This window comes from Caballeronia pedi, from assembly GCF_001544915.2.
GTDB classification, from domain to species: domain Bacteria; phylum Pseudomonadota; class Gammaproteobacteria; order Burkholderiales; family Burkholderiaceae; genus Caballeronia; species Caballeronia pedi.
Genome location: NZ_FCOE02000003.1, coordinates 345381 through 460723 on the forward strand (window position 1 = coordinate 345381; position 115343 = coordinate 460723).

Genomic DNA, 115343 nt, shown 5'->3' on the forward strand with positions numbered 1-115343 from the left:
AAGCGCCAGACAGCGCACGCTTCCCTTGGAACCCGGCCTCGACAGCACTGCGCCGGCCGCCGTTTGCCTCCGCTTCGCAAGGAAGCCAGCTTGGCAGCTACAGCGCTTATCCGCTGCTGGTTCTGGGCGACGATGTCACGACAGACCACATCTCGCCAGCGAGTGCCATTCCAAAGGACAGCTACGTCGCTGATTTCCTTGTTGAGCGCGGCGATGACCGGAACGACCTGAATGTCTTCGCCTCGAGGCGAGGCAACTGGGAGGTGATGGTGCGCGCGGCGTTCTATAACAAGACGCTCGTGAACAAGCTACAGCCTGAAGCGCCCGTCGCGCATACGCTGCACGTGCCCAGCGGCAGCATCATGCCAATTTTTGAGGCGGCTCAGCGGTATCAGGATGAAGGTGACTCTGTCGTGCTGGTGGCCGGTGAGCGATACGGCACCGGCTCCTCGCGTGATTGGGCCGCAAAGGGTCAGCGTCTTCTCGGAATCCGTGCGGTACTGGCTGTCAGCTTCGAGCGAATCCATCGTTCGAACCTGATTGGCATGGGGATTCTGCCACTCCGAATGGCGGGCGGCGCAACCCCCGACACGCTCGCGCTTCGCCCCGGTGATAAGCTCGAAATTGACGCACCCGCTGACGCTGTGTCGCCGCGCTGCAAGATTCCTGTGAAAATCGTGCGCGCGGATGGTTCCACCGAACAGGTCGAGGCCAATGCTGCGGTCGAAACTCAGCTCGAATGTCGACTATTGCGCTCGGGCGGGGTCATCCCACTGATTTTGAAGCAACAATTGGAGACGCAGGAGGCATAACGCCCGCCGCTGCGTCTACGCAGAAGGCATACCGCAATGATGGAAAAGACGATTGCGACTCGGATTGTTGAGCTCATCAAGAATGAACGCTTGACGGAAGGGGCTCGTCTGCCCGCGCAGATGCTCGCGGACCGGTTTCGCGTGTCGCGGTCCCCTGTCAACGAAGCGTTGGCGTTGCTGCATGAGAAAGGCATCGTTAGCCGCGAGAAGAATCGCGGCTTCTTTGTCGCAAAGCCGGTTGTTGAATCGCTTTCCGATGTCGTCGATGAGCTCGGGCTCGCCGAAACTGACGTAATCACCAGCGTCTATTTTCAGATTGCCGAGGACCGGCTCAAGGGCGCTTTGCCAGACGAATTCTCTGAGCAATTGATTCGAAACCGGTACGGCCTGACGAGCGCGCAACTCACGGCGGTTTTGACACGAATTTCTCAGGAGGGTTGGGCTGAACGCAAGCCGGGCTATGGTTGGCAATTTTCCACCATGCTGACAACGCCGGACAGCCTGTTGAAGTCGTATCGGTTGCGGCTTGCTTTGGAGCCTGCCGCACTGCTCGAGCCAGGTTATCGGCTTGACCACAAGGTTTTAGTGCACTGCCGTGAGGTGGAGAAGCATCTGCTCGCGGGTGGTATCGAGACCGACACGGCCGACCAACTGCATGACCGAGGTGTCCGATTCCACGAGTCGCTCGTCGAGGCATCGGGCAACGGCTTCTTCATCGACACGATTAAGCGAGTGAACCGCGTGCGACGCTTGCTTTCATATCGCTCAATGAAACATCGCGAACGTTATGTCGAGCACGCTAAACAGCATCTGCATTTGCTCGAGTTGCTTGAGCACGAGAAGAACGACGAAGCGTCGGAAGCGATGCGGGAACACCTCCTTCATACGCTCGACTCGTTGTCGCGCATCAGCGAAATTCTGGAACCATAAGACCGCATCGACGAGAGCGGTTACTCAACTGGGAACCGTAATGACTGTGGACCGCTCTGTAATCGACGCGTTTACACCGACGGGGAAGCTCCGCGCCTCTATCAACCTGGGCAACCCGATTCTTGCAAACAAGGATGCTGAGGCCGTTCAACCGCATGGGGTGTCGGTCGACTTGGCGTACGCGTTCGCCAAACACCTATCGGTCGAGCTGGAACTGGTTGTCTTCGACGCGGCCGGGAAGTCGGTTCAGGCGGTCAGCGAGGAGCGCGCCGACTTCGGCTTCTTTGCCATCGACCCGCTTCGTGGCGAGACCATCGCATTCACGGCACCTTACGTCTTGATTGAAGGTTATTACCTTGTCCGTGATGATTCGCCCATCACAACGAACGCGGACATAGACCAGCCGCACAATCGGGTGGCTGTCGGCAAGGGCAGTGCCTACGACCTCTTTCTGACTCGCGAGCTCAAATCAGCACAAATCGTACGCTCCCCGACTTCGCCGACGGTGGTCCAGACGTATCTCGAGCAAGGGCTCGAAGTCGCTGCCGGCGTGAAGCAGCAGTTGGAATCTGATGCTCGGAAGACGTTAGGCCTGCGCCTGCTGAACGAGCGGTTCATGGTCATCCAGCAGGCGATGGGCGTGCCGAAGAGCCGTGGGCTTGCGGCTGCCGAAACGCTTCGAGCGTTCGTAGAGGAGGAGAAGCGCTCTGGATTCGTCGCGGATGCGCTTGAACGGCATGGAATCAAGGGGGCGTCAGTTGCACCTCTGATTTAGCGGCTCAGGGATAAATATGTAAGACAATAATCGCATCTCGTGGAACGGCTTACGTGCCATCTGCTCCCAGTCGTAGCGTCGGGAGCGGCTACGGTAGAAAAGACCCGCCGCAAGCGACGGGTCAACCGAGAAGGCCCGTTCTTGCCTAACGCACAGATAGTCTATGGTCGATGAGGTAAACCACTCAAACAAAACGGCGAAATGCTATGTTTCGAAGAGCGGACCACTTGGAAGGGCGAAACAAAGGCGCTCAACGTTGCTGGTTTGTTAGTGCATCGATTTGCGAGCAATCAGTGCGTCGAGCGCGTCTCGGCCTGCCTGCAATTCGTTGATGGCAGCCGTGAGGCGTACCAGTGCCAAAGTCCGACTGGCTTCATCTGTCGACTTATCGAAGTGCTCCTCGACGGTTTTGGACGCAGCTTGAACTTCTCTCGACGCTTCAGCGATGCGAGCGACGGCCACCGCCTCGTCTCCCTTGTTCCCCATCGGATTTGCTAAATTTTTGCTCTCGCGTGTGATGCGCGCGGCCTCCTGTCGGGCGTTGCGCTTGACGCCTCAATACCGTGCTGGAATTTCAGCGCACGTAGCGGAGCTACATCAACGGATGGGTCAGCAACGTCAGGCTGCGAAGGGTCGTAACTGGCATTTGGTCAGAAAGGCAGATTCGAGTTAGGAATCTAGGCTGTTGCTCTTAAATGCCGAGGCTCAGTTGCGTCTGAGTTGGCACCGAGGCTCGACGCCATAGCCACGCGTCGAATTCCCGTCGCGGAAGCGCAAGAAGGTCGGCCGCGCAGCAGAAGGTTTTACGCAAGAAGTAGTAGTCGTCATTCTTGACCCCAGCCACTTTCGCAAACGTGCGGACGTGCCGGTCGACTGCAATGGAGTCGATTCCTACCAAGCAAGCCATGTAGTCGACGGTCTTCGGGCCGATGCCGTTCACCGACTGGATAGATTCGCAGAATTGCTCTGCCATGAGGCCGCGACGCAAGTCGTTCACATCCTCAATTCCGCCGGCCTCCAAAAACGAAACGAGCGCTTCGAACCGGTTCACCTTCTCATGATGGCGCCAATTCAGGAATGAACCAATTTCTCCCGCCCGAATCAGCGAGATGAGCGAAGAGACCGACTTCAGGTCTGGATATGTCCGAAGGATAGCCTGCACTCGGGGACGAACAACAGTCGCGTAATTGAGCCCCGCTTGTAGTACAGAATCTGCCAACACGGCGCCTAGATGTTCACACGTAGCACGCAGCGGTCGTCCTTCGTAAAATGCGCCTTCGCCCCTTGCGTGGTCGGCGATTCGACGCGCAGCAAACAGGACCTCGAGTGCGGCGCCCTCTTCTCGAGACTTCTTCATACTAGCTTCGCCTCCCTCAAGGCTTTAAGGCGCTCCACGCAATTTGGACACGCCCCGCAGGGAAACTGCGAAGCCGCTTGGCAAGAATAGGTCCGCCCCAAAGGCACGCCAAGCTCGACCGCAGCGCGTGCGACATCGGCTTTTGATGAATAGCGAAATGGCGAGTGAAAGCGAACAGGCCCAATGTTCGATGTCAGGCCGTCAAGGTCATTCATGAAAGCTGCGGTGCAGTCGATTTCTTTCGCGTGATTGCTGTTGATGAAACCGGTATAGACATCAAGGATGCCAACGGTCTGGGCACGCGCCGCTGCGGCAGCAAAGAACAGCATTGTTCGATACGGTATGTACAAATCATCGTCTTTGACCTCTTCAGTCCACAGGTCTGCTTCGCGAATCAGCCGCGAGTGCGAGCCTTTGAAGATGTCAGAAATGTTGAAGCGCTCAGGGCGAATCATGTCGGAAGGGAGAACCTCATTCACACGGTTCCATTCCATCTCGACGCAGTGTTGCCCGTAGTCGAAAAAAATTGGTACCACCGCGATGCCGCTTGATGCTAGCTGATAACCAACGGTCGTTGAATCTAAACCGCCGGAGGCTAGGAGAAGCACTTTTTTCACCGCGGTTTGCCCCTTAATTTGGCAACAACATTAAAAATCCCGTTGAGACATGCATCAAGGTCTGCGGAGTATACCGAACTTCCGACCATGACCATCGTATTCTCGTTTTCCCTTCGTGGGTCATAAGTCACGACAGGCTTCCCCATCTGAATCGCCATACCAATCTCGACGAGCGTGCCAGGGTCACGCCCCAGAGGGACTGCGAAGACCGCATCGCAATCTTCGAGCAGGCGGAGGTCTTTATGGTAGGTGTGGTGCAAGTCTCCTGCTGTGGCCGGTCGCTGCAGTTCACCGTTTTCATGTACCGGGCGTCGAACGCGGAAGTTGTGGTACGAGAGGCTTTTGGCTGCGGCGTCCAACTCCGGCTTGTCTACATATGAGAAGTCGGGACCTGCAAGATAGATGGAGTACCGAGGTCTGTCATGCCAAGGAAGCGACGTTCCCCCAAGCGACTGCAGTGCTGACAGCCCTAGTAAAAAACAACGCTGCACATCCCGCCGAAAATCATCGGGGAATGTCGTCTGCGAATATATCGTTGCGGCCTGGCAGCCGCGCCACGCCGCTGCTGACCAACCGAGATTGGCTGCAAGCCCCACCAGAACGGCTGAATAGACGTCCCCTACGCCGACAGAATTGACCGTCTGCCCTAACGTTGCGGGTATCTCCTCGACCGTATCACGGAGAATGTCGAACAGTCGGCTGCCCCCTCTATTCTCCTTCAGCAGCAGAATCTTCGGCAGCAACGTTTTCGCAGCACTCACCAGTCCACTGACGTCATCCTTGCCGAGGCGTTCGAATAGGGCTGATGAGGTCGAGATGATGACCGCAACGGTGCGCCCGCGAAAAGCGTCGAGGGAGGAGACGTCATCAAGGTCGTATGCGATGTCGAATGCAAAGGAAGCATCGGGCGCGAACGATGCAGCAAGCGTATGCATGTCAAACCGGCCCGGAAACACCAGAACTTGTCGATAGGCCTCAAGCCCTTGTACCGGCTCTTGAAGCAACAGTTGCTTTCTGTCGCGCATCAAATCTTCGTAACCCTGATGCCCGACTTCTGTTGCGTCTTGAATGATTACGACATTTGGTGCGCCGATGACATCGCCAAGCCAGATAAACTCTTTACACGAACAACTCTCGAGATAGCTCTTCGCCTCATCTACAAGGTAGCGGGGACAAAAAGCCGCAACCGAGTATTCGATGTTTGCGGCCCAAAGCCCTCGTGCTGCGTGAGCAACGCCACCTAAGCGAAGTTTGCACATTAAACCGCTTTGAGGCAGCGTGAAATCAACAACCAGTTCGCCTACAACCAGCAGCGTCTCTGTAGCAGCCATGGTTATTGCGGCACAAAGTCGGCTTCGATGGTCGGCACCGGTTTCGCCGCCGATTGTCTAGCTACTCCAACATAAGTGACACCAGCAGCCAGACACGCTGCGAGGTAGTTAAACGCGGTCGGAAGCGCGCCCACTGTTAACCCGTTGACGTCGACCGCAAAAACGCGTGGCGGGTGAAATGCGATGCTGAGCTGAGTACCGATGGCCGGTACCGCCGTGAACTGCGAATAGAAGGCACACTGGGCGACGTCTTCAAGCACGCAGCTAAACGCCTGTTTGCACTTGTCAACGCCGCTTGTGCCACCCGTCGTGCCGATTCCTTCACCTTCTGCATTCTTGGATTTCGAGCCAGGATAATCCGAAAGCGAACCCGAGCCGGAGCTGCCCATACGTCCCTCGTCTTGTTATTGAAGAAACTATTTCGCAGTGCGGAAACTCTTCTGTTTGGACTAAATTGTACAAGAGAGTACTGCTCGGTGGCCACGGACAAACGATGTCTCGCGCAATCGTGCGAACAGGGGAAATGGGCGACGCTTTAAATTGCATGAAGCCTCCCCCTTCGCGTCGGCCAGCGGCTCGTCTAATACCAGGTTCCCTCCTGCATCATCCGGTCCGACAGCAAGGCAAACTGTCGCTGAGGACGAGTCTAGAACAATAGGCGCGTAGTCGCACAGTTGGAAGGAACGTGTCGGTTCGCACCGACGTTCGCCTCAACGTTCGACGCGTACTTGCTTTGCATCGCCGTGCACGCGCAAGACATCGCCCCGAGGCGTTCTTTTACGGGGAATGTCGTCGAACGTCGGAACACGGCGCTCTGTGCCTTGTGGTGGTGGCACAGGCACCGCTACCGACTTCATCGCCACGTGTGGCTTGGCGCGCCCGATTGCGGGCTTCAAAGGCGCCACACGTTTGTTACTCGATTTGTGCTCGCGGCCAACGCTTGACGACGTCGAGCCATGAGCCTCGGGTGGATTCCAGACCTCGACGTAGTGCTGGCCGGCCGACGCCGTAGCGGCTGTCGTCAAGAATGCACTAACAACGATGGCCTTTAGCAAACGACTTCTCCTAAGTTTGCGCGCAGCCTAAGCGTGCTGAGCGAGCGCCGTATTCTGCCACGCGCAAGAGTCGCCCTCGTAACGCGCGCTAGACCGCGGAATCCGAAGGCGTATCTGCGAGACGCCATCTGACGCCCCTTATCCCGTCGAACGAAAAATGTCTAGGTGGGCGAGCTTCTTAGCCCGCCTAGCCTTGGCGCGCTCGGGGCATGCGCGTTAGTATTCGGGCGCAGCCGCTCACGAGCACAGGCAGCTGCGCGGATGGAAGCGCATCTCCGAGGCGATGGCATTGAGGCAAGTGAGGCATGGTTGCAGAACGAGAGCGGAGGAGGAAGACTTGTTGCCTACTTGCAGCAACGTGCAAAAATGGGAGCCACCAGCGCAAGGCAAAGAATGGTGTACGGGTTTGCGGCAGCGAAAGGGAGGCGAGAGAAGCATCAACGCGCTGCGCGCAAGAAGATGATGTCGGCGTTCATTCTAGGCTTGTGCTCACCGTGATATGAAAAAACCTCGCGGTCCAGCGCCGACCAATATTGAACGGTATCGGGCTCAGGTTCGAACCCGGTCTCGGCATCGATAAAATCAAGGTCGCTAGGGAGACCGATTGGCGAGTTCTTCTGCACGTAGATGCTCAAAGCGGCTTTGCGACGCACGCATTCGAGCACTGCATTCATGCAAACGCCAGATATTACAACAACTGTCGATACGGAAAGCTCGGCACGTAGCTTCGACTCGAGCGTCGACCTGTGCAGAGCGTTGACAAAGTGTCCCCTCTCCTTATCTATGTAGGAATCAAGGTCCACCATTGAGTAACCAACCACTTTGGCGACCTTGGCAGCCAAGGTGGTCTTCCCTGCGCCGGGACAACCGTCGAACGAGACAATGCCTTTCGGTATCTCTCGAATTGCGTCCACGAGTTCGCCTAGCTCTCGAATCTCGATTCGGCTTTTCATTTATGCATTGGAGATGGTATCACCGCCTGAATGGGACAAGCGCGTGCTCAATGTGGCAGTGGGCCGTTGTGCACGCGAGCGTGACTCACAGGATAGAGCGCGTTGTGCCAATCGTCATTCTCAAACTCTCCTACCGGCTGACCAGTGCTTGCTTCGACGTAGTCGATGACCGCGCACAAGCGGTCCGCATAGTTTTGGCAGACGCCCTGATTGAAGAATGGAAGCACAGAAATGCGCGTCGCTTGCATCTGCCCAGAGAGTTGGGCGAACTGAGACGCCCCGCGCATATATTCCGATTCGAGCACGTCCTCGACCGCCATGCCGATGTTAGCACTTACGCTCGGTGCATAAGCTGCAATCCAACGCTGAAGTTGCTGCTGGAAGACCTCATGTGTCTTACCAATCCAGTCAGCATAGGGCTGTTGCACGGGATAACTCGCGGGAGAAGTCGCCAAGATGTTCAAATGTTGTGCCTCTTGGGCGAAATGTGTCTTGACGAAATCTCGGTAAGACCGAAGCGCCGGCACCGGCTGAGCCTCGGTGGAGCTTCGATATATGTCAAACAGGATTCCGCGAATATGACGGCTTAGGGCGTAATTTAACTTACGAAGTCCAGTTTGCTCGCGCTTCTTCGCCTCCGTTTGTTGGCGTATTTCCAAAATGCGGTCGTATGCCACGATGAGCAGCAGAGAAGTCAGCAGCCCCGAACCGAAATTCTGCAAGAGTCCGGACCACCAAGCGTCAACATATTTCGACAGCACGATGAGGACCAACGCAACGACCGCAATGACCAAGCACGCGGCGAGACGAGATTTTAGCGGATTGAATCGTTCCATTCGGGGACGGACAAGGTCGAGTTGCGTGACGGCCGACACGGCCGCGCTAAAAAGAGATGGTCGCAAATGCATCAGCGACGCCGGTGGCGATGGCAGGCGTCCCAACGGTGAGTTCTGGCGATTTGAATTTGGAGCCAGTGGGTTCGACTGCTCACCGAGCGAAGGCGGACGTATATCGCAGCAGCACCCAGCCGCTTTTGAGTTCACCCGTGTCGGCGTCGAGATACTCAATATCGAGCCATGCGCCGTCTTTCTTCATACTTCGTACGACCTTCCCAAAGCGCAGGACATCGATGACCGGCGACCTGACCTTCGGATTTTGATGAACCGTAAGCTTGGTGGCAGTCGTGAAGCGCAGATACGGCCGCTCGGCGGCAGAAAAGAGGTCTAGGCCACGAGCGTTGACTTCCTTCTTGGCTTCGCGCGGCGAAAGATGCAATATCCCTTCTCCGAAATCAACGAGCTTCGGATAGACGTAATTCTGGACACATGCCTCTAGAAGCTGAAGGACGAACCAGAGCAGAACGCCTCGGGCGAGGAGCCCCGCGCCCGCGAAACTGCTAAGCGTCGCCCATAACTCAGACGACGTCGCAGAATTGCGCACTGCGTCGTTGAACGCTTCAACCTCCTCTTTCTCGTTGGCCGACGCTGTTTGAAAAGACTCAAGCTGCGCCTCCGTGTCAGCCGGCACCGCAGGGTCCGCTATCTGGCTATCGAGGAAGCCAGATACCTGCTCAAGTAATCTTGACAGGTCGTTCGTCGGGGTCGCGCGGGCGAGCGCCGAGAAGTGCTTCTCGAGGACTGACGCTTGGCTATGCGCATGCTCCATCCAGCGGCTCGCGCTTGAAGCGACGTCGTCGAGCGAAGATTGCCGACGACCGAGAGCCATCTGCCAACGAGATACATCTTGTGCGAGCTTCTCCAATGGCGATTCGAATCGCTTGATTGAGGCGGCCAGTTGCTCAAACTTCGAGATATGCGTTTCGAGAAGACCCTGGAACTTCGGAATGTGCGGCTCAAGAAAAACGTCCAGTGACTGCACCTTCGCGTCCCAAGCGGTCATCGACTCGCGAATCCGGTCGAAAGCAGTGTGGTGTCGCTGCAGATTGGTCAGGAGCGCCTCTTGGAGCGCTAGGCTGGTGCCAAAAGCTTCGTCAATCGGAGTTTTGCGGCTTTCGGCGCTGCCGAACACCTTGCCTACTTCTGATTGAACTCGGTCCAGTGCGTTTGGATTCGACTTCGACATTGCCGGCCGCTCCTCTTATCCCCACCCGTCATGTGGGGATTCGTACTCTCTGTTGTTGGATTGCGTCTTCGACACAGAAGTCATCGAGTCCGCTCCGTGTCATTTTAGTCGAGGCGCGCAATCTGCATCTTCTGCCTACTGCTGTTTCAATATCTCCGTCTCACCCTGGTCTGAATTCGAGGTGGAGCTTCACGAGGTCTGGTTGAATCCGGGCTATCGTGGCTATCGTCTTGGTTCGATGCTGAGCGAATGCGTGGCCGACTTGGCGGCCTTCACTGCGGGAGTTGGAGGAAAGAGCGAGCGCGGCTAACCTCAGTCAGGCCCTTGGCCTTGCGGTAACCGGCGACGTGTACTCGACTTCAGGTGAAGCGTTCGTCGAGAGCACGGCGCAGGCGCTTATCTATGCCGTGGACGAGCACGAATGGTCCGCTCTCAAACTCGGCGACGTGGTTTTTGCCCCGTATTGGTAAGTGTCCTACGGCAGCCAAGTATCAACGACGCCACACCCCACAAGCCTTCAATCGTTTCTCGAGTTCCTCTTATTCCCATCCGTAGGCGGCACGGTCGTACAGACACGCGAGCTTACGGAACGCAGTGGAATAAGGCGAATTGCTGAATTTGTCAGCGTGCTCGACCAGAAAGTCATGAATCAGTTGGTAGTCGTCCCGCGTCCACTTGGCAAACGGAAGATACTGCGCAACGATTTCAGGTGGGCGCCGCTGAATCATCTCCCAGACTGACTGGTCCTTGTAGTTCCGCCGAAAGCCTTTAAGGAGCCCCTTCGGCCGAAACGCTTCCGGCTTCAATTTCACGTACTTGTCGACTTCGAAGGCGGACGCCTCGTACTCCTGCGCCGACGTGATACCCGCTGCACGAAGAAGGAAGAATACCGGCAGATACGTCAAGCCCTTCGATAGTTGCGGCATCGCCTCGGCGAGCACACGCGCGGCGTCGTAGCCTTTGTCCTTGAAAACAAGGTCCTGGAACAAGTTCAGTGGCACAATCGCCTTGTAGCCAACGTCTGCCAAGCGATTGCGCTCTTCTTCAGCACGCTCGGCGGCCACGCCAACGCCCACAACGAACTCGATATCCTGGCGACCGTTGACCTGGTCGACGTCCACGACGCAGAGCTTGCCTTGCGGGTCGCTCGTCTTTACCAGTTCATAGAGCTGCTCTTTGCAATAGCGAAGGACACGCGCGGGAATTTTGCGCTTGGTCGAGTCGATAGCCTCGTATACGCCGGTGAATGACGCAGCTTTCACGAGCGTGATGGGAATCTGGACTGTCTCGAGAGCAATAACGGTCTGCGCCACGGAGTCGGGTTCGCCTTCATGCGCGCGTTGAACGAAAATCAGATTGTTGTTCAGCTGCTGCAACTTTTCCTGACCGATGCAGGCACAAATCGCCTTCAGCAACGAGATGATGTTCCTGTCGCTCAACGAATAGCCCATGAACACGACCGGATGTTCGACGAAAATCGTGATGAGCTTGGCGGCGAGGTATGCGTTGCGCTCGTTGAAGTCCTTATAGTCGGGCTCGGTCAGCACCAGGCTGCGCGGCGTGTTCACGCAGCCGTGAATTTTGTAGATTTCGCCGATGGACTGCGGGTTCGAAAACAGCAATTCATCCTGCCCGACATATACACGGTAGTCGGGAAACAGGCTTTGCAGGAATGTATCCCAGTTGGTCGTGATGATGCCGTCCACGTTCAACCGGCTGAGCGCGGCAATCTCGTCACCGTACTTGTGCTGGCTCAGGTCGGGCAATCCCGCGCTCTTCAAGTAGTCGCAAATCTCAACCCGCAGCGGGCCGGTGCGCTCACCGATGTTCTTTCCGTGTTTTTCGCGGCTCGCGGCATACGCCTCATGGGTCCACCAGACTTCGTGAAAATCCTCCGCCATCAGGGCGGCCACCTTCGGCAGGTCGCCGTTTGCTGATGATAGGTAGTACTCGTAGGGCTTGATGTGCTCGCAAAAGCGACGAAGCAGGCCTTCCCAATCCTCGAGGTTCAGATACCGACGGGACAATCCTGAGCCTGCAAACAGGAAGGGGCCGGAGTTGTGAGCCTGGAGGTGCTTCGCGAGAATCTCGGAGATATTCATTGACTGGAGGGCTTGAGCGAGCGGAAATGCCCTGTGATTTTAGATTGCCCACAGGCCGCGCAGATGCGTCCGTCGCGCAAATGGAACATCTGCAGCCAACGACTCAATCTGCACGCTATTCAGGACCTACGAGCCAGAAGGGCGTCGAGCGCATCACGCGCTGACTGCAGTTCGTTGATTGCGGCAGTGAGACGGGCCATTTGCAAAGTAGGCGTCGCTTGGTAGGTCGACTCGTGGAAGTGCTGCTCGATTGCTTTTGATGCGGACTGCAGTTCTCGCGATGCATCGGCCACACGTGCGACAGCTGCCGCTTCGTCGCTCTTTTGCTCAGACTTTCCCATCTATTCTTGCCAATTTGGTATTGCGAGACGCCCCGAGCTGCATTCGCACGCAACGTGGCCTACTCGGCCGACGGAAGCGCAACTGCCTCTGGAATGTATGCCTCAGGAATTGCTTGAGCCTCGGCAAAGTCCCAGTTCAGGCCAGTCCGAACTACCGGCGCCCACTTACGCCAGCTGAAGAAACTGCTGGGATGCCGGACGAACAAGAGTTGCACGGACCGTCCGGTCGCCGTATGGACCAATCCTGTGCGCGCGCAGAATCGACCGACTTTCGTCGGATGCCGTGCCACGCTGCAACGAAGTTCGCGGCCGCCTGCAGTCAGTCGAAGCGCGCCCACCGACTCCACACCGAAGACGAGACATTGCTCAACACCCAAGACGTCAAACAAGTCCAGAGCCGCGCCCCAACCGCTCTGATATTGCGACTGCATGGGCCGCTCGTCGACCGACTCCATCACATCTAGCACAAGGTTTTGATAGGCAACGGTCGACCAAAGCCGCTGCTTCTGGTCGTCGCTCGGATTGCGCCGTTGAAATATCGCGCGCTCGACATTGCGGACGTAGCGAGATGGTCTCTGGAACTTCAGCGCATGGTTCGCGTGGGTTTCACGCAGACCGGACGTCCGCGCATATCGGTCCTGGAATTTCTCGCGCTCGGCCCAGCAATATACGCTCTCGCCCAGAATCATCGTCTTAACAGCGGAACGTGAATAGTCGCGACCGACCCACGGCCACCACCTCACTTCCTTGTTGACTTCGAACAGGTGGTCAAACGACAAATCGAGGTGTTCCATGCGGAATTGGCTATTGGTTTTGTTTGAGTACAAGGCGTTGGATGGCGAGTACGCCGGATTCCATTTTCGCCCGTGCCGAGCTGTTCGCAGAGTGTACGAAGATTTTGGGCGGTCGGAAACAACGAAGCGCGACAGCTTCCTCTATCCACAGGATGACATCGTAGCCCGTTCCGCGCGCATCGTCTCCGAGGTCATGGTCGAGGCTAAGTTCGTCGACGGTCCCTGTCTCAAGCAGCCTAATTGCCTCGTGCGGCCAATACACGCGCGTCCAACCTTCCGGTGTGACGCGCTCGTCGTCCAGGAAGACCTTCATACAGCGACACCCAGCTCCGACTCATCGAAAGCGTTCGATGTGCTCCGAGGCTCTGCGCAACCACGGCAGTAGACAGCCAGTTCACGCTCGTCAACAACTCGCGCTGAAACGAGCCACGGCTCCGAAGCGTCTTCAAATTGCGTCATGGCTATAAAGACATGCGGTGCCGTTCGGTCAACGGGGCGCAGGCAGAGCGAGCAAGGGACGGTCACGTCGGCTGCCGGATATGGCGAGGTCAGCGTCGAGGAAATGGCCGCTTCGGCGTAGTCGGCGCACTTCTGGCCGCAGAAATCTGTGAGCAAGTCGTCGTCTGAAACCACGACGACCGAACTCGACGGGCCTTCCGCCAGCGTTTGGCTGCGTTTCGACAGTGCGAAGTAGCCGCAGCCCAGTTCGTGGTCGCAGACGCCGCAATACCGACCTTCGTAAGAAGTTGCCATCGTTCATCTCCTTGATGCCGCGACGCTTAGCGCTAGCTCGATTGAATGAGCGACAGTCTATTCACCGACTGAGACACGACGCGTCTCAGTTTGTCCGACAGTCAAATTGGAGGAGGCGTTGTTTCGGACAGGCGCACGCACCACGCAGCCCCGCCCAAGGCTCCTCATGCCCACCGGTTCATTCGGCGGGCACCTGCTTCTTTATAAAAAACGCTCGCGATAGCGGGTTTATCGACCGACGATGGTCAGGAGCAGTAGCCGCCCTTGTGATGCGAGCCGGTACCACCGTGAGGATGCTCGCCCTTAGGACAAGCGTGTGCGACATTGGCGATGCACAGCAAAGCGACGATGACAGCAGCGATTTTTTTCATGGACTCTCTCGATTGTCGTTCGTTGGCACATGTGTGCCGACGGCCACACTGTGACAATCGAGTTAACGGCGATGGAATGATTCGCTGAAGTGCACTGCCATCCCCGGCCTTGCCACCAGCACCTCAGCTTCAGCCGCCCGACGCCTCTGTTCAGTCCTCGCGCTTTGCCGACTCATTCTTCTGCGAAGGACGATTATTCTTCAGCATCGTGTTCGTCATCGTCGGATTCAACGAACTCCAAGGAGTTTTCGACTATATGGATGCGGATTTCCTCTTCCTCATCTTCGATATCAATCTGGCTCGGCGGCAAGGCGACGGCTTTGATGTCAGGCGACTCGGCCTTCAGAATTGCAGCGACAGCGTCATCTGCCGGCCAGCACCGTTGAGGGGCGAGGTCGACCGCCCAGAATTTGCTTCAAAGGCGTGGCCGATATCGAGCGCATACATCCCGACGTGGTGCATCCGGCCGCACTCAGACGGCTGGCGAACCCACAGGGTCTTGATTCTGTACCCTTCCTTCCGGAGTTCCACAATCCGCGGACGAGAGTCGACGATGTCGAGGAATCGCACAGCCTCCAATGTGGTCACGCCACCGCGCACCTTCATCGCCTCGAGCAGGCGGGCGCGCTGATGCGCAGCAGTATTTTCAGGCCAGTTGGCGATGATGCTGCTGAACGACAAAAGGTCCAGCCGTACGGTTTGGTTGAACATTCGAAGCAAAGGTAGTGAAGACGAGGCCTATTGTTGGCGACGTACTTCAAAACCTACCTACCGAAATACCAAGAAAATCGGCGTGGATTTCATCCGGCCAAAATTAGGTCGCTTTTGTGGCCAATTTTGGCCGCCTCTCACTGCTCAGGGAAGTCGGGCTCTAACCCGATGTCGCGACGAAGCATATCCAAGTAGTCGGCGGCAACGACTTTGTCGGTCTCATCCGGGAGGCGCTTCGCGAGCGCCAGCATCGCCTCGAATATCTCGCTGGTCGATTGCGGCTGCGGGACCGAAGGAAGCTCCTTCGGTGAGATGCTCGCGCGCGCAACCAAAAGGTGCGCAACCTGCTCGCTCTCGGCAGTCTGACGCCGCTTGTCCTCAACGTAACGTTCGATAGCGGCTCGCTCATCGTCGGTCAAAATCTTCCGGACGGCACGGGATTCGGTGTCCTCCCATACGCGAGCGGCGACCGTAGCAATAAACTTGTTGGGATAGGCTCCGCACATCTCATAAAGCGCGCGGGCAAGATGCAAGACGAAAGTGCGCCGCTCTTCGAAGGCCGGGCGCCCGGCAGTGCGAGTCTTGACCGCAGAGGCCGCGTCGCGAAGATGTCTGAATTGACCGAAGAAACTCTTCTGCAAACCCGACGGCACCCAGAAGGACGTTTCAGCCTGCAAGGCGGTTTCGAAGGCGTCCGCGCGCTTCATCACCCCTTGAACTGCCGCGGCAGTGGGTAAGATTTCGGAGGGCTCGTCGTCCGCGCAAGCAACGAACGCCAGCGCCACTTGAGTAATCGCGCTGACCTTCAAGACCGTCCCCTTTCCGAAGACTGACCGCTTGAAGAAACTCCGCACGCTGGGCTCTGTCAGGAAGCTCTTGTACCAACCAGACTCGGCGCGTGCGGCCACATCCAAATCCAAGAAATGTCGCGCCTCGCCTAAGGTCGAGGTCAGGTACGTTTGCTTTTCTGAGACCGTCATGTATTTATTTTGCAACCCGTCAAGCGCGTGGCGTTGAGCTTATTGTATCTGTAAGTACACCGCGTTTATCGCGGGGTGGCACGCACGCAGATAGACGACCCGGTGCGCCTCGTAAAGACATGGTGTCACCCGTGGTGGAGCGGAATCCCATCAGGCTGTACAGTTGCAATCAGTCTTAGCCGTTATGATTCTTCGCCAAAGCGCCCGGCACTTAACAGCGTCTCAACGAAGTTGGCGAAAGCCCTCGCTTTCGCGGTGACCATCCTGCCGGTGGGAAATACTGCGTAGGCGTCAACAGACGGCAGGGCCCATTCGTTTAGCACGCATATGACTGCACCGCTAGCCAACTCGGGCGTGAACATCCAATTGGAAGCAACGGTCATCCCCAAATTCGAAAGAACGGCCTCACGTATTCCCTCTGCTGCGCTTAACCTGGCTCGCCCTCGCATGCTGACAGATGCCTCTTCACTGCCGCGCGTGAAGGTCCAAGCCGTCGGCAGTTGGCTATAGATAATCGCGTCGTGTTGTTCAAGTTCAGTTGGCACTTGCGGTATCCCGGCCCGGTCGAAATAGGCTGGTGTGCCGAGCACGTGAAGGCGGCCACTCGCAAGCTTGCGAGCAACAACAGACGAATCAGGCAACGACGTCATGATTCGAAGAGAAAGGTCGATGCCCTCGGCGACGAGGTCGATTACTCGGTCATCCATCACCACATCTATGGACAGGTCCGGGTGCTGCTCAAGAAACTTCGGCAGATGTGGAATGATGTGGATTCTCGAGAAGGTCGTCGTTGCTGACACACGAAGGCAACCGGACAGGCCCGCACCGGCGCCTCGGGCGGCGAGTTCGGCCTCGTTCGCTTCAACTAGAGCCGCTTGCGCGCGCTCATAAAAGCGCTGACCAGCCTCGGTAGGCGCGAGCCCGTGCGTGGAGCGAGTCAGCAGGCTCACTTTCAGCCAATTTTCGAGTTGCGACACGACCTTGGAGACCGCCGGTTGGCCGATGCTCAACTGCCGTGCTGCTGACGAAAAAGACCCCGTATCCACTACCCGGACGAAGGTTTCCATAGCGCGAAAACGGTCCATGTCATTCCCCACTAGAATAACCGTTATTGTATTCGCCCAACTACCATTCCTGGATGTGAGGGCCTATCTTTTCCTTGCGCCTCGAAGAGAGGCATTCGCCTTCAGGAGAAAACTAGATGAGTCTGCAAGCCAAGTTAGCTGCGTTTAAGAAGAACTTCGAAGCCGGCGGCCCCCCTTACAACGCGCCGGAATGGATTCACGAGCCGATGCACCGCGCGACGAACGAACTCATCGCTTCGGGCGCCGCGAACCGTGCAAAAAAAGTGGGGGACGTCGCGCCGACATTCATTCTGCAAGACGCGGATGGCAACACAGTTTCGTCCACCGAGTTGCTCACGAAGGGAGCGCTGGTCATTAGCTTCTATCGTGGCGTGTGGTGCCCATACTGCAACATTGAGTTGCAGTCGCTGCAAGAAGCTCTTCCTACCATCCGTGAGCTCGGCGGCAACCTCGTTGCCATTTCGCCGCAGACAGCACCGAACAGCCGTCGCTCAGCCCGTGAAAACAAGCTCGACTTTCCAATTCTTTCGGACCCAGGCAATGAAGTCGCGGCTGCGTTCGGACTGCGCTTCACATTGCCGGACTACCTTGTCGACCTCTACAAGAACGTGTTCAAGAATGACCTGCAGGTCGTGAATGGCGACCCCAGCTGGACCTTGCCGATGCCCGCGCGTTACGTCATCGGGAAAAACGGCGATGTAGTCTACGCGGATGTGAACCCCGACTATACGACGCGCCCAGACCCCGAGGAACTCTTGCCCGCTCTGCGTAAGCTCGCCGACGCTAGCAAGTAAGGGCGTGGAGTCACTGCGGTGCGCATCTGGTCCGCGTCCTTCAGCGGTCCAGATGCTGAGTATCGAGCCATGTTCTAAGCCTTCTAGCCCGCACTATCGACTGCATCAGATTGGTGTCGTCCCCATCGCAACGTACCGTGCGTTGTGACGTGAGCCATGAGTAGACTATGGGTGCGGCAAAAGCGTTCGTCAGGCGGTCGCTTGCTTCAGTGTTTCGGTTCGCTCTTTGTTATCGCCCCTGAGTGCGGGTCGACATGCAGCTCATAGATTCGCCCGCCTTTCATCGCTTCGCCCTCCCAGTGTCCGTCGTCCGCTTTCAAATAGGCGTTGGCGTATCCTTGCTGCGACAGCTTCTGTAGGGCGTGCTCCTTCGACATCCAATCGGAGCCTGGCGTGTCGGCGGAAGCTGCCGATGCACCGGCAAGTGCGACTGCGGCAACAAATACACGTAGTTTCGTTACGGTCATAACGCCTCCCTGCGTCGAAAACCACCGGTGCGCAAAATTTGGTCCTCAAGCCGATTGTGGGTTGACACGGCGCTCAGCCGGCTTTACTGTGCCGGCTGCCGTGGTTCCGGTTGTTCCCGGCGCACGTTTTGGTCAGTCGAACGGAGGCAGGCATGCAGACTTCTTGGTCGCGCGAGAAGTACGCGCTGAACGTGCGCGTGCAGGGTTTGGAGAGCAAAGTCATTGAGCCCGCGTGTCGCACCATGGCCGGGTTCCTGGCAGTCGTCACGATTTCTCTGTCATCAGCCGCTACCCCGGCCTTCCCACGCTTGATGCTAGGCGACGACGGAGGCATTGCGTTTGACAGCGAATCGGACGCCTTGGCTGCAGGTATCGCAGCTGCGAACCGAATGGTCGACGACCTCGCGGGGTGACCGGCAGTCGGCGCCACAAAGAAGCTCGGTCGGGCGTGGTCGCCCCGAGTGAGGCGCAGTGCGATTGGGCGAGTTACCGGTCGTTCTCTTGGCCCGATTGGGATTTATCCTCAGCCTCTTTTGGAGACTTCGCGTGTCGCGTCGCTTTGCACAAGCGCGACGTCGCGGTCCGCGCGAGATTACCTAACTCGACACGCATGTACCAAGGCCACCAAGCCAAGTGGTAGAACCAGAGAAACCCGCTGCGGACGCCTGTCTGCCAACGCGGAGGCACCCGGTCGCTAGGGAAGCTCTTCAAGTCGCGATGCCCGAGGCAGACCGCTCCGGCGATAATCCAGAGTAGCGCCAAGACAAGCGTCGGCAGAGACAACAGGCAGGCTGTGCCAAGCACAATTGCCGGCAGGCAGATTTCGACGCCCGAGCGCGACTTCATCATGGAGCCCGCCAGTACCTGAGACGCGTTTACGCTATACCATTCGAGCTTAAATCGCTGACGCCGCTGCCGGAAATTCCCGGCGCCGAGTGAGTATTTGCCTGCGAAAAAATTCGACGCTGAATCCGATGAAACGTAGAGCAACGGTCATTTGCGAGCGTGACGGACGGGTGCTTCTGGTCGCACGCGCCCGCGGTCGGTGGGCGTTTCCCGGCGGTCGTGCGAAGACCGGCGAGGACCTCGCAGACGCCGCCGTCCGCGAATTAAAGGAAGAGACGGGCCTAGAGGCAGTGCAGGTCCGCTACGCTTTTCAGTTCCGCGGATTCCAGACTCGACACATCGTTTTCTTGGTGGACGTCGACCCTGAAGCCCAGCCGGTGCCAGCGAACGAAATCGCGCGATGCAAGTGGCCGCGATTGGAAGCGCTGCGTGGCATCGAGGCGAGCGTTCCGACAAGGGGGATTGCCGAGATTTTCTTGAAGCACGTACGGGACAGACTTGGCGTCACGCTCAAGGACTCCATCGATGCGATGGCCCTGCCGGGAACCCAAACGGAAACTGGAGGCGACGGTGAAGGACGATGAGCAGACGCGAGCGTTGCTCGCGATACTGAAGCTCGGCGAGGCTGAAATCAGAGAGGGTCGGTTCAGCGACGTCGACGAGTTCTTGTCTGAGCTTGAGCAAGACAGCGACCGAGGGGAAGACGCTCGCTGACCGATTTCAGACCGAACCGCAGAATACGATGATGACTGTTGCCGAACTCATTTATGCATCGCGTGCCGCAGACCCAGCCAGTTGTGTGCTGTCTTGGGCGAATATGCAGACAGCGATGTAACTTAGTTGCTCTATCGCCTCGTCGCATCAGCGCATCAAAGACAAGCCCAACCGGCCTGGCGTGCGCATGTCCCGGACACAGCCGCCGCCTGACTAACTGGGCGGAATTCCTTTCTCATACGCGTTCGCAAACATCGAACTGGCGTCAACGTTGGACATGCACCTGCGTCATGGCGCCGTGCACGCGCAAGACATCTCCTTGAGGGGTCCTTCTACGAGGGATGTCATCGAACGTCGGAACGCGGTGTCCGGTAGCGGCCGATGCCGGCAACGGTGCCGCCACCGACTTCATTTTGCCGCGCTGTTTCCCCCGCATCGACATTCGCTTCGCAGTCGTCTGGCGCTTTTTTGGCGACTTGTGCTCGCGCGCAGTGTTCAGCGATACCGAGCCACGAGCCTCGGGTGGGTCCCACAGTTCGACGTAATGCTGTCCGGCGAACGCCGTTCCAACTGTCGTCAAGAGCGCGCTGAAAATGAAGCTCCTTAGCAAACGTTTTCTCCCAGGCTTCGTCCCACACCGAATCGTTGACCGCGGGCAGTATTTTGCCACGCGCCCGTGTCTGTTTCGAAATGCGCGAAGGTGCAGGGATTACGCAATGGGTACCGCTCTGCCTCCAAGAAAAGCTGCTTACAAAGTACGACCTGTCGAATCTCAAACTTGCCTTCAGAAAGCAGTCCGGACCGAAAAGAAACCCAGTACATCAAGCCCTGTCCGCTCGGAATCCATTCTTGTTTGGACGAAATCCGTACGCGACGCCCGCATCCTTCCGTGAAGTAATTTTTATTGCTAGTTGCTACGAGGACGGCAGGCAGTGTCAAAATGACCGGAGATGATTTCTCTTCTTTTGCCCAACGGCAGGAAGGTCTGTGTGCTAACTGCTGAAGGCGCCGATGACGCCGAAATCATCATTCGCCCTTGCGACGGCGGCGGTTGGCGGGTCGAATTCCCACGTCGCGGTGGGATGGACGTGACGGTGGTAAGCAGCCAGCAAGAAGCTCTTGCACTCGCCCTGCGGCAATGTCCCGAAGCCCAAATCCGTGTCCTTCCCGGCGATGAATCGGTCGACACCAACCACGATGACCTGTGATTGCGACGTTAAGACCGGAAAATCGGACGAGAACGCTCTCCATTATCAAAGTTTGGGAGCGGTTACTTCTGCGATGAAACCTAACTCTCCCTCCCCCGCGAGCCCGCGGGCGTCGGCGCGTCGTTTGCCGCGCTCGAGACGGAATTCGCCAGTGCAATTGCGCGCTCCACCCGCTCCTCCACCGTCTCATCTCTTTCGAGGCGAATCACTCGGCATTTCCGGTCTGAAAGCCACGCATCGTGAAGAGCAAGGCTCCTGCACGTGATGTCGCCCTCATCATATCGAGCAGCCCAGTCAAGGAACTTGGGTTCACAGCGCCCGTATAGCGCGATGTCGCGTCTCTCAATTCGCTCCAACCGAAGCATGGTCGGGAGGGCAAGAAAAATCACAAGGTCAAAGCTGTCTTCGATGTCTCGCCCCCAGCTGCACAGAGAACCAGACACCACGGCCTCGAAGGCAGAAGTCATGCTTTTCTTGAGCATTGAGGCCCGTTCGGCTGCGCTTCTCTTCATCGAGAACGGTGGGACTGTAGGCATCCAGTAAAAATCGTCCGCATCGAAGAAAGCGGAGCCGAGCCTCGCTGCAAGCGCCCTGCCAAGCGTCGTGGTGCCAGACCCGGACGCCCCCACGATGTTGATGTACTGGTAGGGTATCTCGCCCATCTTTTCGATGATTTATCTTGTCGAGTGCCAACTGCCCTTCCGCCAGCCGCCGTATTGCTTCTGCCATGAAACAGGACTCTACGCGATGCGGGGGACCTTTATAGTCTTTTTTCGCGAACTTAGGGCAACAGGTCAAGCGCCGGCAGTGTCCAACTTCAATGGTTGCAAGACATGTCGGCAGTTCGGTCCGCCTTCATATAAGTCGACTCGCTATCTGGTTGCATGGGTGACTTTGATGAAATCTGAGATGTGGGGCCGAACGGCGGTTCTTCGAGCGGATTGCCGAGAAAGCTGGCGGAGCTTTTGGAGGTCCTGGTCGCAGATGTACCGGATGATGTTGAAGTGGTCTCAAGGGAGCTTGGGCTCAGGGATGAGATGCGCGAACAGCTCAGGCGAGCGCTCGACCGGATGGTCTACGCGGGGTGCCACCGAAGTATAATTTACAATATGCTTTCGATTCTGCTCGCAGTTGCGGCGGTTGACATCGGAGTTGTTGCGCGCGCGAGCCTGCAGTGCGGATGCACGAACGGCGGGTCATCGGTCCGGGCGGTTACGCGCAAGGGGTGGTGTGAACACTGGATATGACGCCTCGCACGCGTCACCGAACACGAAAGACGAAGTTGGTAACATTGCGTTCCCGCTTCTTCGCAAATAACGAGGTAAACGCAGCGAATGGATATCTTCTATCACTCGCAAAGTTTCGAGCAGAACGTCAAGAACGGCGCTGTCGGATTGATTAGCTCCAGTAGCCCGAAGATTGTTGAGCTGTCACACCGCTTGCCGAAGCGGGTATGGGTCGTCAAAACGCCCAGAGGGATGAAAGGCTCGATACAACTTGTCGCTTCGCTGCTAATCAGTGAAGAGCCAAGCGTTGCCGTGCAAACCGACCAACCAAACGTCATCTACTACGACGTCTTCTCCCCTTATTCCGTCATCTTCACAGATTCGGGAACGCCCGAGCGCATTCGAGAGGTCTCCGAGCACTTCCAATACCGTTGGCGTACCGCGTTCAACGCGAACTTTCGAGGAGACTCTGGATTGCAGGCAATGGAAGCAGATGTCGTGCGGGGGCTGGAGGCTATGGTCGCAGATTGGGGCAAGATTCAATTGCTCGAGCGCGTTAAGGACCGGGAAAAGGTGCAACCTATCAATCCTTTTGCGCCGCAGTCCCGTTGAACGACGCGGTTTGATTGTTGAAACGAAACCCGTCGCGAACGACGGGCCAAGATGAACGCGCCTATGTAAGACGCTTGCAAAGCATAGACGCTCTCGTCCGGTCGGCTCAAGCGGTACGGTGAAGCGATGTGTTTCGTAGATTGACGCGCCGCTAAAGCCGAAACACGCTCGTCGCAGCCATGGTCATCGGAGGCATCAAGCGTCGCTGACAAGCGAGGCCTCAATTGCTTCCCCGCGAGCGTGTGGTTGCAAGAAGCGCATCGAATTCATCTCGTGCTTTCTGAAGTTCGCTCATCGCTGCTGCAAGTCGCGCCAGTTGCAGCGTCGGTACCCCCGGCCCTCCTGCTTTGAAATTCTCTTCCAGCGCGCTTGACGCGGTTTGCACCGCTCTGGCTGCCTCCGCGACACGTGCAACTGCCGAGGCCTCGTCTGCACTCCGCTTGACTTGTCCCATCGTCTTGTCCACAAATTTCCGGACGACGCTGGATGCGCCGCCGTCAGGGAGATGCTACGCCTCGCCGGATGCGGAACGAAGTTGAAAGCAGCAAGAATAACGTGCGATGGTGACCCGCCGCACAGACAGGGTCGCCCCATGCCTCTGCTAGCGAAGGCAACGCTGAGACCAACTCAAGCTCCGCCTTCTGCCAGCAGTTGATTGACCGGGTCGAGACCCGGGATGCGATTCGAACTCCGACTCCGAGACCGTCCGACGGACCCCATTCTCGATATACCTCGAACTTCGTGCGCCGCGAAGCTGAGCCCACCCAATGCCTTTCGCACCACCGAGCAGAGGTTCGAGATTGGACTGGACTGCCCGGCGGATAAACCGGCGTGCCTACAAGAACGTATGAACCGATTCAACAACCACTCGATACCCGACCGGCGGAGCCCAGGCGAAGCGGCCGCGAGGGTCGGCCAGGTTTTCAACCTTCTGCTCGCCGACGCAATGACGGACATCGACGTCGTTGCACGCGAATTGCACTTGGGAGATGAGATGCGCGACCGACTTCAGCGGTCAAACGACCGCTTAATTTGTGCGCAGAGCATCGTGGAAGTCCTAGTCCGTGGATTGATTTCAGGTGCATCCCGCGACGGCGTTCGAGACGAAGTCGACCCGATGGAGAGCGTCATGGCCGCGATGGAAACACTCGCTCTTGAATGGCCAACGGACTACGGTGCCGACGCCGTCGAATGGCTCGTGCTCGGCGAGCGCCGCTATTGAATTGCGATTCCGAGCTTGAGGTCAACCGTGCCGCCTGCCTTCGAGAGATAAACCCTCTCCCCCCCCTCACTCGACGGCACTCCTCCGAAACCTGAGGTCTTGGCGTTGTTTTTGGGAGCCAAATGCTAGAAGTACCCTGTTTTAAGGCCGCTGCTGATTGCACATTGCAGTAACGGTTGCTACGCTAGCCGACAGCTTAAGACGACGCATGTGTCGAGTGCCTCACACACCCGGGGTGCTTCGTCTTAAGCAGCGTTCAACTCTAGGAGAGCCTCAATGGCAACGAAGAAAACTGCTGCTTCGAAAACTGCCGCACCGGCCAAGAAGGCCGTGGTCGCAAAGAAGGTTGTGGCTGCAAAGAAAGCCGCCGCACCCAAGAAGGTCGCTGCGACCAAGACCGCTCCGGCGAAGAAGGTTGCTGCGGGCGCCACGCTCAAGCCGGTCAAAGACACCTTCACAAAGGCGTCGCTCGTCACTCATGTGGCTACGCAAGCCGGCGTCGAGCCGAAGCAGGCGAAGGCGGTGTTGGCAGCGCTCGAAGACACGATTCTGGGTTCTGTGAACAAAAAGGGCCTCGGCGAGTTCACGCTGTCCGGGCTGCTGAAAATCAACGTGCAGAAAGTGGAAGCAAAGAAGCGTCGCTTCGGCAAGGACCCGTTTACGGGTCAGGAGCGTTGGTTTGATGCCAAGCCGGCGTCGGTGAAGTTGAAGGTTCGTGCGCTGAAGAAGTTGAAGGATGCTGCGGCGTAATTGACAGCGTTGATGGAGGAAGCCCGCGGCGCGCGGGCTTTTCAATTGTGTCGCGACGGGTATCTTCTTCTCACCTACCCGCCGTCGGGCCACTGAAACGGCCGAACCTTCATCCGGGACAGGACGCGTCCCGATTGAGCGGGCTCACCGCATCTCCTTCTTAACGAGTCTCCGATATTCACGCGCCTCCCGTTGACCCGGGGAAGCGCGTCAAGCAGATATCTCGATGTCAGTTGCTCAAGCCGTTTAGCGGTTCTTGATTGCCATGCGCTGGAGGCAGTTCAAGACTCGGACTAGAGTCGATGAGCGCGCCGCTGACAATGATTTCGTCGCCAGCTTCGTTCGAGGACTCCACAAGATTTGCAGGCAGCGCTTTTGACGGCTTGACGCCCAACTCACGGAGCATCTCCGCCTGTCGAATCACATTGCCCCGGCCTGACACCAGCTTGCCGTGCGCAGAGTCATATGCAGACTGAGCCTGTTTGAGACGGTTGCCGAAACTCTCAAAATCACCAACGAAGCCGCATAGCTTGTCGTAGAGTTCTGCACCTCGGCGGGCAATTTCTTGAGCGTTTCGGCTTTGGGCTTCCTGTCTCCAAAGATGCGCCACCGTACGAACGACGAACAGTAAGGTGGACGGACTCACCAACAGAACATTGCGGTTCAAGGCTTCCATGAAAATGTCTTTGTCGTTCGTGATAGCTAACATGAACGCCGGCTCGATAGGCACGAACGCGAGGACGAAGTCCAGCGACTTGCCGTAGAGCGCGTGATACTGTTTTTCCGACAGAGACTTTATATGGCCCCGAATCGAATCGACATGCTGTCGGAGGCTGATGGAGCGCTGCTCTTCGGACTCGGCCGATGCATAGGCTTCGTAGGCGACCAACGACACCTTCGAATCGACCACGAGCTTGCGCTCTTCCGGCAAAAAAATCACGACGTCGGGTTGGGCACGGCTGCCGTCTTCCCGAGTCTGACTATCTTGCACAAGGTACTCATGCCCCTTACGCAAGCCAGACGATTCGAGAACGCGCTCTAGAATCAGTTCACCCCAGTTGCCTTGTGTCTTCGACGAACCTTTGAGTGCCGAAGTCAGGTTCTTCGCGTCTTCGCTCAGGGCTTGATTCAGTGCGTGCAATTGCTTGACTTGCTCGGCGAGCGCAGTGCGGTCCTTGCCCTCCTGGACATAAACCTCTTCGACCTTACCTTGGAACTCCTTGAGTCGAATTTTCAGGGGTTCCAGCAACTGGTCGAGGTTCGACTTGTTTTGCTCTGTGAAGCGCTTGGACTTCTCTTCAAGAATCTCGCTCGCAAGGGTCTTGAACTGCGCGCTCAATTCCTCTTTCGCCCGGGTCAGCAAAAGGAGCTTCTCTTCAGCGTGCTTCTGCTCCGCTTCGGAGCTTGTACGGAGCTCAGTCAGCTCCTCGGACAGTCGAGCAACCTCGGAGTCAGCGGTCCGTCGGGCGACAGTCTCACTCTCGTATTGCTTGCGTACCAGCGCGCACGCGTCCTTCTCGGCGGCGAGCTCGGCTGCAAGCTGGCCGTTCAAGCGACCGCTCACCTCCCTTAGCTCGCTAAACTGTTTGGAGGTCTCCGACAAACGAACCTCAGTCGTTTCGAGTTTCGCTACAAGCGGCGTGATTTGTGCAGCCTGCTCTTCGAGCGTCGCGCGCCGTTCCCCTGCATCCTGCAGTTCTTGAAGCGCGACTTTGTATCGACTCTCGACATCACGAAGCTGAGTCGTCGCCTTATCGAGACTGTTCGAGGTTGATTCAGCCAACTGACGGTGCTGAGCTTCGCTTGCCGAAACACGACGTAGCTCTTCTGCGGTCTTTCGGACTTCCTCCGTCAAGCTTCTATTCGCCGCTTCGAGGGTGGGAATGCGTCCCACTGCCTCTTCCAGGGTCGCCCGACGTTCATTCGCTTCTTGCAGTTCTTGAGTCGCGGACATCAATCGCACTTCCGCGTCACGGTACTGAATGGTGGTCGATTCAAGACTGACTGACGTTGACTCAGCCAGCTGACGTTGCTGCGCTTCGCTTGCGGACACCCGCCGAAGTTCCTCTTGAGTCTTGCTGAGCTGTTCGTTCAGGCTCGAGTTTGCAACCTCAAGTATCGGTATGCGCGCGGCCTGTTCTTCGAGGGTGGCGCGGCGCTCGTTCGCTTCGTGGAGCTCGCGAGATGCGGATTGCAGTCTTGATTCAACGTCCCGCTGCTGAGCGGTCAATCTATCCACACTCTGCGACGTCGAGTCTGCCAATTGCCGCTGCTGTGCTTCACTAGCGGCCACGCGTCGCAACTCTTCCGACGTCTTTGTAACCCGCTCTCTCAAGTCTGCTTGAGCGGCCTCTAGTCCAGGAATGCGTGCGGCTTGCTCTTCTAAAGTCGCAGTTCGCATGTTTGCTTCGCTAAGTGCGGTGTTGACGCGAGTCGCATCGCTGCTCAGCGTATGAATTTCGGTTTGAAGTTCGCTTACCTTGGTGTTGAGCGAGCTGACCAGTTGTCCTTTCTGGGCTTCGCTTGTAGCAAGGTTACGGAGTTCTTCGTCGCGCGCGTTTAGTCTTTGTTGCAAAGCCTGCACTTCCGACTCAAGGTTCGGAACGCGCAGCGACCGTTCGGTCAGCCTCGCCTGCTCATCGCGACTCCGGTCTAGCTCGGTGCGCGCATCGCCATATTGCTTGAGCGACTGCTCTTGCGCGTTCCTCAGTTCAGCAATTTCTTCGAACGCCGCTTTAAGCCGCTCGTCCTTTTGTGCACATTCGACTTGTGATGCCACATGGGCCTGAGCAATAGCGCTCTCAATTTGCAGTCGAACGCGTCCTCGCATTACAAGCCAGACCATAACGGCGCCCAGCACCAAACCAACAACAAGAAACGCGCTGATAGCTATCGACGAATTCAATTTTGTCCCCGGACCTTGTAAGTTCTAAGTTTGATTAGTAAGAGCAAGTCCTGCCCCTCCAGTCGACCACGAGCTGGACGGTCACTTCGGCGTGTTGTCCACACACGTTTCAATCTCTCGCGATTTGAAGCACGCACGACATCAAACGGCAATCAAGCGGCCTGCTCCCAGTAAAGGTGCAGGAATCGCTGCACGTCAGCGTTTGTGACGGGGTATCGCTCGAGCCATGCGTCGACCTCCTTCTGTGTGGCAAGGGTAACGTTGTTGCGGCGCGCCTTTTCTCTGGCTGTCTCGTTGAAGAACTGGTTCGTCGCAGCCCATTTTGAGAAATGCACACCCGGGTGCCGAAGCCTATACTCCGCTTCAGCACACACCACGTCTTTGACGCCCTCGTCGTTCAGGCAGGCGTTGATGGCACCCGAGCTTTTGCATTGAATGAGGTCTCCGGCATTGCCGGTGAAAGCAACCACATCGACACCGCCGTCGCGGGCCGGTGTCCGGTACACGGTCCGGAAGCCCTTCTTCTGCCAGACCGCCGCGACATACGCTTCGAAATAGTCCCATTCCATGCGCAGGACATCGTCTAGCGTTACCGCGCGGTTGAAGGTCTCGTCGTTAGCGCCGTCCGGGATGATGTCCTGGATGTTCCAGTCCGAGGGCATCACGGTGCCTGAGCCGTCGAGCATGTCGTTCGCGAGCCTGCGCTTAGAGTTCAGCAATTCGTTCAAGCGAACTTCGAACGTCTTGAAATCCTCTGCGCTCACAATGGGCAGGTAGACGAAGACTTCCCGCTTCTGGCCGATGCGATACGCGCGGTCTGTCGCCTGGTCTTCCTTTGCAGGATTCCAGTTTCGCGTGTAATGGATGACGTGATTGGCCTCCTGGACGTTCACCCCGTAGCCGACGGCGACTGGCGAGAAGATGATGACGCCAAATCCCGGCTTCTCCTGAAAAGCGCGAATCTGCTTCTGGCGGCTTGCCACGTGTTTCGCCGAAGCTGTCACGTCGCCATTGATGATGCGCGGGGGGAATCCGAACGTCTCGTTGATGTAATGGGCGAGCATCTGCTGCGCTTCGCGGAACTCGGCAAAAACGATAGCCTTCTCGCCCTTGCCCTCAATCTGGCGCAGCGTGTCGAGGAGCCACCCGAGTTTGGGGGCCTCCGCGCGTGCCTGTGCAATTGGCTGCGGCGAGAAACGACCCAGGCCCGGCGCGTGCGGCGCGGTACAGATGGAGCGCAAGTATTGCAGCACCCCAAGATGGTTCTTGAACGGAGACGCTGCCGCCTCTTTGTCGCCCTTCTTGAGACCCTTGAACAGATTGACTGCGCTCGTGTAGTACGTGCGCTGCAGGTTCGACATCGGGATAAGCACAGGAACGATGTGCTTGGGCGGCAACTGCGCGACATCGGTCTTCATGCGGCGCAGTATCTGCGGCTCAATCAGACCACGCAACTCCTTAACCCGCGCCTTCTCTTCGTCCGTTTCCGCCTCAATCGGTTTGCGATAGCGCCGGCCGAACTCATTGAGTGCGCCCAGCAGCCCTGCCTGAACGAGGTCGAACAGGCACCACAGGTCAACGAGCGTGTTCTCGACAGGCGTTCCCGTACAGGCCACCTTGAACACCACATTCTGCTTTTTGGCCGCGCGAGTGACCATCGAGCTCGGGTTCTTGATTTTCTGCGCTTCGTCGCAGGCCATAATCGACCACTTGACCGCAGCGAACGAGAACTCGAGGTCTCGAAGCGTCTCGTAGGTCGTCAGCACGATGTTCGCGTCGCCGACCCATCCCGGTTGCAGGAACTTAACGAGGCCTTCCTGTTGCAGCTTCTCGTCGATGGCCGAGCGCGGCACACGAAGCGACGCGAGATTGTCGCCGTACGCTACGAGAGGCCGAAACGTGCCTTCCTTGAAAAACTTGCCCATTTCCTCCGCCCAGTTTTCGAGCAGGGAGACTGGCGCCACGATGAGCGCCGGCGGAAGCGCCGGATTGTCCTCAAATGCCCGCGCCATGAACGTTAGTAACTGGAGCGTCTTTCCCAGGCCCATGTCGTCCGCGATGATGCAGCCGCGACAGTGGTTCGGTGCGTGCTGAAAGAGATGCTGGAGCCACGCGACGCCCTTTTCCTGGTGTTCCAGCAACTTTGTCTCTGGCCTGAAGCCCGAAGGGAGTGCGGGTACCGGCGCGAAGGTGGTCAGAATCTCCTTGCGCACCTCCTCGTAATCCACTGCATCAACGTTGGGCTTCAATAGCAGTTGCTTCGCCTTCAGTCGAGCGGGCTTGTCCTTGGGGTCGCGGGTCTTCGGCGGCTTGTCGTAGCCCTCCCGAACATCTTTTCCGAAGTTAATGAACGCGTCGAGTATGTCGCGCGCTTCGGTGACAGGGATAGGTTGCGGGAACCCTGGCAATTCAACCGAGGGCTTGCCGGTGGCCTCCGCCTCCTTAAGCTTGGCGCTCAGTTCGTCCTTGACGTCATCCGTGATAGGCACCGCAACGGGGTCAGTGCTGCCGTCCGGCGTGTACACGATGACGTTGACCAAGTGCTCCGGCCACCATTCGTCGCCCTTCTTGGCAATGTACGGCGAGTAGTACGGTTGCTCGAGGCCGATATCGTTGACTCGTGAGGTGTATGCGCTCAGGTCGTAGACGTCAGCGTGCCTAACCAGAATGCGGGGAGTGTGACGCTCCTCAAGAGCTGTCTTCAAGAGCGAAAGGTGGTCTTCGCTGTCTCCGAGCAGCTCGAAATCGTACCCTTCCCACGCGTAGAGCTGACGTTCGGCGGCAATGGCGCGCTCAGCGCCCCGGATGAAGTGCTCCAGCTCCGCGTCGTCTGAAAAGAGCCGCTCCTCAGCAGTCACGCGGTCCGCCAGCGTCACCTCGATAGTCAGTCCGACGGCTTCCGGATATCCAAGCGCGTCGCGGCGGATAACCGACGTGAAATGGTCGAAGAAGATGCCAGCCTCAACCTTTGCGCGCTCGAACTGCTCTTCATCGATGACCGCCTTCGCATCCTCGCCGAGTGCGGCGAACGGGTTGAGCAGAAACGCCTCGGCGCGGCTGCCGGAGACAAGACGCCCCGGCATTTTCCGAATGCTGGACAGCACGGTGTGTACTTCGGGCGTCACGACTACGTGAACTAGGCCCTCGGGCGTGCTGATGTCATAGTGGCTCGGCACCGTCAGGTACGAATCGAAGACCTCGAGCCAGTTCGCGGGTGCACCCTCGAAGGTCGGGATAATCTCGACCATTCGCGTGGTGTCAGCGCCCGCTTTTCGCGGGATGATGTCAATGGTGTCCGGCGTGACGACAATGCTCTTGTGCAGGAATTGGTCGAGGCCTGCTTTTGCCGTGAGCGCGGAGCGGCGAATTTGACCCCAGCGCATCCGGTTCGCACTTTCGCTGCGCTCATCATCTGGGCGCGTCTGAAACCGGGCGACCTGCTCCACCGTCTCCCAAACCTCCCGGGAAAGCAAGCGTAGCTGGCCCTTGACCGAGACGAGCGCGCCGTTGCGCGGCACATCTTCGATGGAACGGCGAGTGTCGTCGAGCCAACCTGATATGCGAATAGAGAAGTCTGGGTTGATGAGCGAATGGCGGCTTTGGAGTTCGGGCGCGATGCCAGCGGTCGGCGGGAGCTCCAGTTGGGATAGGCTCCGGGAGAACGCCGGCTCGTCGAGCAGTTTGTACAGGTTCTCCCACGACAGGTGGGCGGTCTCGTCCGTCCCGATGGCGAAGCCCTCGTCGTGCAGTTGCATGATGAGCGCGGGGACGGTCGGAGTGGCAAGCGCAGCCGCGCCCGCACGTGAGCCCACGGTCTCGAATGTCCCGAGGTCGACGCCCTCCGGTCCGAACGCCCTCCACACGGCAGCGGTTTGCGACTGGGCTGCACCGCCGGTATCTGTCTTCCTCTTGAGCCACTTCAACATGTCTTGAACCCCGTCTCTCTTTGTATTTGTTAGGCCTGGCGCCACCAGCCTTGGCCTGGGCGGTACTTGAAGCCGTATGCTTGCAGCAAGGGCGTTATGCGGCTGTCTTCAGGCTGGTCCAGGACGACCCACAGATAGCTCGTCCGCCCACGCATGTCTCGGACAAAAATGTCGTAGTGGCGGCAGAGGTTGAACAGTTCCTTTTCCTGTTTCGCCCCGAACGGCAAATTAGCGATAGGAACATTCGAGGCCGCCGGAGACGCAGGCGCCGATTGCGAGCCAGCGGTTCCGTCGGCCGAGGGTCTCGACAGGGCCTGGCGCCACCAGCCCCGACCCGGGCGGTACTTGAAGCCGTATGCTTGCAGCAACGGCGTCATTCGGATGTCATCGGGCCTATCCAGCACGACCCAAAGATGGCCCGTCCGCTCGCGCATGTCTCGGACAGGAATGTCGTACTCGCGGCAGACGTTGAACAGTTCTTTTTCCTGTGTCGCCCCGAACGGCAAATTATCGATGAGCCCATTCGAGGTCGAAGCCGAAGTAGCGGGCGTCGCTGACGCCGGGCTACCGGTGTCGCCGGTCGACGGCCTCGAAATCGACGGATTGCGCCATGCGCGCGCGCTGCCGTTCTGCCCGGCAGAGCTGACACGGTCCGCAACCCGTTCGACCGGGTTCCCCGCGATAACGGGTGCAGCGGACCTATCGGCAGATGGCCAACCAAAATCTTCTTGCTGGGCCGCCATGGAGTCAACGGCCCTCTTCTTCGGCTTATCGCCGGATACTTGAGGCGACCAATGAGTCGAGGCGGCATCGCTTTGCCTCATCGGCACGGGCATAGGCGTGCCCCGGTCTCTCAAGGCTTGCTCGAAAACGTCTTCCCAGTTCTCGTAGCTGCCGTCCTTGTGCAGCAGCCGGACAGGCCCGCGCGGGCCATTTGAAAAACTTGAGTTGATGTGGTGTCGAATGGCTTGGGCCGAGATTGCTGTGTCACCGTCCTCAAAAGGGATGTCACTTGCCCTATAAATAAAGCAGGCATTATTTTCGTGCCCGAACTCCGCAACGACCCAGTCCTTGAACTGCATGAAGAAAGCGTTGTTCTGGGAGCTACCTCCATTTTGAAGGTTAAGCGTCATGCCCTCCATCAGCTGTCGGACTTCGACCATCGCAGGGTCTTGGCTCGACCGAGCGTCCGGTCCCAATGCAAACTTCACCTCTCCTACGACGTCTGCATACTTGCTCCAGAAGTCGCGTCGGCGTTCGCGCTTCTTGCGAACGTCTCTAGGCTCGCTCTTGTCTTGCTTAGCCAGCACGTCAAAGAATTGCTGGATGACATGCAGGTTGAACCAGTTTTTGACCATGTTCCGAGGCTTCAGAGGCACGGTCGCCCAGCCGGTCTTTTTCTCCGCCTGCAAGGATAGCGGGTTTCCCCAGAAATGCAGGGAAAAGTCGCGCAAGGCGCCGTGAAGCGCCCCGCCGCTGTCCGCGCAGTATGCGGTGAGCACTTCAACCAGACCTTGATTGAACACGGCCGGATTCTGAGTTCCGAGGCGCTCGAGAAGCGGCAGCAACTTGGCGATGTAGGGCATGATGCCGACCTTTGCGGCCGCCCTCACCTGGGCCAATATGACCTGTTCCAAAAGCCAGGATGTGCGCTCGATTCGCAGCGCCTGCTGAAACTGAAGGAATGCTTGTTCATTTCCTTTGAGCACTTGAAGCGCGAACGCATCGACCGGCGCGCTCGAAAAGAGCTCGGGGTGCGCGGCAAGTTCCGGCACCCACTCTTCCTCGATGCCGTCAGGGTCACGCAAGCCCTTGGCGCCCGTGTCCAGCCACGAACGAAGCATCTCCCAGTTGGGACGTCCGGTGCCAGAGGCGCCGCGCATCTCGGGGTGGTAGCCAAGATATGTGTCGAGGAGCCCCTTGTAGCAGTCGCGAAACACCAACCGGTATTTGCGAAAACGGTCAATACTCGAACGGACGGCGGGAAATCGCTCCCGGTCCTCAATCAGGCGGAAACGCATCTGCCCAAATGGACGGTCGCAGCCGTGGCTCACTAAAAGCGCGTCGTGTGAGTCCCGTATTCTGCGGTCTTGGCGAAAACGCTCGACCGCGTTCGCAATGGCGTCGGGTGGCGTCTTGGGCAGACGCCCTTTGAGTTGCGTGGTCAGCTCGTTAATTTGGTCCTGGAGAGGTTCCGTTGACACCCTCATCTGAACAGTGTTATTCCGCTGAGATTCAAGCCGGGCCTGCAAGATTTCGAGGAAGCTCATCAGTTTGCTCCCAGAGCGCAACTTCCAAAGTTACCGCGAGCCGCTCCCGTGTTCGACGGACGGTGTTCGGCAATACCCAAAAATTCAAGACGCAACTCCACACGCCGGCTATCTTCGTAGGACGATTTCGCAGCGTTAAACGAATAACCTCCTACGAGGAACAGGTCGCGAACCTGTTCAAGCTCGGCTTGGCTCATCGGCATCTCGTCCGCCGGGGGCTTCGCCAAAAGAACACATAGCACGCGTTGGCTGCGTTGTAGGCTCAGATTCAGGTTGTACAGATAGTCGCCTTCCGGGCTTGAAAACCCTTCGACGACAATCTGTTTCAGCCACTTTTGCCCGAGCGGGTCACGCGCGATGGTGAGCACCTCCGGAACAAATGAACGCAACAACCTCTGCTGCTGCGGTTTCAGTCCAGAGCTGTTCTTGTCGAAATGCGCTTTGTCGCCAAAGTCGATGACATTACGTTCGGCATCGACCTTGATGCCTGGGTACTTCGATGCGGCGACCTGGACGCGCTTGAGGAGTTCGGTAATTTCGCGGTCCCGTTCCGCTTTAAGTCGTTCCGCCTCGCTCACCTGCTTAGTCACCGCGAGGAGCGTGACCGACATGGTGACCAGAAACAGCACCATAAGCGCAGTCATCAAATCCGCGTAGCTTATCCAGAACGGCTTTTCTGCTTCGCCCTTGCCGCCCCGTTTCAGAACGATGCGTGAGCTCAACATCAATAGGCCTCCGCATCAGGCACCACCGGACGCACGGAAACCGCCAGCTCCTGAATGGTACGCCCAAGCAAGCTTGTAACTCGGCTGGTGCTGTTGACAAGCTCGCCTACCGCATCGGCCATCGTGGAGGTCATATTGTCTTTGAATTCCTTGCTTGAGGTCGCCAAGACATCAGCAACACCGTTCATGAACTGTTGCACCCCAAGCTGCGCGGTATTGAGTGCCTTGCTAGATTCTTGGATTTGCTTCAGAACATCTTGGCTAAGCGAGTCCTTTGCAAACGTGACAATAGTTTCAAGCTGGTCGAGTTCGCTCTGGAATTCATCGCATCGGGCGCGATAGTCGCTCACCACAGCCTGCATGGTTTGCGAGGCCGCACCGACATTCCCGGCGGCCGCTGCGAGGCTGTCCGTGACGCTCGTCGCCTTTTCGAATGCGCCGGTCACGGCCTTGCCTGCCTCTTCGAACTTGGTCGAAGCGCCGTGAAGCGTGTCCGCGCCAAGGTTCATCTTGCTGACCGTGTCATTCGTGACAGCGCGCATCGCGTCCACGCTCGAGCGCATCACCTCGACCGCCTTGTTCGTGCCGGCAACGAGTCCGTGAATCTCAGACGTCAGCGACTCGACAGCGGCCTTAATCGCAGCGGCGGCGTTCTGTGCGTTCTCGGCGAGCTGCCGCTGGCGCTTTTCATTCGCGGCATCGGCGCCCGCCGCTTGTTCCTTGAGGTCCGCGACCATCGATTTGACCGAGTCTCCGACCGTTGCGACCGATTGCGTCAGATGCGTGCTGCTTTCCGCCTGTGTTTTCACGACCGACTCAGACAAGCCCGATACCAGTTCGCGGACAGACGTGCTCACGTCCGCGACTGTTTTTTGAAGCTGGTCATTGGTAGCGGTTTGCGAACTGTTCATTGTTTGCGTCATCGAGCTCATAAGCAGTTCGATGCGCTCAGCGACGCTTGCGAACGCCTGCTGCATTTTCTCGTTGGAAGCGTCTTGCGAGGTCGTCACTTTCTCCGTCAACTGGCCAACAAGCGACTCCACGCTAGTGCTGACCTGCTTGAGGGCAGTGAGCATGCCATCATTCGTTGCGTTCTGGGATGACGCGACCGACGACCTCATTTCCTCGACAATTTGCGCCATGTGGCGGGTCATGCCCGCCTGGCTCGCTTCCATCTTGGTGACGGCATCGGCAAGTTGTTCAGCCATCTTCGCGGTCGCATCCGTTCCGGCCGTGGCAAGAGATGCGGACATCTGTTCCATCTTGACGACGGCCGACTGAAGCGCCGCAATCGTCTGTTGCTGCATTGTATTGATGCCTGCAATTTGGTCGCCAAACAGGTCGCGTAAGCTCTGATTAAGCTCTTTCACTACCTCGGAGAGCAACGAATGAACGGCACCGGAGCGCTCTTTTGCGGCATCTCCAACTACGGCAGCCACGGCCTTCATCGGTTCAGCCAGCGCCCTCTCCAGACCCTGAGTAATGTGCTCCCCAATCTGGCGTCCCAAGTCCTCGGTCGAGCCCCTCTGCGCCTGAATCTGGCTTTCGGTTAGCTGCGTGAGGATGCCCTTCAGGTCAGAGACCAGCGCATCTTTGAGGGACTTGCTGTTGGAGACATAGTCGGCGGACGACTGCACGAGGTCCTGAAGCATCTCCTCGCCGGCACCTGCCTTGTAGAGCTTGTCGATTTCAATGGCGAGTGCCTCGCTCTTCTTATAGAGGTTGGCTAGAAGCCATTTTTCCAGCAGCGTAATAATCATCGCGCAGGCAATTGCGCCGGCGGAGACCGCGAACGCTTCGGACACGGAGCCGAGCAGCCCCTTCAAGCTATCGCGGACTTGTGCGGCGTCTGCGCTCACGTTGAACGCGTCCAGTCCGTGCAGAATGCCAAAGAACGTCCCGATAATCCCGATACCTGTCAGGATACCCGGAACGTGCTTGAAGAATTCAGCGCCGACATATGAGTCCACGGTCGTTTGAGTGTTGAAGAACATCTCAGCAGGAACGGTGGAGCGCTTTTTATCGAAAACGTAGTCGCGTTGCTGTGAATCAAACCGCTCCTGCTTGAAAAGCGTCTCGTCGTACTCACTCCATAGGTGCGCCAGGTCTTTATTCTTCTCGAAAAGCGGCGCCGGGTCTGCCCCGGCTTCAAGGCGCATCAGTCCGCCAATGATGCGTTTGAGCGCAATACCGCGTAAAACGGCTCTCGGAATGAACCAGCAAACGAAGTAGCCGAAAAGCGCGAGGATAAAGAGCGCGCACAGCTTCGCGATGACCGGCGCGTGAACGAAAGTCTGGTACATAGTGTGTGGTCTTTAGTTCTGTTGTTGAGTCGGTTCTGCGGGTACCTCGATACCCTTTTGACGGCAGAACTCGAATACCAGCGTCTCGAGCAGGTTGGCCTGGCTCCGGTTCTCGTGTGCTGCGGCGAGCGTAAGCGCAGTTTTGAAGCGCGCCGAGGCCCGGAAGCTCATTGGCGTGTCTTTTCGTTCTTTCAACTAGCATCCCCGATTGCTGCACTTCGTTTTTTTTGTATAGTAGTTGTATTGCGCGACAAAACGCAATACGGGGGACTCAGGTTTTGAGCTGCAGCGATAGGTTGGCCACAATCCCGTTGAACTGCTAGCGGTGTGAACCCTTCCGCGGACGCCGGTGAAAGAATGACGCCGCCATAGGTACGGTGCATTCAAGAATCGCGGACTGCCGCCGATATACAGATGGCACCGAATTCAGATGTCGATGCCCGCAGCTGGGGGAAGACTTTTGTCTGTAGCTCGTGAGTAGTTGGATGGAGCCAGATTTTAGAATGGACCGACCGGCGAAAGGAATGGCGACGTAGAATGCTCGGTGGCCTGTGAGAAGGAAACGGGCGTAGCGCGTAGCGCAGGCCGACTGCGCGCGCGGCTAGCCGGGAAGCGACGCGCGGCGACACCGCGTATCGCGGCAGGGTACGTCGGGCTGCTGACGGGAACTGCTACGCTGTCATATATGGGTTCATCGGTAGTGAATCTATAAAACGTATCGTCTCCCGCCACCGGAGTTCGTCGGAATGGTCTCCGTTTTCTCGCGCACTGTTCGCGAAGTCGTCGTCGCGATGTACTTGCGCTTGTGTCGGGCACGGATTCCATGCTGCGCCATCAGCTTGCGAACACGCTCCTTGGCCACGCGCACGCCGCGCGCAACGAGTTCTTTCCACATGCGCGGCCAGCCATATTCGCACTTGACCTGCACGTGAATTGCCTTGATGTGCGCGAGCAGGGCATCGTTGCTGATACTGCATCTGTGCGGCTTGACGTCACCGCTGCGCTGCTGACGCCGATGATATCGACTGAGACTGATTCCCAGTACTTCACACAGCATCAAGACTGACCAGTGGCGTCGATTTCGGTCAACGAACGCGCACTTCACATCAATTCCTTTGCGAAGTACGCCGCCGCTTTACCGAGTTGTGAACGGTCTGCTGCACCACGCCAGCGTCGCCCACGCCGCAGCCAAACTCTGGCCGTCCCTTACCAGTCGGACCGTTTCAAGCTTGAATTCGAGCGTGTACTGCGCATGCTTTGTCTTGACCGTCAACGTTTGCTCACCGTGATTGAGCGCACACACTCAGCGAGGGCTTCGTTCTCGGGGGCCAGGTCAGAGTTCTAAGCGGCAAGAACCTCCGAATTCAGCAGCAGCGAATCAATCAAATCGACAGCATCCCGCCAAGTTGAAACCGCAGACTCGTCACTGTGCTGCATCGAAAGCTTCAAAAATTCCTGGGACGAGTCCTTTAGATAACTCGCATTGCCAGCCATAAAGCCGCGGAGAGACGGCGGGATTACTATTCCGTTGCGCAATTTATGGTAGACCAAGAATGCGCATGCGCTGTGTATCTTGTCGACCTCAGAATCCGTGAGAAAGACTCCGTCAACGATTTGGTGACTGAATTTTTCAACGAACAGCGATGCACACTTTTCCGCGTTCTCACGGTGTCCTGCGTGGATGAAGAAGTCCGCCATTTCAAAGTAGCAGACGACACTGCCGATGCGTGCGCCTTCCTTGAGATATTCGAGAGCTTTCTTCTCGTTTTCCCGGACTCCCGACCCATATCGGTTCATAGTGCCTAAAAAACTGTACGCAGAAGGACAGCCCAACGACGCTGCCTTCTGAAATAGCCGATACGCCTCGGCCCTGTCTTCAAGGTGGGAACCGGTTCCGTAGTAGTGGCCCAACGCCTCCTCAAAAACGTCGGTCCACGGCTGGATTTGCAGGGATTCCAGCGCATCGTCCTTCTCCGCATCGGGCCAAGAATGCTCTGGGCTGGACGTGTCGAGGTCTTGTTCGTTAAGAGCTCCTGGCGCTCTAAGTATCGCCTTCACCGCCTCCGTAACCGGAGCCTGGATGAGTTCTGCACCTTGGTAGCCCTTGCGCTTGAGTTGCGAGCGAACAAACCGCTCACCTTCCTCGCAGTCTTCGAACAGCTGTGCATAGGCGACAATGAACGGGCTTGACATCCCCATCGCGTTAGAAAGCTCCATCGCCCGCTCGGTTGGAGAACGTTTCGTGTTGCCCACATGTACGACGCCTAATAGCGCGCTGTTCGCGAAAGCGAACACGTAACCGATGTTTTCCATAGTTTTACGCTCGATGTCTGTTGGTCTTCTGTCGACATTTCACCAGTCTTTGACAGCGTGCACTGTTCGCCTGTCATCACAGCCGTTCGCAGGTCTGACAGAGCCGTACAAGCACGGCGACAGACGAAACCGGGACCGCGTCACGGACGAAATGGGCTGCAGGCAGACTGGAGACGTCGTCTCCGCGCCCTCCAGCCCACAGCGTCGTGCCTTCGCTGCGGGAGCGACGGCCGGCGTCACCACACCTACGTTCCATAAAGAGCGCGCGGAACTCGAAGCTTTCACACTCACTCTCAGCCATAAGCCGCGCGGTTTGCCGACACGCGAGCTTTCGAAACGCTGTGCAATCCGCCGACTTGCTGAATTTGTCGGCGTACGTTGAGAAGCACACTTCGCATCAGCAGCGCTTCGCTTCTTTATTGCGGCAAACCCGCTCCAAACAACTTGCGCGCAACAGCGACGACGTCGTCGTCCACATCGACCGGAAAGGGCGCATGGTCTGCAAAGGGCACCCCGTCGCGGACAAATACCGCTCTTGCTGCACCGTCTTTGATTTCAATGTCGAACCGCATCGTGAGCCTGCCGTCGTCGCACACAAAGACTGTTAGCACGTCTGCATGAGGGTACGGGCCCGGCGGCTCGACTTTGAGCAAAGCACGAGCCGCACGCTCCCAGAGGTCTTCTCCCGGGGTGGGCGTATACCTTCCGGTGCCGACACGGGGCATCGCTGCAGCAAGGTCGTGCGCAAGATATGCTCCGCCGTGTACGCAGACTTCAGTCATTGGAGAATCCTCGCTCGTAGATAACGGCGCGAAAGCCGACCGCTATTCGACGAGTTATGCGGCGCCGGCCTGTATTCACAACGGGCTGCACTGGGACCTGCGTTGTCTTACCGCTGTTGTACTCACGCGCTGCACGCCCCGGCGAGACGTCGATACGTAGCTTTCTGAAGGTGTCTACCGCTATCTCTTCGAACGTCGCGGCCGGCGTCAGCGCCCCGGTGAACTGGTTGACGCGAGTCTTTGCGTACACGCCGATGCTTACGCGGACCAGTTTCTTTTCACGAACAAGCCTTGCGAGGACCCGCCCGACCTGCGCGCCACTTCCCAAATGCGCAACTTCAGCGCGTAGAATCACAACGTCACTGTGAGCGAGGAACCGGGCGACTCGGTCGAGTGTTGTCATTTGTTGCCTTCGTCGCTCTCGAGATTTTCCGCCGGGCGATGCGACAGTCATGGAAGTTTTCGGCGAAGTTCGGGACTCGCTATGTCATTAATATCTCGAAACGCTGACGCGACTTTCTCGATGTCGCTGGCATTTACGCCGCATTCCTCGAAGTGCTGTCGCCAATTTTTTACGGCGTGCCAAGCCTCGGCGATGTACTCACAGGCGACCTCTTCAGAAAGCCAAAACTTTTGATGCCAAGAGAGAGCGTTGTCGAGCGTTGCCGCTCTTCCATACTCTCCGACTTGAAGATGCAAGAACCGTTCAAATGCGAAGCTCGGTCTCGGGACGACGTCGAAACAGGGAGCCAGTTGCCACGTTCGAAACGCGTCGTTGTAGACGTAGCCCGTATTGCGGAGATGTCCGTCGTCATTGCTGACAAAGATGTCAATCAGCATGCGCTTGTACAACTGCGCGGCATCATCGACGCCGATAGCGGTGCGGCTGTGCACAAGGCCAGCGGCCGCTACATCCGCGTACGACGCTAAACGCGATTCCATTTCGCTGTAGCCTGTCATCGTAAGGGCGCTCACGTAAAACGCACGATGCTCGACTGTTCCGGACTCTGGTCCGGCTCGGGGTCGTTCTTGACCCATCGGATGCAATTTTGAATTGGTCTTCGGTGCCCACAAACGGTCGAATCGCTGGGACAGGAGGACTCGGTGGTCGCCTTTCGCAGCTGTGTTGACCAGGGGCACATGGACACCAGTTTTTGCCGCCAACGTTAGGGTCGCGTATTCGACACCCGAGACGTCGAACGAGTCGTTTGTCGTTGGGAATTTCGCCACCCATGAAACGCCCTTATCGTCGCGAAACGAAGCTTTCGGCCGAGCGCCACCCAACCCTGCACCTTGAGTGAAAATTGCCTGCAGTTCTGGCGAGATGGGAAGGCCCTCGTCGATGAGTTCAACCGCTTCGGCAAGTTCCTCTAGGTCGACGAATTCCTCGATTCGCGACGACGGTCCCGTACCTGATTCGAGCCGAAAGTCGAGAGCTCCGACGCGATGCGGTCCTGCGTTCAGCAGGTACTGCGCCTCGGGGAGGCCATTCAAAGGAGCTCCGAGCTTGCGCTCAATGACGCGCCGGCCAAAAGCATCGGGTGTTGCGTCGCGGAATGCGCCGAACAGCGGCAAGTCGTTCTTCGGCGCTCGCACTTTGCTCGGCGTGATAGGCTTTTCTGCAAGCGACAGGCTGACAGGGTCCAGCTCGACCCTGTTCGACTTGGCTAGATAGCGTTCGTCGTATTCGAATGTCGACGATACTCGGCCGTCGGGCTCCTCGGTAATGACGAGCCTACCGCATTGAGTCCAGTTGCCATCAAGATGAGCGAACACGAGCAGATGTTTTGCGCCAGTCATGTCGTCTTTCCGAAAGACGCTTCGAGCTTGTACTCAAGTTCGACGCGCACCGCTGCCTCACCGATGCCGAGCGTCTCATCCGTCTTGACAAGATGGTCGCGGCACCACTCGGGCCACCCTTCGGCGTCGTCGTCGATTGCAAGCCACCGCGCGGGACGGCGTCGCCGCACGTCTGACCATATCTGCATACCTCGGGACGACATCAGGAAAGCGTCCCGGTCCATTTCGCTGTGGTATGTCGCACCAATCACCCGGTCACGGAGACCCGTGGGCAGATTCAATGACAGTCGAGGAATTCGTCCGCGGTACCTATGAACCCACGATGTACTGAGAACGATTCTGACATTGGGATAATTTGCTAGTAATCGGTCGAGCAGCGGCGCTTGCTCGAAGAGTTCATGGCCCGGACAGTTCAACAAAAACGGACCGATGCCGCGCTTGGTGTAGACCTCGGTGGGGTGCAGACATCCATCAAAATCGAGGTACAAGACGTGACCGCCTCGGATTTTGGGTGGAGGGATGTGGAAAGCGGGTCCCGGAAGTCCTGTCAGCATTTCGCCGCCCACAGCGTTTTCAGCTCTCTGCCGCGCAAGGATTCGCTAACTCGCTTCGCGCATGGAGCAGAATGCGATGAATCAACATCATCACATCCTCGGAAGCCAGCAAGGGTACGCGCCGGACGCTTTGTTGAGAGCCGTCCTCGAAGTGCAACGTCGCATAGGCGTGACTGCTATCGACCCGTGCGTCAACTCGTGCGAATGGAACGACTCTGCCAATCGAACGAAGTGAGACGACCGCGGTTACAGAGTCATTCGGGAACTCCGGCGCAGTGTATTTGTCGACACAGATTTCAAGGAGCTTTACGACTTCGTCAAGTGTTTTGAACTCGGGCGCACCAAACGCATAGACTCGACCTTCCACTGTACAAAGGCGCTCCGATGTATCAGTAACTGCAGGGACATTGCCGTCGAAGATTTCGAGCGCGATAGACGGCAAGGCTTCAGTGTCCACATCGAGGTCTCTATGAACCTCGTCGCCTGCGACGAAAGTTCGTTCGGTTGCGACGGGCTCACTTGTAACTCTCGTGACCATGATGTCCTCCTCGCTGCGCTAGCTATCAAGCTTTCTTTGCAGCCAAGCGTTTCAGATATTCGAAGGCGACCTTCGCGACAGATACAATGTCCTGCGCTTCGCAACGCAACGTCTCATTCACGTCTGTCGTATCGGCAAGAGGCCAAGCAGCGAATATTCTCCATCCGCCGTCTACACGATGGATGCAAACCCTTCCTTCAAAGACGGTGTCCGATTCACCCTCAAACGACTTCTCGATGAACGCGGTAAAAACATTGACTTGTGGATACGGCGCGAAAGGATATTCGAAGCCGAATTCGGTCAGCGTCGCTCGTGCACGACGCCAGAGTGGCATGCGTGGGTCCAGCTCTGCGGCTACGCGGTAGAGCTGCTCTGCTTCAACAGGTGCCTCTTCGTGCTGTCCCTCGAAGAATTTGACCACGGTTCTCATAGACTCTTGGGCCCGCACCATCGCGGAATTACGAACTCGTCTATAGTCTTTAATGTAATCGAGCATTTCTATTGGACGGCGGCCACCTAAGTGGCCCCATTCTGTAAGCAAGAAGTCCAGCCTAGAAGACGCGTCTACAGGCTGAACCAATCGGGAGACGGAATGAAGGCGTTCAGCGTTGATTCGCGGATTTGCGAAAATGCTCGGATAGTACGAGACTCCATCAACGCAGATGTCAAAAATGCTGCCTTGCGCTACTAGGGCGTCGAGCTGGTTGGGCGTGATGGACAACAGGCGAAGAAGCAACTCACGCGAAATGAGCGTGCCGTCTTCGAGCATGCCTCGCCGATTGCGCAGCACTTCATCCTCAATCGACTCTTTACTCAGCTTGCGAACGTCAGGAACGAAATCGTCCTCGAACATGTAGTATAAGTTCGCGTCGTGTCCCGCGAGGAGGACAACCGTCTCCGCAACCGCCCTGTCGTATTGCTCATCGTAGTTGGAAGTGGCGCCAAATCGCGACGGCGCGTGAATGGATGTAGACAGGCCGTCGTCACGAAAATGGACCTCGCAGCGCCAATCGAGCTGCGGCTCAACACGTCGCAGTTCTTCCGCTTCGGATATATCGGCGCATCCCGATATCAGTAGCACTTCGGCGTCAGGGTCAAGCGAGTTCAGCTTTGCAATCAAACTTGAGACCTTCACGGAGCTTCTCCCAATGGTCATCTACCTAGTCGCTTTGGATTCGGACGTATCTATCAGGCACGCGAACTGGAAGTTTTCGTTCTCAAGTTTCAGCTTCGTGAAGTCCGCAAGCTTGAAGCGGTTGCTCGCACAGCCGGCGGGATTGGTCACAACTCGGCACTTGCCCACTCTGTAGTCAAAGGTGTCGTGGACGTGCCCGTGGAACCAAAAATCGGCTTGTGCAACGAGCTCGGAAAGGTCGCTGACGAACGCTGCGTTCAGAAGGTCAGCCTCCGGACCGAGAAGCCCTCTGCTTGGGCCTTTGTATCTTGGATGCACTGACAGCGGGTGCACACCGTGGTGCGTCACAACGACAGTGAGTCCGTCGTAGGGTGTGGCGAGCTGGTCCGAGAGCCACGCGTACGACTCGTGATGTTCGGTCAACGCATCACACGGGAGAAATCGCTCGTCCGCCTGTTTCCGAATCTTCCGGTGGTCATTCAAGAATCGCGGCGCCTGCGGCATGGCTCTCGCCCGGAGGTCCACGCCGTAAAGCCGATAGTCGGTCCACAGCGTGCAGCCGAGAAATCGCACACCGCCGAAATCAGCTGCGTCCTGTTCCAAGAAGGGTACAGATGTACCGTCGGCCCGCTCACGCAACTGAGCAAGCGTGGTCGCAAAGTCGCGGTGGTAGAACTCGTGATTTCCGGCGACCAGAATCACCGGCACGGGCCAGTCTGCGAACAGCTCGATGGCGTTTGCTCCCGACGCTATATCTCCTGCGAGCACGAGCACGTCCGCCCCGTGTGCCGGCCTGATGAGCGTCTCGACAGGAAATGGCGACGCGAGAAGCTCAAGATGTAAGTCGGAAGCTACTTGCACCAACATAATTGCTTGCTGCTCTCATTAACCATGATGTGTGGCGGAAGCCATTTCCATCCGCGTTTCGAACCGAGCTTCGGCTCTTGACCTATCGACCGCCCAATAGACGCCTCGCACTCTCGAGGATGCGTTGCGCGAGTTCGATGGCCGCGGCCGGACTACAAGGCCGCTCTTGCTCAAGGGCATAGAGCCTCCAATCTCTCAGGCGCTCGAGCTGTTCAACATCGGCGAGCCCCAGCGCGAGCTGCTCGGTGGCCAGGCGAATCACTTCAGAACAAGGATGCTCGACAGCCGCAAGATTGAACGCCCTTAGAGCGGCAATTTCCACGCAACACAGGTAGCCGGCCTCAAATGCAAGCGTCAGCTGCGACACGGGAGAAGGGGCTTCCCCGCATGCGAGCAGGGACTTCTGTGCCTGAATGAGCCGAGCGGAATCGGACACTCTCCCAATCCGATTCAGTCGAGACAGTTTCACTGACGGCCCCAGCGTCTTGCTGCCAGCCAGTGGATGAAATGACGACTCGCCTGTGTCGTGAATTCCAGACCTCACCGAATCGACACGTCTACTCTGCAATGCACTGGGATTCAACTCCGCCCCCTGCCCCCGTCTCTCCCGATTCTTGGCAAAGTTGACTGGTAGCGCCTCTGCCGCAGTTCTGGCTGGCGCGGCAGGGACGGAGCGGTCTGCGCTCAAGACGGGCATTGCCCAAAGCCGCGGCAGCGCGACTGCCGATTCAGCAATGTCAATGTCCGTCGGATAGTGCCGAAGAAGCATCAGGGCCAGCGTACGAACCAAATCCCACATGAGCGGCTCCTCCGAATGAACCAAATTCTCGAGAAAGGTCCGCCCACCGATGACGGCTTTCGTTCGGTCCACCGGACCCGAGGCGACCACGCCGCGACATTTCAGGTCGTCGAAGCTGTTCATTGCTCTCTCCGCGTTCAGTCGGGCTCAGCCAAGATGCGCGCCTGGAGTGGAAGCGCCCGGGGGCGCGTCTTCGAAATGACGTAGCCAACCAACCGACTGTCAGCTAATCATCTGACAAATTCCATTCTCGCAGTGTGGAGAACCGCGCCAAGCCGGCGATGGATGAGCCATTTGGGCAAGTGCCAGGAGTTACCTGGCTCGATGAGGCCGGCTCCGATGGAGGGCCCTCAGGATTTCGTTGCCCGGTCAGCGGGATGAGAGCGTGCGGATGTAATTTTTCTTATGCCGCTATCGCGTGTGTTTTCACACACGGTCAGTGTACCGCAGGCGTTGTGAAGCGCGCAACCGGCGCGCTGTCGCCATTATGTTCGACCGCCGCCGGCCATAGCCGCATGCCCCAGCGACGAAGCATCAACGAACTGGAGCACACTTTCCAACCGGCACACGGTCGCGAACTGAAAAAACAAGGCTGCTGAGAAGACGCCTTCTCGGATTTGGGACTCGACGACTCCCGGTGCTACAGCGACTCCGATTTCGTCCAGTCGAGTCGCTAGGGCAACCGAAGTAAGCCAGGGTTGCAGCGCCAGTTCAGCTTCTAGTACGGCGCTCGCCTTTTCTTCCCAAGTTCGAGAACTGGTCAAAGCGTCCTTCCAACGTTCCGGAAAGTCGGTTTTGGCCGCATAGACAGTCTGGAGGAAGAAGCTAAATCTGAAGGTCCCACGCTGAATCTTGCCCTCCACTGACCTTGCCGATTCGGGAACTCCCAAGTCGGTAAGCTCACGCGCGAGTTCCGCATAGCTCATGTCTTGACGCATCAAGGCAACCCGAGTGGCTCGAGAGACAAGGCGGGCCCAAACCGCATCGATGTTTTCGTTCGATTTCACAGATTTCGCTTGCAAACGCTACTACGTGTGGTATCTTCTGCGTGTGGAAACACACGCGACTCTTACAAAAAGCAAAACCAGTCTCAGCCAAGAGTCACCTTCCAGCTAAGGACGCAACAGGGTTTTGGTCGTCTCAAGAACGGACAACGCGACCGCGTCTCTTCACGGAAAGCGTCGTGGCCACGATTTTGTACCTTGGTCTCGAGGGCGTCTGTTTCGCTCGGAAATGCGACCTTCGGTACATCTCTAAGGTGGACCGAGGCACCGGGTGCCGCGACCCGCTTCCGCTCATCCGCACAATCGCGGCTGTCGCAAACGCGCAGCCGGAGCTGTCGTTTGTTCTCAATTCCTGCCTGGTCCAAGACCTCGGCTACAGGCACATCATCAACTCGCTCCCCATCGAGATTGCGGCCAAGACAGTCGGCGCGACCATGCTCGGCAACCGCGTCCACCGGCGACCCAACACTGTAACGCGTGTTGACGCCCTCCGCGGTGATATTCGACGCAGAAATCCGGCTAACCTGCTCATCGTTGACGCCTCTCAGACGGCCATCCCATATGAGTGGCTCGACCATGCGATTCATATCGACAGCAAGGCCCAGCGCGACCCGGTCGCGACGCTACAGCGCATTCTAACGTTCCTGGACTCGGCGTCCGCCGACGATGGTCAGGTGCGCCCTGACCATGCTAGCGAGCAATGATTCTGTACCTCGCTCTCGAAGGCGTGCTGCTCCCAGTGGATTGCCTGGCCGACCTCGAACAACGGACCGGGTTTGACACGCATCGGATGGCAATGTTGGAGCCTGGCTTGAAGCTGGCGACGATTCTGGAGCCGTTTCCAGGCATCGAGATTGTCCTCAACACGTGGTGGACCTACTACATCGGCACGAGCGAATGCCGAAAGCTGCTTCCAAAGGCATTGGCGAAACGGGTCATCGGCGCCGTGCTGGCCCGACCTTCACGATACGATGCGTTCCCGAATCGACCATCAGCCGCCGAGAACCACCTCCTCGCACATGGTTACCCGCAACTGCTACTGCTCGACCACATCCATGCGCGCTACAGTACGGCTGCTCTACGTTACACGCTTCTGATTCACGACGTAACGCGTTGGCACGACCCCCACCTGATTGACACTCTTGAGAAGCGACTTCGGAAACTGACGCAGGCAGGTGGTGCACAGCGCCGACGAGGCATCGTCGCGTAGATGCGTCTGAGCTTGAACAAGACCGCGAACCTCAATTACGAATCGCCCGCCCGTGTTCGCCGATATGTAAGCGGCTCCAATCGAAACATCTCCGACGGAAGAGGTACAACGCTTATCGACCTTCATCGCGACGACTCGTAGTGAACGACGGTCGGTCCACGGATGGTCTCGCATTGACGTTCGCACGACGTGCAACGCAACATCTACCCGGCTTACTCGGCCATCTTGGCCGGCTCCTGCTCTTTCTATCGAGTCGTACAATGGCCCGTGCAGCGAGCGCCTAGTCAATCAGAATAAATTCCTCCATAACACTCATCCCTCAATGACTCTCGCCCCGCAAGCGATAGCGTGGCAACGGCAGCTCTTCTTTGCTCCTCTCTTGGGGGAAACATGAATCGCAAACGCCAGTATTACGGGTCACGGTCAAGCAATCACTGGTCGCACAAATTGCGCATTGCTGACTACGGACCCAACCTCTCGAGTGTCGGAAGAACTGAATGTACACGCCCACGTACGAGTCTGCGCGCCCCGTGTCATATCAGTCACTATGCAGAGCGGATGCCGAAGTTGACTAACGTCGACCTTAGACTGCGGCCTGTAACGCGCCATGACTTCGAAGGGTCACGCGTGCTCAAGAGCTTCATTCGTCATTGACGACACTACTTCACAAACCTCACTTCCACGAGGTGCAACATGAGCTTCGAGCTACCTGTTACGGTGCTACCCCTCTCCAAGTACCAGCAAAATGAGATTAAGTGGGCAGTTGAACATCAACTGGGAAGCGCCCATCCTTTCCTGAACGAGAACGAGCTCTTCGAAGCCTTTGAAGCGTGGGGAACGCCGCCGCGAGGACGTACCTACATACTCGAATCTCGGATTAAGGCACCAACGAGAAGTCCTAAAGGAATGCACGGAGGAAACGTCAGGGGCCTCTACGTTTCTCGCAAAATGAAACGCGTGCTACTTACAGAAAGCGGAAGGGTCGAATTTCCCGCTGTGGTTCGCGCCGACTTTGACGGTGTTACTCGCGAGATTTATTGCCAGCCAATGCAAGTCGAGATACCAATGCTCATCACGCGACGGCGTAAGGATGGCACTCAAACGGAGTACGTGCACACTGTTCCCTATACCCCGGACATCCTTCGATTGACGCTTTATGGGCCCCTCGTGGAGGAATGGAAAACGGAGGAGGAACTCGTCAACTTCTCCAAGAGGTACTCGAACCGGTTCGTCAAACTCGATGGAACCTGGCACTGCCCTGAGAGGGAGGCGTACTTCAGGGAATTAGGTATCACGTATTGTGTCAGGTCATCAGAAGACCACCGAAGCCTCTTTCATTCGAATATACAACGATTGTGGGCATATCTCAAACCGAACTCGATGCCGCTGAGGGAGGATTCGGTGCAGGCCATTCAGAAAATCGTGGGACGGCGGGGGATGATGAGCGTCTTGGAACTGAACTCGCATGCATACCACCACAACGCGCCTTGGTGGGAAGACGTCGAGCTGCCAGCACCACAGGGTCAATTCACGGTCGACGACGTGGTTGCGGCAATAGCAGACCAGCGTCTTTTCATCGACCTCGATACAGAAGACCTCACCAACCCTGGCAGCGCAATTGTCTGCTCGTCCGCGAAGCAACTTGAACTCTTGAAACTGCAGCGCCCTCCTCCCCACACGACGTGCGAGTATGTAGAGATGGTTGTTGATGTAGGGACCGAATTTGCGTTTCGGGGGCAGCCAGACACATTCGTAATCACGGCCATGCCGTTTGGGAAGATTTTCTACCGAAATACGGCTTCGACCATCTTCGAAGAGCTCTCCGACACGCAGTTCAAAAACGGCTTCTACCACGGCGACATCAACCTTCTGTCATCCATCAAGACTACACGCGAGCTTTTGGCTGCATGTCGATACATTCGCGACAAGGATGTCGACGAGGCGAATTGTCGATTTGAGCTAGTCCAGTCGATTCTCCAAGCAAGAGCTGGCCAGCAGCCAGAACCTCAACATGTACAAAGCTCACGAACAATTCAGCGCTGGATGAAATTGATGCGTGACGCGGGAGAATCTCATAGCCAGCAAATCTTGGCACTTGTGCCGGGAAGGAGACCTGGAAGGGGACCACAGGTTTCAACCCAAACCCTGTCGTTGATTGCGGAAATAGTTCAAGGGGCGAATAACCCTATCAACCCGCTGACCAGCAGCCTGTTCGACACATTCCTGCGACTCGCCGGAGAGAGAGATATTAAGCTATGCTCTAGACCGACCTTCTATAAACACGCGGTCGAATTCCGGAACATAAAGGATACCGAAGGTGCGCGCCGCGCCTACTCTCTTGAGCCGGCCGTTTGGTATCTCTACCGAAATGACAGGGTCCATGGTGGCTGGCCGTTCCATCGCGTTCATATCGACCACACGCAGCTAGATATTATCATCAAGGTACAAGGTTACGGTGGTCGATACTACAAGTTGCGCCCGTGGCTGACGGTTGTTATGGACGAGACAACGAGAGAAGTCTTGGCGATGTATCTCGCGAGTCATCACCCCAGTTCTGTGAGCTGCATGATGGCGATTCGTGCCATGGTCGCCATCCATCGAAGAGTTCCGGACATTATTGTCGTCGACAACGGGGTCGAATTCCGAGCATGGGCTTTTCGCAAGCTTTGCTTGCTCAACGGTATCCATGTGGAGTACAGACCTGCGCATGAAGCACGATTCGGGGCGGTCATCGAGAGGCTCTTCGGCAGAACCAACACAGAACTCATACACGAGCTAGTCGGAAATACGAAGGCGCTGAAGCACGTCAGAGAGTTGACCAAGTCTGTGGACCCTATCCGGGCCGACCATTTGAGTTTCGTTGAATTGCATTGCCTGCTCGAGCACTACTTCTTCCGGCAGTACAACCGTGAAACCATTCATCCCGCTCATGACTTCACTCCTGAGCAGTATGCCAACGGACTCTTCGGCAGCATGGGGCGGAGACCCGAACGCCTCTGTGCCTACAATATGCAGTTCAAGTTGCAATCGCTCATTCCGGTTTATGGTAACAACGGTACTCGCACGATTGACTCCCGGATGGGGGTGCACGTAGGACGATTCTGGTACTGGGCAGACGAGTTCAAGGCAGCCCAGTACAAGGGTCGCAAGGTCGAGGTATACCAAGACCCATGGGACGTAAGCGTTGTGTACGCGGTGTTGCCGAACGGCGATTGGTGCCGGTGCATCTCTGCATTGCTCATGCAGTTCCGAGCTCTCACGCAGATTGAGTTGCGCTTTGCGCTCTATAAAGTCCGCTTACGCCTCAAATCTGCACCGACGGCCGAGTTTGACGCAGTCCTTTCGGAGGTCTTGGAGGAGTCGATGACGCCAGCGGCTGAGGCGACTGGCGTGAGCCAAGATTTCTATAAGCCGTACGGACTTGCCGCGATAGTGAGTCGACCGACAGAAGAGAAGGACGTCATCACGTCGCCGGCCCAACTCACACTGATGCGCGCGATGGAGGAGCACAAGTATGTTGCGCCTACGTCTGCCAAAGTCTCACGAGCGGAGCCGGGCCAAGGTACTTGCAAATCCGACGAAAAGCCGAGAAGATTCGAGATGGTCGACTTCAAAACTATTAAAACTCGCGACCCTCTTTGAGAGATTTAGGAGGTGAGGAAATGGTTCCCTCGAAGCAATTTGCCGTACGTGATAGGGCGATTGCGGGATACCCTGACGACAGGGGTGCCTACATGCAAACGCTGTATGTTCCGCATAGCACGTTTGTCGCTTTGGACGATGAGGCCATGAAGTGCATGGCTGCCGGCACAAGGCAAGCACTCAGTCTAGTTTTTGGACCGTCGGGAATTGGCAAATCACCGGTTCGTGCCGGTGTGAAGCGCCGTCGATGACGAAAGTCTCTAGACGAGCCAGCCAGTCCACCTGCAATTCCGATAAGCCGCGAAGACTCAAGATGGGCGACTGAAAAACGACTTGAACTCTTGACCTCGCTGGAAGGTTGAGGAGGCGTCAAATGCTTACGTCAGACCAAGCTGCAGCGCGTGAAAGGGCGATAGCGGGCTCACCTCAGGACAAAGAAGCCTACATGCGTGAGATTTACGTTCCGCACCGAAATTTCGACCGGGTAGATAGCGAAGCGAAAACCTGCTTGACTGCGGGAACGGGGTTGGCCATCGTTATGGTTGTCGGGCCGCCCGGTGCTGGAAAGACCACGTTTGGCCGGTTCCAATTGAGAGAACTTCTCAGGCGATATGCCGCCCAAATTCATCATAGCCGCTCATTCATTCCGGCTACCATGGCGACGCTCGACACACCGCAAAAGAATCGGGAACTCAACTGGACACTTTTATACAGCCGCCTCTGCAGAGCACTTAGGGCGCCAAGCCCGCTTGACGGCTACACCGTTGAACAGACTGACACGCAATCTTTCGACATGCTCAAACAGGCGAAGCTGTTCTTCGAAGCGGCCCTAAACTACCGTGGCCTCCGCCACCTCATCCTCGACGAAATCATCTACCTCACAGCATCATCAACAGAGCCGTTCTACTACGGTGAGTTCTTTAAATCGTTGGCAAATCGTTCGGGGTTCAATCTGTTGCTTCTGGGCAATTACGGATGCGAAAGAATTGCAGTAGCAAGTGGTGCCTTGGCGCGCCGCGTCATTGTCCTGGAGTACCCTAGATACAAGGCCAACAACGACGACTATAAAGAATACTGCAAATTTGTTGCCAGCATCCTTCCTCTACTGCCCTTTCGCTTCGAGGTAGATGTCGAGGAGCATCAACAATACCTGTTCGAGTCGAGCATCGGGCTACCCGGCTTAACTGTGAACATCCTTTTCGAAGCCTGCAGTCGTTGTAATGAGGCTCGATTTCCACGGTGGGACGACCGCTATTTAAGACTATCGATGCCATCGGACGAGGCACATGACCAGTTACTTAAAGAAACACTTATTGGAGAAATGAAGATTGAAAGATTTCTGAGGTCTGGAGATAAGCATAACTATAATTCCGAAGATATCATTCTAAGCCGAATTCTGGCTGAACAGTCGCAAGAATCGGAACGACAACGAGGTAAGTAAATGCCCGGCGAGGAAAATGGCTCAGCGTGCTTACCCGGGGGATGGCCCGAAGGTTATCCCCCGCGCTCTGCGCTTTTTGACGTTGAGCCGGAGGGGGTCTGCGGAGCAAGCTTCGAAAGCCTCTACAGCGTTTTTCGCCGTACGAGCGCTGCACATTTGATGCGGCCATTTACGCTGGCGAACAGGTCGGTGACACCCCTCTTCGGACCTTCGAAGAATAGTGCCTCGCACTACGCCGAAGAATGGTCGCTCTCAGTGATGAACGGCGTTGGGAAGCTCACCGAGCGTTGGTTGGTCGCGCTGTCGCAGCTTACGCTGCGCAACGACCTTTACCTGCATACACTGTTTCCATTGCGGCATTTAATTCCTTATAAGGGATTGTTATGTCGGCGAGAAAGATTTTGCCCCGATTGCTTCAGAGATGACGAACGGACGAAGAGACCAAAGTATCATCGGCTGCTTTGGGCAATCACGTGTGTCGAAGCTTGCCCGCTCCATGGGACACTCTTGCAAGAGGAAGCAAAAATCGAAAGTCGTCGCAATTATCCATACTGGCTGCCTGGCGTAGCGAGGACCACAGGACGGAGCCTTTCGGAATTGCCAAGTGTTCCAGCCCCGCCGGTCAAAATTCGCATCGCGAAGCTTGTAGCGGACCTACTCGATGACGTTCATCGTAATCCTGAGGCATTTCGCGATTCCGTCTGCGCCATTCCGTCGTTCCTGTGGTACGCAACTGATTTCCTGTTCGACAGGATTCCGGCGCATTTTGCGAATCACATCGGCGTAACCAAATCCAGCCTTCACGGCTGGATGACTGGGAAGAATCTCCCGTCTCTCCCTAGGCTCTCGCTTATAGCGCATTGCTGCGGATGCACCCTGCCCGATGTGCTCTTGGGTAACAAGGTCTTCCTCAAAAAGATTGAGCGATATGACCAAGCGCCAAAAACGCCACGACGAGCGTCTGAATCCATGACCGACGAAGAGATAATCCAAGCTCTCGACGATAGCATCGAAAGAGACGACGACGAGTCTGCTTTCGAAATCGCGCGTAGACTTGGACTCAACCATAGGCGTGTGAAGAAGCTCGCGCCTGACCGATGGGCGATGCTTGTTCAGCGTCGTATCCGAAGGAGAACTCATCGTCGAGTAGCGAACGAAGACTACAGATTCTCCCTGTTTTATCAGTCTTTCAAAGATATTCAAGACCGTGGCGTATACCCGTCGCGGCGACTTGTAGCCGAGGATGTGTTCAAACGTACTGGTGTGGCGTTGCGATTCACAGACAGGTTTCTTCAGAGAGCCCACGTTCTTAGCGGAACTCAACTGCGGCATCGGGAAGCAGTATGTCGTACAACGAACGTATAAGAAAGAACGCTGGTGGCAGCAGATAGGTGATGTCAACTCAAGAAGTTGGTATGGATTCGTTCAAGGATATTGGCGAACAAGCGCCTTTCGAATTAGTGCCTGGCGGCTGGCCGGACGACTCCCCTGCTCGTTCTGCCTTGTTTGACGTTGCCCCGGAGGGATTCTGCGGAGCCAATTACGAGGACCTGTTCAGCCTATTCAAGCGAACAAGCGTTGCGCACCTGATGTCGCCTGTCGCGCTTGCCCGTCAGCTAATCGCCCCGTTAGCTGTACCTCCAGGACGAAAGTGGCTTCAGCGAGGAGACGGGCGTTACTTCGCCTTGATGAACGGCAACGGGGTCGTGGCAGCGCACTGGTCTAATGCTCTAGAGCGACTCTTGTTGCGAAACGACCTACATCTACGAACGCTCCTTCCCCTCCGCAGACTGCTTCCATCGTGGAATTTGCTTAGCGCGGGCGAGTTGTACTGCCCCGAGTGCTACCGCGAAGACGAGGGTGCAAATCGTCCGAGATACCACCGATTGCTCTGGTGCATCCGCTGCGTTCAAGCATGTCCACTTCATGGCACGCTGCTCCGGAAGGTTCCCGAGCATGAGCGAGCGCAGTATCTCCGGGATTGCCGGCTGCCCGGTGTGTCGCAGCAGACTGGAGGAAGCTTAGCGTCTAAGACCACGACTGCCGCTCCGCTGCACAAGATTGAAACCGCCAAGCTAGTTGCTGAGTTGCTTGATGACGTTCTCCACGCGTCCGTAATTTTTGAGTCGAATTCGCTGGTATCGCGGTTTCTAGGCTACGCGGCCGAGTGCATTGATGGAGGCCTGGTGGCCCGGCAAGCGAAACGACTAGACATGCCTGAAGGGAGAGTTCTTGCGTGGATGGCGGGCACGGCTCGCCCGTCGCTATCCGAATTGTTAAGAATAGCAAGGGTGTTCGAGTGCAGCATCACGGACGTTCTGTTTGGCAACAAGTTCATCCTCAAAGCTCAAAGCGTGGCTTCACACCAAACGCCGGAGCCTAACAACAAGCGTGTTGTTTTAGTCGAACTCGAACACGTGTCCACGAAGATTTTGGAGATGCTACAGACGCAGGAGTGCACGGACGTGACGGCTGCGGCGGAAAGCCTTGGCTTCTCGAAGTACCAGCTACGCGACGCTGCGCCCGATGCATATGCGACGTTAGTTGAACACTGCGCTGAAGCACAAGCGCGGCTTGACCTTGAAAGCTCAGAGCTGCGCTTCTCGGAGTTCCTGCGTTCATTTATGAGGTTGCAGCAGAATGGCGAGTACCCCACTCGCGCTAAGGTCGCAGCGGATGTGTTTGAACGAACTGGCATTGTGATTGCCTATTACGATAACTTCTTAGCGCGGGCACATGCGCTTAGTCCCGTGGCTGCACGTCGCGGCAAACCGCCTTTAGCGGCGAACAGCACTAGCCCTGGAAACCCACCGACCAAGAGGTCACCCGAAGAATTTGCACAAGAGGTACGCGAACTGATTCGGGCTGGCACATGCAAAGATGTAAGAACCGCAGCGGAAATTCTCGGTGTAAGCATGGCCGCTCTAAGGACGCTGATTCCTGAAGCCTATTCTGAGATGGCTCGGCACTTTGCTGAAGTCCAACGCCTCGACAGGGAAGAGAGGTCCGAACAGCGCTTCTCAGAATTTCATAAGTCGTTTGTCAGCGTCCAGTCCAGGGGGTTGTACCCCTCCCGAGAAAGAGTCGCCCGCGACGTCTTCGAACGGACTGGCCTTGTTATTCGACAGCACGACGAGTTCCTGTGGCGGGCGCATCAACTCAGCCCACCGGCCAAGCCGCGGGGGAGATTGCCAGTCGCCAACCTCGTGAAGGTCAAGCCAGGTCGACATCGAAGGAAAAATTCGGGCTAACCCTAACTTTTTTTTGTTTAGTAAAGCAATAGCTGTCCATTGCGACACCTTTTGCTTTATTTCACACTATGACAATGCGTTAGGTGGGCTTCAGTCTCACCGCCACACCCAGTAGAACTTGCACTCTGATTCTGCATACCTTTCTTCGATTTGAGGCCGGGCTTTTTACCGAACCGACCGTTCCATATTCGAATGGATTGATCCGCTTGGCCTGAAGATTCGGCGTCGAAAGCGACAACCCTTCACGCTGCCGGGCGTCGCACGCACTCTTACCGCGGGCGAAATGGCGAAAAATTCTATTCGCCAGTTTTATTGCTCAGGGACGCTTTTCACTAAAAATGTCATCGCAAAATATATATTATTGGACTTAAATCTAAAATAAATCCACGTAATTCCGCGAAGAATAACGCTTGATTGCGTTTAACCCAATCGGGTCTGCGAAATGAACTGTCGCTCTTTGGAGCGTAATAGCGGAAGCGGTTTTAAGTAGGCCCATTCCTTACGGAGCGCTTCGTGATCACTCAGCAGTCACGGCGATTCCAGCGCAACTGGCACAAGCCAGCGCATCTGCGCACCGAGCCACCGCATTTTCCATGGATGAAGCTCGCTGGAAGGTGGATTGAACAGACGGGCTTCAACGCGGGACAGCGCGTAAAAATCGCCATCGAACACGGGCGGCTTGCGATTACCGCTGAATGAATGGAGAGGCTGCATTTTGCGGCCCTTATTTATAGCTCTAGCTCCATCTAGAGAGTGGCGACTGCTTTAATCGATCTTCAAGCAATTTCTTATCAAGAATACCGCTAGCGAACAACGGGGCAAACAGTTGCTCTAGGATTTCAAAATCCTCCTGACACCCTGTATTATCAAAAAGTAAGTTAACGGCACCTTCACGAATACTGGTGTCGCCATAATTTTCTGCATCTATAATGAGCTGAATAATATTTGATTTTATCTTTTTATTTTTCTCATACTCATCATAATCTGACAAAAATTCTAAGCTATAAAATTCATTCATTTCATTAGCGAGAGCATCGAAACGATTAGCTAGAGTGTCCATCTTTATAAAACCTCATATGCGCCAGGAGGAATTCCGTTTTTAAGAATTATCTCTCGATCTTTTCTCGCAAATCGGAATGCCTTGCCTATTAAACCTTGACCTTTTCGAACGTCCACGATTTCATCATCCGGAATTTTAGATAAATCAATCTTAATTTTGCAATTGCTTTGATTATAGAAATCCGCTCTTTCCTCAAGTTCTGTAAGAGAAATCAGTTGAGTGTTAAGTCTTCCATTCTCAACGTGCTCTTGAACAGAATATGTTGCCGAGGCATCCTTAGGTTGAATGTGTTGCTGTTCTAGTGCGCAACCTTTCTGTTTTCCTGTGAGCGCTCTATACGCAAAACCGGTGTGTTTTTTCTTTTTAGCCAATCCTGCCGGATCGGTCCAGCCGAACACGTTGGGAGCAAATTGATACGGATTGCCACCACCAACCAACCCAATCGGATCTTGCGAAACGAACTGCCCGGTGTTGGGATCGAAGTATCTGAAGCGATTGTAATTCAGCCCCGATTCGTCGTCCGCGTATTGACCTTGGAGACGAATCGGCTGATCAACCCGCCGCGCCTCCAGCCAATCGACCCCGCCCGTTACACCATAATGCGCCTCCCAGACCACATCGCCTTGCGCATCACGCAACCGCACCGGCGCCCCGTTCGGCTCATTCTCATAAAAGAATAAGCCAGTTTCGACGATCCGTGTGCCACCCGCTGCGTCCGTTTCCAACTCGAACCGTTGCATCGCGAGCGGCTCGAACGAGTCGCCATGATACGCATAGAACCGCGCTTGCGGCGCAGAAGGCGCTGGTTCACGCACCTCCCCCACCATCACATCGCCGTCCCACAGGAACCACGTCTGCGATCCCTCTTCGCGATGCGTCATTCCCGAGCCACGCACCCCCGACGCCAGCTTGCCGATACGCCGTCCCAACGCATCATACCGATACGTCCAGCGCTCGTTGGACGTGTTTTCGAACCGCGACAGGCGCCCAAACGCATCCCACTCGAAACGCTGCACCCCTAACTGACGATCGTGACGCTCCGTGAGTTGTCCCGCCGCATCCAGCCACCAATGCGCGCCATCGGCCTGACGCAGTTCGCGCCCATCCTTGTCCTCGCGCACCGTCCGGAACCGATCGCCCTGCGCGTCGTACACGAAGTGACGCAAGCGCTCTGCCGGGTCCGTATGCGCAATGATTCGCCCCAGCGGATCATAGCGATACCGATCCACGCCGAGCCGGCTATCGCTGCGCGTCACCAGATTCCCGCTGACGTCGTACGCGTAGGCAACCTGTGCCTCGCGCCGTCCCGCAGAACGCACCGCCTGACGCGCAAGGTGTCCCGCGCGATCGTACTCGTACACCTGATCGAACTGTGCCGTGAACTTCAGCGCGCTCAGGCGGCCCGCCATGTCATGAGTAAAACGGACCGCCTCATGTTCGCCGATCTTGAGTGTCTGCGTCTGGCCCAATCCGTCGTAGCCGTATGTCAGCGTCTGACGGTACGCATCCTCGCTCGTCGATGCGCGCAGTTCGCGCCGCTGCGTGCTCAGTTGCCCCGCCGCATCGTACTCGTACCTCAGCGTGCCGAGCATGTCGCCCTGCCGCTGCGTCTCACCGGTGATGCGACCGTCGATATCGTACGTGCGCTCCACCACGCCATGCTCATTGCGCGCTTCGACCAGTTGGCCGCGACGGTTGTACGCGTACGCCTCGAGCGCCCCATTCCCCGCGCTTCGATGCGTGATGCGACCCAGCGCATCGCACGCTATCGCCAGCACCTTGCCCAGCGGATCGGTCGTACCCGTCAGATATCCCGCCGGATCGTACGCATAGCGGCGCGACTGCCCGTAATAATCGATCTCCTCGATCAAGCGCCCCGCCGCATCGCGCTTGAGCTGCCACGTCTGACCCAGCGGATTGCTCACGCCGATGAGTTGTTCTTCGGTGTCGTAGTGATAGCGCGTGACGCTTCCGTCCGGGTCCGTGCGCGTGTGCAACTGCCCCTGCCCGTAGTAGTCGAAACGCGTGACGTGACCCGCTTCATCCGTGTAGCCGACCAGGTTGTCCTCACGGTCGTACTCGCAGCGCACGCGCCGCTCGCCCGGAAGCTCACACGCGAGCAAGCGATCCTTGGCGTCCCAGGTGTAGCGCGTCGCTTCCTCGCCCGGCGATTCACGCCGCAGCAGATTCCCGCGCGCATCGTGCAAGAACCGCGTGATTCGGCCCAAGGCATCTGTCAGACTCGACAAGAATCCACGCTCGTCGTAATCGAGCGTCGAGGCGCGCTGGGCGGCATCGGTGACTTGCCTGAGCTGGCCGTGCGCATCGTACGTGAAGGCCGTCGCGAGGCCCGAGGGCGTCGTCTGCCGGATCAGATTGCCGTGCGCGTCCCAGGTCTGCCGCCACTGGCCGCCCTCGGGATCCGTGATCGACACCGGACGATGCTGCGCGTCGTATTCCGTCTCCACCACCGTCCGATCCGGCAGCCGATGGGCAAGCAGGTTGCCATACGCGTCGTACTCCCAATGGGTCGTGTTGCCGCCGGGGTCGACTTCCGCGATGGTGCGTCCCTGACCGTCGTACTGGTAGCTGCGCACGCCGCCCAGCCCGTCGATGCGCGCAACCGGCCATTGCTGATCGTTGTACTGCAGCACCGTGCGGTGGCCGAGCGAATCGGTGAAGCGAGTCTCGAGATGCGCGAGATCGTACTCGAAGCGATAGTCGTACAAACCGCCATCGCCCCATGCATGATCGACTCGCCAGAGTCCGTCATCGTGAAACCTGTGGCTGTAGTGAAACGACAGGCCGTTGCGGTCCGTGTGACGCACCATCTGGTGCTGTCTCGCATATTCGAAGCGGTACGGCACGTCGTGTGCGTCGAACACCGCGCTCAGATCGCCTCGCTCGTCCTGCCTGTAGGTCGCCAGTGGATGAACGCTTCCTTGCGCATCGCGCAGGCTCACCGCGCCGAGACAACCCTTCACGCTGCCGGGCGTCGCACGCACCTCGCGACCCGTCGGCCGATTGCCGCACTCCTCGATGAACCGGATCGACAACCCGCCGTCACGCGGCTCGATGTGTCGGTCGATACGCCACGCGTTTCCGTTCAGGTCCGACAGGCGGCTAAGCGCCAGGCCGAGGGTGCGGCCCTGCACGATCGACGGCACGCGCTCGCGCCATTGCCGGGACAGCGCGAACGCGAATTCGAGACCTGAACGCGTTCTGACTACAATTTCGTCATCCTCAATAAATAGGGCGTGACCATGCTGACGGTCGTACAGCCGCGCCGACCATCCGGTTTCTTGCGGCAATTCATCGAAGGCCGTGGCGTGATCCGCAAAGTGGACCGCTGCGCTGAACTGATCGCCATCGCGCACCAGTTCCAGGCGGATGTCTGCCGGACTGCGCCATCCGTGCCCCAGCGCGCCCGCAAAGTCGTCGTGGCTCGCGTAGTAACGATCCCACACGAGCGGCAGGCGCCCCTCGACCGTGAAGTCGTTCTGCTGCACGACCACTTCACCGGTGATCGAATTGACCGGTTCCGCGTCGAAAATCACGCACTTGATGAAACCCGACGGAAAATTCTTGAACAGCTTCTTAGCGAGCTTCGAGCCCCGGAACGCCTTGAACAGGGCGGCGGCAACCGCCAACATGTTCATGACCGGCGGTCCGCCCACGAGAACCGGACGCTCGGCCGGAATCGGCAGCATCACCGACGTGGGCAAGGACAACATCTTGCGGTCGGTGTGCGCGCTGTTATGCGACATCGGCATCATGCCGGCAAACCAGCAACTGAGCGCGGGCAGCGCGAGGAAAGACATTGGATCGCCATTGGCCAGCACGGTGCGGCTGCCCATGAACGACTCCGAGTCCTGCGACGGCCCTGCCGCATCCGGCCCAGTAAAGCCCGCCCCCAAAGGAAAATGCAGTCCCGGAACATGGAACGTGTGCGTGCCTGCGGTGGCGCGCAACATTCCATTGATGAAGATCGGCGCACCGCCTCCGCCCTTGCCCACGTTGCCGCCAAGGGCGTCGCTGGCTTTCTGCTGGAGCGCGTTGAGCTTGTTCAGCGCGCCCATGCCGGTCTTGACGGCGTCGTTGTTCATGACAGCGTTCATCGCGCCCATGCCCGACTTCACGACATCGCTGTTCATCACGTCCGCGATCTGCTGCTCGTGCGCTTGTACGAACGCCTCGGCCTGCTCTTCCACGAAGCTGAACACGATGCTGCCGATGACCGCCATCGCCGCATTCAAATATTCGCGCAGATCCAGCACCATCCCCACGTGCGGATGCGGCAGCGGAGTCGGCGCAGGCGCGTTCACCATATGGACATCGATGCCGACCACCGGCGTCAGGTGGTTCACAGCCAACATCGTCATGATGCGTTGCCCTCTTCCATGTTGTTGTTTGCGATCAATTGGGCGGAGACATCATTCGGCGAAAGCGGCTTCGACGTTTCTTTCCAGTCGGGGCCATACAGCGCCTCTAGCGCGCGTTCCAGTTCGCCGCGCCGCACATGCAGCCAACCGATGCGCTCGAGCATCCAGCTCACGACCAGTTGCAGATTGCTGTTTGCCCGCAGTGCCGGCTCCATGCTCTGGCCGGCTCCGAGCGCAAGGAAACCAGCGTCGAGCGCCGCATCGCGCTCGCGCGCGCGGTCCAGACACCATGCCCGCATGCGGTGCGCCTCGACCAGCAGGATGCTGTCCTTGTCCACCCGCGCGAATTCCGCGGCTTTCGCATAGCAACGCGCGGCGTCCAGATAGCGCTCGCGCGTGATCTGCACGCTCGCTTCACCGAACAATCCATTCACGACGAGCTTGTTGCCCGCAGGGTGCGATGCTTCGCGCGCCTGTTGCGCAGATGCCGTGGCGTCTCGATACGCGCTGAGTGCGAGATCCGCCGAGCCCCATTTGAGGTACGCCGCCCCGGCGAGCAGATGCACGGTCGCGCTCTGATCGAACCATTGCTTGGCGTCGCTCACGCCGAGCGCCGATGCGCGCAGGCGCTCCAGGCGAGCCGGGTCGTTGTGACCCAGGCTCTCCGAGAGTTCGACGAAGAGTCTGCGAAACTGTCCCGTCGCGCCGCGCTCGCCCGATTGCGCGGCCAGCTCACGCGGCAATGCCTGCATCTGATAGCGGCCGTCGGTTCGACGGACGGCATCGGGCCGCTGTTTCGCGAGCCCGCCAAATGCATTCGGATCGGTGCCCATCAGGACCAGCCGGAGGCGACGTGACAATCCGGCGTAAGGTCCGTTGAGCAGGTTCAGCAGTTTGTCGAGACATGCCTCGAACGCCTTGGGCTTGTCGTTGCGCGCTGGCGCGAGCACGAGCACCATGCCCGGAAACACGTCGGGATGATGGAGCATCAGGCTGTTCAAGACCGCAAACAGGTGTTGTGCCGCGTGGGCATGATTCCGCGCGGGCGGCTTCCAGTCCGCGACGATACCCGTGCGTGCGGAACCTTCACGCCGCGTATCGTAGAACGCGATGATTTCCTCGGCGAGCGCAGCCGGATATCGATCGGCGTCTTCGAACGGTGAGTTCAGTTCGAGCACGGCGTTCGACATCTCGCGCTGCGTCTGAAAGAACACCTTCAGCAATTCGGCGTCGGCTTCGTTCGCGTGCCAGTACAGCAAGCGCGCGGATTTGTCGTTTGCGAAGGCGAGCCAGTCTTCGTGCGCGGCCATCATGCGGCGCTCGACCGGGTTGGTGGGTTGCCAGTTCTGCATGAGCGACGCCGTCAGGGGTTCAGTTTGAGCGTGGCTCCGCTCACCGTATGCTCGCCCTTCGCGGTACTGGTCAGCGTCTTGCCGTCGACGGTTACTGTCGACCCGACGATCGCGTGACTGTCCGCACCTTGCGACAGAATCTTCACGCCCTTGATCTCGATCGTGCCATCGGACTTCATCGTGATGCTCGACTTGCCACACTCCAGCTTGATTTCATCAGTGGCCGTCGTGCGTATCGTTCCGACGACCTCGACTGCCTGACTGTCGTCAACCTTCACATACTGATGACCGGTCACTTTCTGCGTGTGATTGCTCAGCAGCGTTGTCGTCTTGTCCCCGTGAACGGTCTCCTCTTCCGTGCCAATCACCGTGGCGGTGCGCGTCTGCTCGACCGTGAAGGTGTCGTTTCCGACCACTTTCGCCTCGCGGTCCTTCTCGACCGTATGCGTCTGTTTGCCGGTGATGGTGGTGTCCTGATCCCCGCCGATGGTCAGCGTGTCGTTCTTCGTGACGGCCCGCTTGCGATTCGAATTGAGCGTGATCGTTTCGTCGCCCGTGACCGTTTCCGTTCGTGTGCCGGCGACGGTCGTCGTTTCGGTACCGCCGATCGACTTGATGCGGTTCACATTGACCGTGTGTGCCTCGTTGTTCTTGACGGTCGTGTTCATGTCTTTCTGCGCTTGCAGCCAGACTTCCTCCGCGCCTTGCTTGTCCTCGAAGCGCAAGCCGTTGGCGGTCTCCGCGCTGCCCTTCATGGATCGCGACAGCATCCCGCTCTGCGTTGCATTGCCTGGCAGATCCCACGGCGGCATTGTCTCGGCGTTGTACAGACGCCCGACCACGATCGGCCGGTCCGGATCGCCGCTCTCGAAATCGACGATCACCTCGGTCCCCACCCGCGGGATATTGACCCCGCCGAAGCCGCCGCCCGCCCAGGGGTAAGACACGCGCACCCAGCACGAGGAGTTCTGGTCCTTCACGCCCGAGCGATCCCATCGGAAGCTCAGCTTCACGCGGCCGTACTGGTCGGTCCAGATTTCCTGTCCGGCCGGCCCCGTCACCGTTGCGGTTTGCGGGCCGTTCGTGCGGGGTTTCGAATAGGGGCTGCGCAACGGGCGATACACCGTTGTCGCCGGCTGAACGATGAAGTCGCTATACAGGCGATGCTTGCCGGAGCCCGTCGAATCCTCCGCTTCGGATGCGGCAAAGGTCGCCGAGATCACCAGATACTCCTGATTCGCCGCTTCGTGCGGATAGCCCTCCAGACTGAAGGTCGTGCCGCATTCGATGTCACGCACGTTGCCGCCGCCGCTCGCGCGCTCCGCCTGCGCGCGAAGTTCCTCCATGCGCAACCGGGCGATCTGCTCGCCTTGAGAGGATTCCGTATAGTCGCCAGGCCATTCGTAGCGCTCGAAGTCGTTGTGCGCGGTGTTGCGGGGCAAGTCGTTCTGGGCAATCAGCGGCGCCGTGGGCTTCTTGAAGTCGTAGTCGTTCGTGGTCACACGCCCCGTCTTGAGCATGCCAGACATGTCGAAACGACTGATGTGCTCACGATCGCTCCGGCGTCCTGGCTGCACGTACCACAGCGTCTGATAAGCAGGGCTCTTGACCGGCTTGTGCGCGCCGAGCTGATCGACCAGCACCATGCGGTGGAAGCCATCGGCATGCTCGAAGAACCAGTAGATCCCATGTTCGGCCATCAGGCGCTGGATGAAACGGAAATCCGTCTCGCCGTATTGGACCTGATAATCCAGCACCGGATACGTCTCGCTGAGCCGCAACTCATACGAGTACATGTAATTCCCGAAGACCTCTTCGATGATCTCCACGACCGTTTTGCGCTGGAATATCCGAAAATCGGAACGCTGATCGGCCAGCGAAATCCAGGGTTCAAGCTCCAGCTGATACCGGCTCTGCCGTTCCAGTTGGCCGACGTAGCGTGCGGCGGTGACGATCCCGCTGATCTCGCGCTTGCCCGCGACGCCCGGCATGAAGCTGCCCATTTCCTCCAACTGGACGTTGATGGTCAGTTCCTTGCCGATCATGGCTGTGAGATCGAGATTGGCGGCGGCTTCGGCCGGCATGACCGACTCGAGCGGCGTACAGCAATCGATCGTGTACTTGTAGATACTCGACAGCGCCTCCGTACCCGACAGCGACCGCACCTGCAGTGCGGGCTCGCCCGTTGGTCCGTTCGGCAACGCCGCTCCACTGATGCTCACAGTGCGCTTGGTCAACACATTCATCATGACGGGAAACCCTCGATAAATCTTCACAGATCGATGGCAGATTCGTTACGCCACCAAATTCGATCAGTTATGCAAAATCTTTTTGAGATGCGCTTGCAGTTATGCGGCTGGTTCAGTTCAGATAGCCAGGCAAAACGCCGATGTGCGGGTCGATATGCAATCCGACGGTCGTGCTGCTCATGAGCAGCACGACGCGCGCTTGCGCGATGGCCCGCTCGGTCATCCAGAATGTCTCGGCCGATGAAAAGCCCATCATCATTTCGGACACGTTGATGCCGAGCAAGAGTGCACATGCATCCGCATCTGGAAAGAGGCGCATTCGGGCGTCCACGAATACCGCGCCGCCGCGAAAGTCCGTCAGGCTCAGTTCCTGACCGAAGAAAGCATCCGTCATGAATACGGTCGGCGCCGTCGGCGCTTCGGTGATCTCGTCTTTTGCTTCGTCGGCCTTTGCCTTTCCCTTCTCGTTTGCATCTGCTGCCGGCTTCTCGACCTTTGAATCGTCATCGGCGCTTGGAACGGCCTGCTTCACCTTTTCGCCTGCTGCCTCGTTTCTCTCGGGAAGACCGGCTTTCGCGTTGGCCGTATCGGCCTCCTTCGCCGTGGCCGGCTGCGGCGCGGCCTGTCCAATGACGGAAGCGACGGTGCCGTCGATCGCCGTGCTGAGCGAGTCAGTCAATCCGTCGACGAGCTTTTTGGCGCCCGGCAGCAACGACTCGGCTTTTCGGGCGGCGGCATCGGGACTCGGTTTCTTCACCTCGACCGGCGTCCCCCGCAGATCCTGGGGCAGCACCATGAGCGGCAACGCAACGCGCCCAACGCCGCCGTGCGCAGGCGCGTCTATTCTCGACCGGCCAAAATAAAGACTCTGACGTTTTCCATTCGGGTCGATCAGCGTGATCTCCCCGCCGGATGCAATGACGATATCCGCATTCATGCCGTACTTGATGTCGGCATGATAGGTCCATTTGCTCGGTCTCAGATGCGACATAGATTCGCTCTCCTTGATTTGCTCGATCGCGCGGACGCGCAAAGGTCGCGCTTCTCATACCCTGAAGCTTTCACGCGTCGACACTCCATTTTTCGATCAGGTCGGAAGGAATCGCGCCGATGATCTCCGCATACCCCTTGCCGACAAGAGACTCCGCTCGCCGCAGCAGAAGCGGAATCGGACTGCTCGGTTCGTGCCGTTCGAACCACAGTCGCACGGCGCGCATGGACTCGAGTGCGTCATCGCGCCCCCGGGCGTGCGTCTCCACGCGAGGCATCGGTGCTGCAACATCGACGAGTGCACGGGCATCAGCGATGTCCGTGTGCGCGTCGTTGCTTTCGTCGGCTGCAGCGTCACTCGTCGTCCGGACGACCTCATCTTCCGGACCAAGCGGCGCCATCGTCGGCGCCGCGGTGACGAAGTCGCCGGCCACCCGGCGCAACACGCGGCTCAGCGCGGAAAGATCGGGCGCATACACGCCGAGGTGCTGTTGACTCCATGCATCGATTTCGTCGAGACTCGCGAGTGCGATCTCGAAGCCGGCGAACACGGCAGGCTGCTGAACGCGCATGTCCTCGAGTTGCCGCGTCACGGATTCGACGGTCAGCGCGTCGCTCGCGCGCGGTTGCGCGAACGCCCGCTCGACATCGCGCACTTGCAGGCGCGCGACGCTTGAGCGCGTGAGCGCGATCTCGCGCACGTCGGAAAGCAGGCCTTCCATGTCGGTCAGCGCCTGAAGCGCATTCATCCGAATTTCCAGCGCGGCGTCACGATCCTCATCGACGCCCGGTTGCGGATGAATCGTGTCCGGATACGCGCCCAGCCACGACGCGAGCAGCCGCAGCCCCTCGGCCAGCCCGTTCGCTCCGGCAAGTCGCGTGCGGCATCGCGCGAAAAGGATGGCAATGCGGATGTCCTTGCTGCGCATCATCATCCGCCGGCAATCACGATCCACCTCGCCCCAGTTGATCGGCTCCGCCGAGCCGACGAAATCGCCGTACTGCGCGTCCATCTTCGCCGCGACCCGCGCGGCCAGCACGACGAATTCCGGGTCGTATTCGAGATCGACGCCACAAGGCGAGACAGGATCGATCGGCGCCAGCCAGTCGTGCGCCGGGCTATCGTTCGTCGCCGATGGTCTGGTTTTCGGTTGCGCCGCGCGCTTGTTGGTCGTGTTCATCGCGCTCCTCCACCCGCGCTGGCATGCACGGCGCGCTCCTCGCGTGTGCGCCGTGAGAATTGGTCGACGTATTGCTCCGGTTCGAAGCACATGCCCGCGACCGCCTGGCCTTCCGGGGAATGTCCCAGCCAGCCCGACCAGCCCAGTTGCTGCGGTCCGCCCACCATTGCGGCCGACGCACTCTCGGCTCGAATGCGCAGTTCGAGTTCCCACTCGAACTCGCGGCCGACGAAGCTGCGCACCAGATCGACCAGCATGGGCAAATCGTCGCCGCGCGGCGTGAACCGCAGGTACCGGTCCATATCGATCGGGCCGACGACGATGCGAAAGCGATATTGCCGGTCGGGTACCTGTTCGCCGAGCAACGCGCCCACGCCCATGGTCGCGGCCGGTCCCGCGCGTCCCAGATGCGTGTGCTCCTCGGCCGCGACCTCGATCCAGTGAAAGACGTATTCCACGATGTTCACTGGCACACCGAAGTAGTGCTCGAGCGTCATCCGCAGGCCGTCCGGATCACGCGCCTCGCGCACGAGACTCGACGCGGCAGCAAGCTGCGCGTGCGCCGGCAGCGTGCGCCGGCAGATTTCGTTTGTGTCCTGTCCGATGATGCTGGCGACATACAGCGAAAATGGCTCATCGCCCGGACGATCGAGCCCGGCCGCCGCCTGCGCCGAGGACCACGCCCGGTAGAGCAGCGTCAGATAGCGGTGGTGAAAGATGTCGAGGAAGTCGACCAGAGTCTTGTCGCGTCGCCATTCCTGTCGTTCCCGCGCAATTTCAGTCACATGAAGCGGCAACGGACCGTTCGGCCCGAGCATGCCGAGACCGAAAAGACGTATTTGCAGATGCCCGTCGTGCGCCCCCGCACTCGCGATTTCCCGCGGCGCGAACGTCAGGCTCGGGTACTGCCCGAGACGAAACGGCTCCGCGCTCGGACGTTGCGCCGTGCCGATGGGCGCGATGCCGGCGTTCGCACCGATGCGGCGCATCAGCGATAGAAAGCCGTAGCGCCACGGCTCGGACTCCAGACGCGAAAACGTCTCCGGCGAAAGCGGTGGATCGCGCAGCAAGGACGCGACAGGCAGGCGTTCCATCAGGCGACTCCGCGCGTGCCCATGCGCACCGGCCAGCGCATCACGCGACCGCGCTGCATCGAGTGCAGTTCGGTCTGCGTAAAGGAATTGATCGACACATGGCGCGCGAGATAGTGCTCCAGGATCAGGCCGAACAGATACGGACTCACGCCGGAGAAGCCCGTTTCGTCGACGGTCAACTGGCATTCGATGCCGCGCCCGAACACGAGCGGACCGGCGCCGGGCAGCTTTCTCGTGACCGGCTTCGTCCTGACGCCGACGAGGCTTTCGACCTGGCGCTGATGCTCGGTGTCCTCGGCATTCAGGAACAGCCGAAGCATGTCGCGCAGGCCTTGACCGCCCGGGCGATGATCGATGTCCTCCAGCGGCAGATAGTTGAAGTTCAACTGGCGAATCAGGCGCCATGCAATCTCGCCATCCGCATAGGGCGGCCGCGGCGCACTCGGCGCACGAATCAGCCCGATGCTCGCAATCGGTCCCGACTGCATCGTCTCGAAATCGTCGATACCGTTGCGCGGCACCAGGCTCGGCAAGTCACGATTGGTCAGCCACGCATCCACCGACAGGTAGCGCATGCTCTCGTGATAAGGCGCCTCCTGCTGGTCGACCAGCGACACGAACGTCTCCGTGCCGATATAGGGCGTGCGCGATCCGTAGCGGCGCGCGGAGTCCGACAGGAGCCTGCGCTCGCGGCGCATCGAGAAATACCGCCCGTGATTGCCTTCGTCGTCGTTGAGCGTCTGATAGAGCGGCCGGAATTCAAGCCGCGCCGGATTTTCCTTCACCTGACCATAGAGCGCGTCGACGGCGAACACCTCGTAGTCGAGCGGTGCGGCGCGCTTGGGCACCAGATGAAATTCCGTCTCGTTCTGCGATAGTTCTATGCGATCCAGTTTCTGCGGAAAAAGGTTGATGACCGGCGTGCAAAAGAGCGCAAAACGCGACGCATCGACGAGTCCGGCCAGACGATCCGTGGATCGGTCGAGCAGGATCACGATCTCGGCCTCGTTGCCGCGAACCTTCTTCAATCCTTCGTCGAGACCGGTCAACGTGAAGAAGTAGAAGCGGCTCGGACATGCGAAATATTCCTGCAGCAGGTTGTGTCCATGAAACTTCGCCCAGACGAGCGGCAGCATGCCCTGGTCGATCCCGAGCCCTTCGTGAACGACCGCCTGATCGCCCACGGCCGCAAACCGCCTGTCCGGTTCGCCGAATGCCCCTGATTCGCCGACGATCGACGCAACGCTTCCCGCATGCAGCAACTCGAACAGATTCGACGCGACCTGCTCCTCGCCGGCCAGATAAATGGGCAGGCGATCGAGCCCCCGAAGCTGCTCGATCTTGATGCCGCCGGTCGTGCGGATACGCAACCGCAGCGCGCCACGCACTTGCGCGTGCGCCGGCACGTAACGCTCGAGCGCGGGAATATCGGGAGGAACCCCGGTCAGGCGCGCGCTTACGATCTCCAGCGGGTAGAGCGTGACGTCCTGGCTCGTCCGGAACGTGCACGGGGTGCGCTCGCCGCGTGGGACATGGGTCTTGAAGGGCGTACCGCGCGCAATGCGAAAGCCTTCGGCGAGCGCGCCTTCGTTCATGCCCGGAAAGATTCGCGCGACGGCCATCGATGGTGTCGGGGCGACATAATTCGGATACACGACCTCGAGCAAGCGCTGGGTGAAGCGCGGAAACTCCGCATCGAGCTTGATTTGAACGCGCGCGGCCATGAAACAGAACGATTCGATCAGCCGCTCGACGTAAGGATCTGTCATTTCCTCCGCCTGCATGCCGAGGCGTCGCGCGATCTTGGGATGCGCGCGCGCGAACTCGCTGCCGCTTTCGCGCAGGTAGAGCAACTCCTGGTTGTAGTAGTGGAGCAGACGCGGATCCATGAAGACTCGGTTGATGCAATGAAAAAGTGACTCAGCCGCGTCGCGGCGAGGCGTGCAGGCGGCTCGTTTCGAGGTCGAGGCTTGTTTGCACGAGAAATTCGAGCGGATAAGGGTCCATGCGGATCAGTCCACGAATCTCGAACGTCATCTCGTTGTGCCGACCCAGCGTCTCCGTTGCCTTGAGCGGCGTAACGGACAGCGAATCGGCGATCAAGCGCGGCTCGAAGTCTCTGATGGCACGCGTGACGATGGCTTCGATATCCGCCCACTTGCGCGAGGCCAGGAAGGTTCCGGCGAGCGCTGGCACGCCGAAATTCAGCGTGGAAGCCGCGGCGAGCGGATAGCGCTCGCGATCGATCCGGTCTTCGAGACTGGTCGCATTGAGCAGATACGCCAGGTCGCGCTGAATGATGTCGCGAATCTGAGTGCGCGTCATGGCGTACTCGTCCGGTGTTTCGCTATGCCGATGAGGTGAGTCGTCGCGCAGTCGATCGATGAGAGTGGGCAACAGATAGTCGTCCGTCCGGCGCGGCGTGCTCGTCGTGCCCCCCACCCGTTTTCGCCCTGTCATTGCACGGCTCCACTGGCGGCGTCTGCGTCATCGAGCACATGCGCGTGTGTCGAGTTTCCGAATGTGCACTGGGCCAGATCGAACACACCGAAGTCCCCGGCGCTGGTCGCCCAGGTCTTGCAACCCGACGCAATCACGCCGGTGCGGCCGATGTCGTGCCAGACCGTGCGCCGGCCGAGCAGCAAGGCGTCGCGCTCGCGCGCTGCTTGCGCCGGCATCTCCGGATATCGCGCAGGCATGAAGCCATTGAGCGGCGTGCCGTCGGCGAGTGTCAGCGTTGCGGGCGCCCAGATCAGATCGACGAGCGAGACCGGACGCGCGATACGCCACGCCGCGATATCGGCCAGCGAGATCCATCGGTAGCGCCCCGCGGCGACGAACTCGCAGACGGGTCCGAGCCGGGTGTCGCTATCACCGATCCAGTCGAAGGACCCCGCTGAGCCGGCCCCTGAGACAAGGGGCGCCGCATCGAGCGCAGTTTCCCGCGCGGCATCCGCTTCGTCGATATGCCCACGCGCGGCGAGGCCCAGCGCAGCGTGCAAGCCATGCATCCAGGCGGGATTTCCGTCGAATACGAAGCCCGGTTCCTGAGCACCCGCCATGACTTTTCCGCGAACACGCTCCGCACGCACCAGGTCGCGATAAAGATGAGCTGTCCTGTCCTGTTGCTCGCCCAGTTGAGCGAACGCCTGGAGCTGCTGAATCGCGCGCGCCCATTGCTGCGTGATGCAGAGCCATTGAAACAGCACCCAGCGATGCGCTGCGGCAGCCGGCTCCTTGCGGATCTTCGCTTCTGCCGCTTCGATCGCCTGCTCAGGCGTGATGCCTTCGCCAGCGACATTGCTTGCGATGTTCAGGTTCATACATCCCCCTTTGAAGCGACATGCTCGCGCCGCGCGAAAACGCCGAAAGTTTGTTGCATCGGGCTGTCGATCGCCAGCGTGTGGTGCTCGCGACGAGCCAGTTCGGGCGTGACTCTCGCCGACCGCTCGGCCGCACTCGCGCGGCCCTGCACGGGCGCAAACATTTCGAGGATTTCCGGCACGGCGCGAGGCTCGGCGAGGTAGTCGTCGACATCATGGAGCGTGCCAAAAGCCTGTTCGAGCGAATCGGGCGCGCCGAGCCATTCACTGATCGCTCGATCCGCTGGCGCACGCGCCCCGGCAGGATACGTTTCGGGCACCGTGATCGGCTCGATCATCGGCGCGTCTGAATGCTCCCAGTTGTCTGCCGGCAAGCTCCGCGCACCCTCGAGCGCCTCGTAATAGCGTGCAGTAAGAACGCCGATGATATCGCTCTGACCGGGCTCCACGGACACGGGGACGCCTGCTTCTGGAATCACGAAGGCGTCGCTGTCCGGCAAAGGAAACACGAGCTCGCCGCCATCGCCTTTCGAAGGCGCAAATCCGGCCGGCTCGATTCGCTCTTCCATATTCATGCCCAACTCAAATTCACGAAAAAGATTGAGGACAAAAACTAACGGTTAATCATCACCAAATGACACCGGAGATTAACGCACGACTTACAGCTACTTGTCTATCCATAAATAGCTGCTTTCAATCAGGTTAAATGACTTATTTTTGAGATTTTGATACCCCCGCCTGATTTGCCGATTTTCATCCATTGAGATTAATCCTATTTAATCACCAAGATTCGTTAAAACTTCTAACAATCAGCAACTTACCGAACAGGATAAATTTATACCGTCCAAAAAATAAGATATTCTTTCAATGCCTTACAGACTGAATTTAATTGTTTGATGCTTTCAGGCAATCAATTTAAATTACTGGCAGCAAATTGCGCCGCGTTGACAACAACGATTTATTGAATCAATATTTTCGTCAGAACGCGTTGAAGAAACTGCGCAAAATGCCATCAAGACAACCTCACTCCCTCATTCAATAAATGATTTCTCGCCACGCGCTATTCGGTAAGCTCGGATCCACGCTCTTTCGCAGCGTTGAATCGGCAACCGCCTTTTGCAAGCTGCGCGGCAATCCGTACGTCGAACTCGTGCACTGGCTGCATCAGTTGCTGCAACTGGGCGACAGCGACCTGCATCGCATCGTGCGTCACGCGGACATCGATATCGAGGCGCTCGAGCGCGACATCGGTCGCGGCCTGTTGGCGCTACCCTCTGGCGCAAGTTCGATCAGCGATTTCTCCCATCACGTCGAAACCGCGATCGAGCGCGCGTGGGTGTTGTCGTCGCTCGCGTTCGGCGACCGCCGGATTCGCGGTGCATGGCTCGTAGCCGCATTGGTTGGCACACCTGAGCTGCGGCGCGTCCTGCTGTCGATCTCGCCTCTATTCGCCCGCATTCCGGCCGAGAAGCTCGAAGAGATATTCCCTGCCTGGATCAGCGGCTCGCCGGAAGCCGACGACACGCCCTACGATGGCAGCGATTTCGCACCCGCGTTGCCAGGCGAAGCGTCTCGTGCGATGACGCCCGCCGGCAAGGACGTGCTCGATCAATATTGCGCCGACCTGACCGCGCAAGCGCGAGCGGGCGGCGTTGATGCCGTTACCGGGCGCGAGCAGGAGATCCGCGCTCTCATCGACGTGCTGCTGCGCAGGCGCCAGAACAATCCTCTGCTCACTGGCGAAGCGGGCGTCGGCAAGACCGCCGTGGTCGAAGGCCTGGCGCTCGCGCTCGCCAGCGGCGACGTCCCCGCCGCATTGACGGAAGTTCGCCTGATGACGCTCGACGTCGGAGCACTGCTTGCCGGCGCCAGCATGAAGGGAGAATTCGAAGCCCGGCTGAAGAACGTGCTCGAGTCCGCGATAAAGTCCCCTGTGCCTGTCATCCTCTTCGTCGACGAGATTCACACGCTCGTCGGCGCAGGTGGACAAGCGGGCACTGGCGATGCCGCCAATCTGCTCAAACCCGCTCTGGCACGCGGTGCGGTCCGCGTCATCGGTGCGACGACGTGGTCCGAATACAAGCGCCACATCGAAAAGGATCCCGCGCTGACTCGCCGTTTCCAGGTGTTGCAAGTCGCCGAGCCTGAGGAAACCGCCGCAATCGACATGGTGCGTGGACTTGCCGGGGCATTCGCCCAGCATCACCGCGTGATCGTGCGCGATGAGGCCATTCGTGCGGCCGTCAAGCTGTCGCATCGATTCATTCCGTCTCGACAGTTGCCGGACAAAGCCATCAGCCTGCTCGACACCGCGTGCGCGCGCGTGGCGCTGTCTCAGCACGCGCCGCCCCGCGAACTACAGAATGTGCGTCAACGGCTGCAGGCTGCACGGGTCGAACATGCGTTGCTGGAACAGGAAGCGCGCATCGGCATCGGTTGCGCCGATCTGACCGCTTCGCAAGCGCGCATCGATGTGCTGCTCGCTGAGGAATGCGCCGTCGATACGCATTGGAAGGCACAGGCGCAAGCCGCGCAGTCGCTCACGGAAGCACGCGAGCGAGCGCTGGCGGCCGACTGCAAAGATACGTTGCAGCACGTCGGCGGTGATTCGGGTGAACCGCGTCCCACGCCGTCCTCCTTGCGCGAACTTGAGCAAGCCTTGCGCGACCTGCAGGGTGAAACGCCACTGGTCTTTCCGGAGGTGGACGAAAGCGTCGTCGCTGGCATCGTTTCAGACTGGACCGGCATTCCGGTGGGACGCATGGTCACCGATGAGATTTCCGCCGTGCGTGCGCTGCCCGTAACGCTGGCTCGTCGCGTGATCGGACAATCCGACGCGCTGAATCTCATCAGCGAGCGCGTTCAGACAGCGCGTGCCGGACTCTCCGATCCGAAGAAGCCGCTGGGCGTATTCCTGCTCGCGGGGCCGTCGGGCGTCGGCAAGACGGAAACAGCGCTCGCGCTGGCCGAAGCGCTGTATGGCGGCGAGCAGAATCTCATCACGATCAACATGAGCGAGTATCAGGAAGCGCACACGGTCTCGGGATTGAAGGGCGCGCCTCCTGGCTATGTCGGTTACGGCGAGGGCGGCGTGCTGACCGAGGCGGTGCGTCGCCGGCCGTACTCCGTCGTGTTGCTCGATGAAATCGAAAAGGCGCACCGCGACGTGCACGAAGTGTTCTTCCAGGTCTTCGACAAGGGATACATGGAAGACGGCGACGGCCGGTACATCGATTTCCACAACACAACCATCCTGCTCACCAGCAACGCGGGCGCAGAGCTGACGGCGAGCCTCTGCGCCGACGCCGCGCTCACGCCCGATCACGACGGCCTGCGTGAAGCGCTCGCGGCCGAGCTGCTCAAGACTTTTCCCGCGGCGTTCCTCGGGCGCGTCACTGTCGTGCCGTACTGGCCGCTCGCCGAGGCTTCGCTCGCGAGCATCGTGCGACTGCATCTCGACCGCGTGGCGCAGCGCATGTCGGAGAGTCACGGCATTGCCGTGACGTATGGCGATGCGCTCGTCGACTACATCGTTGGCCGCTGCCTCATGCAGGAAACGGGTGCGCGCGTCTTGATCGGTTTCATCGAGCAGCATGTGCTGCCTCGACTTTCCGCGTTCTGGCTCGATGCGTTTGCTGCGGAACGCGCGCTGAACCGGATCGACATGAATATCGCCGATCCGGACGCCGCGCCGCGTTCCGCGATCGTCCTGAACGCGTTGGAAGCGCCACAGCCAAATCTGGTGTTCGCCGAAGAAGCGCGCTAACACACTTGTCAAGCAGCCTTAAACCCATCGATCACGGAGTCACCCATGACCGTTTCCAATAGTTCGCAGAAGTTCATTGCGCGCAATCGCGCCCCGCGCGTGCAGATCGAGTACGACGTCGAAGTTTACGGCTCGGAGAAGAAGGTAGAACTTCCGTTCGTGATGGGCGTGCTCGCCGATCTTTCCGGCGCGGCGGTGGAACCGCTGCCTCCCGTGGCAGACCGCCGCTTCCTCGATATCGACATCGACAATTTCGACGAACGCATGAAGGCGATCAAGCCGCGCGTCGCGTTCTCCGTGCCCAATACGTTGACGGGCGAGGGCCAGATGATGGTCGACATCACCTTCGAGAGCATCGACGATTTCGCACCCGCGGCCATCGCGCGCAAAGTCGATTCGCTACGCCAGTTGCTGGACGCGCGCACGCAGCTCGCCAACCTGCAGACGTACATGGATGGCAAGTCGGGCGCCGAAGCACTCGTCAGTCAGTTGCTCGCGGACCCGGCCCTGCTCAAGTCGCTGGCATCCGAGCCGAAGCCGCAGAAGACCAAGGGCACATCCGAATCGGATGTCCCCGAACAGTCCACGCACTAACCGAGACCCGCAGCGCGCGCACCGCGCCGCCACGCCGCGACCGAATCAAGACCGAGGAAACCATGGCAGTCAATCAGGCACAGCACAAATCGGCCGAGACCGCAACGCACTCCGAATTCACGCATCTGCTTGCGCAGGAGTTTCGCACCAAGACCGATCACGCTCGCGAAGCCGTCGAGCAGGCGGTTCGGACGCTCGCCGAGCAGGCGCTGCGACAGTCGATCACCATGAGCGATGATGCTTACAAAAGCATCGAGGCGATCATCGGCCAGATCGATCACAAGCTTTCGGAGCAGATCAATCTGATCCTTCACCACGCCGACCTTCAAAAGCTGGAGTCGGCCTGGCGCGGGCTGCATCATCTCGTGTCAAACACCGAAACCGACGAGCGCCTGAAAATCCGCTTCATGGATGTGTCGAAGGACGATCTGCGCCGCACGATGAAGCGGTACAAGGGCATCGCGTGGGATCAAAGCCCGCTCTTCAAGCAGATTTACGAAGAGGGGTATGGGCAACTCGGCGGTGAGCCGTATGGCTGTCTCGTCGCGGACTACTACTTCGACCACACTCCGCCCGATGTCGATCTGCTGGGCTCGATCTCGAAGATCGCTGCGGCGGCGCATACGCCGTTCATCTCCGGCGCGTCGCCGTCCGCCCTGCAGATGGAATCGTGGCAGGAGCTTGCCAATCCGCGCGACCTGACGAAGATCTTCACGCAGAACCTCGAATACGCGCCCTGGAATTCGCTGCGCAACACGGAAGACGCGCGCTATATCGGGCTCGTCATGCCGCGATTCCTGTCGCGCCTGCCGTATGGCGCGAAGACCAATCCGGTGGACGAATTCGACTTCGAAGAGGAAACGCATGGCGCGGATCATCGCAACTATGCGTGGGCCAATGCGGCCTATGCAATGGCCGTGAACATCAACCGCTCGTTCAAGCACTATGGCTGGTGCTCGATGATCCGCGGCGTCGAATCAGGCGGCACGGTGGAGAACCTGCCTTGCCATACTTTCCCGACCGACGATGGCGGCGTGGACATGAAGTGCCCGACCGAGATCGCCATCTCCGACCGGCGCGAGGCAGAGTTGTCGAAAAACGGCTTCATTCCGCTGATTCATCGCAAGAGTACCGACCACGCGACCTTCATCGGCGCCCAGTCGCTTCAGAAGCCGACCGAATACTACGACCCGGACGCTACGGCGAACGCAAACCTGTCGGCACGTCTGCCCTATCTCTTCGCGTGCTCGCGCTTTGCACACTATCTGAAGTGCATCGTCCGCGACAAGATCGGCTCGTTCCAGGAGCGCGAAGACATGCAGAAATGGCTCAACGACTGGATCATGAATTACGTCGACGGCGATCCGCACAACTCTTCCGAAGCGACGAAAGCGAGTCGTCCGCTTGCCGCCGCGGAAGTCGTCGTCGAGGAAGTCGAAGGGAATCCGGGCTACTACCAGGCGCGATTCTTCTTGCGGCCGCACTTCCAGCTCGAGGGTCTGACGGTGTCGCTGCGGCTGGTGACGCGTTTGCCGTCCGTCAAGCAGGCGGCCTGAACGCTTCGTCGAATCCGGATCGCGCGCACGCTCATCGAGCCGCGCGAGCGGAAGAAAGTTGCAGCAGAAAGCTAACCCTTTCGACAGAGTCGTATGTACATCGAATTATTTTGAAAGTCGATGTAACCGTAACCTCGTAAGTTGTTTCAACAAGGAGCTATCAAATGGCACAAGACATTTTCATCAAACTCAACGGTATCGATGGTGAATCGCTGGACTCGAAGCACAAGAACGAAATCGAGGTGTTGAGCTGGGGTTGGCGCGTCGAGCAGCAATCCTCGGCGGCCTTCGGTAGCGGTATCGGCGCAGGCAAGGCCACCGCTGCGGATCTGGTGTTCGACCACTACATGGATTCCGCCAGTCCGAACCTGATGAAGTATTGCCTGACCGGCAAGCCTATCGACCAGGCCGTGCTGACGGTGCGCAAGGCCGGGGGTACGCCGCTCGAATATATCAAGTACACGTTGAGCGAAGTGCTCGTGACGCTGGTGCAGCCGTCCGGAAGCAATGGCGATACGGGCATTCGCGAACAAGTGCACCTGTCTTTCGTGAAGGTCAAGCAGGAACACGTCAAGCAGAACGCGCAGGGCGGCAACGGTGGCGTAGTCACCGCGGCCTATGACTTCAAGGCCAGCAAGGAAGCCTGATCACCTTGCCGTCGTCGAGCCCCGCCTTCGCTGCGGGGCTTCTTCCTCTTCTACTCTGTTCCGAGATTTCCACAGATGCGCTCGCCCGCTCGCATCGCCGCGCTGATTTCCCTCCTCCTGCTTACCGCGTGTGCCGGAAGCGAACGCACGCCACAGCGCGAGCCAGTCAAGCTCGACGTGTCCGTCATCGCATCATCCGGCGTCAATCCGGACGATCAGAAGCGTGCCGCGCCCATCGTGGTGCGCATCTATGAACTGAAGAACGCCGACGCCTTCAATCAGTCGGACTTCTACTCCCTGCAGGATAAAGACAAGGACGTGCTGAACGACGATCTGGTCCAGCGCGACCAGTTCCAGCTTCGTCCTGGCGACCAGAAGTCCATCCGGCGCGACGCTAATCAGGCCACCACCATGATCGGCGTGCTCGCGGCCTACCGCGATCTGCCCAACGCCGTCTGGCGCGCCACCTGGCCGCTGCCGCCTGCGCCGTCCGCGGCCTGGTATCGCTTCGCGCCGAAACTCAAACTCGTCATCGATCTCGATGCGAGCGCTATCAAGATCACCGATGCCGCCCCAAAGAACAAGTGAAGAGCAATCCGCATGACCTGGCATAACAAAGTCACCTGGAGCGAAGGACTCTTCCTGCGCCCGCAACTTTTCCAGCAGCAGGAACGCTACCTCGAGCAATTCGCTCACAAGCGCGCTGCTCCGCTGTCGCCGTTCTTCTTTGGCTTCTCGCGCTATGAGATCGACCTGGAAGCGCTCGCGCTGGGCAAAGTCATCGCCAAATCGGTGAGCGGCGTGTTTCCCGACGGCACGCCGTTCGATGCGCCGGGACACGCCTCGCTCCCGGCACCGTTGACCGTCCGCGCGGAGCATCTGGACCAGCTCATCCACCTGGCGGTGCCGGTGCGCGTGCCTAACGGCGAAGAAACGACTTTCGAGGACACGCCCGACTCGCTTGCCCGCTACAACGTGTTCGCAGCCGATCTGCGCGACGCCAACTCGATCGGTCAAGGTCAAAAGACGGTGCAGCTTTCCAATCTGAGACTGCGTCTTCTGCCGGAAAAGGAACTCACCGACGCCTGGATCGGGCTGCCATTCGCACGCGTGAAGACATTGCGTGCCGACGGCAGCATCGAACTCGATGAAACGCTGGTCCCGCCCGTCTCCGGCTTCGGCGCGAGTGAATTGCTCACGAAATGGCTCGGCAATATTCATGAACTGGCCCGACTGCGCGCCGAGTCCCTCGCCAGACGCCTGACGGGCGGTGATGGTCAGGCTGGGACAGTCGCGGAAGTGTCGGACTACCTTTTGCTGCAAACGCTGAATCGCTATGAGCCAGTGCTGCAACATCTGCGGCGCGTCCCGAGCACCTCCCCGTCCGACCTGTACGCACTGCTGGTATCCATGGCCGGCGAGCTATCGACTTACGTGCGCCCCGAGACGCGCCGGCCGCTCGACTCGCATCCGGCCTATCGGCACAAGGAGCCGCACGTATGCCTCAAACCACTCGTCGACGACATCCAGTGGCTGCTCAATGCCGTGCTGATTCGCGCGGCGCAGCGCATCGAACTCGAGGAAGTGGGATACGGCATGCGCAACGCGTCGGTCGACCCGCAGGACATTCGCGGCTTCACGTCCGTCGTGCTCGCGGTCGCGGCCCAGATGCCCGCGGAGACGCTGGCTGAACGCTTTGCCGCGCAATCGAAGATGGGGCCATCGGAACGCCTCCCGGATCTCGTGCGCGCGCATCTTCCCGGCATCGGGTTGCGCGTGCTGCCCGTGCCGCCGCGGCAGATTCCTTTCAATGCCGGATATATCTACTACGAGCTTGCGCGCACGGGTCCGCTGTGGGACATGGTCGCGAATCATGGCGGTATCGCTCTGCACGTCGCAGGAGAGTTTCCGTCGCTCAGGCTCGAGCTTTGGGGCGTGCGCGGCTGAGCACGGATCAAGACCGCGAGCGGAGCGCTTCGCGGCGAGGCGCGTTCGCACGCGCGCGTTTATGGGGAACGGAGTAAAGCATGGACACGCTGGACGAGACAAAGGCACCGCCCTCGAAGCAAGCGGGAGGGGCCGGGGCCCACTGGACGCCGGACCGACCCGATCAGAATGCCGGGCTGACAGACACCACGCTTCCTGGAGAACCGCACAGCGAGCGCCTGCGTACGATTCAGCAGGCAACGAATCCGTTGCTGGAAGCGGCGCGCCCGCTCCTGCGCGCACTCGCCGACATGCCCAATGTGCTGGATGAAGACGCGTCGAAGCGGCTTCTGCTGGTGCTCAGCCAGGAAATGCGCATGTTCGAAACTCTCTGCGAGCAAGCGAAAATCAGGCGCGACCACATGCTCGGCGCCCGATATTGCCTTTGCACGGCGCTCGATGAAGCTGCGATGAAGACCCCATGGGGCGGCACGAAAGCGGGTGCGCAATGGAGCGGGAACGCGCTCGCGGTCGCGTTTCATAATGATCGCGAGGGCGGCGTAAAGATCTATCTGCTGATCGGCCGCCTCATGAGCGAGCCGCGCGAGCATCTCGACCTGCTCGAAGTGATCTACCGCATCCTGAGCTTCGGATTCATGGGGCGCTACCGGAGCGAGCCCGATGGTGCGCGCAGTCACGAGGCCGTGCGTCAGCGGCTCTATCACGAGATCCGGTTGGGCCGTGGCAGTCCGCAGGGGGCGCTGTCCCCGCATGCGCATTCCGATGCGCGGGGACGGCGACTCGCCTTCCACGACTTCCCCGTCTGGATTACGGTCGCCGTGCTTGGCTTCGTGGTGCTGTCGCTCTGTGCGTGGTTCAAGTATCAACTGCTGGGCGCGAGTGCGGCCGTCGAGAAACAGATCATCGATATCGGCCGGATGACGCCGCCCGCCGCGCCCCGCCGCGCCAACCTCAAGGAACTACTGAAAGATGAGATTGCTGCGGGCACCGTCAGCGTCACGGAGGATGCGAAGCACAGCGCCGTGACGTTCCGCGGAGACGCGATGTTCAGACCCGGCGGCGCCGCGGTGAACGCCTCGATGAACCCCTTGATCGCGAAGATCGCTCAGGAGATCGCCAAGGTACCAGGAAAGGTGACGGTCTCGGGCTACACGGACAACGTGCCGGTCAGAAGCCGTCAGTATGAATCGAACGGCACCCTGTCCGAAGAGCGCGCCACGCAGGTCATGCAGATGCTGCAGGCAGCCGGCGTGCCTGCCGGCCGTCTCGAAGCCATCGGCAAGGGTGAAGCCGATCCAGTCGGTAACAACGCCACGGCTCAGGGGCGTGCGCAAAACCGGCGCGTCGAAATTTCGGTTGCCTCCTGAGATCAGCCCATTCTCGACCCTGTCGAACGGAATCAAAGCATGAAGAAGTTGTCGTTCCTCGTCTCGCGCTGGTTTCTGGCGCTGCTCGCGCTGGCGCTCCTCTCTCTCGCGATATGGTTCATCGGACCTTATCTGGCTTTCAGCGAACTGAAGCCGCTCGAAGGTATCGGCATGCGTGTGCTGATCATCGCGCTACTGTTGTGCGGCGCGCTGCTGTGGCTCAATGGATGGTCGACGGCCATCGTGTTCGGCGTGCTGCTGTGTCTGGCGATCTGGCATGCCGCGCCGCTCGTGAGCATCGGACAAACCCGGCCTTTCGCCTCCCTCGCCGCGCGGCTGGCCGTGATTGCCGCGGTGATCGTCCTGTTCATCGCTTTCGGTCTTCACTGGATCTGGAAGCGCATGCGCACCGACGAACAGTTCCTGAAGAAGGCGCTGCGCTTCGACAGCAAAAGCCCCTCCCTGGCCGCCGCGCGGATCAGTCAGCTCGAGGCGCGCATGAACGTCGCGTTGACGCGCCTGAAATCGATGCGCACAGGCGCACGCGGCGTCACCCGGATGTTCCAGGGTACGCGTTACCTCTACGAACTGCCGTGGTACATCACGCTCGGGGCAAAGTCATCGGGGAAGACGCGCGCCCTGTTCAACTCGGGTCTGTCGTTCCCCGAGGGCAAGTCCGCTTCTCGCTCCGGCGGCACGCAACAGGTCGATTGGTGGCTCGCGAATGAGGCCGTCCTCATCGATACCGCCGGCTACTACGTTCATCCGGGTACGTCGACGCACGCGCTGCCGGACGCCGCCGAACCCGCACACGCCGAAAGCGGCCGATCCGGAGATCTGCGGAGCGCCGCCCCTTCTGCAACCGGAAGCGAAGCTCCCGTGTCCGACGCCGATCACCATCGCCGCCTCGACGACGACGAATGGTTCGGTCTGCTCTCGTTACTGCGACGCCGGCGTCCGCGCGCGCCGGTCAACGGAGCGCTGCTGACCCTCAATCTCGATATCCTGACGTCGGCGGATCCCATGCTGCGCATCGCCGAAGCGCACGCGCTGCGCGACCGTCTCGCCGATTTGCGTAACGTGCTGGGAATACGCTTCCCGGTGTACGTCATGATCACGCAGATGGATCGTCTCCCGGGCTTCGTGGACTACTTCGCCTCACTGACGGAAGAAAGCCGCGCACAGATATGGGGCGTCACCTTGCCGACGACCGACGCAATGCCCGGACATCACCCGCTCCAGATGCACTACCAGCAGGAACTGCAAGCGCTCGCGGTTCGCGTGGCGTCCGGCGTCAACACGCGCCTGAACGACGAATACGATATGACCTCCCGGCGCAGTCTGGCAAGCCTGCCGGAGGCGTTCGCCGCACTGATCGCTCCGTTATGCGATTTGCTGAGCGAACTGTTCGTCGATTCCCGCTACGACGACACTCAGCAGCGCCCGATGCTACGCGGTGTCTATTTCACGAGCGCGATGCAAGGCGGCAAGAACGTCGTTGCGGAACCGCTGACTGTGATGCGTCGGATCGGTTCGAATCACGCCGCCGAGCGCCCGCATGACGCGCGCAACGAGAGCTTCTTCCTGAATGCGCTTTTCGCGAAAGTGATCCTGCCGGAAGCGCACCTCGTGCGTCCGAACCTGCGCTGGGAGTACCGGTTCCGCGCACTGCGCCTCGTCGGCCATGCGCTTGCCGTGGTTCTGTTCGGATGGCTCGCGATGGGTCTCGTCACGAGTTTCGGCAACAACAGCGCCTATCTCGAAGCCATCGCGCGCAAGACGCACGCGTTGTCGGCGAAAGTCACCCAGCTGTATCGCGATCCGAAGCCGGAAAACGTGCCGGACGCGCTCACCGAAGCGCGTTATCTGCCCACCTGGACCGGACTCGATCTCTCCGCGCCCGAGCCGGGTTTCCGCTTCGGTCTCTACGCCGCGCCGGCTGTCGTCGAGGCCTCGGAAGCCACGTACCGCGCGCTCGAGAATTGCCTGCTGCTGCCGCATGTCGTGCATCGCATCGAGGACGCGCTCTCGCAGGCCATCGCGGAGAAGGACCCCGCAGCCACCTATAACGCACTGCGCGTCTATCTGATGCTGTATGACCGCGCGAAGTTCGACGCCGGCGAAGTAAAGGCGTGGGTACTCGATGACTGGGCGAAGACCGACAGCGCAGCGGTGTTCGGCGGCCGTGCATCCATGATCGATCACGTTCAGCAACTCTTCTCGGGTGAGCGGATCGTGCAATCCCCGCTTATCCGCAACGATGCGCTGATTCAACGCGCCCGTGCCCTGCTCGACACCAGCAATGGCACACAGCGCCTTTACGAGCGCGCGAAGGCGGCCATGTCGGCGGAGTCACCCGACGAGTTCACTTTGCTACGCACAGTAGGTCCGCAAGCGGGCACTGTGTTCACGCGGGCGAGCGGTGCGCCGCTTTCGCGTGGCGTGCCCGGACTTTTCAGCTATGAAGGCTATCGCAGCCTGTTCGACAAACGCCTGCACGAATTCGTCCAGCATGCCCGCGGCGACGATGCCTGGGTGATGGGACGGTCATATCTCGAAGACTGGTCGGGCGCGGGTCAAAAAAAAACGGCTGACATCGTGAAGTCGGCGACGGGCGCGGATGATTCGCTGAGCGAGGCCATCCGTCGACTGTATCTGACGGAATATGCGCAGCAATGGGACGCCTTTCTCGCCGATATTCGGCCAGTAACCGGCACCAGCCTCTCGTTCAATCTGCAGATCCTGCGGCAGTTCGCGGCTCCCGATTCGCCGCTGACGCGTCTTGCCCGAGCGGCGGTCCGGGAAACGACGCTGACGCGTAACCCGGGCGCCAACGATTCGCTGCTGCAAAAGACCAGTGACCAGCTTTCGCAGAAGGCGGACAAGGCGCTCGGCATCCGCGCGGAAGAACGGATCGAGCGCGAAATCGTCGACAATCGTTTTGCGGCTCTGCGAGAGATGGTCACCGGCGACGCGGCCGCTCAGAACGGTGCGCCCGCGCCGCCCGCTCAGGCGAACAAGACCGGCCTCGATGGCGTGAGCGCCTTGCTCAACGAGAACTACACGGCATTGACGGTCGCGGACAATGCGATCGCGAACAACAGTCTGCCGCCCGCGAGCGACGCGTCCGCCAAACTGAAGATGGCCGCGAACACGATGCCAGCGCCGTTTCGCGAAGTGCTGCTGGGCCTGTCTTCGCAAGGTTCGCGCGAAGTGGCTCAGGGCATCGGCCAGTTGCTTTCGCGTCAGATGCAGTCGGTGGTCGGCGACGCTTGCCGTCTGGCAATCGAGGGCAACTTTCCCTTCGCGCCCGACAGCAAGCGCGATGTCAGCATCGACGACTTCACGCGCATGTTTGCGCTGGGCGGCGTCATCGACGATTTCTTCACCAAGAACCTCGGCCCGCTCGTCGACGTATCTGGCAAACCGTGGCGCTACAAGACCTTGCCGGGCGCCACCGAACCAGTTCACGGCCCCGATCTGGAGCCTTTCCAGCATGCCCAGGAAATTCGCAACGTGTTCTTCGGAGAACAGGGCAAGCAGTTGTCATGGAAGATGGAACTGCGCGTTCCGGAAGTCGATCCGACGATCCTGAGCCTAGCGATCGATATCGACGGACAGAGCATGCTGTATCAGCATGGCCCGGTCAGGCCGCTGGTCGCGGCATGGCCCGGTCCTCGCGGCGGCGTTCATGCGGAAATCACGGCGAGCCCGCGGATTCGCCAGGAGACCTCGACCATCGCAGTCGATGGCCCGTGGGCCTTGTTGCGGCTGCTCCACAAAGGGCAAGTAACGCCGACCGCGACGCCCGGACGCACGCGTGTGGCGCTGGATTTCGATGGTCGCAAGGCGGTTCTCGATGTCGCGAGCACGGGCAGCGTGGCAAACCCCTTGACGAGCGACCTGCTCACGACTTTTCGCTGCCCGAGCGCAATGCCCATATTCGCGCTCTCGGATAGCGGACCGCCGCCCGGCCTGCCGTCGGCCGCGACTGTGCCGCCTCAGTCCGCCCGCTGAACACGCATCGATCAGTCAACCGCCGCCAGCACTTCCGCCGCCCTGCCAGCCACGATCGTCCTCGGCGCGGGGATAACCACCGGCGCCGGCAACGCCAGCGTCAACGCCTTGCGCGCGCGCATCATCGAATTGCGCACGCGCCGTTCCGGCCGACTCAGCATCCCGCCGCCGACGAGCGCGACGAACGAGGCGATCAGAGGCACCGCGAGCAGCATCGTCGCGAATTTGAAGAGGCCGAGCTTGAGCGGACTACGCGACGCCCACGCCGACCACGCGATCGCAAAGCACCCATACGCGATACCGGCTGGCGCGCCCGCCAGTTCGGGCACGCCGACGCGTTGCGCGAACGGCGTCGGGAAAATCAGAACGAAGAGCGCGATGCTGGACATCGCATGCACGAGAAGCGCACGCCGCCGCTTGAGCAATCCCGTGATCGACCAGAACGCCAGCACCAGCACGAAAGGCGGACACGCGGCCACCACCGCCGCCAGCGCGAGATACACCACGACGCCGCTCATCAGATTGCGCAAATACCCTTCCGATGATGCATACCAGACCATGTACGCCGCAGCGAACGCTGCCACGCACGCAATGAACGCCGTCATGCCACCCAGCCCGTCAGGCGCAACGACGAGCCTCAGCAGCAGAAGACTCGTGAAGCCCACGAGATACACCAGAAACCGCATAACCGAAAAACGCTGTTTCATACCACGCCCCTTTCCCCTGACGGTGCAAGCGGTCGCCACCACGGCCGCTCTGTCGCGCGATATCGCCGTATCGCGCTGCAAGAGACCTTAGGAGACCCGTCCTCGCCCATCTATCGCCCGCGTCCGAATTCAATGACGGATCGCAGGCTCAAAAGCGCCGCCGCGAATAGCCTTTCGGTCTTTCACGGTCGACGTCTCTTTATCGACTGGGGAATGGGAAAACTTTAGCCCTCGGTGCGGGGCTAGAGGGGGAACAGCAACAGCGTCAGCGCGCGAGCGGTTTGGCCAGTTGCATCGACGACGCACGCACGAATTTGCCCGCGCCGAGATGGTGAATCGTGTGCAGCGGCTGGTTCGACTCGTCGACGGTCCAGTGGCCATCGACGAACACGCGCGCATCGGCGGCGGCCGCGACGACTTCGGCGAAACAGGTGTCGTAGGCGTCTTCCGTGTGCTTCTCGTCGATCAGCCTGCATTCGAGCCACGCCGAACAGTTCGTCTCGATGAGCGGCAGGCCGAGCACCGGCCCCTTCACCGTTTCGATGCCGAAGGCGTCGAACTTGTCGATCTCGCGCCCGCTCGAGGTGCCGACGGCATAGGTGAGATCGATCATCGCCGCACCCGGGACGATGATGCCGAACGTGCCGCTCGCGGCGGCAAGTTCGCGCGTGTACGTGCGCTTGTCGATCACGACGGCGATGCGCGGCGGCGTGAATTCCACCGGCATCGACCAGGCGGCGGCCATTACGTTGCGCCGGCCTTCGTGCGCGCTCGTGACCAGAACGGTCGGGCCATGGTTGATAAGACGGCTGGCGTGCTCCAGCTTGACGGGACGAAAGTGGCTCATGGTTCTATGTATGCAAAAGACAATTCGAGGGATTGTATGCGGCGTTCAAAATGCACGCGCAGCAGTCTGATCGATCCCCGAAAACTCGCCTTGACAGACACTCTTACGATATATATCTTTAGATATGTTTTACGACATATCTGGAGTGTTCATATGAAATCCCGTTGCTTTCAACGCGCGCGTGAAGCCGGTTTCCGCGCATTCGGTTTTGGTTCTCCCTTCGAAGCGCCCGAGTGGGCTGAACGCTTCGCCTTCGAACGCTGGGGCATGATCGGACGGCACCGCCATGGCGGCGGCGGCCGCTTCGGCAGCGGTCCCGGCGGCATGGGTGGAATGGGTGGAATGGGCGGCATGGGCGGTGGATTCGGCGGCGAAGACGGCATGCCGCGCGGCCGCAAGTTTTCCTCCGACGACCTGCAACTGCTGCTGCTCGCGCTGCTTGCCGAAGCACCGCGCCACGGCTACGAACTCATCAAGGCGCTGGAAGACCGCTCGAACGGCTTCTACGCGCCGAGCCCCGGCATGGTCTACCCGGCGCTCACGTATCTCGAAGAACTGGGCCATACGACCGTCGAACTGGAAGGCAATCGCAAGCGTTATGCGCTCTCCGATGCGGGCCGCGACTACCTCGCATCGAACCGCGAGCGTGTGGACATCATGCTCGCGAAACTCACGCACTTCGCGCGCAAGATGGATCTGGTGAGGCGCGCATACATGGGCGAGGAAGTCGATGACGCATCGGCCGACAGCGGCTGGGCGCCCGAACTGATCGCCGCGCGCCGCGCGCTGAAGAAAGCGCTGCTCTTGCGCACCGATGCGCCGCAGGACGAACAACGCCGCATCGCCGCGATCCTTGCCCGCGCGACGGCGGAAATCGAACAGAACCCCGCGCCGAAGCAGGCGTAAGAAGGAGCCACACACGATGACCGAATCCATTCTGCAAGACCGGCCCGATCTCGAAGTCACGCGCGTGCGCCACGCGCTCAGGTTCCGCCTGCTGCAGGTCACGCGCGTGCAGGCGCTCAATCCCCATCTCGTGCGCGTGAGCTTCACGGGCGACGATCTCGCGGACTTCGTCAGCGCCTCGTTCGACGACCACGTGAAGCTGTTTTTCCCGCAGCCCGGCGAGACGATGCCCGCGCTTCCGCAAGCGGGCCCCAATGGTCCCGAGTTCGATCCTTCGAAGCCGCGTCCGATCGCGCGCGATTTCACGCCACGTCGTTTCGACACGGAGAAACGCGAACTCGATATCGAATTCGCGCTGCATGAAGCCGGTCCCGCGACAGCCTGGGCCGTGCAAGCCGCGCCGGGCCAGTATCTCGGCATTGGCGGACCGCGTGGTTCCTTCGTGATACCGACGCAATTCGACTGGCATCTGATGATCGGCGATGAAACCGCACTGCCCGCCATCGCGCGTCGTCTCGAAGAGTTGCCCGAAGGCACGCGCGTCGCGACGCTGATCGAAGTGGCCGATCAATCTGCACGCATCGAATTCGACACGCGCGCCGATCTCTACGCGCAATGGCGTTATCGCAATGAAAGCGAACATCCCGGCGGCGAGCTTCTGCTTGCGCTGCGCGAAACCTTTCTGCCCGATGGCGAAGGCTATGTGTGGGCAGCAGGCGAAGCCACGCTCATGCGCGCCGTGCGCAAGCTGCTCTGCGAGGAACGCGGCATCGACAAGCGCCGCATTCGCGCATCGGCGTACTGGAAGCGCGGCGAGCAAGGCGTGCACGAAACGATCGACGGTTGATCGCACGTTGAGCGACGCAGGCATCATGGAAAGCCGCGATAATCGAGGGCATCCAACGCTCATCGAACGGCAGTGCGACCATGACCGACACATTCAAGAAGAAGCCCGGCGACGAACCCGCGCAACCGGGCGGCCTGCGCAAATCGCTGACGAGCTACGGAGACAGCGGCTTTTCGCTATTTCTGCGCAAGGCGTTCATCAAAGGCGCGGGTTATACCGACAGCGCGCTCGATCGCCCGGTGATCGGCATCGTCAATACAGGCAGCGCGTATAACCCGTGTCACGGCAATGCGCCGCAACTCATCGACGCGGTGAAACGTGGCGTGATGCTCGCGGGCGGCTTGCCGATGGACTTTCCGACGATATCCATCGCCGAATCGTTCTCGCAACCGACGAGCATGTATCTGCGTAATCTGATGTCGATCGACACGGAAGAGATGATCCGCGCGCAACCGATGGATGCGGTCGTGCTGATCGGCGGATGCGACAAGACCGTGCCCGCGCAACTGATGGGCGCGGCATCGGCGGGCATTCCCGCGATTCAGCTCATTACCGGTTCGATGCTCACGGGCGCGCATCGCGGCGAACGCGTGGGCGCATGCACCGATTGCCGGCGCTACTGGGGGCGTTTTCGCGCGCAGGAGATCGACGAAGCGGAGGTCGCGGCGGTCAACGACCGGCTCGTCGCGAGCGTGGGCACGTGCTCCGTGATGGGCACGGCAAGCACGATGGCCTGCATTGCGGAAGCGCTCGGCATGACGGTGCCGGGCGGCGCGTCGCCGCCGGCGGTGACGTCGGACCGCATGCGCATCGCGGAACTGACCGGCACGCAAGCCGTGCGGATGGCGCACGATAACCTCACCATCGACAGGATTCTCACCGCCGAAGCATTCGAAAACGCGATGCGTGTGCTGCTCGCGATCGGCGGCTCGACCAACGGCATCGTGCATCTCACCGCGATTGCCGGCCGCATGGGCTACGACGTCGATCTGAAGGCGCTCGATCGCATGGGACGCGAGACGCCTGTGCTCGTCGACCTGAAGCCGTCAGGCTCGCATTACATGGAGGACTTCCACAGAGCCGGCGGCATGGCGACGCTCCTGCGCGAACTGAAGCCGCTTCTGAACCTCGACGCGCTGACCGTGACGGGCCGCACGCTCGGCGAAGAGATCGAAGCCGCGGGTCCGGCATTCGAGCAGGACGTCGTGCGTGCGTTCGACCAGCCGATCTATCCGCAAGGCGGCATCGCGGTGCTCGAAGGCAATCTCGCCCCGGGTGGCGCGATCATCAAGCAGTCGGCCGCCGATGCGAAGCTGATGGAGCACGAAGGTCGCGCAGTCGTGTTCGAGAGCGGCGCGGATCTCGCGGCGCGCATCGATGCCGACGATCTCGACGTCACGCCCGACGATATTCTCGTGCTGAAGAACATCGGCCCGAAGGGTGCGCCGGGCATGCCCGAAGCGGGCTATATCCCGATTCCGCGCAAGCTCGCCATCGCGGGCGTGAAGGACATCGTACGCATTTCCGACGGACGCATGAGCGGCACCGCGTTCGGCACGATCGTCCTGCACGTGACGCCGGAATCGGCGGTCGGCGGGCCGCTCGCGCACGTTCGAAGCGGCGACCGTATCCGCCTGAGCGTGTCGAAGCGCGAGATCAGTCTGCTCATCAGCGATGAAGAGCTCGCCTCGCGCGTGCAGGCATCGCCGGTCACGCCGCCGAGCGCGCAGCGCGGTTATCGCAAGCTGTTTTACGACACCGTGACGCAGGCGGACAAGGGCGTCGATTTCGATTTTCTGCGCGCTACGGAGAAACGAGGCGTGACGCCGCGCAAGTGAATGGCTATTTCGCGAAACGCTTTTCGACATCGACCGCCTTGTCGAGTCCGACGAATCGGTTGTACTCGTCGAACGGCGTCAGACGATCGGCTATAGCATCCGTCGAGCCTTCGCGCATGAACACGGCAAGCATGTCCTTTACCGCCTTGTGCATCGCGAGCATCGGCTCGATGGGACTCAAGGTGTAGTCGAAGCCGATTTCATACGCATCTTTCATCGACACGTACGGACTCTTGCCCGTGCGCGCTTGATTGAACAGAATCGGCTTGCCGAGCGGCTTGAGGCGCCGCGTCAGCTCGCGCATGTGTTCGAGGCTCTCGGGGGCATCGGCATAGAGCCCGTCCGCGCCCGCATGCGCGTACGCTTCGAGCCGCTCGATGGCGTCGTCGATACCTGTCACGGCAATCGCATCGGTGCGCGCCACGATGAAGAAATCCGGATCGCGGCGCGCGTCGATCATCGCGCGTAATTTCAGCACCATCTCTTCCTTCGATACGAGTTGCTTGCCCGCATAGTGGCCGCATTTTTTCGGCAACGCCTGATCTTCCAGATGCAACACGGACGCGCCCGCCTCTTCCCAGAGACGCATCGTGCGCTGCACGTCGAGAATGCCGCCGTAACCCGTATCGGCATCCGCGAAGATCGGCACCGATGTCACGCGGCAGATGCGCCGGATGTGCTCGAACATTTCCGTCTGCGACAGCACGCCGACGTCGGGCTGCCCCGCGACGACACCCGACGCGACGAAGCCCGACACATAAATGGACTTCGCACCGGCCTGTTCCGCGAGCATTGCGGTAATGGCGTCGTGCGCGCCCATGCAGACGAAGGGGCCTTCCTTGAACAACTCGCGAAAGCGTGCGGAACGGGTCAAGATGAGTCTCCGGAAGTCAGGCAAGGTAAGCCCAGCCGCGCGCCTTTTGGTCATCGGCGCGAAAGCGATTGATCTGTTCTGCGAAGCGTCGTGTCTGGTCGATTTCGTCGAGTCCTTCGAGCAGCGCATCGCGTTGCGCTGCGTCGAATTCGAAGCGAATCGCTTCCAGTCCCGGCGCGCGTATTTCGAGCGCGCGCAGATCGACATCGACATGCGCGCCATCGCCTGAAGCTGCCGCGATGCGCTCGATCGCGTTCGCATCGAGTTGCGCCGGTAGCAAGCCGTTCTGCAGACAGTTGTTGAAGAAGATGTCGCCGAACGACGGCGCGATCACGCAGCGAATGCCCGCTTCCTCGAGCGCCCATACCGCCATCTCGCGCGAGCTGCCGCAGCCGAAATTCTTGCCGCCGAGGATCGTGCATGCATCGACGAACGCAGGCTGATTCAGCACGAAGTCTTCACGCAGGCCGCTTGATGGTCCATCGCCGCGGTAGCGCAATGTTTCCAGCAGATAAGGCCCGAGCTGCCCGCGCTTCAGTTGCGAAATGCGTTCGATACGAATGATGAGGTCCGTATCGATGTTGTCGCGCAAGAGCGGCGCGGCCGGGCCCGTGATCGTCGTGACAGCTTTCATCGCGATGCTCCTGCCTGCGGCGCGGCGATATGCCCAGCGAGCGCGCTGGCGGCGGCAACCGCGGGACTCGCGAGATGCGTGCGCGCGCCCGGCCCTTGTCTGCCGATGAAATTGCGATTCGACGTCGAGACGCAACGCTCTCCACGCCCGACGACATCGCCATTCGCGCCGACGCACATCGAGCAGCCCGGCTCGCGCCATTCGAAGCCTGCCGCACGAAATATCTCGTCGAGCCCTTCATCATGGGCCTGACGCGCGATCGTGAGTGAACCCGGCACGACCCAAGCCTTCACATGGCGCGCGACATGCTGTCCATCGACGACGCGCGCCGCCGCGCGCAAATCCTCGATGCGGCTATTCGTGCACGAGCCGATGAACACGCGGTCCACGGCAAGCTCATCGAGATGCTGTCCCGCGCGCACGCCCATGTAATCGATCGCGTTCTGCGCCGCCTGGCGACGCGATTCATCCGTGAGCGTCGCCGGATCGGGAACCGCGTCGTCGAGTGCGATCACATGTTCGGGACTCGTGCCCCACGTCACTTGCACGCGAATCGCCGAGGCATCGATGGTCACCTCGCGGTCAAAGTGTGCGCCTTCATCCGTTGCGAGCGCTTTCCAGTCAGCGAGTACGGCGTCGAACCGCGCGCCTTGCGGTGCGTATGGTTTATCGCGCAGATAGGCGAACGTTGTCTCATCGGGTGCGATGAGTCCGAACTTCGCGCCCAGTTCGATGCTCAGGTTGCACAACGTGAGGCGCCCTTCCATCGACAAGGCTTCGATCGCTTCGCCCGCGTACTCGACAGCATGCCCCGTTCCGCCCGCCGCGCCGATCTTGCCGATCACATACAGAATCATGTCCTTGGCGCTGACGCCTTCGCGCACGCGGCCGTCGAAGCGCACGCGCATCGTCTTCGGCCGCTTCTGGCGAATGGTTTGCGTTGCGAGCACATGCACGACTTCCGTCGAACCGATGCCAAATGCGAGCGCGCCCATCGCGCCGTGCGTGCAGGTGTGACTGTCCGCGCAGACGATCGACGTGCCCGGCAGCGAAAGCCCGAGCTCCGGCCCGATCACATGCACGATGCCTTGCTGTCCGTCGCTGCCGATATCGAAGATGGGAATCGCGTGATGCGCCATCTGATCGCGCATCGCATCGACCATATCGGTGGCCCATTCGGCATCGCCTGCGCGGCGGCCCGGCTTCGTCGAGATGACATGATCGAGCGTCGCGAAGGTAAGCGCGGGGCTGTCCACGCTCAGGTTACGCTGCTCCAGCACGCGCACGGCTTCCACGCCCGTCAGCTCGTGCATCAGATGGCGATCCACTTGCAGCAGATCGATTCCGCCCGCGAGATGCGCGATCGTGTGGCTGTCCCACAGCTTGTCGAAAAGCGTTTTCATGATCAGTCGCTATGCGTGAGATGACGTTGCCAGGCAAGGAACAGCATGTTGACGAGCGTGGCGAAGACGAAGAGCATCAGCGCGAGCGCCATGATCGTGCTGGTTTCGTTGCGGTTCATCGCGATCATCAGCATTCTTCCGATGCCGCTCTGCGATGCGAACATTTCGCCGATCAGCGTGCCGAGCAGCGTCAGCGAAAAGCCGATACGCAAACCCGACACCACTTCCGGCACGCATGCCGGAAAAAGCACATGGCGTGCGAAATCGCCCGGACTCATGCGGTACGTCTTCGCCGCGCGCGCGTAGATCGGCGGCATGTTGCGCACCGCGTTCATCGTGAAGAGCGTGATCGGCACGATGCCATGCATCACGCCGAAGACGATCTTCGCCCATAACCCGAGACCGCATGCGAGCAGCACGACCGGATAGAGCGTGACCTTCGGGATCGAATAGAAGCCCATCATCAGCGGCTCCATGACTTCGCCGGCCATGCGGCGCGCGCCGAGCAGCAGGCCGAGGCAGACGCCCGCGACCGCCGATATCGCGAACGCCGAGGCGAACGCAAGCGAGGTCACGTACAGGCTCGCAGGAAAATCAGCATCACTGACGATATGCATCGCGCGCTGCACGGTATGCGCGGGCGTGGTCAGCACATCCGGGCCGAGCGCTTCGCTCAGAATCTGCCACAGCGCGACGAGCACGACGATCAGCACGAGCGCATCGGTCCAGCGTTGCGCATGTCGCGTTCTCGTGCCGTGCGTGATGACGACAGTACTCATGCCGCCTCCCTTCTGATGCGCCGGTACAGGCGCTTTTCAGCCTGGCGCAGCAAGCCGTTGATGGTCGTGACGAAGACGAGCATCAGCAGCATGAGGCCGTACATCGTCGGATTGTCGAATGCGTTGTAGGCGAATGCGATCTGATAGCCGAAGCCGGAGCCCGACAATACGAACTCGCCCGCGACGACCGCGATGAACGCGTACACCACCGTCAGCTTGATTCCGGTGAACACGAACGGCAGGCTCGAAGGCAGCGTGATCAGACGAATTTCATCGAGCGTGCTCAGCCGGCATACGCGCGCGGTGCGCAAGAGCACACGGGGCACGCGCTCCAACCCGTTGAGCGTGTTCACCGCCATCGCTACGACGGCGAACAGAAAGCCGATGCCGACGAGCGGCCAGCGGTTCAGCCCGAAGATCACGATGAGAATCGGATACAGCACGAACACCGGCACCGCGTAATACGAAAGCAGCAAGGGATCGAGCACCCGGCGCAGGCGCGGCAAACGGAACAGCAGCACGCCGCCGAAGAAGCCGACGACCACGGCCAGCGCCACGGCCGCCAGCGCGCTGCCGAGCGTCTGCGCGATATCGATGGTGTATTGCCCTGACGTGATGATGTCCCACGCACTGACCGCCATGCGCGAAGGCGGAATGAACGAGACGGGATTGATCCACGCGAGACGCGTCGCGATTTCCAGCAGCGCGATGAATGCGACGACGAGCCCGATGCGCCAGCGCGCGGCCTCGTTCACGGCCTGCTCCCGAGCGCTTTCAACGCTTCGTCGCGCAACAGGCCCCACACTTGCGCGGTGAGTTCACCGAAGCGCGGATCGAGTGCGATCTTGCTGTCGCGCAGGCGCGTCCACCCAGTTTCGATGGTCGCGATGAAGCGGCCCGGACACGCCGACATCACGCCGATGCGATCCGACAGCAGCACCGCTTCATCGATCGAATGCGTGATGAGCATGACGGTCGCGCCGGTATCGCGCCACAGCTTCAGCATTTCGTCGCCCATCAGCAGACGCGTTTGCTGATCGAGCGCGCCGAACGGTTCGTCGAGCAGCATCAGGCGCGGACGCACGCACATCGCGCGCGCGATGCAGACGCGCTGTCGCATGCCGCCCGATAATTGCGCCGGATACGCGCGCGCAAACGACTTCAGGCCCATGAACGACAACGCATGATCGACACGCTCGCGCACTTCGTTCTCCGCCACGCCCGCGCGGCGCGCGGCAAATGCGGCGTTGTCGAATACGTTGAGCCACGGAAAGCTCGCGTCTTCCTGAAACACGACCGCGACGCCATCCGGCACTTCACGTCCCACGGGGTTGCCTTCGAACTCGACCGTGCCGCCGCTTGCGGGATTCAGGCCGGCGAGCACATCGAGCAAGGTCGATTTGCCGCAACCCGATGGCCCGACGACCGAGAAGAACTCGCCCGCGCGCAATTCGAGGCTCACGGGACCGAGCGCGTGAAACGGCGGCTTGCCCGCAGCGCCGGGATAGATGCGCGTGACATCGGTGAGACGCGCCTGAACGCGCTCGGCGTCCTGTGAAGCAGGATCGCGCGATACGACCGATATCTTCGTGCGACGTGACAACACGCTCATCGCAGCCTCACTTCTTCGTTTGCAGATCGGCGGGAAGCAGCGATTCGTCGACGATCTTCGACCAGTCGAACGGGCCTTCGGGAATCGCCTTCACGAGAATCAGGCCCTTGAGCACTTCGTCCATGCTCTTGCGATCGAAGCTGCCTTCGCTCCAGTACTTCGGGTCGGAGTCCAGCACGTTGTTGAGCGCGGAGGCCGCTACGGCCGGGTCCATCTTGTACTGCTTCGCCAGAATCTGCCCGGCCTCGTCGCGATGCGCCATCATGTACTGCACGGCCTTGCGTCGCGCCTTGATGATGCCTTTGATCACTTCGGGATGCGCCTTCAGATAATCGGTGCGCACGATGCCGACCGTTTGCGTTTCATTCGGCACGATATCCGTCGATCTGAACGCGATGCGCAACTGATCCTTCTTCGCGCTATACGATGGTTCCGTCATGTACGCCACATCGACCGCGCCTTGCTGCAACGAAGTCAGCATGCCGCTCGAACTGCCGACCGGCTTGCGCTGCACCTGCCCTGTCAAACCCGCGCGATCGAGCGCGATGGTGACGACCGTATCGGTGGTCGACTTCGGGCTGCTATAGCCGATGGTCTTGCCTTTCATCTGCTGGATGTTGGTGATCGTGCCGTTCTTCTGCTCGACCCAGACGAGATCGGCGAGGCTCTGCACGCCGCCATGCACGATGGTCAGGTCGACGCCCTGCTTCACCGCCGAGATCGCCGCGGGCAGCGCGACTTCGCCATAGGGAATCTCGGACGCCATCGCATTGCGCACGGTGGTGCCGCCGCCTTCGGATGTGATGAAGCCCGTCACGTCGACGCCCTCTTCCTTGAAGAAGCCCTTTTCCATCGCGACCGCGAAGGGCACGCCGTACATGCCGTCGCCCCAGTGCGTGACGGTGAGCGGCGCGGCGCGCGCGCCGATACTGCAGACCATCGCAGCCGCGAGAGACATGAGACAGGCACCGCGCGCGAATCGCGCGATCTTTCCAGGCGCAAACATGTAGGCGTCTCCATCCATGATCGGCGGTCTCGCAACGTGCTCGGCGCCATGCGGCCGCACTGTGGTTTTCGGACCTGCTCTGGAGGTATCAATCTGCATGAGCGCTACGCACGTGGGGCAGCGCTCGCACGGCTGTATCGCTTAACCGTGCAAGTTAATGTATGCATTAAATTCGCAAAAGTCCAGATTCACGAAGGGCGTACATACCCTCGTCGAAGCTGGCGCGAGGTTTGAATCAGGCTTGCTGAATGCCGAATTGTTGCAGCACGCTGGTCTGGTCCCGCCAGCCGCGTTCGCGGTGAGCGCGATATAGCTCGCTCGCCTTCGCTGCGTCGCCGCAACGCATTGCATCGATGATGTCGTAGTGTTCCTGTATCGACTTCGATGGCTGCGGATGTGCCTTGACCATCTGCGTGAAGCGTCGCACGCGATGCACCTGGTCGCGGCAATTCATGACGATGCCATGCAGCCGCGCATTGCCGCTCAACGCGACAAGCGTCTCGTGAAAGACCTCGTCCGCTTCGGCCCACGCGAGCATGTCGGCGCGTTCGAGCGCGGCGGTCATCGTCTTGCATGCGTCGACGAGCGGCGCGAGATCCACGCTCTTTCGCGTAGCAACGAGCGCCGCCGCCGTCGATTCGAGGCTGATCAGCACTTGATAGATGTGTTTGATATCGGAGATCGACGTGGGCACGATGCGGATGCCGTGACGCGGCACGATCTGCACGAGTCCCTCGCCTTGCAGACGCAGCGCGGCTTCGCGGATCGGCGTGCGGCTGAAGCCGAGCATCAGCCCGAGTTCCTGTTCGAGCAGATACGAACCCGGCGTCAATTCGCTTTCGATGATCCGCCGACGCAACTCGCGATAAGCAAGCTCGGTCGTGTTGCGTCTCGCTGGCCTCGCGCTTTCGACGGGCTGATCGTTCGATATGGCGGCCATGCTTGAAGTCTCCAGGGAAGACCGGCTGTGCGCCGATGTTAGCACCGCATCAACCGTTCGTGAGATGCGCGACGAGTTTCCTGCACGCCTCCGGCAACGCATCGAGCGAGCGCACGCCGATGAGCAGTTCGCGCGCGGCCCAGGCATCGCTCAATGCGACGATGGCGAGCGCGTGTTGTCTCGCCACCGCCTCGGGCATCACGCCAAGGCCCAATCCCGCTTCGATCATCAGACATTGCGCGTCGTAACTCGACACCTGAATGCGCACACGCACCGAACGTCCGCGTTCGTTCGCCGCTCGCGTGAGGCGCTGGCTGATCGCGGTATCGGCGGGCAAGGCGACGAACTCTTCATCGAGCGAATCGGCGAAAGCAATCGAGCGCGCTTGCGCCAATGCGTGCCCCGGCGGCGTCACGAGCACGAGGTTGTCCGTGCGATACGGAATAGCGTGGATCGCATGGCCGTGCGGCACGGACGTGAAAACGCCGATATCCGCCGCGTTGTCCGCGACCGCGCGCACGACCTGCGCGCTCGGCTTTTCATCGAGCTGGATGCGCACGTTCGGATGGCGCGCCGCAAACGACTGGATATCGCGCGGCAGAAACTGCACGATCGACGATATGTTCGCGGCAATGCGTACGATGCCGCTCGTGCCGCTCGCGAAGTCGCGCATCTGCACGGCGATATCGTCGAATTGATGCAATGCACGATGCGCAAGCGCCGCGAGCCGCTCTCCCGCTTCGGTCGGCTCGACGCCCTTGTTCGTGCGGTGCAACAGCGGCACGCCGAACATCGCTTCCACTTCGCTGATGCGTCTGCTCACGGCCGCCGCCGCTATGTGTTCGCGCTGCGCGGCCGCGGCGATCGTGCCCGCATCGATGACGGCGAGGAAGAGTCTCAGCGAAAGCGGATCGATCGGCGGCATGGGCTGGTTTGCATGGAGGACACGTCGGCAGTGTACTTAAAGTACGCTTGCCATCGTCCGTGGCGATGCCGGCATGACGAAGCATTGCTTTGCCGTGTCGGTCGCGTGATCGAAAATGCCTTGAATCAGGCACGATTCGAAGGAACCATCATGCAAGACGTCGCAAGCGCCACACGAATCCGCGTGTTCTGGCAACCGGGCTGTTCGTCGTGCTTGCGCACGAAAGAATTTCTCACGCGCCAGGGCATAGCGTTCGAATCGATCGACGTGCACAACGATCCCGAGGGTCGCGCGGCACTCGCGGCGCTCGGCGCGCGCAGCGTGCCCGTGGTCGCGCTGGGGACGAAGTACACGCTATGCCAGTCGATCAACGACGTGATCCGTTTCCTCGATCTCAAGACCACGCCGACGCCGCCTCTGCCGCCTGAACAACTTGTCAGGAAGCTCGCGCATGTTCTCGAAGCGAATGCGCGCTATGCGCGGCAATTCGGCGTCGAATACTTTCGCAAGCCCTTTCGGAATCGCAATCGCACGCCGGCCGGTTTGACGTTTCACGTATTTCGCGTCGCTGAAATGGGCGTGCAGGCCGCGCATCAGATCGAATTGCGCTTCGAAGGTTTCGACGATGTGCCGCCGCAGGAATGGCAGGCGGAAGATATCGCGCGCTGGGGCGAAGGTGTACGCGCGCAACTGCTCGACTGGTGGGAACACGAGTCCGACCGCTCGCTCACTTATGACGTACCGACCTACTATGGCCGACGCTCGATGCACGAAGTGCTCGAACGCACCGCATGGCATAGCGCCCAACACACGCGACAAGTCATGCTGATGCTGGAAAGCGACGGCGTGACGGTTGATCGTCCATTGACGGCGGACGACCTCGGAGGCTTGCCGCTGCCGGAAGAAGTCTGGGATAAGTGATCGCCACGCTCGCGCACGCCCTTTCAAGCCGCCCCTTCACGGGGCGGCTTTTTGTCGTGCGCTAACGTATACATTGAGCGATACGGCGATTTTGTTTTCATATAATGATGGCATTCCGTCTGCCGGCCTTTATCAAGAGCCCGACAGACATTTCGTCCGTGCATCGACGGCAATGTTTTCGGAATGCCCCATGGCTCAAGCCCGAACCGCCGAAGCGATCAGCAAAGCGCGCGAGAAATCGACCGACACGGTCTATCAGGCGCTGCGAGAAAGAATTCTCAGCAACGACTTGCGGCCCGGCACGCAGATGCTCGAACAGGAACTCGTCGAAATGTTCGGCGTGAGCCGCACGCCCGTGCGCGAAGCGCTCATTCGTCTGCAGAACGAGCATCTCGTGCAGATCATTCCCCGGCACGGCGTGCGCGTGCGCAATATTTCGATGGCGGATATCGAAGAAGTGTTTCAGGTGCAGACGAGCCTCGAAGCCACGGCTGCCGCAGCGATCGCCGCGCGCAAGCCTGGCGCGCGCGAACTGAAAGCGCTGGAAAAAGCGTGCATCGAAATGGACCGCGCCTTCGCGAAGCAGGATCGCGACGCGTGGTCCATCGCGCGTGAAGCCTTTTATGCGCGCCTCATCGAACTGAGCGATAACCCGCGTCTCACGCAGATCGTCGGTGAATGCTCGGATCAGCTGCGACGCGTGCGCGAGCTGACGCTGCGGCTCATCGATCTCGACGAATCGCAAGCGCAAGCCTTGCGCGCAATCGTCGAAGCGTTGCGGCAAGGCGATGCGTCATCGGCGCAAGCGCTTTGCCGCAACGATCGCGCGCGCAATCTTCAGACGCAAATCGAAGCATTGCAACGCTTCAGAGTGCTCGACGTCTGATCGCGCGTGTCGACGAGATTCGCCTGCTCCGACTCGCACGCGCTCGCGATCAACACTTCCCTATCCGTGTGACGGCACACGACATTGCGCACGTGATTCACACCGAGGCTATGGAAGCCGCGCTTGTTCGCGCCGAGCACGACGAGATCCGCATCGAGGCGATTGGCCTCAGCCGCGATCACGCGGCCGATGCTGCGGCCATCCGCGGGCAGCGTGCGCGTGACCCACTCTGCTTCGATGCCCGCGTGCCGAAGCCGCTTCTCGCTGCTGCGGCGAATCACGAGCGCAAGCTGATTGACGAGCGACTGCGTGTCGCACAGGCTGTCCCACTGCCAACCTGCCCACCACGGCGCGGAATCGATCACATGCAACACGGTCAGGCGCGCCTCGCTTTCGCGCGCGCGGGCGATGGCGCTCGACAAGGCGGCTTCGCTGAAGCCCGGTCCCACGGCGACAAGAATATGCTGGTACATGACACAACCCTCCGATCATTGGACGGCGCCTTTCGCGGGCGCCCGTTGTTCTGCATGTCGTCATGATCGGCGCGCACAATTAGCGGAAAGTGAGCGTGCGCCTCGGGAAGCGTTACGATGCGATAAATCAAACTGATGGCTTCGAATCGATCTTTCGCACATGGACAATCGCGAACTGCTCAACCTCGCGTATCTGCGCGCCTTTCGTCTCGTCGCGCAAACCGGCAGCGCCACACGCGCCGCCGCCGCGCTATTCCGCGCGCAATCGGCGGTCACGCGCTCGCTGCAGGAACTCGAAGCTGCTGTCGGCGAAACACTTCTGGAGCGCCGCCCCTCGGGCATGCTGCCGACGCCAGCGGGGCGCGCCGTGCTGTTGCGCTGCGAACGCATCTTCGGCGAGCTGGAGGAACTGGCGCAATGGTGCGCGGCGCGGCAGTCGCGCCGCCGCACCGCGACGGGCGGCACGCTCCCCGCTTTTCTTCTGAACACGCGGCGGCTGCAACTGTTTTCCGCGCTCGCGCGCCATCGACATATGCCGAGCGCGGCGCAAACGCTCGGCTTGAGCCAGCCGGCCGTGAGCAGCGCGATCCGCATCATGGAAACGGGCGCGGGCATGCAACTGTTCTATCGCAGCCCGCGCGGACTGCTGCTCACGAGCGAAGGCGAAACCTTCGTGCTGCACGTACGCCGCGCGCTCAACGAACTGCGCCACATCCCCGACGATCTCGCGGCCTTGCGCGGCACGATTCAAGGTTATGTCACCGTCGGTGCGCTGCCGCTCGGCAGAACGCTGATCCTGCCGGGCGCGATCGCACGCGTGGCCGCGCAGTATCCGGGCGTGCGCATCGTGACCGACGAGAGTTCGTACGAAACGCTGGTCGCCGGATTGCGATCGGGCGATATCGACTTCGTGCTCGGCGCGCTGCGTCAGAACGATGCATCGAGTGGACTCGTCAACGAGCGGCTGATGTCGGAAGACATCGTCGTGATCGCGCGGCGTGGGCATCCGCTTGCGAGCGCGAACGGACTCACGCTCAAGGACCTGATCGCCGCGCAATGGATTCTGCCGCGCAGTCAGGCGCCCGCGCGCGGCATGTTCGAGTCGCAGTTCAAACGCTGGAAGTTGAAGCCGCCGATGCCGAGCGTCGAAACCGCGGACCTCGCCGTCATTCGCGGCCTGTTGATGCACACGGACATGCTCGCCGCCGTGTCCGCGCAACAACTGCACTACGAATGCGAATCGGGCCAGCTCGTGGTGATGGACATTCCGCTGCAGAACACGCGACGGGAAATCGGGCTCACGATGCGCGCGGGCGGAACGCCATCGCCGGCGGCGCGCGTGTTGATCGATGCAATCCGATTGACCGTCGATCGGCTCGGCCATGAAATGCGACGCGAAGCGGCTGCCATCGCCCGAGCCGCCATCTGAATTGTTTATCGCGTCCGTCGACGCGATTCCCGGCAACGTCCAAGGAGATGCGATGAACGAGCAGCAATGGACCGCGATGGACGAGTACCTGTGCGACCGCACGCAAACACCCGACGAAGCGCTCGAAGCGGCCTTGAAAGCCAGCACGCAAGCGGGACTTCCGGCGATCAGCGTCGCGCCGAATCAGGGCAAGCTGCTACAGATGCTCGCGCGCATGAGCGGCGCGCGGCGGATTCTCGAACTCGGCACGCTCGGTGGCTACAGCACCATCTGGCTCGCGCGCGCCCTGCCCGTCGACGGCACCTTGCTCACGCTCGAAGCCGTCGAACATCATGCGGACGTCGCGCGCGGGAATATCGAACGTGCGGGACTGTCGGGCGTGGTGTCGGTGATCGTCGGCGATGCAGTCGATACGCTCGAAGCCTTCGTGCGCGACGGCATTCCGCCTTTCGATTTCATCTTTCTCGATGCCGACAAGCAAAGCTATCCGGCTTATCTGCGTCTGGTGCTGCGACTGAGCCGGGCCGGAACGGTGATCGTCGCGGACAATGTCGTTCGTCAAGGCCGCGTCGAGGATGCGGATAGCATTGACCCGGACGTCATCGGTGTGCGCCGCTTCTTCGACATGCTCGCCGCGGATGCGCATGTGTCCTCCACGGCGATACAGACGGTCGGCACCAAGGGATGGGACGGATTTTCGGTTTCGATCGTGTCCTGATCATGCAGGCTTTGAAAATAATCGGCCGGCTGAGGGAATAAAACGTTCGTCCGGCATGTTAGCGCATCGAGAGCCTGCAAATATCGATGCACCAACATGAACGACTCGCTCGACCGACGAGACATTCCAGCCTTCGCAGACGGCCGCCGTTGCGGGCGCATGCGCAGCGCGTGGCGCAACGCACTGATCGCCGCGAGCATGGCCGCCGCCGCCGTCGGCTGGTGCGCGGCGACGCACGTTTCCGCCGACATGCTCGATGCCGCCGCGGTCATGGCCTTGATGGAGACATCGAGGCATGACGGCGCGAACGTGCGGCCGGTCGTGTCGCACGATCCGCATTTCATCGAACTGACGCCTGTCGGGCTCGAATTGATCGCAACCCGGACGCGACCTGCGGGCAAGTTCACGCATATCGACGAACTCGATTACCGCAACGCGGACGGCAATGCGGTCATCCTGCTGATCGCCGCCGCGCCATTCGCGAGCGATGAGCCGCACTGGAGCGCGCAACGCGTGGGCGATATCCGGCTGCTTTCGTGGATTGCCGGCGGCAAGCGTTACGTGCTCGGCGGACGAGCGGACACGCACGGACTCATGCGCGCCGCCGACGCGCTGACGCTCGTGCGCCAGCAAGACAACGGATAGCGCGATGGCCATCCGTGACGAACTGATCGAACATGTCCCGCGATTGCGCCGCTATGCGCGCGCGCTTCTGAACAACCGTGACCTCGCCGACGATCTGGTGCAGGACACGATCGAGCGAGCCCTGTCGCGCACGACGATGTTCGAGGCGGGCACCGATCTGCGCGCGTGGCTTTTCACCCTCATGCATAACGTATTCGTGAATCAGATACGCAAGGCGTCGGCGCGCGCGGTGCATGTGTCCGTCGACGATGACGACATCGGCGAGCGCGAGTTCGCCGCGCCGGGCAATCAGATGCGCTCGCTCGAAGTGCGCGACCTCGACTATGCATTGCAGCGGCTGCCCGCCGAACAGCGGGAAGTCGTACTCCTCGTCGGGCTGGAAGAGATGAGCTATGCGGAAGTGGCGGTCGCGCTCGATATTCCCATCGGCACCGTGATGTCGCGGCTATCGCGCGGTCGCGAGCGCCTGCGTGCGTTGATGGCGGGCACGCAACCCAGCGCCCGATTGAAGGTGGTGCGATGAACGAGCACAAGACTCCGATCAGCGAAGACGATCTTCACGCGTACGTCGATGGCGCGCTTTCGCCCGAGCGCCGCGAACAGGTCGAACGCGCCATCGAACTCAATCCCGCGCTGGCCGCGCGTGTGAGCGACTACTTTTCGCTGAACAACATGTTCCATGAGCGCTACGACCGCGTGCTCAACGAACCCATGCCCGCGCGCCTGCGCACGCTCAAGAAGCGGCGCTGGTTCGGCGCGATGAACTGGTCACATGTCGCGGGGATGGCGGCGTCGCTCGTGCTGGGCATCGGCATTGGGTTCGGCGTGAACATGGGGCGGGATGCGGTGTCGCTACCGGGCATGCTTGCATCGAATACGCGCAGCGTGAGTGCCGAAGGCATGGAAGGCATGGCGCGTCAGGCTGCACTTGCGCATGTCGTGTATATGCCCGCGGTCGATCGTCCCGATGATATCGGCAAGGATCGCGACCAGGACTTCGTCCAGTATCTGTCGGACAGACTCGGCACCGACGTGCATCCGCCGCTGCTCACGAAAAGCGGCTTCGAACTCATGGGCGGCCGTCTGCTTCCGGGCGAAAACGGCCCGACAGCGCAATTCATGTATCGCGATGCCAAAGGCGAGCGCGTGACGCTTTGCATCTCGCATCGCAAGACGAGCACGAATACGACGGCATTCAAGCTGTATCGCGATGGCCCGGTGAACGTGTTCTACTGGATCGATGGCGATTTCGGTTACGCGGTATCAGGCGGCATCGATCGCAAGGTGATGCTCGAACTCGCGCACGATGTCTACGCGCAACTGACGCCATCGACGCCGGGTTGAGCGCGCTTACTCGGACGACATCGCTCGCCTGCTCACACGGAGCCATCTTCCGCGCACGTCCCTTTGAGGCCGGGGGGATGGCAGCTTCCTGCATTCGACATGCATGCCGCGCGAAGGCGCCGCCGCCACGAAGTTATCGATTTCTTCGCGCACGTCAGGGTCCATATAGTCCGCCCGCGATGCATCGACGATCACGGTCGCACCATCGGGAATCGTGCGCAGATGATGCTTGAGCGTCACCTTGCCGAGAAACGATACGTCCTTGCGGAACGACAGCAGGTAGTGATCGTCGTGTTGCGCGATCGTGATCGAGCGTTTGACATTCGCGCTGATCGCGAGCAGCAGACTGCACGCGATGCCGAGGAGAATGCCCATCAGCAGGTCCGTCAGCAGCACGCCTGCAATCGTCACGATGAACGGCGCAAAGCGCTCCATGCCCTGCTTCGCCACGGCCGCGAACAACGAAGGCTTGGCGAGTTTGAGGCCCGTGAAGATCAGGATCGCAGCGAGACAGGCGAGCGGAATCAGGTTAATCACGCTGGTCAACGCGAAGACACTCGCGAGCAGCAACGCGCCATGCACGAACGACGACCAGCGGCTTTGCGCGCCCGCATTCACGTTCGCTGAACTGCGCACGATCACCGACGTTATCGGCAGGCCGCCGATCGCGCCCGCCATCATGTTGCCGATGCCCTGCGCCTTGAGTTCGCGATCCGGATGCGCCGCGCGCTTCTTCGGATCGAGTTGCTCGACGGCTTCGAGGCTCAGCAGCGTTTCGAGACTCGCGACGATGGCAAGCGTGAAGGCAAGCCGCCATACATCGGGATTCACGAACTGCGAAAAGTTCGGCAATTCCAGTGCATTCGTGAGCGCCGCAAACGTTTCAATCGACGGCAACGCGACGCGATGTTGCGACGGCGGAGCAAACCCCGGCGCGAGATAGTCGAGCAGCAGCGTAATGCCGATGCCGAACGCGACCACTGCGAGCGGAGCGGGTACGGCGCGCACGAGGGCGAAGCGGCGCATCACACGCGTTTCCCAGCCTGCCAGCATCGCGAGCGAGATCACGGCCACGATGCACGCGGCCATCGATATCGGACCGAACGGCGTGCCGAGCATGCCGGGGCCGCTCGCGACCGGCGCGCCTTCATTGGCAAAGCCCGCAGCAAGCGGAATCTGCTTGATCACGAGCAAAAGGCCGATGGCGGCAAGCATGCCCTTGATGACCGATGACGGCACATAAGCCGCGAAGCGCCCCGCCTTCAGCACGCCGAAGCCGAACTGGATCGCGCCCGAAAGCAGCACGGCGAGCAGGAACGCGGAAAAGCTGCCGAGCCCCGCGATGCCATCGACGACGATCACGATCAGACCCGCAGCCGGACCGCTCACGCTCAATTGCGAGCCGCTCAGCAACGCGACGACAAGACCGCCGATGATGCCGGACAAAAGCCCGGCGAACGGCTCGACGCCGGATGCATTGGCAATGCCGAGACACAGCGGCATCGCGACGAGAAACACGACCGTACCCGCGAAAAGGTCACGCGGAAAAGTGGCTAATCGGTTAATTGAGTTCATGATTTTTTCGAACGAGTGGGGGCCTGCGAAGATCGCGAAAGCGACATCGCATCGAGAAACGATCGATGGGATTTCAGCCGGTCTAGGCGGCCTGAAGCGATGCGACCTGCATGCGCCTGTCGTCTTGCGTGATGCCCTCGGCCTCATAGCCACAAGCGAGCACGTTGATCAGGCCGTCATGAAGCCCGAAGATCCAGCCGTGAACGAGCGGTGGCGCTTCGCGATCGCGCACGACCGCGTGTTGCTGCAACAGACGCACTTGCTCCAGCACGTTCAGTTCGGCCAGGCGATTCGCCCGCGCGTCGAGTTCGGCATGTGCATCGAGTTCATCGCGATGCCGCTCGCCCAATGCGCATAACGGCGCGATACGTCGATTCACGTGCGGCAAGTCGCTCGATTGCGGCAGGAGCGACGCGCGCACGCCGCCGCATCCGTAATGCCCGCAAATGATCACGTGATCGACTTTCAGCACGCGCACCGCGTATTCGAGAACGCTCATCGTGTTGTCATCGGACGGTGAGAACAGGTTCGCGATGTTGCGATGAACGAAGAGATCGCCGGGGTTGGCGTTCGTCACGGTTTCGGCTGGCACCCGGCTATCCGCGCAGCCGATCCACAGCACCTTCGGGCTTTGCCCTTGCGCCAGTCGAGGAAAGAATTGCGCATCGGCGTGAGCGGTCTCGCGTGCCCAGGCAAGGTTTTCCAATAACATCCGTTTCGGTCGATTCATGCATGGCTCTCCATAGGATCGAAAAAGGGCCGCATCTGCATTGCAGTGCAGCGCGTTTCTTACGAATCACTTTCGCATAGAAAGTTCAGCGGCGTCCAGATAAAAAATCAGAACAATCGAATACGGCCGTGAAGCGGAATTCGGCGATTCTTTTGAAACATGTTGAAACATGCATGTTCCGGTCGGGTTTTTCTTTATGACGAGAACGTGACAAGGGCGTCTGTTAATCTTCATCTCTCTCATGTCCCGCACTTTCCTCTCCATGCACGATCCAGCAACAAGCGTCGACACGACGCGCTTCGTCGAATTGAAGGGCGGCGCATATCCGGTGCGCATCGAGTATCAATGGTTGAATCGGGACCGCGCAGATGCGCCCATCGCGTTGTTCCTGCATGAAGGGCTGGGTTCGATCGCGCTATGGAAAGGCTGGCCGCAAATGTTATGCGATCGGCTGAATTGCCGGGGCCTCGTCTATTCGCGGCCCGGTTATGGACGTTCGACACCGCGTCGCTCCGAAGACAAATGGCCAGTCGAGTTTCTTCATGTGCAGGCGCATGACGTGCTGCCCGCCTTGCTCGATGCATTGAAGATCAACGCGGCAGAACGCGCACGCATGTGGCTCATCGGGCATAGCGATGGCGGCACGATCGCGCTGCTTTACGCAAGCGCCTTTCCTGACTCGCTTGCAGGTCTCGCCATCATGGCGCCGCATGTGTTCGTGGAGCCGATGACGGTCGAAGGCATCGAAAAAGCCCGCAACACGTATGAAACGACCTCGTTCAGAGAGAAGCTCCAGACCTATCACGACGACGTGGATTCAGCCTTTTACGGATGGAACGACGCGTGGTTGAATCCCGCATTCCTGCATTGGGATATCACGAAAGAGATAACGTCGATCAGGCGGCCATTGCTCGCCATTCAAGGTTATGACGACGAGTACGCATCGATGCTGCAACTCGACAGCATCAAGGCGGCAGTCGATCACACGCAACTCGTCAAGCTCGAACAATGCCGACATTCACCGCATCGCGATGCCGCCGATGCGGTGAACGATGCGATCAGCGCTTTCATGCAGGCGCATCGCGCTTGAATCAGCGTTTGATCGTCAGATAGGCGCGGCTGATGGCGGGCCGCGTATGCACCCATAAGCGCGACGCCAGCCACGAGGCCGGACGATCGCGCACTTCCAGTCGCTTGATGGTGCGCTCGCCATCCACCGATCCGTTGCGATCCAGCGGATTCACGCCGACGTTCGTTCCCGGATGGCACGTATAGAAGTGCCTGAAGCCCGCGTTTAACGCGACTTCGCGGTAGTCGTCGTCGTAATAGCCTTGCGGCCAGCACAGATGATCGGACACATCGCCCAGACGCGTGCGCAATGCCGTGCGCGCCGCGCTCAAGTCTTCGTGCAGGCGTTCGCGCTTTTCGCCCGGCGAAGCCGTGACCTGATCCCAGCGCACATGCGTATGCGTGTGGCTATGAAACTCGAATGTGCCGGCTTCGCGCATTGCTTCGATTTCGGACCAGCGCAGAATGACGTCATCGACACGGCCGCTCTCGATAGCGCGTTCGCCCGCGTGATGATCGAGCAAAGCCGGAAGCGCGGAGCGCGCGTTCGATGCATTCGGCCGCACGCCGCCTTCGCCAGGCCAACTGCTCACGAGAAAACACAACGCCGTCAATCCATGACGTTGCAGAACGGGATGCGCATGAACCCAGTTGTCGAGATAGCCATCGTCGAAAGTGACGACGATGGATTTCGCCGGCACATCTTCGCCGCTCAGAAAAGCCGCGAGCTCAGTCGCGCCGATCGTCCGATAACCCGCGCTCGCGAGATACGCCATTTGCGCGGCGAAATGTTCGGGCGCGACGGTGATCATGCCGGACGATGTGCTGACGTGGTGATACATCAGCACGGGAATGGCGCGTGCCTGATTGCGGCTCATCGGCGATGGCCTCGCTCGTGCAATGCGCGTCCATAGAAGAGCGCTGTTTCGTGCGCCATGTCGCCGACGGTGAAGCCGCGTTCGGTGATGCGCAGGCTTTCGCGCTGAAGACGCTGCCGCAACGCCGGATCGTCGATCATGCGCGCAATCGCGCCGCGCAATGCAACGGGGTCGTGCGGCGGCACGAGCAGGCCGTTCACATTGTCTTCGATGAGCTCGGGCACGCCATCGACATGTGTGCCGATCACAGGCAAGCCCGCGGCCATCGCCTCGATGAACGCCTGACCGAGTGCTTCCTGATGTGTGGGCAGCACGAAGAGATCGGAGCCGCGAAAGATGTTCGGCACGTCGGTGCGAAAGCCGAGCAAGTGAATGCGATGCGCGAGTCCAAGGCTCACGACGATGCTTTTTATGCGATCAAAACTTGGACCATCGCCCGCCATCACGACATGCAGATTCGCATGCGTATCGAGCATCGGGCGCACTGCTGCGATCAGATCTTCATGGCCTTTCTTGTCGCGCATGATTGCGACCATGCAGGCGATGAACGCGTCCTGTCCGAGACCGAGCTCCGCGCGCAAGGTCGAATGCGCGACGGGTTGCTGTTTGACGATGCCGTCATGGATCGTCTGTACGCGCTTCTCCGCGACGCCCGCGGAAATCAGGTAGCGGCGCACGTAATGACTTACCGCGATCACGCGGTGCGGAATCCACGAATAAGTCGCGAGCGACGATATTGGCAACGCGAGATGCCGCGTGCGCACGATGAGCGGCGTGCGCGCGAGCCGCGCGGCCGTCCCTGCGACGAGACTGTCGTGGCCGCTGTGGGTATTGAGCACATCGAACGCACGGTGGCTCAGCAGGGCCTTGATGCGCAGCATCGATTGCATGTCGCCGCCGCTGCGCATGCGCGCGTAATGCACGGCGAACCCGAGCTCGGCGCAACGCTCACCGAGGCGCGCGTCGCGCGGGCAAACCAGCTCGACGGTATGGCCGTTTTCACGCAGCGCCACCATCTCCTTCAACGTGCGGATCTCTTGGCCGCCCCACCCCGTTGATGACTCGCTATGTAAGATCTTCAAGTGCGTGGTCTCCACAACCCCGGCGGCGATTGCCGGTAATATCTTGTAATAATTCAATTACCTTTCTGGCCTTGGGTACTTCGTAAAGAAATAGCAAGGGAGATGGTTATGCCTCGAACGAGGCTTACCGATAAAGACGCGCTGCTTGCAGGCGCAATGAAAGCTGATAGCCGGCCGTGCTCTGTATGGCAAATCGAAGTTTCATCGCAAGGTCGATTGGCGTGTTTGACAGAGCAAGCGGATGACCTGATCCGGCTAACGGCTCACGTGTGCGTTTGGTTGACGCGTAGCTGGCATTTTTGTCAGTTTGGCGATAAGCCATCGGCTGCACGCCCAGCCAAGAGCGCGATGGCCGATAAACTTCGACACGACCAACGACAAGTCACCAGCACGCAACATGCCGGGACGCAACGCCATGACCATTGAATTGACCAAAGAAGTTCGCGCCGATGCGATCGCCTCCCTTCAAAAGTACTTCGAGAAGAACATGGAGGAACCGATCGGCAATATCGCCGCTGGCGCGCTGCTGGGTTTTTTTCTCGAGGAGATCGGTCCAGTCATCTACAACCAGGCCGTCGCCGATGTGCAGGAGAGGCTTCGACAGCGAGTCGAGGAACTGGAATACGAAGTGCACGAAGAAGAATTTCAGTACTGGAGAAAGTACGAAGCGAAACCACGGAAATAGCCGTGACTTACCTGGTCGCCGTTCCGCTGGAACGGCGACTCGTCCGTCATGTCATCGCCTTCTGCGAGATGTCTGGTTCAATTGGAGAGCAGCCCGGCGGTGCGTGACAACATCCAGAGCATGCTGCAACAGACGCCGGATCAGGACTGAGCGTTCTTCCACGCACCGAACTGCGCGATCTCGCCGATCGGCAAGCGTTTGCGCGGCGCGTGCTCGCGCTCGGCCAACGCCTCGGGCAAGGCGTCCGTGTCGCCATGATGCGCTACGGAGATCACGGCGAGCGGCACATAGCGCTCCGCGATGCCGAAGGTCTCACGCAAGGCCTTCGTGTCGAAGCCGCTCATCGAATGCGCGGCGAGATTGCGGGCGTGCGCCTCCAGCAACAGCGCCAGCCCGGCCGCACCGGCATCGTAGCTCGCGGTCGGATTCGCCTCGCCCTTTGCGTTGAGCGTATCGGCGATCACCACGATCAGCACCTGCGCGTGCCTGTTCCATGACTGGTTGAACGGCACCAGCGTCGCGAAAGCGCGCTGGTACGCCGCCGCGTCCTCGCCCTTCTCGAAGACGAGAAAGCGCCACGGCTGCACGTTGTAGGCCGATGGCGCCCAGCGCGCGGCCTCCAGCAACGCGAGCACGTCCGCGTGGGCGACAGGCTGTTCCGCATATGCGCGCGGGCTCCATCGTCCGGCGATCAGCGGATGGATATCGATATCGGTCGGTGCGGGTCGATGTGTCATGAGTTCCTGGCAAGAGGTTTGCGAAATGAAAGAGCATAAGCGCGTAGCCGGCACATCGATATGATTTTCCGCGCTTAGGAAATCGGCGATCCCGCAAAGGACGCGCGACGTCGCGCTCGTGCAGCGCTGACGCACTCAACCCGCCGATTCGACATCCCGCTCGCGATACACACGCGGCTCGTAGAGCGGCGTATCGAAATCCGTCGGCACCTCGGCGCTCATGCGCGCCTCGTGCGCATCGAGATCATCGAGAAAGAGATCCTGACTGATGCGCCGCACGACAGCCGGAATATCCCGCTTCATGCACGGCACGTCGCCGACCGGCACGCCACGGCTCACGAAGCCCGCCGGATTGAACACGTGGATGTTCCTGAGGAACGGCGCCGTGCCCGGCCGCTTCTCCACATATTCGAGCGCGTCGCCGAGATAAGGATGCGCGCCCAGCGCATCGTCGCGTTCGTCGGGCGCGGGCTGATATCGGTCGCGCCACAGCAAAACTTGATCCGCGATGCGCGCAAGCTCGGGCCGCGCGTGCAGATCGACCGCGTAACCCGTGCCCGCGATCACGAAATCGAACGCGAAGTCGCCATCGGCGGCGCGGGCGTGGACGCGGCCATTCGCGACGCCCGCTTCATGCCACGGCGCGCCCAGATGCAGATGAAAGTTGTCGAAGCGCGCTACGCGCTCGACCGCGTCGGCGGGCGCGGTCGAGCCGGCGCGCCTGAAGCGCAACGCCTGGCGCCAGCGCACCGCGTCGGGCAGCGCGGGAAAGTTGTCGTAGGCGCCCGGATAGGCCCGCGCACGGCTCACCGGCACCGCCGGTAGATCGGCGCGGCGCACGAACAGGTGCACGTCGCGCGCGCCGGCTTCGAGCGCAACCGCCGCCGCATCGAAAGCCGAAGCCGCGCCGCCGATCACCGCGACGGACTTGCCCGCGAGCGCGGCGAAATCGATCGCATCGGACGTATGCGCGAGATGGCTCGACGGCAACGCCGTGAGCGGCGGCACGATATTGGGGCTGCCGTTACCCGCGACGCCATTGCCGAGAATGATCTTGCGCGCGGTCTCCACGCGTGTCTCGACGCCCCGCTCCGTGCGAATCGTCAGATGCACGCGGAAATGCGAACCCGCAGGCTCGATGAGCGTGAGCGTCGTGCCATAGCGAATCGTGATGCCGAGAAACTGCCGATACCACGCGATGTATTCGGCCCATTGCGTGCGCCCGATGCGCTCGATGTCCGCATAGGCCGCCGCGCCATAACGCGCCTCGTGCCATGCCTGAAAGCTCAGCCCGGGCAAGCCCGCCTCTGGTCCCGCAAGCGTCTTCGGCGTGCGCAGGCGTTTCATCCGCGCGTAGGTCGTCCACGCGCCCGCGCGCGTCTCGTCGGGCGCGGCGTCGATCACGCTGACGCGGCCGATGCCCGCGCGCCGCAGCGCGTACGCGAAAGCCGCGCCCGTCTGCCCGCCGCCGACGATCAGCACGTTGTGATCGATGCCGTCCCGCCCGATGACCCAGTCCTCGGGATCGGGTCCGATGAGACGCAGGGTGTCGCGCGCATGCTGGTCTTGCAGAGGGGACGATTGACTCATGAACGGTGCATTCGGTGAAGTGTGTCGGGTGATCGAGTATCGACGGTCCGCGCCTCGTCGCAAACGAATGTTTCGTGCTTTTCAATTCAGCTCGAACCACCACGATACTTGGCATTCCGACTCATTTCGCTTAATGACCACCGCTCGAATCGACCTGAACGCTGCCTTGATATCGATATCACTTTTGCTCGTTTCGAATTCCGGGGCGTGCGCGTCATCATGCTCGCTTCATCCGCAGGCTTTTCCAACTAGACGAGGGCGTTCCCTCGCCCGGCACTCAGACCAACCTATGCGTACGTTCTCGTCAGTCCTTCGCGGACTGGTCTTCGCCGCCGCTCTGTCCGGCGCTTTCACCGAACCCGCACGCGCCGCAAGCGCCGCGCCCGCCGTCGATCGCGACACGGTCGTGATCGGCGTCGAAAAGGAGTTCTACAACCTCGACGGCCTGGTCGCCGTGAGCGGCGACTCGCTGCGCTACGGCTGGCAGATCTACGACACGCTCTACGGCTTCGACCAGAAGGGCAATCTCGTGCCGCGCCTCGCGACGAGCGTGACGGTGTCCGCCGACTCACGCGTGTTCACCTACAAGCTGCGTCCCAACGTCAAGTTCCATAACGGTGCAACGCTGAACTCGCGCGATGTGAAGGCATCGCTGGAACACGTGCTGGACCCGCGCAGCAAGAGCACGCGCCGGCCGTTCTTCGCGCCGGTCGTCGAGTCGATCGAGACGCCCGACGACCTCACCGTCGTCTTCAAGCTGAAACAGCCCGATGGCGCATTCGCCAACAAGGTCGCGGGCTATCTCTACATCATTCCAGCCGACTATCTCGCGAGCCTGCCGAATCCCGATGCGTTCGCGCAAAAACCGGTTTCGCTCGGGCCGTACAAGTTCAAGTCGCTCGCGCCCGGCGGCAGCGAGCTGGTGCTCGAACGCTTCGACGACTACTGGGGCGAGAAGCCGCGCGTGAAGACGCTGATCTTCCGCGCGATCACCGAGCCGGCGAGCCGCGTCAATGCGGTGCTGCGCGGCGAAGTCGATCTCTCCGTAGCGCTGCCCTTCTCCGATTACGCGCGGCTCAAGAAGGAAAGCGGCCTCGACGTGATCGAAAGCCGCGTCGCGTCGCCGGTCTACGTGCGCGTCTACACCACCGACAAGAACTCGCCCTTCTCCAACGTCCAGGTGCGTCAGGCGCTCAGCTACGCGCTCGACACCAGCGCCATCATCAAGAGCGTGCTGTACGGTGTGGGCGAGCCGCTCGGCACGATGATCTCGAACTACTATCCATACGGTTCGGACCGCTCGATCAAGCCGTATCCCTACGATCCCGCGAAGGCGCGCGCGCTGCTTGCGCAGGCGGGCTATCCGAAGGGTTTCGAGACCACGCT

The 115343-nt window shown here is 59.7% G+C and carries 101 protein-coding genes and 2 pseudogenes (2 of these 103 cut by a window edge); 38 read left to right on the forward strand and 65 right to left on the reverse strand.

Annotation, left to right across the window (positions count from 1 at the left end; all coding sequences use genetic code 11):
- The 3 genes in view from acnA to AWB80_RS06555 are tightly spaced (at most 40 nt apart) and all read left to right on the forward strand, a layout consistent with a single transcriptional unit that may run on beyond the window.
- Positions 1-812 carry the 3' end of an aconitate hydratase AcnA gene (gene acnA / locus AWB80_RS06545; protein ID WP_061173825.1) on the forward strand. Its footprint begins 1813 nt before the window's first position, so only the last 812 of its 2625 coding nucleotides appear in the window; its start codon lies off the left edge, out of view; it ends in the stop codon at positions 810-812.
- A gap of 36 nt (positions 813-848) precedes the next feature.
- Positions 849-1742 carry a GntR family transcriptional regulator gene (locus AWB80_RS06550; protein ID WP_061173826.1) on the forward strand — a complete coding sequence of 298 codons (894 nt, stop codon included), beginning with the start codon at positions 849-851 and terminating at the stop codon, positions 1740-1742.
- A gap of 40 nt (positions 1743-1782) precedes the next feature.
- Entirely contained in the window at positions 1783-2517 is a 735-nt protein-coding gene (locus AWB80_RS06555; protein ID WP_061173827.1) for an ABC transporter substrate-binding protein, read from the forward strand.
- Between the two features lie 267 nt (positions 2518-2784).
- On the opposite strand, the gene AWB80_RS06560 is transcribed toward AWB80_RS06555, so the two are convergent.
- From AWB80_RS06560 to AWB80_RS06645, 16 genes are all read right to left on the reverse strand, one after another.
- A complete protein-coding gene (locus AWB80_RS06560; RefSeq protein ID WP_061173828.1) occupies positions 2785-3003 on the reverse strand; it encodes a hypothetical protein in 219 nt (72 codons plus the stop codon).
- A gap of 205 nt (positions 3004-3208) precedes the next feature.
- Positions 3209-3874 carry an HhH-GDP family DNA glycosylase gene (locus AWB80_RS06565; protein WP_061173829.1) on the reverse strand — a complete coding sequence of 222 codons (666 nt, stop codon included), beginning with the start codon at positions 3872-3874 and terminating at the stop codon, positions 3209-3211.
- Complete coding sequence (locus tag AWB80_RS06570; protein ID WP_061173830.1) at positions 3871-4491, reverse strand: 7-cyano-7-deazaguanine synthase; 621 nt, start codon at positions 4489-4491, stop codon at positions 3871-3873. The genes AWB80_RS06565 and AWB80_RS06570 overlap by 4 nt, the downstream gene beginning before the upstream one ends.
- Positions 4488-5822 (reverse strand): nucleoside 2-deoxyribosyltransferase, encoded by a 1335-nt coding sequence (locus AWB80_RS06575; protein ID WP_244206418.1) that lies wholly within the window; start codon positions 5820-5822, stop codon positions 4488-4490. The genes AWB80_RS06570 and AWB80_RS06575 overlap by 4 nt, the downstream gene beginning before the upstream one ends.
- Positions 5823-5824: 2 nt before the next feature.
- Positions 5825-6211, reverse strand: a complete 387-nt coding sequence (locus AWB80_RS06580; RefSeq protein ID WP_244206419.1) for a hypothetical protein — start codon at positions 6209-6211, stop codon at positions 5825-5827.
- Between the two features lie 1103 nt (positions 6212-7314).
- Positions 7315-7830 (reverse strand): shikimate kinase, encoded by a 516-nt coding sequence (locus AWB80_RS06590; protein ID WP_061173831.1) that lies wholly within the window; start codon positions 7828-7830, stop codon positions 7315-7317.
- Positions 7831-7877: 47 nt separating this feature from the next.
- Positions 7878-8738 carry a hypothetical protein gene (locus AWB80_RS06595; RefSeq protein WP_143327972.1) on the reverse strand — a complete coding sequence of 287 codons (861 nt, stop codon included), beginning with the start codon at positions 8736-8738 and terminating at the stop codon, positions 7878-7880.
- Between the two features lie 79 nt (positions 8739-8817).
- On the reverse strand, positions 8818-9912 hold the full coding sequence (locus AWB80_RS06600) for an SH3 domain-containing protein (RefSeq protein WP_143327974.1): 1095 nt from the start codon (positions 9910-9912) through the stop codon (positions 8818-8820).
- A gap of 539 nt (positions 9913-10451) precedes the next feature.
- Positions 10452-12014: an SIR2 family protein gene (locus tag AWB80_RS06610; RefSeq protein ID WP_061173835.1), complete on the reverse strand. Its 1563-nt coding sequence runs from the start codon at positions 12012-12014 to the stop codon at positions 10452-10454.
- A gap of 400 nt (positions 12015-12414) precedes the next feature.
- Positions 12415-13149 carry a hypothetical protein gene (locus tag AWB80_RS06620; protein ID WP_208635612.1) on the reverse strand — a complete coding sequence of 245 codons (735 nt, stop codon included), beginning with the start codon at positions 13147-13149 and terminating at the stop codon, positions 12415-12417.
- 10 nt (positions 13150-13159) lie between these two features.
- The gene (locus tag AWB80_RS06625) at positions 13160-13462 is read right to left on the reverse strand and encodes a cyclic-phosphate processing receiver domain-containing protein (RefSeq protein WP_061173837.1); all 303 of its coding nucleotides are present in this window, start codon (positions 13460-13462) and stop codon (positions 13160-13162) included.
- Positions 13459-13902: a hypothetical protein gene (locus tag AWB80_RS06630; RefSeq protein WP_061173838.1), complete on the reverse strand. Its 444-nt coding sequence runs from the start codon at positions 13900-13902 to the stop codon at positions 13459-13461. Before AWB80_RS06630 ends, AWB80_RS06625 begins: the two co-directional genes overlap by 4 nt.
- Positions 13903-14147: 245 nt before the next feature.
- The gene (locus AWB80_RS45275; RefSeq protein ID WP_279628638.1) at positions 14148-14273 is read right to left on the reverse strand and encodes a hypothetical protein; all 126 of its coding nucleotides are present in this window, start codon (positions 14271-14273) and stop codon (positions 14148-14150) included.
- A 342-nt stretch (positions 14274-14615) separates the two neighbouring features.
- A complete protein-coding gene (locus AWB80_RS06635; RefSeq protein WP_061173839.1) occupies positions 14616-14984 on the reverse strand; it encodes a helix-turn-helix domain-containing protein in 369 nt (122 codons plus the stop codon).
- 137 nt (positions 14985-15121) lie between these two features.
- Complete coding sequence (locus AWB80_RS06640; protein WP_244206420.1) at positions 15122-15964, reverse strand: hypothetical protein; 843 nt, start codon at positions 15962-15964, stop codon at positions 15122-15124.
- A 182-nt stretch (positions 15965-16146) separates the two neighbouring features.
- Entirely contained in the window at positions 16147-17049 is a 903-nt protein-coding gene (locus AWB80_RS06645; RefSeq protein ID WP_061173840.1) for a LysR family transcriptional regulator, read from the reverse strand.
- Positions 17050-17165: 116 nt separating this feature from the next.
- On the opposite strand from AWB80_RS06645, the gene AWB80_RS06650 reads away from it, so the two are divergent.
- Positions 17166-17843, forward strand: coding sequence for a peroxiredoxin-like family protein (locus AWB80_RS06650; protein ID WP_061173841.1), 678 nt, complete (start codon positions 17166-17168; stop codon positions 17841-17843).
- Positions 17844-18049: 206 nt separating this feature from the next.
- Here the strand turns inward: AWB80_RS06650 and AWB80_RS06655 are convergent, their stop codons facing one another.
- Positions 18050-18310, reverse strand: coding sequence for a PepSY domain-containing protein (locus AWB80_RS06655; protein WP_061173842.1), 261 nt, complete (start codon positions 18308-18310; stop codon positions 18050-18052).
- A gap of 152 nt (positions 18311-18462) precedes the next feature.
- On the opposite strand from AWB80_RS06655, the gene AWB80_RS06660 reads away from it, so the two are divergent.
- From AWB80_RS06660 to AWB80_RS43100, 3 genes are all read left to right on the forward strand, one after another.
- Entirely contained in the window at positions 18463-18723 is a 261-nt protein-coding gene (locus tag AWB80_RS06660; RefSeq protein ID WP_061173843.1) for a hypothetical protein, read from the forward strand.
- Between the two features lie 561 nt (positions 18724-19284).
- The gene (locus AWB80_RS06670; RefSeq protein ID WP_087131057.1) at positions 19285-19740 is read left to right on the forward strand and encodes an NUDIX hydrolase; all 456 of its coding nucleotides are present in this window, start codon (positions 19285-19287) and stop codon (positions 19738-19740) included.
- A 1080-nt stretch (positions 19741-20820) separates the two neighbouring features.
- Positions 20821-21078, forward strand: a complete 258-nt coding sequence (locus tag AWB80_RS43100) for a hypothetical protein (RefSeq protein ID WP_143327975.1) — start codon at positions 20821-20823, stop codon at positions 21076-21078.
- An 80-nt stretch (positions 21079-21158) separates the two neighbouring features.
- Here the strand turns inward: AWB80_RS43100 and AWB80_RS06680 are convergent, their stop codons facing one another.
- Positions 21159-21740 carry a P-loop NTPase family protein gene (locus tag AWB80_RS06680; RefSeq protein WP_208635613.1) on the reverse strand — a complete coding sequence of 194 codons (582 nt, stop codon included), beginning with the start codon at positions 21738-21740 and terminating at the stop codon, positions 21159-21161.
- Positions 21741-22412: 672 nt separating this feature from the next.
- Between AWB80_RS06680 and AWB80_RS06690 the strand changes: the two genes are divergently transcribed.
- The gene (locus AWB80_RS06690; RefSeq protein WP_061173847.1) at positions 22413-22916 is read left to right on the forward strand and encodes a hypothetical protein; all 504 of its coding nucleotides are present in this window, start codon (positions 22413-22415) and stop codon (positions 22914-22916) included.
- A 220-nt stretch (positions 22917-23136) separates the two neighbouring features.
- Here AWB80_RS06690 and AWB80_RS43105 read toward each other — a convergent pair whose 3' ends face one another.
- Positions 23137-23370 (reverse strand): hypothetical protein, encoded by a 234-nt coding sequence (locus AWB80_RS43105; protein ID WP_143327976.1) that lies wholly within the window; start codon positions 23368-23370, stop codon positions 23137-23139.
- A 393-nt stretch (positions 23371-23763) separates the two neighbouring features.
- Between AWB80_RS43105 and AWB80_RS06695 the strand changes: the two genes are divergently transcribed.
- Together AWB80_RS06695 and AWB80_RS06700 are read left to right on the forward strand one after the other, a co-directional pair.
- Entirely contained in the window at positions 23764-24138 is a 375-nt protein-coding gene (locus AWB80_RS06695) for a hypothetical protein (protein ID WP_143327978.1), read from the forward strand.
- A gap of 276 nt (positions 24139-24414) precedes the next feature.
- Positions 24415-24888, forward strand: coding sequence for an HU family DNA-binding protein (locus AWB80_RS06700; protein WP_061173849.1), 474 nt, complete (start codon positions 24415-24417; stop codon positions 24886-24888).
- A gap of 229 nt (positions 24889-25117) precedes the next feature.
- On the opposite strand, the gene AWB80_RS44825 is transcribed toward AWB80_RS06700, so the two are convergent.
- The 16 genes and pseudogenes from AWB80_RS44825 to AWB80_RS06780 all read right to left on the reverse strand — a co-directional run bounded on the left by AWB80_RS44825 (position 25118) and on the right by AWB80_RS06780 (position 46812).
- Positions 25118-27793, reverse strand: a complete 2676-nt coding sequence (locus AWB80_RS44825) for a DNA recombination protein RmuC (protein WP_244206421.1) — start codon at positions 27791-27793, stop codon at positions 25118-25120.
- A gap of 152 nt (positions 27794-27945) precedes the next feature.
- The gene (locus tag AWB80_RS06710) at positions 27946-31719 is read right to left on the reverse strand and encodes an SNF2-related protein (RefSeq protein ID WP_087131084.1); all 3774 of its coding nucleotides are present in this window, start codon (positions 31717-31719) and stop codon (positions 27946-27948) included.
- A 29-nt stretch (positions 31720-31748) separates the two neighbouring features.
- The gene (locus tag AWB80_RS06715) at positions 31749-33989 is read right to left on the reverse strand and encodes an EH signature domain-containing protein (protein WP_061173851.1); all 2241 of its coding nucleotides are present in this window, start codon (positions 33987-33989) and stop codon (positions 31749-31751) included.
- A complete protein-coding gene (locus AWB80_RS06720) occupies positions 33989-34714 on the reverse strand; it encodes a flagellar motor protein MotB (protein ID WP_061173852.1) in 726 nt (241 codons plus the stop codon). The genes AWB80_RS06715 and AWB80_RS06720 overlap by 1 nt, the downstream gene beginning before the upstream one ends.
- Positions 34714-37017: an anti-phage ZorAB system protein ZorA gene (zorA, locus tag AWB80_RS06725; protein ID WP_061173853.1), complete on the reverse strand. Its 2304-nt coding sequence runs from the start codon at positions 37015-37017 to the stop codon at positions 34714-34716. Before zorA ends, AWB80_RS06720 begins: the two co-directional genes overlap by 1 nt.
- Before the next feature lie 775 nt (positions 37018-37792).
- Positions 37793-38290 (reverse strand): annotated as a pseudogene (locus AWB80_RS44830) (IS3 family transposase); the annotation flags it as partial.
- A gap of 68 nt (positions 38291-38358) precedes the next feature.
- Complete coding sequence (locus AWB80_RS06735; protein ID WP_061173854.1) at positions 38359-39330, reverse strand: SEL1-like repeat protein; 972 nt, start codon at positions 39328-39330, stop codon at positions 38359-38361.
- A gap of 416 nt (positions 39331-39746) precedes the next feature.
- Entirely contained in the window at positions 39747-40112 is a 366-nt protein-coding gene (locus AWB80_RS06740) for a hypothetical protein (protein ID WP_061173855.1), read from the reverse strand.
- On the reverse strand, positions 40105-40515 hold the full coding sequence (locus AWB80_RS06745) for a DUF6088 family protein (protein ID WP_061173856.1): 411 nt from the start codon (positions 40513-40515) through the stop codon (positions 40105-40107). The genes AWB80_RS06740 and AWB80_RS06745 overlap by 8 nt, the downstream gene beginning before the upstream one ends.
- A gap of 47 nt (positions 40516-40562) precedes the next feature.
- Positions 40563-41912, reverse strand: a complete 1350-nt coding sequence (locus AWB80_RS06750; protein ID WP_061173857.1) for a type II toxin-antitoxin system HipA family toxin — start codon at positions 41910-41912, stop codon at positions 40563-40565.
- The gene (locus AWB80_RS06755) at positions 41909-42400 is read right to left on the reverse strand and encodes an HAD domain-containing protein (protein ID WP_244206422.1); all 492 of its coding nucleotides are present in this window, start codon (positions 42398-42400) and stop codon (positions 41909-41911) included. The genes AWB80_RS06750 and AWB80_RS06755 overlap by 4 nt, the downstream gene beginning before the upstream one ends.
- Before the next feature lie 85 nt (positions 42401-42485).
- Positions 42486-43004, reverse strand: coding sequence for a hypothetical protein (locus tag AWB80_RS06760; protein WP_061173858.1), 519 nt, complete (start codon positions 43002-43004; stop codon positions 42486-42488).
- Between the two features lie 25 nt (positions 43005-43029).
- Positions 43030-44139, reverse strand: coding sequence for a hypothetical protein (locus AWB80_RS06765; protein ID WP_143327980.1), 1110 nt, complete (start codon positions 44137-44139; stop codon positions 43030-43032).
- Positions 44140-44160: 21 nt separating this feature from the next.
- Positions 44161-45006 (reverse strand): metallophosphoesterase, encoded by an 846-nt coding sequence (locus AWB80_RS06770; protein ID WP_061173860.1) that lies wholly within the window; start codon positions 45004-45006, stop codon positions 44161-44163.
- 82 nt (positions 45007-45088) lie between these two features.
- Positions 45089-45928, reverse strand: a complete 840-nt coding sequence (locus AWB80_RS44595; protein WP_208635614.1) for a BPSL0761 family protein — start codon at positions 45926-45928, stop codon at positions 45089-45091.
- Between the two features lie 362 nt (positions 45929-46290).
- Complete coding sequence (locus AWB80_RS06780) at positions 46291-46812, reverse strand: DUF6471 domain-containing protein (protein WP_244206423.1); 522 nt, start codon at positions 46810-46812, stop codon at positions 46291-46293.
- 176 nt (positions 46813-46988) lie between these two features.
- On the opposite strand from AWB80_RS06780, the gene AWB80_RS06785 reads away from it, so the two are divergent.
- The 5 genes and pseudogenes from AWB80_RS06785 to AWB80_RS45535 form a co-directional block, all read left to right on the forward strand.
- The gene (locus AWB80_RS06785; protein ID WP_061173861.1) at positions 46989-47513 is read left to right on the forward strand and encodes a hypothetical protein; all 525 of its coding nucleotides are present in this window, start codon (positions 46989-46991) and stop codon (positions 47511-47513) included.
- Entirely contained in the window at positions 47510-48019 is a 510-nt protein-coding gene (locus AWB80_RS06790) for an HAD domain-containing protein (protein WP_061173862.1), read from the forward strand. Before AWB80_RS06785 ends, AWB80_RS06790 begins: the two co-directional genes overlap by 4 nt.
- A gap of 693 nt (positions 48020-48712) precedes the next feature.
- Positions 48713-51661: a DDE-type integrase/transposase/recombinase gene (locus AWB80_RS06795; protein WP_061173863.1), complete on the forward strand. Its 2949-nt coding sequence runs from the start codon at positions 48713-48715 to the stop codon at positions 51659-51661.
- Between the two features lie 373 nt (positions 51662-52034).
- Positions 52035-53102 (forward strand): ATP-binding protein, encoded by a 1068-nt coding sequence (locus tag AWB80_RS06800; protein WP_061173864.1) that lies wholly within the window; start codon positions 52035-52037, stop codon positions 53100-53102.
- Positions 53103-53600: pseudogene (locus AWB80_RS45535) on the forward strand (TniQ family protein); the annotation flags it as partial. It abuts the gene before it with no gap.
- 156 nt (positions 53601-53756) lie between these two features.
- On the opposite strand, the gene AWB80_RS44835 reads toward AWB80_RS45535, so the two are convergent.
- The gene (locus tag AWB80_RS44835) at positions 53757-54407 is read right to left on the reverse strand and encodes a hypothetical protein (RefSeq protein ID WP_244206424.1); all 651 of its coding nucleotides are present in this window, start codon (positions 54405-54407) and stop codon (positions 53757-53759) included.
- Between the two features lie 89 nt (positions 54408-54496).
- Between AWB80_RS44835 and AWB80_RS06810 the strand changes: the two genes are divergently transcribed.
- Both AWB80_RS06810 and AWB80_RS06815 read left to right on the forward strand, forming a co-directional pair.
- Positions 54497-56353 carry a TniQ family protein gene (locus AWB80_RS06810; RefSeq protein WP_087131062.1) on the forward strand — a complete coding sequence of 619 codons (1857 nt, stop codon included), beginning with the start codon at positions 54497-54499 and terminating at the stop codon, positions 56351-56353.
- Between the two features lie 513 nt (positions 56354-56866).
- Positions 56867-57052, forward strand: a complete 186-nt coding sequence (locus tag AWB80_RS06815) for a SymE family type I addiction module toxin (RefSeq protein WP_087131063.1) — start codon at positions 56867-56869, stop codon at positions 57050-57052.
- A gap of 37 nt (positions 57053-57089) precedes the next feature.
- On the opposite strand, the gene AWB80_RS06820 is transcribed toward AWB80_RS06815, so the two are convergent.
- The 11 genes from AWB80_RS06820 to AWB80_RS06870 form a co-directional block, all read right to left on the reverse strand.
- Positions 57090-57413: a hypothetical protein gene (locus AWB80_RS06820; RefSeq protein ID WP_208635615.1), complete on the reverse strand. Its 324-nt coding sequence runs from the start codon at positions 57411-57413 to the stop codon at positions 57090-57092.
- 2 nt (positions 57414-57415) lie between these two features.
- Positions 57416-61540 (reverse strand): RHS repeat-associated core domain-containing protein, encoded by a 4125-nt coding sequence (locus AWB80_RS06825; protein ID WP_143327981.1) that lies wholly within the window; start codon positions 61538-61540, stop codon positions 57416-57418.
- Between the two features lie 251 nt (positions 61541-61791).
- Positions 61792-63147, reverse strand: a complete 1356-nt coding sequence (locus AWB80_RS06830) for a hypothetical protein (protein ID WP_208635616.1) — start codon at positions 63145-63147, stop codon at positions 61792-61794.
- 11 nt (positions 63148-63158) lie between these two features.
- Positions 63159-65396, reverse strand: a complete 2238-nt coding sequence (locus AWB80_RS06835; RefSeq protein WP_087131065.1) for a type VI secretion system Vgr family protein — start codon at positions 65394-65396, stop codon at positions 63159-63161.
- Between the two features lie 112 nt (positions 65397-65508).
- Entirely contained in the window at positions 65509-66387 is an 879-nt protein-coding gene (locus tag AWB80_RS06840) for a prolipoprotein diacylglyceryl transferase (protein ID WP_143327982.1), read from the reverse strand.
- 70 nt (positions 66388-66457) lie between these two features.
- Positions 66458-67567: a type VI secretion system protein TssA gene (gene tssA / locus AWB80_RS06845; protein ID WP_061173869.1), complete on the reverse strand. Its 1110-nt coding sequence runs from the start codon at positions 67565-67567 to the stop codon at positions 66458-66460.
- On the reverse strand, positions 67564-68661 hold the full coding sequence (tssG, locus tag AWB80_RS06850; RefSeq protein ID WP_061173870.1) for a type VI secretion system baseplate subunit TssG: 1098 nt from the start codon (positions 68659-68661) through the stop codon (positions 67564-67566). Before tssG ends, tssA begins: the two co-directional genes overlap by 4 nt.
- A complete protein-coding gene (gene tssF / locus AWB80_RS06855) occupies positions 68661-70550 on the reverse strand; it encodes a type VI secretion system baseplate subunit TssF (protein WP_061173871.1) in 1890 nt (629 codons plus the stop codon). The genes tssG and tssF overlap by 1 nt, the downstream gene beginning before the upstream one ends.
- 31 nt (positions 70551-70581) lie before the next feature.
- Positions 70582-71121, reverse strand: coding sequence for a type VI secretion system baseplate subunit TssE (tssE, locus tag AWB80_RS06860; protein ID WP_061173872.1), 540 nt, complete (start codon positions 71119-71121; stop codon positions 70582-70584).
- Entirely contained in the window at positions 71118-71984 is an 867-nt protein-coding gene (locus AWB80_RS06865; RefSeq protein WP_061173873.1) for a type VI secretion system accessory protein TagJ, read from the reverse strand. Before AWB80_RS06865 ends, tssE begins: the two co-directional genes overlap by 4 nt.
- Positions 71981-72559 (reverse strand): TagK domain-containing protein, encoded by a 579-nt coding sequence (locus AWB80_RS06870; protein WP_061173874.1) that lies wholly within the window; start codon positions 72557-72559, stop codon positions 71981-71983. Before AWB80_RS06870 ends, AWB80_RS06865 begins: the two co-directional genes overlap by 4 nt.
- A 467-nt stretch (positions 72560-73026) precedes the next feature.
- Here AWB80_RS06870 and tssH point away from each other — a divergent pair, with 467 nt between their 5' ends.
- The 8 genes from tssH to tssM all read left to right on the forward strand — a co-directional run bounded on the left by tssH (position 73027) and on the right by tssM (position 85878).
- Positions 73027-75750: a type VI secretion system ATPase TssH gene (gene tssH, locus AWB80_RS06875; protein ID WP_061173875.1), complete on the forward strand. Its 2724-nt coding sequence runs from the start codon at positions 73027-73029 to the stop codon at positions 75748-75750.
- Positions 75751-75795: 45 nt separating this feature from the next.
- Entirely contained in the window at positions 75796-76344 is a 549-nt protein-coding gene (gene tssB, locus AWB80_RS06880) for a type VI secretion system contractile sheath small subunit (protein ID WP_061173876.1), read from the forward strand.
- A 62-nt stretch (positions 76345-76406) separates the two neighbouring features.
- Positions 76407-77900, forward strand: a complete 1494-nt coding sequence (tssC, locus tag AWB80_RS06885; protein WP_061173877.1) for a type VI secretion system contractile sheath large subunit — start codon at positions 76407-76409, stop codon at positions 77898-77900.
- A 164-nt stretch (positions 77901-78064) separates the two neighbouring features.
- Complete coding sequence (locus AWB80_RS06890; protein WP_061173878.1) at positions 78065-78547, forward strand: Hcp family type VI secretion system effector; 483 nt, start codon at positions 78065-78067, stop codon at positions 78545-78547.
- Between the two features lie 75 nt (positions 78548-78622).
- A complete protein-coding gene (gene tssJ / locus AWB80_RS06895; protein ID WP_061173879.1) occupies positions 78623-79135 on the forward strand; it encodes a type VI secretion system lipoprotein TssJ in 513 nt (170 codons plus the stop codon).
- Positions 79136-79147: 12 nt separating this feature from the next.
- Positions 79148-80494 (forward strand): type VI secretion system baseplate subunit TssK, encoded by a 1347-nt coding sequence (gene tssK, locus AWB80_RS06900; RefSeq protein ID WP_061173880.1) that lies wholly within the window; start codon positions 79148-79150, stop codon positions 80492-80494.
- Positions 80495-80574: 80 nt separating this feature from the next.
- Positions 80575-81861: a type VI secretion system protein TssL, long form gene (tssL, locus tag AWB80_RS06905; protein ID WP_061173881.1), complete on the forward strand. Its 1287-nt coding sequence runs from the start codon at positions 80575-80577 to the stop codon at positions 81859-81861.
- 39 nt (positions 81862-81900) lie between these two features.
- A complete protein-coding gene (gene tssM, locus AWB80_RS06910) occupies positions 81901-85878 on the forward strand; it encodes a type VI secretion system membrane subunit TssM (protein WP_061173882.1) in 3978 nt (1325 codons plus the stop codon).
- Between the two features lie 11 nt (positions 85879-85889).
- Here the strand turns inward: tssM and AWB80_RS06915 are convergent, their stop codons facing one another.
- Together AWB80_RS06915 and AWB80_RS06920 are read right to left on the reverse strand one after the other, a co-directional pair.
- Positions 85890-86585 carry a hypothetical protein gene (locus tag AWB80_RS06915; RefSeq protein WP_244206425.1) on the reverse strand — a complete coding sequence of 232 codons (696 nt, stop codon included), beginning with the start codon at positions 86583-86585 and terminating at the stop codon, positions 85890-85892.
- 265 nt (positions 86586-86850) lie between these two features.
- Positions 86851-87432 (reverse strand): flavin reductase family protein, encoded by a 582-nt coding sequence (locus tag AWB80_RS06920; RefSeq protein ID WP_061173883.1) that lies wholly within the window; start codon positions 87430-87432, stop codon positions 86851-86853.
- A 153-nt stretch (positions 87433-87585) separates the two neighbouring features.
- Here AWB80_RS06920 and AWB80_RS06925 point away from each other — a divergent pair, with 153 nt between their 5' ends.
- From AWB80_RS06925 to AWB80_RS06935, 3 genes are all read left to right on the forward strand, one after another.
- Complete coding sequence (locus AWB80_RS06925; RefSeq protein ID WP_061173884.1) at positions 87586-88338, forward strand: PadR family transcriptional regulator; 753 nt, start codon at positions 87586-87588, stop codon at positions 88336-88338.
- A 16-nt stretch (positions 88339-88354) separates the two neighbouring features.
- A complete protein-coding gene (locus AWB80_RS06930; RefSeq protein ID WP_061173885.1) occupies positions 88355-89185 on the forward strand; it encodes a siderophore-interacting protein in 831 nt (276 codons plus the stop codon).
- 80 nt (positions 89186-89265) lie between these two features.
- Positions 89266-91023 (forward strand): IlvD/Edd family dehydratase, encoded by a 1758-nt coding sequence (locus AWB80_RS06935; protein WP_061173886.1) that lies wholly within the window; start codon positions 89266-89268, stop codon positions 91021-91023.
- A gap of 4 nt (positions 91024-91027) precedes the next feature.
- Here the strand turns inward: AWB80_RS06935 and AWB80_RS06940 are convergent, their stop codons facing one another.
- The 9 genes from AWB80_RS06940 to AWB80_RS06980 form a co-directional block, all read right to left on the reverse strand.
- Complete coding sequence (locus AWB80_RS06940; protein WP_061173953.1) at positions 91028-91897, reverse strand: isocitrate lyase/PEP mutase family protein; 870 nt, start codon at positions 91895-91897, stop codon at positions 91028-91030.
- Between the two features lie 16 nt (positions 91898-91913).
- The gene (gene leuD, locus AWB80_RS06945; protein WP_061173887.1) at positions 91914-92531 is read right to left on the reverse strand and encodes a 3-isopropylmalate dehydratase small subunit; all 618 of its coding nucleotides are present in this window, start codon (positions 92529-92531) and stop codon (positions 91914-91916) included.
- Positions 92528-93934 (reverse strand): 3-isopropylmalate dehydratase large subunit, encoded by a 1407-nt coding sequence (leuC, locus tag AWB80_RS06950; protein WP_061173888.1) that lies wholly within the window; start codon positions 93932-93934, stop codon positions 92528-92530. Before leuC ends, leuD begins: the two co-directional genes overlap by 4 nt.
- A gap of 2 nt (positions 93935-93936) precedes the next feature.
- Positions 93937-94713 (reverse strand): ABC transporter permease, encoded by a 777-nt coding sequence (locus tag AWB80_RS06955; protein ID WP_061173889.1) that lies wholly within the window; start codon positions 94711-94713, stop codon positions 93937-93939.
- On the reverse strand, positions 94710-95468 hold the full coding sequence (locus AWB80_RS06960) for an ABC transporter permease (protein WP_061173890.1): 759 nt from the start codon (positions 95466-95468) through the stop codon (positions 94710-94712). The genes AWB80_RS06955 and AWB80_RS06960 overlap by 4 nt, the downstream gene beginning before the upstream one ends.
- A complete protein-coding gene (locus AWB80_RS06965) occupies positions 95465-96325 on the reverse strand; it encodes an ABC transporter ATP-binding protein (RefSeq protein WP_061173891.1) in 861 nt (286 codons plus the stop codon). Before AWB80_RS06965 ends, AWB80_RS06960 begins: the two co-directional genes overlap by 4 nt.
- A gap of 7 nt (positions 96326-96332) precedes the next feature.
- A complete protein-coding gene (locus AWB80_RS06970) occupies positions 96333-97283 on the reverse strand; it encodes an ABC transporter substrate-binding protein (RefSeq protein ID WP_087131089.1) in 951 nt (316 codons plus the stop codon).
- Between the two features lie 283 nt (positions 97284-97566).
- Positions 97567-98271, reverse strand: coding sequence for a GntR family transcriptional regulator (locus AWB80_RS06975; protein WP_087131066.1), 705 nt, complete (start codon positions 98269-98271; stop codon positions 97567-97569).
- 49 nt (positions 98272-98320) lie between these two features.
- A complete protein-coding gene (locus AWB80_RS06980) occupies positions 98321-99196 on the reverse strand; it encodes a LysR family transcriptional regulator (protein WP_061173893.1) in 876 nt (291 codons plus the stop codon).
- Between the two features lie 150 nt (positions 99197-99346).
- On the opposite strand from AWB80_RS06980, the gene AWB80_RS06985 reads away from it, so the two are divergent.
- Together AWB80_RS06985 and AWB80_RS06990 are read left to right on the forward strand one after the other, a co-directional pair.
- Positions 99347-100117, forward strand: a complete 771-nt coding sequence (locus AWB80_RS06985; RefSeq protein WP_061173894.1) for a glutaredoxin domain-containing protein — start codon at positions 99347-99349, stop codon at positions 100115-100117.
- 190 nt (positions 100118-100307) lie between these two features.
- Positions 100308-101003 (forward strand): GntR family transcriptional regulator, encoded by a 696-nt coding sequence (locus AWB80_RS06990; RefSeq protein WP_244206426.1) that lies wholly within the window; start codon positions 100308-100310, stop codon positions 101001-101003.
- Here AWB80_RS06990 and AWB80_RS06995 read toward each other — a convergent pair.
- Positions 100955-101476 (reverse strand): universal stress protein, encoded by a 522-nt coding sequence (locus AWB80_RS06995; protein ID WP_061173895.1) that lies wholly within the window; start codon positions 101474-101476, stop codon positions 100955-100957. The genes AWB80_RS06990 and AWB80_RS06995 overlap by 49 nt on opposite strands.
- Before the next feature lie 160 nt (positions 101477-101636).
- On the opposite strand from AWB80_RS06995, the gene AWB80_RS07000 reads away from it, so the two are divergent.
- The 5 genes from AWB80_RS07000 to AWB80_RS07020 all read left to right on the forward strand — a co-directional run bounded on the left by AWB80_RS07000 (position 101637) and on the right by AWB80_RS07020 (position 105612).
- Complete coding sequence (locus tag AWB80_RS07000; RefSeq protein ID WP_061173896.1) at positions 101637-102905, forward strand: LysR family transcriptional regulator; 1269 nt, start codon at positions 101637-101639, stop codon at positions 102903-102905.
- Between the two features lie 52 nt (positions 102906-102957).
- Entirely contained in the window at positions 102958-103623 is a 666-nt protein-coding gene (locus AWB80_RS07005) for an O-methyltransferase (RefSeq protein WP_061173956.1), read from the forward strand.
- Between the two features lie 96 nt (positions 103624-103719).
- On the forward strand, positions 103720-104268 hold the full coding sequence (locus AWB80_RS07010) for an anti-sigma factor (protein WP_087131068.1): 549 nt from the start codon (positions 103720-103722) through the stop codon (positions 104266-104268).
- A 4-nt stretch (positions 104269-104272) separates the two neighbouring features.
- Positions 104273-104791: an RNA polymerase sigma factor gene (locus AWB80_RS07015; RefSeq protein WP_061173898.1), complete on the forward strand. Its 519-nt coding sequence runs from the start codon at positions 104273-104275 to the stop codon at positions 104789-104791.
- The gene (locus AWB80_RS07020; RefSeq protein ID WP_061173899.1) at positions 104788-105612 is read left to right on the forward strand and encodes an anti-sigma factor family protein; all 825 of its coding nucleotides are present in this window, start codon (positions 104788-104790) and stop codon (positions 105610-105612) included. Before AWB80_RS07015 ends, AWB80_RS07020 begins: the two co-directional genes overlap by 4 nt.
- Before the next feature lie 6 nt (positions 105613-105618).
- Here AWB80_RS07020 and AWB80_RS07025 read toward each other — a convergent pair whose 3' ends face one another.
- Positions 105619-107187 carry a SulP family inorganic anion transporter gene (locus AWB80_RS07025; RefSeq protein ID WP_061173900.1) on the reverse strand — a complete coding sequence of 523 codons (1569 nt, stop codon included), beginning with the start codon at positions 107185-107187 and terminating at the stop codon, positions 105619-105621.
- A gap of 82 nt (positions 107188-107269) precedes the next feature.
- Complete coding sequence (locus tag AWB80_RS07030; protein WP_061173901.1) at positions 107270-107917, reverse strand: carbonic anhydrase; 648 nt, start codon at positions 107915-107917, stop codon at positions 107270-107272.
- 262 nt (positions 107918-108179) lie between these two features.
- Between AWB80_RS07030 and AWB80_RS07035 the strand changes: the two genes are divergently transcribed.
- Positions 108180-109007, forward strand: coding sequence for an alpha/beta fold hydrolase (locus tag AWB80_RS07035; RefSeq protein ID WP_061173902.1), 828 nt, complete (start codon positions 108180-108182; stop codon positions 109005-109007).
- 1 nt (position 109008) lies between these two features.
- Here AWB80_RS07035 and AWB80_RS07040 read toward each other — a convergent pair whose 3' ends face one another.
- Complete coding sequence (locus AWB80_RS07040; RefSeq protein WP_061173903.1) at positions 109009-109863, reverse strand: polysaccharide deacetylase family protein; 855 nt, start codon at positions 109861-109863, stop codon at positions 109009-109011.
- Positions 109860-110945 (reverse strand): glycosyltransferase, encoded by a 1086-nt coding sequence (locus tag AWB80_RS07045; protein ID WP_061173957.1) that lies wholly within the window; start codon positions 110943-110945, stop codon positions 109860-109862. The genes AWB80_RS07040 and AWB80_RS07045 overlap by 4 nt, the downstream gene beginning before the upstream one ends.
- 415 nt (positions 110946-111360) lie before the next feature.
- Between AWB80_RS07045 and AWB80_RS07050 the strand changes: the two genes are divergently transcribed.
- Positions 111361-111630, forward strand: a complete 270-nt coding sequence (locus AWB80_RS07050; protein ID WP_061173958.1) for a DUF2164 domain-containing protein — start codon at positions 111361-111363, stop codon at positions 111628-111630.
- Between the two features lie 140 nt (positions 111631-111770).
- Here AWB80_RS07050 and AWB80_RS07055 read toward each other — a convergent pair whose 3' ends face one another.
- On the reverse strand, positions 111771-112367 hold the full coding sequence (locus AWB80_RS07055) for a nitroreductase family protein (protein WP_061173959.1): 597 nt from the start codon (positions 112365-112367) through the stop codon (positions 111771-111773).
- Positions 112368-112502: 135 nt separating this feature from the next.
- Positions 112503-113957, reverse strand: coding sequence for an NAD(P)-binding domain-containing protein (locus AWB80_RS07060; RefSeq protein WP_061173904.1), 1455 nt, complete (start codon positions 113955-113957; stop codon positions 112503-112505).
- A 289-nt stretch (positions 113958-114246) separates the two neighbouring features.
- On the opposite strand from AWB80_RS07060, the gene AWB80_RS07065 reads away from it, so the two are divergent.
- Positions 114247-115343, forward strand: partial view of an ABC transporter substrate-binding protein gene (locus AWB80_RS07065; protein ID WP_061173905.1) — the 5' portion only. 472 nt of this gene lie beyond the right edge of the window; 1097 of the gene's 1569 nt are visible here — the first part of the coding sequence; its start codon is at positions 114247-114249; its stop codon lies off the right edge, out of view.

What these genes read in the sequence shown, in the direction of transcription:
- AWB80_RS06870 (WP_061173874.1), bottom strand. Translation starts at nt 72,559, where the DNA reads ATGAATATGGAAGAGCGAATCGAGCCGGCCGGATTTGCGCCTTCGAAA.
- AWB80_RS06760 (WP_061173858.1), bottom strand. Translation starts at nt 43,004, where the DNA reads ATGGTCACGAGAGTTACAAGTGAGCCCGTCGCAACCGAACGAACTTTC.
- AWB80_RS06700 (WP_061173849.1), top strand. Translation starts at nt 24,415, where the DNA reads ATGGCAACGAAGAAAACTGCTGCTTCGAAAACTGCCGCACCGGCCAAG.
- AWB80_RS06990 (WP_244206426.1), top strand. Translation starts at nt 100,308, where the DNA reads ATGGCTCAAGCCCGAACCGCCGAAGCGATCAGCAAAGCGCGCGAGAAA.
- AWB80_RS06975 (WP_087131066.1), bottom strand. Translation starts at nt 98,271, where the DNA reads ATGGCCGCCATATCGAACGATCAGCCCGTCGAAAGCGCGAGGCCAGCG.
- AWB80_RS06655 (WP_061173842.1), bottom strand. Translation starts at nt 18,310, where the DNA reads ATGACCGTAACGAAACTACGTGTATTTGTTGCCGCAGTCGCACTTGCC.
- tssM (WP_061173882.1), top strand. Translation starts at nt 81,901, where the DNA reads ATGAAGAAGTTGTCGTTCCTCGTCTCGCGCTGGTTTCTGGCGCTGCTC.
- AWB80_RS06810 (WP_087131062.1), top strand. Translation starts at nt 54,497, where the DNA reads ATGTCAACTCAAGAAGTTGGTATGGATTCGTTCAAGGATATTGGCGAA.
- AWB80_RS45275 (WP_279628638.1), bottom strand. Translation starts at nt 14,273, where the DNA reads ATGAAAAAAATCGCTGCTGTCATCGTCGCTTTGCTGTGCATCGCCAAT.
- AWB80_RS06690 (WP_061173847.1), top strand. Translation starts at nt 22,413, where the DNA reads ATGGATATCTTCTATCACTCGCAAAGTTTCGAGCAGAACGTCAAGAAC.
- AWB80_RS06890 (WP_061173878.1), top strand. Translation starts at nt 78,065, where the DNA reads ATGGCACAAGACATTTTCATCAAACTCAACGGTATCGATGGTGAATCG.
- AWB80_RS06695 (WP_143327978.1), top strand. Translation starts at nt 23,764, where the DNA reads ATGAACCGATTCAACAACCACTCGATACCCGACCGGCGGAGCCCAGGC.
- AWB80_RS07015 (WP_061173898.1), top strand. Translation starts at nt 104,273, where the DNA reads ATGGCCATCCGTGACGAACTGATCGAACATGTCCCGCGATTGCGCCGC.
- leuC (WP_061173888.1), bottom strand. Translation starts at nt 93,934, where the DNA reads ATGAAAACGCTTTTCGACAAGCTGTGGGACAGCCACACGATCGCGCAT.
- AWB80_RS06555 (WP_061173827.1), top strand. Translation starts at nt 1,783, where the DNA reads ATGACTGTGGACCGCTCTGTAATCGACGCGTTTACACCGACGGGGAAG.
- AWB80_RS06680 (WP_208635613.1), bottom strand. Translation starts at nt 21,740, where the DNA reads ATGGGCGAGATACCCTACCAGTACATCAACATCGTGGGGGCGTCCGGG.
- AWB80_RS06925 (WP_061173884.1), top strand. Translation starts at nt 87,586, where the DNA reads ATGAAATCCCGTTGCTTTCAACGCGCGCGTGAAGCCGGTTTCCGCGCA.
- AWB80_RS06565 (WP_061173829.1), bottom strand. Translation starts at nt 3,874, where the DNA reads ATGAAGAAGTCTCGAGAAGAGGGCGCCGCACTCGAGGTCCTGTTTGCT.
- AWB80_RS06625 (WP_061173837.1), bottom strand. Translation starts at nt 13,462, where the DNA reads ATGAAGGTCTTCCTGGACGACGAGCGCGTCACACCGGAAGGTTGGACG.
- AWB80_RS07040 (WP_061173903.1), bottom strand. Translation starts at nt 109,863, where the DNA reads ATGAGCCGCAATCAGGCACGCGCCATTCCCGTGCTGATGTATCACCAC.
- AWB80_RS06610 (WP_061173835.1), bottom strand. Translation starts at nt 12,014, where the DNA reads ATGAATATCTCCGAGATTCTCGCGAAGCACCTCCAGGCTCACAACTCC.
- AWB80_RS07060 (WP_061173904.1), bottom strand. Translation starts at nt 113,957, where the DNA reads ATGAGTCAATCGTCCCCTCTGCAAGACCAGCATGCGCGCGACACCCTG.
- AWB80_RS44595 (WP_208635614.1), bottom strand. Translation starts at nt 45,928, where the DNA reads ATGAACAGCTTCGACGACCTGAAATGTCGCGGCGTGGTCGCCTCGGGT.
- AWB80_RS06550 (WP_061173826.1), top strand. Translation starts at nt 849, where the DNA reads ATGATGGAAAAGACGATTGCGACTCGGATTGTTGAGCTCATCAAGAAT.
- AWB80_RS06840 (WP_143327982.1), bottom strand. Translation starts at nt 66,387, where the DNA reads ATGTCGCATCTGAGACCGAGCAAATGGACCTATCATGCCGACATCAAG.
- AWB80_RS06915 (WP_244206425.1), bottom strand. Translation starts at nt 86,585, where the DNA reads ATGAAACAGCGTTTTTCGGTTATGCGGTTTCTGGTGTATCTCGTGGGC.
- AWB80_RS06790 (WP_061173862.1), top strand. Translation starts at nt 47,510, where the DNA reads ATGATTCTGTACCTCGCTCTCGAAGGCGTGCTGCTCCCAGTGGATTGC.
- AWB80_RS06720 (WP_061173852.1), bottom strand. Translation starts at nt 34,714, where the DNA reads ATGTTGAGCTCACGCATCGTTCTGAAACGGGGCGGCAAGGGCGAAGCA.
- AWB80_RS06770 (WP_061173860.1), bottom strand. Translation starts at nt 45,006, where the DNA reads ATGTTGGTGCAAGTAGCTTCCGACTTACATCTTGAGCTTCTCGCGTCG.
- AWB80_RS06595 (WP_143327972.1), bottom strand. Translation starts at nt 8,738, where the DNA reads ATGCATTTGCGACCATCTCTTTTTAGCGCGGCCGTGTCGGCCGTCACG.
- AWB80_RS06980 (WP_061173893.1), bottom strand. Translation starts at nt 99,196, where the DNA reads ATGCCGCCGATCGATCCGCTTTCGCTGAGACTCTTCCTCGCCGTCATC.
- tssA (WP_061173869.1), bottom strand. Translation starts at nt 67,567, where the DNA reads ATGAACACGACCAACAAGCGCGCGGCGCAACCGAAAACCAGACCATCG.
- AWB80_RS06710 (WP_087131084.1), bottom strand. Translation starts at nt 31,719, where the DNA reads ATGTTGAAGTGGCTCAAGAGGAAGACAGATACCGGCGGTGCAGCCCAG.
- AWB80_RS06985 (WP_061173894.1), top strand. Translation starts at nt 99,347, where the DNA reads ATGCAAGACGTCGCAAGCGCCACACGAATCCGCGTGTTCTGGCAACCG.
- AWB80_RS06715 (WP_061173851.1), bottom strand. Translation starts at nt 33,989, where the DNA reads ATGAGCTTCCTCGAAATCTTGCAGGCCCGGCTTGAATCTCAGCGGAAT.
- AWB80_RS06735 (WP_061173854.1), bottom strand. Translation starts at nt 39,330, where the DNA reads ATGGAAAACATCGGTTACGTGTTCGCTTTCGCGAACAGCGCGCTATTA.
- tssJ (WP_061173879.1), top strand. Translation starts at nt 78,623, where the DNA reads ATGCGCTCGCCCGCTCGCATCGCCGCGCTGATTTCCCTCCTCCTGCTT.
- AWB80_RS06865 (WP_061173873.1), bottom strand. Translation starts at nt 71,984, where the DNA reads ATGAACCTGAACATCGCAAGCAATGTCGCTGGCGAAGGCATCACGCCT.
- AWB80_RS06920 (WP_061173883.1), bottom strand. Translation starts at nt 87,432, where the DNA reads ATGAGCCACTTTCGTCCCGTCAAGCTGGAGCACGCCAGCCGTCTTATC.
- AWB80_RS06640 (WP_244206420.1), bottom strand. Translation starts at nt 15,964, where the DNA reads ATGACGGTCTCAGAAAAGCAAACGTACCTGACCTCGACCTTAGGCGAG.
- AWB80_RS43100 (WP_143327975.1), top strand. Translation starts at nt 20,821, where the DNA reads ATGATTTCTCTTCTTTTGCCCAACGGCAGGAAGGTCTGTGTGCTAACT.
- AWB80_RS06600 (WP_143327974.1), bottom strand. Translation starts at nt 9,912, where the DNA reads ATGTCGAAGTCGAATCCAAACGCACTGGACCGAGTTCAATCAGAAGTA.
- AWB80_RS07005 (WP_061173956.1), top strand. Translation starts at nt 102,958, where the DNA reads ATGAACGAGCAGCAATGGACCGCGATGGACGAGTACCTGTGCGACCGC.
- AWB80_RS06635 (WP_061173839.1), bottom strand. Translation starts at nt 14,984, where the DNA reads ATGTTCAACCAAACCGTACGGCTGGACCTTTTGTCGTTCAGCAGCATC.
- AWB80_RS06620 (WP_208635612.1), bottom strand. Translation starts at nt 13,149, where the DNA reads ATGGAACACCTCGATTTGTCGTTTGACCACCTGTTCGAAGTCAACAAG.
- AWB80_RS06835 (WP_087131065.1), bottom strand. Translation starts at nt 65,396, where the DNA reads ATGATGAATGTGTTGACCAAGCGCACTGTGAGCATCAGTGGAGCGGCG.
- AWB80_RS07000 (WP_061173896.1), top strand. Translation starts at nt 101,637, where the DNA reads ATGGACAATCGCGAACTGCTCAACCTCGCGTATCTGCGCGCCTTTCGT.
- AWB80_RS07030 (WP_061173901.1), bottom strand. Translation starts at nt 107,917, where the DNA reads ATGAATCGACCGAAACGGATGTTATTGGAAAACCTTGCCTGGGCACGC.
- AWB80_RS07050 (WP_061173958.1), top strand. Translation starts at nt 111,361, where the DNA reads ATGACCATTGAATTGACCAAAGAAGTTCGCGCCGATGCGATCGCCTCC.
- AWB80_RS43105 (WP_143327976.1), bottom strand. Translation starts at nt 23,370, where the DNA reads ATGGGACAAGTCAAGCGGAGTGCAGACGAGGCCTCGGCAGTTGCACGT.
- AWB80_RS06795 (WP_061173863.1), top strand. Translation starts at nt 48,713, where the DNA reads ATGAGCTTCGAGCTACCTGTTACGGTGCTACCCCTCTCCAAGTACCAG.
- AWB80_RS06800 (WP_061173864.1), top strand. Translation starts at nt 52,035, where the DNA reads ATGCTTACGTCAGACCAAGCTGCAGCGCGTGAAAGGGCGATAGCGGGC.
- AWB80_RS07020 (WP_061173899.1), top strand. Translation starts at nt 104,788, where the DNA reads ATGAACGAGCACAAGACTCCGATCAGCGAAGACGATCTTCACGCGTAC.
- tssL (WP_061173881.1), top strand. Translation starts at nt 80,575, where the DNA reads ATGGACACGCTGGACGAGACAAAGGCACCGCCCTCGAAGCAAGCGGGA.
- AWB80_RS06965 (WP_061173891.1), bottom strand. Translation starts at nt 96,325, where the DNA reads ATGAGCGTGTTGTCACGTCGCACGAAGATATCGGTCGTATCGCGCGAT.
- AWB80_RS06645 (WP_061173840.1), bottom strand. Translation starts at nt 17,049, where the DNA reads ATGGACCGTTTTCGCGCTATGGAAACCTTCGTCCGGGTAGTGGATACG.
- AWB80_RS06830 (WP_208635616.1), bottom strand. Translation starts at nt 63,147, where the DNA reads ATGCAGAACTGGCAACCCACCAACCCGGTCGAGCGCCGCATGATGGCC.
- AWB80_RS06650 (WP_061173841.1), top strand. Translation starts at nt 17,166, where the DNA reads ATGAGTCTGCAAGCCAAGTTAGCTGCGTTTAAGAAGAACTTCGAAGCC.
- AWB80_RS06670 (WP_087131057.1), top strand. Translation starts at nt 19,285, where the DNA reads ATGAAACGTAGAGCAACGGTCATTTGCGAGCGTGACGGACGGGTGCTT.
- AWB80_RS07025 (WP_061173900.1), bottom strand. Translation starts at nt 107,187, where the DNA reads ATGAACTCAATTAACCGATTAGCCACTTTTCCGCGTGACCTTTTCGCG.
- AWB80_RS06995 (WP_061173895.1), bottom strand. Translation starts at nt 101,476, where the DNA reads ATGTACCAGCATATTCTTGTCGCCGTGGGACCGGGCTTCAGCGAAGCC.
- AWB80_RS06560 (WP_061173828.1), bottom strand. Translation starts at nt 3,003, where the DNA reads ATGGGGAACAAGGGAGACGAGGCGGTGGCCGTCGCTCGCATCGCTGAA.
- tssB (WP_061173876.1), top strand. Translation starts at nt 75,796, where the DNA reads ATGACCGTTTCCAATAGTTCGCAGAAGTTCATTGCGCGCAATCGCGCC.
- AWB80_RS06630 (WP_061173838.1), bottom strand. Translation starts at nt 13,902, where the DNA reads ATGGCAACTTCTTACGAAGGTCGGTATTGCGGCGTCTGCGACCACGAA.
- AWB80_RS07010 (WP_087131068.1), top strand. Translation starts at nt 103,720, where the DNA reads ATGAACGACTCGCTCGACCGACGAGACATTCCAGCCTTCGCAGACGGC.
- AWB80_RS06580 (WP_244206419.1), bottom strand. Translation starts at nt 6,211, where the DNA reads ATGGGCAGCTCCGGCTCGGGTTCGCTTTCGGATTATCCTGGCTCGAAA.
- AWB80_RS06935 (WP_061173886.1), top strand. Translation starts at nt 89,266, where the DNA reads ATGACCGACACATTCAAGAAGAAGCCCGGCGACGAACCCGCGCAACCG.
- leuD (WP_061173887.1), bottom strand. Translation starts at nt 92,531, where the DNA reads ATGAAAGCTGTCACGACGATCACGGGCCCGGCCGCGCCGCTCTTGCGC.
- tssH (WP_061173875.1), top strand. Translation starts at nt 73,027, where the DNA reads ATGATTTCTCGCCACGCGCTATTCGGTAAGCTCGGATCCACGCTCTTT.
- AWB80_RS06955 (WP_061173889.1), bottom strand. Translation starts at nt 94,713, where the DNA reads ATGAGTACTGTCGTCATCACGCACGGCACGAGAACGCGACATGCGCAA.
- AWB80_RS06745 (WP_061173856.1), bottom strand. Translation starts at nt 40,515, where the DNA reads ATGACAACACTCGACCGAGTCGCCCGGTTCCTCGCTCACAGTGACGTT.
- AWB80_RS06590 (WP_061173831.1), bottom strand. Translation starts at nt 7,830, where the DNA reads ATGAAAAGCCGAATCGAGATTCGAGAGCTAGGCGAACTCGTGGACGCA.
- tssF (WP_061173871.1), bottom strand. Translation starts at nt 70,550, where the DNA reads ATGGATCCGCGTCTGCTCCACTACTACAACCAGGAGTTGCTCTACCTG.
- tssE (WP_061173872.1), bottom strand. Translation starts at nt 71,121, where the DNA reads ATGACAGGGCGAAAACGGGTGGGGGGCACGACGAGCACGCCGCGCCGG.
- tssG (WP_061173870.1), bottom strand. Translation starts at nt 68,661, where the DNA reads ATGGAACGCCTGCCTGTCGCGTCCTTGCTGCGCGATCCACCGCTTTCG.
- AWB80_RS06825 (WP_143327981.1), bottom strand. Translation starts at nt 61,540, where the DNA reads ATGGGCGCGATGAACGCTGTCATGAACAACGACGCCGTCAAGACCGGC.
- AWB80_RS06820 (WP_208635615.1), bottom strand. Translation starts at nt 57,413, where the DNA reads ATGGACACTCTAGCTAATCGTTTCGATGCTCTCGCTAATGAAATGAAT.
- zorA (WP_061173853.1), bottom strand. Translation starts at nt 37,017, where the DNA reads ATGTACCAGACTTTCGTTCACGCGCCGGTCATCGCGAAGCTGTGCGCG.
- AWB80_RS06660 (WP_061173843.1), top strand. Translation starts at nt 18,463, where the DNA reads ATGCAGACTTCTTGGTCGCGCGAGAAGTACGCGCTGAACGTGCGCGTG.
- tssC (WP_061173877.1), top strand. Translation starts at nt 76,407, where the DNA reads ATGGCAGTCAATCAGGCACAGCACAAATCGGCCGAGACCGCAACGCAC.
- AWB80_RS06575 (WP_244206418.1), bottom strand. Translation starts at nt 5,822, where the DNA reads ATGGCTGCTACAGAGACGCTGCTGGTTGTAGGCGAACTGGTTGTTGAT.
- AWB80_RS07055 (WP_061173959.1), bottom strand. Translation starts at nt 112,367, where the DNA reads ATGACACATCGACCCGCACCGACCGATATCGATATCCATCCGCTGATC.
- AWB80_RS06930 (WP_061173885.1), top strand. Translation starts at nt 88,355, where the DNA reads ATGACCGAATCCATTCTGCAAGACCGGCCCGATCTCGAAGTCACGCGC.
- AWB80_RS07035 (WP_061173902.1), top strand. Translation starts at nt 108,180, where the DNA reads ATGCACGATCCAGCAACAAGCGTCGACACGACGCGCTTCGTCGAATTG.
- AWB80_RS06750 (WP_061173857.1), bottom strand. Translation starts at nt 41,912, where the DNA reads ATGACTGGCGCAAAACATCTGCTCGTGTTCGCTCATCTTGATGGCAAC.
- AWB80_RS06740 (WP_061173855.1), bottom strand. Translation starts at nt 40,112, where the DNA reads ATGACTGAAGTCTGCGTACACGGCGGAGCATATCTTGCGCACGACCTT.
- tssK (WP_061173880.1), top strand. Translation starts at nt 79,148, where the DNA reads ATGACCTGGCATAACAAAGTCACCTGGAGCGAAGGACTCTTCCTGCGC.
- AWB80_RS06970 (WP_087131089.1), bottom strand. Translation starts at nt 97,283, where the DNA reads ATGTCTCTCGCGGCTGCGATGGTCTGCAGTATCGGCGCGCGCGCCGCG.